This window comes from Corynebacterium gallinarum (assembly GCF_014837045.1).
GTDB classification, from domain to species: Bacteria; Actinomycetota; Actinomycetes; order Mycobacteriales; family Mycobacteriaceae; genus Corynebacterium; species Corynebacterium gallinarum.
Map to the genome: position 1 here is coordinate 1 of NZ_JACSPR010000011.1, position 81,499 is coordinate 81,499.

Genomic DNA, 81,499 nt, shown 5'->3' on the forward strand with positions numbered 1-81,499 from the left:
AGCTAAGCCTGGTTACGCTGATGGTACTGCACTCGGGAGGGTGTGGGAGAGTAGGTGACCGCCGACCAACAACTTAATGATTGATCAAGGGGTGGGGTTCGTACCGTAGGGTACGGACCCCACCCCTGTGCTTTACGCGTCCACTATGACTGGTTCATGGATAGTAAGAGGTGGTTGTCAGAGAGCTCATGCTCTCCGACAACCACCCCTTTTGCATGCCCGAAACACGGGCCACCGTCCTCTATCTACAGTGAACCCATCGGCCGGGTGGAGGTGAAGGTGCGCTCCTCACCGCTTTGGGGGTCGATGAAGGTGAGGGTGCGGGCGATGAGGTGCATCGGGGTGGTGTAGTCCTCGTCGTCGACCGCGTGGAGGACGGGATAGAGGGGATCACCCAGGATAGGTACGCCGGCATCACGCATGTGGATGCGCAGCTGATGGGTCTTTCCCGTCTCCGGGGCCAGCACATACCGCCCCTGCCGTACAAGAGGGCCGTGCAGGGCCTCCAGCTGGGCTTGTTCGTCGTCAGTCACGGGTGTCACGCTGACCACCCTGGTGCGGGTATTCGGTTCGTCGTCAGTCACGTAGGCCTGGACCTGCCCACGCACCTTCTCGATGTGGGATTCCCAGATGATGGGCTCATCGCCGGGGACCAGTTCGGGACGGTAATCACCGATGGCCTCGTAGGTCTTGGTGGCTTCCCGACGCGCGAACAGGGTCTGGTACATGCCACGCAATTCGGGGCGTTTGACCATCACCAGGACACCTGAGGTCAGGCGGTCCAGGCGGTGGGCGGGGGTCAGCTCCTGATGGCCGGTGAGCACACGCATCTTCACCAGGGCGGTCTCGGTGATGTGGCGCCCGCGGGGCATGGTGGCCAGGTAGGGGGGCTTGTCGACGACCAGCAGATCCTCATCCTCGTGGATGATGAGGATCTCATAGGGAATGGGTCGTTCGGCGGCGGGCATGCGGTAGAACCAGATGTCCTCACCCGGCTGCACAACATCCCCGGGGGCGTAGGGCCTGCCCCAGAGGTTGACCACCTCGCCAGCGTCGAAACGCTCCTGGAGAGCGCGGGCATCATCGAGGGGGTGGCGGTGGCGTTGGCTGCTGATGAGATGCTCCACAAAGTCCCCGGCGGGGATGGGTTCTGCGTCCCGGGGGAGGATCACCCGTGAGGGGTTCAGCCCGTCGCGGATGGGTAGCGGCGGCGATGCCTTCGCTTTTTGTACTACCCTGTGTGACATGGACTTCAACGTAATCATCAACCCAATTCTCGAATTTCTGGCCACCGACCTGGGCATGCTGTCCTCAGATATCGGCCGGGTCATTTTCGATCTGCTCTACCCGGCCAATGCCGATGCTCCTGTGATTGAGGCGTAACCGCCTCATTAGCTGACTACATTTTACGGTCTGACATGGCAAAACCACGATTGAGCGTTCTGGATCTCGTCGCACTCAGTGACGGCATGACGGCGGGTGAGGCGATCGCGCATTCCGTGGAGGCGGCCCAGATCGCCGAGGCATCCGGGTATGTCCGTTACTGGTTGGCGGAACACCACAATTCCGAGGCCCTGGCTTCCTCGGCGACCACCCTGCTCATGGGCCATATCGCCGGCCACACCTCCTCTATCAGGGTGGGTTCCGGTGGCATCATGCTCCCCAATCATTCCCCTCTGCATGTCGCGGAGGAGCTCGGTACCCTCGATGCGATGTACCCGGGGCGGATCGAGGCGGGTCTGGGTCGGGCTCCGGGAACTGATCCGGCCACGGCGAGGGAACTCGGGAGGGGAAGTGCCCATGTCGGCGATGTCACGGCGTCGATAAGCGCTCTGATCCGGTACCTGGACGACCCGGAGGGGCGGCCGACGGTGATCGCCCACCCCGGCCGGGGATCGAAGGTGCCGCTCTACATGCTCGGTTCCTCCATCAATGGGGCGGCGATGGCAGCGGAGCTCGGGTTGCCGTTCGCCTTCGCCAGTCATTTCGCGCCTTTCCAGATGGGGCCGGCGATCGCCTCCTACCGTGAACGCGCGGAGAACCCGTATGTCATGGCCGCGGCGAATGTCATGGTTGCCGATACGGAGGAGGAGGCACGTTTCCAGCTGTCCACCCTGCATCGGATGTTCGCGGGTACTGTCACCAACCAGCGTTCGGCTCTCACGCCGCCCGAGCATGGGCTGGAGGAGAAGCTCGGACCCATGGTGTGGAAACACATCACGGATTCCCTGGAGATCACCTTCGCCGGTACGGCCGAGCAGGTGGCCGCGGATCTGGAGGAATTCGCCCAGCGCTATGCCCTCGATGAGATCATCACAGTGACATATTCCTTCGATCCCGCTGTTCGGAAGGCATCCATCGAGGCACTCGGCCGGGTGTGGTGAGAAAACCCGCCGAGTACGAAAAATCACACCTCTTTACATGCACAGAACTGGTTGTAACCGCCTATAAAACCGGACATACACGGTACAATCAGAAGTGACAATTATTTTGAATCGTGTGGAAAATGTAGCCCGCGGTTCGCAGTAGAAAGGTCGACCAAAGATGAGCGTAGAAGACATCGTCGTCGTCGCAGTAGATGGTTCGGAGGCTTCCAAGCAGGCCGTTCGATGGGCTGCGAACACGGCCAACAAGCGGGGCATCCCCCTCCGCCTCGCATCCAGCTACACCATGCCCCAGTTCCTCTATGCCGAGGGCATGGTCCCGCCGCAGGAGCTTTTCGATGACCTCCAGGCCGAGGCCCTGGAGAAGATCGATGAAGCACGTACCATCGCGCATGAGATGGCCCCGGACATCAAGATTGGACACACCATCGCCGAGGGCAGTCCGATCGACATGCTCCTGGAAATGTCCAAGTCCGTCACCATGATCGTCATGGGATCCCGCGGACTGGGTGGACTCTCCGGCATGGTCATGGGTTCGGTCTCCGGCGCTGTGGTATCCCACGCGCAGTGCCCCGTGGTGGTTGTCCGCGAGGACAGCAGCGTCAATGAGGACAACAAGTACGGACCCGTGGTCGTTGGTGTCGACGGTTCCGAGGTGTCTCAGCGCGCCACCGAGGTGGCCTTCGCCGAGGCCTCTGCCCGCGGTGCTGAACTCATCGCCGTCCACACCTGGATGGACATGCAGGTCCAGGCATCCCTCGCAGGCCTCGCGGCAGCCCAGCAGCAGTGGGACGAGGTGGAGCGTGAGCAGACCGAACTGCTCATCGAGCGCATCAAGCCACTGGCTGAGCAGTACCCGGACGTGCCGGTGAAGAAGGTCATCACCCGTGACCGCCCGGTTCGCGCACTGGCAGAGACCTCCGAGGGGGCACAGCTCCTGGTCGTCGGCTCCCACGGTCGTGGCGGATTCAAGGGCATGCTCCTGGGTTCCACCTCTCGTGCGCTGCTGCAGTCCGCACCCTGCCCGATGATGGTGGTCCGCCCCGCATAACAGCGATGATGGTGACAACCTGGACGTTGGCTTGAATAACACCCCAGTTTCCCCGCCAGGGAAATGGGGTGTTATTACTTTTTGGTTAACTTCTCATCACGATTTCCTAATAAATACCATTTAGACGAGCATTGTTGTGCTAACCACCACTACTGTCGGGGGCGATGCCGTGGACAACCCCTCACGGATCGGTGCCAGAAAACGGTTAGACCAAACAAAGGATTGAAACCATGCTCGGACTGTCAATACTCGGTTGGATCATCATCGGCGGACTCGCTGGTTGGATCGCATCCAAGATCAAGGGAACCGATGCCCAGCAGGGTATCGGCCTCAATATCGTGGTAGGTATCGTCGGTGGTCTCCTCGGAGGCTTCCTCCTCAGCCTGATCGGTGTGGATGTCGAGGGCGCCGGTTGGATCTTCAGTTTCCTCACCTGTCTCCTGGGTGCTGTGATTCTGCTCAGCATCGTGCGGGCAGTCAAGAAATAGCCAGGAAACACCAACGCACCGTTTATACCCTGCGACCCGTGGTTTTCCACGGGTCGTTTTTTCATGCCCATCTCCGGCCCGGGAACACCCCCGAGGACACAAGTTGCTCTTCCATAACCAGTGGAATGACCTGTAGATTGAATCTATACGAACCGGTTTGTCTATATTGAAGGTGTGTGGGTGGATGCACCCGCGGGAAGCGTCCGAGTGATGCACCCGTGGATCCGCCGCAAGTGAATCCACGAGACCATCTTGCACACACTGTTGTGACTCCAGAGTTAACCCGAAAGGACGTGGCCCGCCGTGGCTGTCAGCGCTTCAGGAAAGAGTAGGACCAGTACAGGGGGCAACCGGCGACGTGATCGCCCGAGCCCCCGACAGCGTCTGCTCGACAGCGCAACGAATCTGTTCACCACCGAGGGCATCCGCGTCATCGGCATCGACCGCATCCTCCGCGAGGCCGATGTGGCCAAGGCCAGCCTGTATTCCCTCTTCGGTTCCAAGGATGCCCTGGTCATTGCCTACCTGGAGAACCTGGATCAGCAGTGGCGTGATGCGTGGCATGAGCGGACGGACCAGCTGAAGGATCCGGAGGACAAGATCATCGCCTTCTTCGATCAGTGCATCGAGGAGGAACCCACGAAGGGGTTCCGTGGCTCCCACTTCCAGAACGCGGCGAACGAGTACCCGCGCCCGGAGACGGAATCCGAGAAGGGTATTGTCGCCGCCGTCATGGAGCACCGTCGCTGGTGTCATCAGACGCTGACGGATCTGCTCACGGAGAAGAACGGCTACCCGGGCACCACCCAGGCGAATCAGCTGCTGGTGTTCCTGGATGGTGGTCTGGCGGGTTCGCGTCTGGTGCAGAATATCGGCCCGTTGGAAACGGCCCGTGATCTGGCACGTCAGCTGCTGTCCGCACCACCGGCGGATTACTCGATCTAGAGGGCAGAAAAAAAGGGGGACCCACCGCGGCTGGTGGGTCCCCCTGTTGTTTACTTCCCGGGCGGGTCGGTGGTGTGGTCGGCGGTGTCGGTGTCCCCGGTGGCATCCGTGCCCGGCTGCTCGCCGTCGGCTTCGCGCGCGGCCTTGCGTGCCTGTCGACGCCTTCTCGACTCCTCCATCTTCTGCTGGTTGATCTTTCTCTCCGCAGCCCGCCTCTTGGCGGTGAGCTCCTTCTTCTCCGCCTTCTTGGCCCTGATGCGTTCGGTGCGTTCCCGGGTCATCTCCACATTCTGGGCATGCAGGTCAGCTGCCTTATGGGGGGTGAGGATCATCATCAGGCGGTTCTTCCGGCGGGTCCAGAGGAAGGATCGTTTCTTCCGCTGCTGTTCCCGGTAGGCAGCGCGCTGGATCGAGTGGTGTTCCTTGAATTCCTCGGTGAGCGGGTAGTTGCGCTCGATGATGTAGTGCATGATGGCGGTCTGGCCGAAGGTCCACAGGTTGTTGGCCACCCAGTACAGGGCGATGGCGGTGGGGAAGGGGCCGGTGAGTCCAAGCACCAGGGGGAACAGTGGGGCCAGGACAGCCAGCCAGAGGAACGCCTTGAACATCCTGTTGGAGATGTTGGAGGCGTAGTCGTTGGTCTGGATGTTGCGGTAGGTGGACAGCGCCATGTTGAAGGCGGTGAACACCGCGGCCACGATGAACAGCGGCAGGACGAAGGAGAGCACGTCCTCACGGGTGGTGTCCAGGAAGGCGAGCTGTTCAGCCGGCATGGTCACGTAGGCGGGCAGTGGGACGTTGAACACCCGGCCCTGCAGGAAGCTCTGCACCTCCTCGGCGCTGAGGAAACCGATGGAGCGGGGAACGGGGTTCTCCAGTCCGCCCTCGGGCCGCGCCATGAGGAGCAGCACCTGGTAGAGGCCGACGATGACTGGGATCTGGATGAGGGTGGGCACACAACCGGCAAAGGGGTTGATGCCGTATTCCTTGTTCAGGTCCTTATGCCTCTGCTGCATCTCCCGGATGGAATCCTCGTCGTGCCGGCCTGCGAATTCCTCCGTGATGGCCACACGTTTCGGGCGGATCTGGGCGGTCAGGCGCCCGGATTTGTACATCTTCCAGGTGAACGGGGCGATGATGGCGCGCACCGTGATCACCAGTCCGAAGAGGGAGATGAACCAGGCGAGCGAGTCATCTAGCCCGAGGCCATCGTGCAGCAGCAGGTGCCAGAGCTTCATCACTCCGGACACCGGGTAGATCAGAAAATCGAGCACCGTGCTCTTCGCCCCTCCCAGGTTCGTTTTCGGGTATAGCTTTATCTCTAACAGCGGTATGATCGGACAAGTGCTCGATCACACCAGTTCATGGTACGTGTCAGCGTCACCGGTGGCCTAAAACCGGATTGAGCGCGGATATGAATGTGCCAGGGCCCGTATTCGGTGCGTCCGCATCCCCACCACAGCAGAGGGAAGGTGAGTCATGCAGTCACTTGACACCCGGCATGCTGGCCATGAGCCACAGCCCGGCCGTTCCACGCGCGCCGGGAAGTCCCGCCCGCGCCCCACCTTCTCCCAGGTTCTGGGTGAGGTGTTTCTGACAGTCGGTGTGTTGGTCCTGGCGTTTGCGTTCTATGAGTCCTACTGGACCAATGTGGAGGCCGGCCGGCAGCAGGAGGCTGCCAATGAGCGCCTGGATGAGCTGTGGCAGGCGGAGGGGGAACAGCAACCTGAGGGGGAGCGGGTCAATCCGCGTGGGAGGTTCACACCTGAACTCGGTGAGGCGTTTGCCCGCATGTACATCCCCTCCTTCGGATCGGATTTCCACTTCGCCGTCATCGAGGGCACCGATGAGGAGGAACTGCTCGCCGGGCCGGGCCGGTACACCGCCTCCCAGATGCCGGGTGAGGCCGGGAATTTCGCCGTGGCCGGACACCGTGTGGGCAAGGGTGCGCCGTTCAATGATCTGGGTAATCTGCGGTCCTGTGATGCGATCGTGGTGGAGACCTTCGCGTCGTGGAATGTCTACCGGGTGATGCCGATGTCGGTGGATCCCACCACCCGGCAGCAGGAGGCCGCCGCCTGTTTCACCGACACCCAGGTGCAGCGGATGACCGGTGGGGAGTACGCGGGTGTGGCCGGTCGGCATATCACGACCCCCAACCACATCGAGATGATCAACCCGGTGCCGGGGGCCACCACCACAGAGGTCCATGCGGGGGCGGAGCCACTGATCACCCTGACCACCTGCCATCCGCAGTTCTCCGCGGCCGAGCGCATGATCGTCCATGGCATGCTGGTGGAGCAGATCCCGAAAACCGGTGGGGAGCGTCCCGCCGTCCTGGAGGAGACCTAAGACTATGTATTCCCTGTTGTGGCACTACCTCCCCGGGCCGTGGCCGGTGAAGCTCGTGACCGTGCTGGTCCTGTTGGCTGGGGTGTTCTTCCTGCTCATGGAGGTCGTCTTCCCCATGATCTCGCCGCTGATGCCCTACAACGACGTCGCTGTGTGAGCTAGAGCCCCAGGTTACCGATCACCGTTTCCGCGACCAGCTGCGCCTTGAGCGACTGGTCCTGGTTGGTGAACACCACCACCGCCACCGTGTCCTTCTGCACCGCGTAGAGCGCCCCGTCCCCGCCGCGTCGGCCCCCCGACCATCCCGCGGGTTCCTCCGCGAGTTCGGTGGTGTCGACCGGGGCGGCCCAGTCCACCACGGCGATCGCCTCGTCGATGGTGTCCATCTCGCGCACGATCACGGTGAGCTGCGGCTCCTCGGGGAAGGACCAGTAGACACAGGCGGGCGTCGAGAAGCGTTCGTCGACGCCGACCCCGGTGACGCGCTGGCCGTTGGTGTCCGCGACCCACTGGGTATCCAGGTAGGGGCACTCCTGCCACGAGGTACGGCCACCGGGGACCTGCGGGGCCGCATCCACCGGGAGCTTGTCGACGGCCGGTTCCACCGGCTCAGCCACCGACTCCGATGATGCGGTGGCTGTCGTCTGCGGCGCGGGCGGTGCCTCAGGGGACTCATCTGTGCACCCTGCCACAACCAGGGCGATGGCACTGGTCAGGAGGATGGTCTTGAGGCCCCGAGTGGGTAATGTACGACGCATGCAGTCAAGCCTAGATCGCCAGCCTGATTCGATGCGCAATGAGCTGGATGTGGAGAACCTCGCACGTCGTGGGGGCCAGCCCGGTGCGATGAGTTACCGCAACAGCATCCACATCCTTACCGCGACCCTGCTGGTGGTGGGCCTGGGGGCGTCGGCACGCCTGCCGCTGCCGATGTTCGCCGCCTCCTGCGTCCTGCTGTTCGTGTGGGGTTTCCTGTACTTCTGGGGCTCCTCCAGGCGGGTGACCTTCGCGCACACCAAGCAGCTGGCGTGGTTGTTCGTGCTCACCCTGGTGTGGGTGCTCATGCTGCCGATCGTGCCGGTGAGTATCTATATCGTGTTCCCGCTGTTCTTCCTGTTCCTGCAGGTCATGCCGGATGTCCGTGGCATCATCGCGATCGTGGGTGCAACGTCGGTGGCCATCGTCAGCCAGTACCCGGTGGGGCTGACCCTGGGTGGGGTGATGGGGCCGTCGGTGGCGGCGCTGGTGACCATCGCGATCGATTATGCGTTCCGCACCCTGTGGCGGGTGAACAATGAGAAACAGGAACTGATCGACCAGCTGATCGAGACGCGCTCCCAGCTCGCGGAGACCGAGCGCAACGCCGGTATTGCGGAGGAACGTCAACGCATCGCCCACGAGATCCACGACACCGTCGCACAGGGTCTGTCCTCGATCCAGATGCTGCTGCATGTGGCGGAGCAGGAGATCGTGGCGCGTGGCCTGGAGGAGGATGACCTGGCAGGGTCGCCGCTGCATAAGATCCGTCTGGCCAGGACCACGGCCTCGGATAACCTCAGTGAGGCGCGGGCCATGATCGCCGCCCTACAGCCGGCGGCACTGTCCAAAACCTCCCTGGAGGGTGCACTGCACCGGGTGACCGCACCGCTGCTGGGCATCAACTTCGTGATCAACGTCGATGGTGATGAACGCCAGCTGCCGATGAAAACCGAGGCGACCCTGCTGCGCATCGCCCAGGGTGCCATCGGTAATGTGGCCAAGCACTCCGAGGCGAAGAACTGCCATGTCACCCTCACCTATGAGATGGACCAGGTCCGCCTCGATGTGGTCGACGATGGTGTGGGTTTCGAACCGGAACGGGTGAGGCAGCAGCCGGCCGGGCTGGGGCACATCGGGTTGAGTGCCATGCGGCAGCGCGCCCAGGAACTCAACGGGGAGGTCATCGTGGAATCCGCGCACGGGCAGGGCACTGCGGTGTCCGTCGCACTTCCGATCGAATTCTCAAACGGGAGTTGAGAGAGGTTAGACTGGGATAACTGTTGAGGCACACCCCGGCCATGCAACCCATCCAGCCGTGCCGGGGGTGCGCCATGGGAAGGACCTAGTCACACATATGATCCGCGTGCTGCTCGCTGATGACCACGAGATCGTCAGGCTCGGACTCCGTGCCGTTCTGGAAAGTGCAGACGACATAGAAGTTGTCGGGGAGGTATCCACCGCCGAGGCCGCCGTGCAGGCCGCCGCTGCGGGAGGCATCGATGTCATCCTCATGGATCTCCGCTTCGGACCCGGTGTCCAGGGAACCCAGGTGTCCACCGGTGCCGATGCCACCGCTGCCATCAAGCGCAACATTGATAATCCCCCGAAGGTGCTCGTGGTGACCAACTATGACACCGATGCCGATATCCTCGGCGCCATCGAGGCGGGTGCCCTGGGCTACCTGCTCAAGGATGCCCCGCCGAACGAGCTGCTGGCTGCGGTGCGTTCCGCGGCGGAGGGGGATTCCACCCTGTCGCCGATGGTGGCCAACCGCCTCATGACGCGGGTGCGTACCCCGAAGACCTCGCTCACCCCGCGTGAACTAGAGGTGCTCAAGCTGGTCGCCGGTGGTTCCTCCAACCGGGAGATCGGGCGCATTCTGTTCCTCTCCGAGGCAACGGTGAAGTCCCATCTGGTGCACATCTATGACAAGCTCGGTGTGCGCTCGCGGACCTCCGCCGTGGCGTCGGCCAGGGAGCAGGGCCTGCTCTAGGGGGGCTGTTTCGCCGACTGCCTCATATACGTGAAGGGCGGATCCACCGTGGTGGATCCGCCCTTTATTGCCGTCTGGGTATCGTTGTGATCCGCATTACGCAAATATTGCGGAAGTGATTGCAGTCATATCGGATGGGGCTTAATGTTGTGCGTAATGAATGAACGTTCATTCACTCTGAATAAACGTTCATTCAGGACGTAACGGCAGTGAAAGGCCCTTGAGACCATGACAATCTCGCACCACCACTCGGCTGATGAAGTGGCAGCCACCGCACGACAGGATGTGCGCACGCGCCAGATCCTCGACGCCGCCGCCACCGTCATGCAGCGGCATGGTTCCCAGGCGGCCTCCATGAAATCAATCGCCGACGAGGCCCAGGTCTCCGTCGGGTTGATCTACCGCTATTACGAAAACAAGGAAGCCCTGGTCCGGGCCGTCATCCTTGATGTCCTGGACCAGATGAACTACCAGATCCCCCTGGCGCTGGAACCTGTCGAAGACCCTGTCCGCAGGGTGGCCGCGGCCTTCACCGCCTACGCGGGGGTGGTCCGGGACAAGCGCAAGGCTGTCCTGCTCACCTACCGCGAAACCGGCAACCTCAACCAGGAGAGCCAGGACCTGGTCAAGAGCCTGGAATTGCAGACCGGACAGTTTATGCTCCGTGCAGTCCAGGGAGCCATCGAGTCCGGACATTTCCGCGACAACCTCAATCCGAGGCCCTACTCCTACAACCTCCTGCTCATCGCCCATTCCTGGGCACTGAAGTACTGGTACTTCGCCGAGCGCATGAGTTTCGAGGAGTTTGTCTCGGTGCAGCTGTCCATCGTGCTCCACGGCGCCCTCAAACCGGAGTTCCACCGGGACTATCCGGATCTGCTCACCGAACAGCCCTGACAACCCCTACTGAAGATTAAGGAATCCACCATGTCTGCTCCCGTCGTCACCACCTTCGAGGACATCCTCTACGAGCGCCGCAACTCCGCCGCGGTGATCACCATCAACCGCCCCCAGCGTTACAACGCCTTCCGCGCCCAGACCGTGGAGGAACTGATCAAGGCCTTCAAGATGGCCTGGTCCGACAACGGCGTGCAGTCGGTGATCCTCACCGGTGCCGGCGAGAAGGCCTTCTGTTCCGGTGGCGATGTCAAGCAGCGCGCGGAGACCGGTGACTACGGCCCGAGCGAGTCCGGCCTCTTCGAGATCGGCCTGCTCCACAAGACCATCCGCGACATCCCCAAGCCCGTCATCGCCGCGGTCAACGGCATCGCGATCGGTGGTGGCCATGTCCTCCACGTGCTCTGCGACCTGACCATCGCCGCCTCCACGGCACGCTTCGGGCAGTCCGGCCCGAAGGTCGGTTCCTTCGACGCCGGTTTCGGCAGTGCCTTCCTCGCCCGCATCGTCGGCGAGAAGCGTGCCCGCGAGATCTGGTACCTTTGCCGCCAGTACGACGCCCAGACCGCCAAGGAGTGGGGCCTGGTCAACGAGGTGGTTGAGCCCGAGAAGCTTCTCGACGAGGCACTCGCCTGGGCCGACGAGATCGGTGAGAAATCCCCCACCGCTATCCGCTTCCTCAAGCAGTCCTTCAACGCCGACACCGATCACCAGGCAGGTCTGTCCAACATGGCCATGTCCGCACTCGACCTCTACGGTGCGACCGCCGAGGGTATGGAGGGTGCTGTGGCCTTTGCCGAGAAGCGCCAGCCGGACTTCGCCTCCAAGGTAGGGAAGTAGGCATCATGGATTTCTCCATCGACGCAGAGATGCAGCGCTACATCGACGAGGCCCGCGCCTTCGGTGAGCAGATCGCCCCGGATTACCAGCAGCGTGAGATCGACCGCATCATCGACCCGGAACTCCGGAAGGAGATGGGCTCGCGTGGCCTGCTCGCCCCGGAGCTGCCCACTGAACTCGGTGGCCGTGGGGAACGTGCCCTGACCAGCGGCATGGTCATCGAGGAGGTCTCCCGCGGTGACATCAACGTCTCCTACCTGCAGGTGGTCGGTTCCCTCGTGGGCCAGGTTGTTGCCCGCAACGCACAGAAATCCGTGGCCGAGAAATGGGTTCCCAAGATCACCAGTGGTGAGGACATCGTGGCCATCGGCCTGTCCGAACCCTCCGGTGGTTCCGATGCCGGCAACCCCGACATGACCGCGCGCCGGGAGAGGGACGGCTGGGTGCTCAACGGCACCAAGTCCATGTCCTTCGCACTGCACGCCGGCGCCACCGTGGTCTTCGCCCGCACCGAGGAGGGACGCCGCGGGCGTGGCATCAGCGCCTTCATCGTCGAACTCGACCGCGAGGGCGTCACCCGCACCGCCGCCAACGACATGGGCACCCTGTCCGTGGGCCGTGGGTTCGTCGACTTCGACAATGTCTGGATCCCGGAGGAGAACCTCCTGGGTGCCGAGGGCAAGGCCTTCACCGAGGTCATGCAGGGTTTCGACTTCTCCCGCGCACTCATCGGCCTGCAGGTCATCGGCGCCGCCCAGGTCACCCTCGATGAGACCTGGGAGTACACCAGCACCCGCCAGGCCTTCGATCAGCCCATCTCCAAATTCCAAGGTGTGTCCTTCCCCCTGGCCGAGGCCGACACCTTCCTCACCGCCGCCCGCGTCATGTGCCAGAAGACGCTCTGGCTCAAGGATGCTGGCCAGCCCCACACCAAGGAAGCCGCCATGTGCAAGTGGTGGGCACCCAAGGTTGCCTACGACGTGATCAACCAGTGCCTGCTGTCCCACGGCCAGTTCGGTTACCTCAAGGACCGTCCCATCGAGCAGCGCATGCGCGATGTCCTCGGTCTGCAGATCGGTGATGGCACCGCACAGATCATGAAGCTGATCATCGCCCGCCAGAACCTCGGCCGCGAATTCGCACCCTAAACCAATCCTCCTCCACGCACACACCTCTCCCACTGAAAAGGATTCTTCTCCCATGAACTCACTCAACGGACGCATCTGCATTGTCACCGGCGCGGCACAGGGAATCGGCAAGGGCATCGCCCAGCGCCTGGCCGCCGAGGGCGCCACCGTCGTGGTCGCCGACCTCAACGGCGAGGCCGCCAGTGCCACCGCCGCGGAACTGGGCAACGACTCCATCGGTGTCACCGTGGACATCTCCGACCGCACCGCCGTGGACGCCATGGTCGCCGAGGCGAAGGACAAGTACGGGCGCATCGACGTCCTGGTCAACAACGCCGGCTGGGACAAGATCGGCCCCTTCCTGGAGATCGAACCGGACGTCTGGGACCGCATCATCAATATCAACCTCTACGGCACCCTGCACTGCTCCCAGTCCGTGGCACGCGTGATGGTGGAGCAGGAGGGTGGGGGAACCATCATCAACATCGGTTCCGATGCCGCCCGTGTGGGCTCCTCCGGCGAGGCCGTCTACTCCGCCTGCAAGGGTGGCGTGGTCTCCTTCACCAAGACCCTCGCCCGTGAACTCGCCCGCTACGGCGTCACCGCGAATGCCATCTGCCCCGGCCCGGCCGACACCCCGCTGTTCGCGCAGATCTCCGAGGAGAACCCGAAGCTGCGCACCGCCCTGGAAAAGGCCATCCCGCTGCGTCGTCTGGCACAGCCTGAGGACCTGGCCAACGCCGTCGCCTTCTTCGCCTCCCCTGAGTCCTCCTACATCACCGGTCAGACGCTGTCCGTCTCCGGTGGCCTGACCATGATCTAACAACCTCACGACTGCGCAGGCCCCTACAATCCCGCGTCGTAAAGCATCTCCCTTGAGTACCTCCCCAGAGAAACGGATACCAAGACCATGACTGTCGCAACCACCTTCGACATCCTGCTCACCGATGAGGAAAAGCAGAAGAACACCGAGGCCGGGTTCTGGAAGAACCGCCTCCTCATCGATTACTTCGACCAGGCCGCAGCGGCCAACCCGGACAAGCTCTGCACCGTCGAGCAGAATGGTCGCCACACCTACAGGGAGCTTGCCGACGACATCGAGATTGCCGCGCACGCCATGATCGAAGCCGGTGTGGAACCCGGCGATGTGGTGGGCATCCACCTGCCCAACTGGTACGAATGGCTGATCATCCACCTGGCCGCCATGCGCGTCGGCGCGATCACCAACCCGCTCATCCCGATCTACCGCGACCGGGAGATCGGTCACATGGCCCGAACCGCCAAAGTGTCGGTGCTGTTCATCGCCGAAACCTTCCGCCGCTTCAACTACATGGACATGGTGGACCGGCTCCGCGATGAGCTGCCCGACCTGAAGAAGACCGTCGTGGTGCGCGGACAAACCAAGCGCAAGGGTTTCGATCTCTTCGAGGATTTCCTCGAGACCGGACGCACGCGCCGGGAGGAGGCGCCGGTTGATTTCACCGAGCTGCGCCCCGACCCCAACGACCTGGCCCTGATCATGTTCACCTCCGGCACCACCGGCAAGCCCAAGGGTGTCATGCACACCCACAACACCGTGCTCGCCGGCGCGATGCCCTGGCCGGACAAGCTGGGGATGGATGACAGTGATGTCATCCACATGGCCTCCACCTTCGGTCACCTCACCGGTTACCTCTACGGCGTGAGCCTGCCGTTCATGCTCGGTGGCACCGCCGTCATCCAGGATGTCTGGAGCGTGGATTACTTCGTCTACCTGGTGGAGAAGTACCGCATCACCCACACCTCGGGTGCCGCACCGTTCCTCCATGACCTGCTTCATGCGGAGAACCTGCACCACTACGACATGTCCAGCCTCAAGCGGTTCTGCTGCATGGGTGCGCCGATCCCGCGCGTGTTCATCACCCAGGCCAAGGAGAAACTGCCGGGGATGAGTGTCTTCGGTGGCTGGGGCATGACGGAATGCTGCCTGACCACCATGGGGCACCCGGATTACCCGGAGGAGAAGATCGTCAACACCGACGGTCGGGCGCTGGCCGGCATGGAGACCCGCGTGGTCGATGAGGAGGGCAATGAGGTTCCACGTGGAACAGAGGGCCGCCTCCAGGTACGGGGTGCGTTCCTGTTCCGTGGTTACCTCGGCATGCTGGAAGCCACCCGCGCGGAATATGAGGGTGACTGGTTCAACACCGGTGACCTGGCGATCATGGACGATGAGGGGTTCATCTCCCTCTCGGGGCGCGACAAGGATGTCATCATCCGCGGTGGTGAGAACGTTCCCGTCGCCGACCTCGAGAACGCCCTGATCCAGCACCCGGACATCGCAGATGTGGCGGTGGTGGCGATGCCACACGACCGCCTGCAGGAGATCGCCGCTGCGGTGGTGGTCATGGAGCACGGCCGCGAGCCCATCACCATGGAGACCATGAAGGCGCATCTGGAATCCACCAACATCGCCAAGCCGTACTGGCCGGAATACCTCGAGATCAGCGACGAACTTCCCCGCACCCCCTCGGGCAAACCACAGAAGTTCAAGCTGCGTGAGCACCTGGCAGAGGTGGCGGAGAAGCTCAAACAGGATGATATCGACAACGGTATCGTTGCCACCCCGGGACAGATCACCGCCCCGCCGGTACTCACCAACCCCCGCGGTTCCTGGTGGGGCCCGGTCGACACCACCCAGATGGACAGCCTGTTCTCCGTGGAGGAGAAATCCACCGCCCTGAAGGTCCGGCAGTTCGTGGACCGGGAGATCCGCCCCAACATCGCCGAATGGTACAACGCAGGCCACTTCCCCAAGGAGATCATCCCGGAGCTGGGCAAACTCGGCGTGCTGGGCATGTACCTCAAGGGCTTCGACTGCCCGGGCCGCTCCGCCGTGGAATACGGCCTGGCGGCACAGGAACTGGAGGCCGGTGACTCCGGTCTGCGCACCTTCGTCTCCGTCCAGGGTTCGCTGGCAATGGCCGCGATCCGCAAGCACGGATCCCTGGATCAGAAACTCGAATGGCTGCCCCGCATGGCCAGGGGTGAGGCCGTGGGTTGCTTCGGTCTGACCGAACCCACCGCCGGGTCCAACCCCGCGGCGATGAAGACCTTCGCCCGCCAGGAGCCGGGCGGCGACTGGGTTCTCAACGGCACCAAACGCTGGATCGGCCTGGCGAATATCGCCGATGTGGCCATCATCTGGGCCCAGACCGAGGAATTCGGCGACGGCCGCGGGGTCCGCGGTTTCGTGGTCCCCACCGACACCCCGGGCTTCTCCGCCCAGGTCATCGAACCGAAACTGTCCATGCGTGCCTCCGTCCAGTGCGAGATCACCATGGAGGATGTCCGCCTCCCCTACACCGCGATGCTGCCGAAGGACTCCGCCGTGGGTCTGCGCGGACCGTTCTCCTGCCTCAACGAGGCCCGCTACGGAATCGTGTGGGGTGTGCTCGGAGCCGCCCGCGACTCCTTCAACTCGGCACTGGAATACTCCCACCACCGCGAGCAGTTCGGCACCCCGCTGACCCACTTCCAGATCACCCAGACCAAACTGGCGGACATGGCCGTGGCCATCAACAAGGGCTACCACCTGGCGCACCACATCGGACGCCTCAAGGACACCACCGGTGTGACCCCGGAGATGATCTCCACCGGCAAACTGGACAACACCCGCATCGCCATCCAGATCGCTCGCGATGCCCGCGCCATGCTCGGCGGCAACGGCATCTCCATGGACTACTCACCACTACGCCACGCCAACAACCTCGAATCGGTGCGCACCTATGAGGGCACCGACGAGGTCCACCAGCTCACCATCGGCCGGTTCATCACCGGCGTCGGCGCATTCACCGCACAAGGAGCGAAGTAAATGACGAACTCCATTACAGAGCAGAACACCGCCACCGGTTTCGAGGCCATCACCGCGGAGGCCACCGACCGCATCGGTGTCATCACCATCAACCGGCCGGAGAAACGCAATGCGCTGTCCAAGACGGTGCTCGCGGAGATCGGCCGGGTCCTGGATGCCTGGGAGGGGGACCCCGATGTGCAGGCGGTCATCTTCACCGGTGCCGGCGAGAAGGCGTTTGTGGCTGGTGCGGATATCTCCCAGCTGGCCCACTATGACCTCCACTACGGTCTGGCCGCCCATATGCAGAAGCTCTATGACCGGATCGAGGACTACCCCAAGCCGACGATCGCAGCCATCAACGGTGTGGCGCTCGGTGGCGGTCTGGAACTGGCCATGAGCTGTGACATCCGGATTGTCTCCGAGAACGCCAAGGTGGGTCTGCCGGAAGCCACCCTGGGTGTGCTGCCCGGGGCGGGTGGAACCCAGCGGCTGTCGCGCCTGGTGGGCAAGGGCCGTGCGGTGGAGATGATCCTCACCTCCCGTGTCCTGACCGCCCAGCAGGCACTGGATTACGGGCTGGCCACGGAGGTGCACCCACTGGCTGAGCTTGTCGACGCCGCCCGCACCACGGCCGGCACCATCCTGAGCAAGGGACCGCTGGCGGTGCAGCTGGCCAAACTGGTCATCGGCAACGGCGCGGAGACCGATCAGCGCACGGGCCTGCTGCTGGAGCGTCTCGCGCAGACCCTGCTCTACACCACCGAGGACAAGGCAGAGGGCGCGGATGCGTTCCTGAACAAGCGGACACCGGAATTCAAGGGGAATTAAACATGGTCGAGGTACACAAGATCGCCGTCATCGGCTCCGGTGCCATGGGCCGGCAGATCGGCATGGCGGCAGCCGTCGCCGGGTATGACGCGGTGGTGCAGGACATCTCCGCCGAGGCCGTCGAGGCCGCGGAACAGGATATGCGGACCTGGGCCGCCGGCCGGGTGACCAAGGGTCGCATGAGCCAGGAGGATGTGGATGCGGCACTGGGCCGGTTGCGTTTCACCACCGATCAGGCTGACGCGGTGGGCGATGCCGACCTGGTCATCGAGGCTGCCACCGAACGCCTGGACATCAAACGTCAGGTGTTCACCCAGATCGATGAGCTGGCCCCGGAGCATGCGATCCTGGCCACCAACTCCTCCACCTATGGGTCCTCCTCGGTGGCGGATGCCACCAACCGCCCCGAGAAGGTCTGCAATATGCACTTCTTCAACCCCGCGCTGGTGATGAAGGCGGTGGAGGTGGTCCGGCATGAGAAGACCTCCGATGACACCGTCGACAGTGTCATCGCCGTGATCGAGAAGATGGGCAAGCACCCGGTGGTGCTGAACGCGGAGATCCCCGGGTTCATCGCCAACCGCCTCATGGGGGCGGTGCGCACTGAGGCCCTCAACCTGGTGGAGCAGAACATCGCCTCCATCGAGGACATCGACACCGCCGCGAAGTCCGCCCTGGGCCACCCCATGGGCCCGTTCGAGCTCATGGACCTGGTCGGTCTGGATGTCACCTACCTCATCCGCAAGGCCACCTTCGAGCTGACCGGGGATGAATCCGAGGCTCCGCACCCGCTCATCACCGCCAAATACGAGGCGGGGGAGTTGGGCCGCAAGTCGGGCAAGGGCTGGTACACCTATGACTGACGGTCGCCGCGCGGTGGTGGTCGGTGCCGGCGGGATCGGCACGGCGGTGGTGAACCGCCTGCTTGTCGACGCCCCCGTCACCGTCGCCTACCACCGGAACCGCCCCACGGGGCTGGCCCCAGACGTGCCCGTGGTGCAGCTCGACGCCACCGACCCTGCGGGGGTAGACCGGGCGTTCGGTGAGGTCGAGGAGTTCGACACCCTGGTGATCACCACCGGACACCGCCACGAGCTGGACTTCTTCACCCGCCAGGACGCGAGCGCGGCGGAGGAGATCATCGCGGTGGAATTGCTGGGGCCGATGAACCTGGTGCGCGCAGCACTGAAGAGGTTCGGTGATTATGGGCGCATTGTCATCGTGGGATCGGATTCCGGCAAGGCCGGCACCCTGGGTGATGCGGCCTCCTCGGCGGCACGCGCCGGGCTCATGGGATTTGTGCGTTCCATCGCCCGGGAGACGGCGCGCATGGACATCACCATCAATATCGTCAGCCCCGGGCCCACCGACACCCCGCTGCTGACGGACATGCTGGACGGTGACGGACTGACCGCCAAGGTGATGGCCGGGACCGTCAAGGCGGTGCCCAAGGGCAGGAAAGCCACGCCGGAGGAGATCGCGGAGGCGGTGGCCTACTTCACCCACCCGCGGGCTGGCTTCACCACCGGACAGGTGTTGTCCGTGTCCGGTGGGCTGACCATGTAGGTCTAGCGGCCGTCGAGAAGCCGATCCTGGATCTGGTCGCTGACCTGCTGCAGATCGCGCTCGATGGACTGGTGCGCCCGGTTGCGCTGCTGTGGGGTCATGTATTCGGCGTTGTCCACCGCGGCGTCGAGTTCCTTCAGGCGCTCATCCGCATCGCGGACGAAACCCTGCGGCAGGTCGGACTTGCGGGCCACCTCGCGCACACCGGCGATGCGCGCCTTCAGTGGGGCGCCATGGCCCGGGTACTTCGCCAGCTGCTCACCGGTCACACCGGAACGCTGCGCACGGTTCTGCACAATCTGGTCGCGGATCTGGGTGGAGGCCCGGTAGACGAGCGGCAGCAGGATGGGGGTGAGCATGCGGGCGGTGCCACCCCACCGCTTCACCGTGTCGGAGTTGAACTTGCCGGCCTTCTTCTCCTCCAGGATCTTCTTGGCCAACTTCAACTCATGCTTGCGGCGCGCCTTGAGTCCCTCCTTCTCCGCCTTGAGCAGATTCCGCTCCTGCTGGGCGATGAGCTTCTCCCGCTTGAGATCCAACTTGGCCTTATTCCTGGCCTCAGCCTTCACCTTGGCCTCGGCGGCTTTGATCTCCGCCTTGGTCTTCGCCCGGGAGGAACGGATCTTCTCGAAGATACCCATGTGCTTTCAACTCTTTCGTGTGCCGGATGATAATCCACTTTTCGATTCAACTTTACCTACGAATGTGCAATAAGCTCGTGGCATCACGGGAAGGTGATGGAGAAGAATGCGAAGTGAGAGACTCACACCGGGGGACCTGGTGGGGTGCCGGTACCGGCAGGTGCAACGCCTGCGCTTCCCCGGCATCGGTCCCCTGGAGGCATCGGTGCAGCGTAAGGCACGTCGGGATGCCGGTGTGGCGGAGGTCTACTCCAGGCTCCCCATCCCCCCGAAGAAGCGCGGCCGGGTGCCCTTTGAACGCCTGAACCTGGACCCGGATGAGGAACTGGCCGAATTCCACACCCTCGAGGCGATCGCGGCCGGGGCGAACCTGATCACCGGTGCGGTGTTCGCCGGGGAGTGGGACGGGGTGGCCTGGGAGACGGTCGCCGACATCCTGGTCCGCAACCCGGATGGCACCTACCTGCCGGTGATGGTGAGCAACCACCGCGTGGCCAGGCCCTCACCCCACGGGCAGATGCAGGCGATCGCCACCGCCCGGCTGGGACTCGGTGCGGCGGTGCCGGTCAAGGCGAATCTGCGCCACCACACCATCGACGGCTACCGCCTGGCGTTAGCCATCCGGGGGTTGGAGGAGGCGGGGGCAGTGGGCGTCGACAAGCACGGTGCGGTGATCGGGCAGGACCGTGACCGCGCCTACCTCCTTGACGTGACGCGCTACGCCCCGGCCGCGGAGCGGGCGCTGCTGGCACCCCCGCCGACCGGCCCGCGCCGCGTCAAGGAATGCGCGAACTGCCGGTTCTGGGGTGAATGCGAACCCGAACTGCAGCGTGTCGACGAGATCAGCCTCTTCCTCCCGGGCGACCGCGCGGCCCCCTACCGCGAGCGCGGCATCGCCACCACTCAGGCGCTTATCGACGCCCACCTCGGCGACATCTCCCACATCGCCGCAGCCTGGCGCGCCGACATCCCGGTGCTCCGTCGCGTGCGCGACACCACCGCCCCGCGTTTTGACGTGGAGATCGACGTCGATGTGGAGGCCTATCTCGACCTCGGCGCCTACCTGTGGGGCGCCTTCGACGGCCATGACTACCACCCGTTTGTCATCTGGTCGGGCCTGGGCGAGGCAGCGGAGGGCGAGAATTTTGCTGCGTTCTGGCGGTGGCTCATGGCGCGCCGGGACAAAGCCCGCCAGCACGGACAGACCTTCGCGGCATTCTGCTACGCCAGCAACGGCGAGAACCACTGGATGCTGTCGTCGGCGCGGCGTTTCCACGGCGTGGTCGACGGTGTCCCGGATGAAGAGGAAGTGCGCCGGTTCATCAGCTCCGACCAGTGGGTGGACATGTTCGCCGTGGCCCGCAGCCAACTCGTCGGCCCCGGCGGACTCGGCCTGAAACAACTGGCACCCGCCGCCGGATTCCACTGGGAGGAAGAAGACTTCGCCGGCGAGGACAGCCTGCACGCCTTCCTGGTGGCGGCGACGGGAACTGAGGGGGAAGCGGAAGCAGCACGTGCCCAGCTGCTCAGCTACAACGGCGACGACTGCCGCGCCACCGCCGCCGTACGACACTGGCTGCGACAGGGCGCTAGGTCAGCCCCGGTGCTGGGTTCCGGGAGCGCTTAGGCGTTGAGCATGGCCAACACCTCCTGCTCATAGTCGGCCAGGCTGGCATCCATCATCCGATACCCCTCGCAGCCATCGGACGGGGTCTGGAAATCATTGGACAACTCACGGATCCGGGCGAGCTTGCTCCTGACATCATCCTGTTGGGGTGCCTGGAGCTGGTTGTCGACCTCGTGGAACAGGGTCTTCACCTCTGCGAGGTGCGGATGGTTCGGGCCGTGGACGCGGGCAACCAGGTCAACCAACTTGGCGGTCTGGGCTGAGATACTCATGATATTTCCTTTCGGGTTGTGTTCTTTAACCTTCAACTTATGGGGGATCCCGCGGGCCTTCCTTGACCTGCGTCAAGGAACGGGGAAATGAGTATCACCAGTGGCTTTACTGGGGGTTCGGGTGCGTGGCGCGGGTAGGGTCGTGGCATGAGCAGACAGTGGATCTTCATCACCTACTTCATCCTGGAACAGGGGGATGAGGAGGCCGCCTACGAGACCTACCGCGGGCGGATCCGGCGGCTCACCGCGCTGGAAGGCGTTTCGGTGATCTCTGTGTCCCGGGGATTGCGACAGGACGATAAAGGGACACGGTGGGAGTCCCTTGCGGCGCAGTACCAGATTGAGCACGATGGCGAATCCCCTGCCAATCACGTTCTATGCAAAGTGCTGACCAGTGTGGAGCTTGAGGAGACCGCCGATTTCGAACAGGTGGGGGAGGCGCTGGTCATGGATGATCCTTACGTTCCTGTTGACCGTTATCCCAGCTGCGTTGAGGCCATCGAACAGTTCGATCCTGCCTCCCCGCATTAACCCAGAGATCCTGTTCCCAGAGACCACTTTGACTAACCCAGAGATCACTACTCCTTTCGGGGAACAGGATCTCTGGGTTAGCTCCCGCGCCGTAGGCAGGTCAGCTTCCCCTGTCCGGTAACGCCACCGCGAAAGGGCACACCCGCGGCCGGACGTCATGGCACAATGACGGTCGGATAATGCCCGTTGCATGGTTCTCATGCGGGTTGAGCAGCACAAAGAGGGACAGGTGGGGTAGGAGATGGCCAATTCTCGATCAGGTGAATCCGTCCTCCAGCGGACGGTGCGTATCCTGAAGGCTTTTGATGTTGACCATCCCCGGCTCAGTGCGGCTGAGATCTGCCGGCGCACGGGGTTGCCTCAGTCCACTGCGCATCGGCTTGCCAATGAAATGTGTGATGTCGGGCTTCTGCAGAGACTGCAGGAGGGCGATTTCATCGTCAGTCCCACCGCATGGGAGATGTTTGTGCGCAGTAATCCCCTGGAACGGCTCCGGTTCCGTGCCCAGCCGGTGATGGAAAGCGTCCACAACACCCTGCGGCACTACGTCAGCCTGACGACACCTGATTTTGAACAACGGAGCATCCTCTACATCGAGCGGTTCAACTCGCGCAGTGATGCCAGCATCCTCGGTCGCCATGCCAGCCGTCTCGACTTACACACCACATCATCAGGGCTGGTCATGCTGGCATTCGCCCGGGATTCCATCGTGGATCAGGTGCTCTCCGTCCCCCTCAAGGATTCCATCACCGGGGTGATCATCGACCCGGGTGAGATCAGGGCGATGCTCCCGGGTATCAGGAAGAAGGGGTATACGCATATCGTCGGTGGACTGGTCGCGGAGAACACCTCCATGGCAGTACCCATCTTTGATGCTCGTGGCATTGTCATCGCCGCGCTGGGGGTGGTGGCGAAAACCGCGGAATGTGATCACGAATCGGTTATTTCCACCCTGCGTGTAGCGGGGCGGAATCTCAGCCTGAGCTTGGGTGATGTGCCCGACATTCCCACCTTCTGACGGGAGCCACACGGGTCATCAGACATCATGTTCGCAGTGTGCACATCCCCCCGCCTTCCCATTGAATGGGTGAAAGCGGGATCACGTTTTTCTCTATTTTATGCTTCACATCACACAAAGTCGTGATCTCCCAACAAGATCACTTTCACCCTTTTGAAGGAGACCACCGTGGATATGACACGCAAGCTGAACCCGCCAGGCAACGCCTACGAGAGCAACACCGTAGGCTCCTCCGCCGCCCTCCTGGAAAGGCCGGTTGTGGAAACCACTGAAGCCCCCGAAGCGGGCAAGTCGCCTAAGAAGGCCGCCATGGCCTCCCTGCTCGGATCGACACTCGAATACTATGATTTCGTCATCTACGGCACCGCCTCGGCACTGCTGTTCAGTCAGATCTTCTTCCCCGAGGGTAACCCCGCAGTGGCCACCATCGCATCCCTCGCCTCCTTCGGCGTGGCCTACATTGCCCGCCCCATCGGCGGTCTGGTGATGGGACATGTCGGTGACCGGATCAGCCGCAAGACAGCCCTGATGATCACCCTGCTGATCATGGGTGCGGCATCCATCGCCATCGGCCTGCTGCCCACCTACGGCATGATCGGCATCTGGGCCACCGTCCTGCTCTTCGTCTGCCGAGTCGCCCAGGGCTTCTCCGCAGGTGCAGAATCAGCGGGTGCCTCCACACTGACGATGGAACACTCCCCCGAGGGGCGTCGTGGCCTGTTCACCAGCTCAGTGATGGTGGGATGTGCCGCCGGTAATGTGCTCGCCGGATTGGTGTTCATTCCCTTCCTCATGCTGCCCGAGGAGCACCTCATGACATGGGGCTGGCGTGTGCCGTTCCTCCTGTCCGCAGTTGTTCTCCTGGTGGCCTACTTCATCCGTACCCGACTCGAAGAGCCTGAGGTGCTGAAAGAGGCCATCGAGGAAACCTCACCCACGGATGCCGCCGTTCACCAGGCACCGGCCATCGCCGTGCTCCAGACCCAGGGCATCGACGTACTGAAGGTCTTCTTCATCACCTTCTTCTCCGTCGTCCAGACCATCTTCAATGTCTATGCCCTGGCCTACGCCACGGGGGAGATGGGCATCGAACGCTCGCTCATGGTCACGGTCAACACCCTCGCAATGGGCCTGTCGCTCTTTACCATCCCCCTGGCCGCCTGGGTCTCAGACAAGGTGGGACGTCGTCCGGTTCTGCTCTTCAGTGCGGTTGGTTCAGGAATCACCACCTTCTTCTACTTCCAGGCCATCAGCGAAGTGAATGTTCCACTGATCTTCCTGTTCTGCATCCTCAACCAGGGCCTGTTCTATGCCTGCTGGAATGGTGTCTGGACCATCTTCTTCCCGGAGATGTTCGCAGCTCCGGTCCGCTACACCGGAATGGCCATGGGCAACCAGCTGGGACTCATCGTGGTGGGATTCGCCCCATCCATCGCCACCGCCCTTCACCTCCAGGGGGGATGGATCGCCGTGGTGCTCTTCGTCCTCGCAGCTCTGACCATCGCGTCCGTGACCATCCTGACCTGCCGGGAAACGGCCTTCACGCCGATGAAGGACCTGGGCAGGAAACGTCCGAACACCTTCGTCCCCACCAACCAGTAATTCATCATCATTTTTCACACCAAGGAGAACATCGTCCACATGGCTACCACCTGGCGCGTCGGAATCATCGGCTGCGGAGCTATTTCCCGCAACCACATCGAGGCATTCAACACCATCGAGGGAGCAGAGGTCACCATCGTCTGTGATGTTGATGCGGATCGTGCGGCCCACACCGCGGACACCTACGGTATCCCGGCCCACACCACCTCCGTGGAGGAACTACTCGCCCACGGCGTTGATATTGTCTCCGTCTGCACCCCACACCCCACCCATGAGGAGGTTGTTCTGGCGGCAGCGGCAGCCGGTGTCCACGTTGTGTGCGAAAAGCCCATTGCCATCCAGCTGAGTTCCGCTGAGCGCATGGTCGCGGCCTGCCGGGAGGCGGGGGTCAAACTGGGTGTGTTGTTCCAGCGTCGTTTCTGGTCCGCCGCCCAGGAGATGAAGAACAGTTTCATCGAGGGCCGGCTGGGTACTCCCGTGCTGGGGCAGTGCAATGTTATCCTCCACCGCGATACCTCCTACTATTCCGCCACCCCGTGGCGTGGTACCTGGGACAGCGACGGTGGCGGTGTGCTGATGACCCAGGCGATCCATTACATCGATCTGCTGCAGTGGGTTCTCGGTGAGCCTGAGGAGGTGTTCGGTCACATCGCCACCTTCAAGCACGGTGAGCATATCGAGGTGGAGGATTCCGCAGTGGCCACGGTCCGTTTCGCCTCCGGCGCACTGGCGACAATCCAGGCGTCCACTGCCGTGAACCCCTCGCTGGGCGCGCAGGTTCAGGTCACCGGTTCCAGCGGAGCCACCATGACCCTGCTCGAATTCCCGGAGGGGACCGAAGGCCGGTTGACCGTCCGTGCCGCCGAGGGCCACATCGATGCCACGCAGTCCTACCCGGCCGGGGTGGATCCCAATGTGGACCTGGGTTCGATCAATGGGGCTCTCATCCCGTACCACGTGGCCCAGATCGCCGACTTCATCGATGCCCTCCACGAGGATCGTGAGCCCGCCGTCAACGGTGAGGATGCCACCCGTGCCCTCCGGGTGCTGCTGGGCATCTATGAATCCGCCTCCTCCGGGGTCCCTGTCCGTCTCGGCAATTCGGTGTCGACCGCTTAAGTCGACCGGTTACATCAAAGGAGTAGTAATGAACCATTCTCTTCCTGGTTCGCCCGAGCTGGTGACCGTCGACAAGCCCCTCGAGCTGGGACGGCACGGCCGGCCCACCCTGCGGCTGAAGAACCGCATCGTCACCAGTCCGATGGAGCGCAACTACGGCACCTCGGACGGACGCCCGACGGAACAGTACCTGGATTATCTCCGCGCCCGCGCGGTGGCCGGTGCCGGTCTGATCACCACCGAGGCGACCTTCGTGCGTGAAGACGGCCGGGGCCGCACCCACCAACTCGGCCTGCACACCGACGCCGTGATCGCATCCCACCGCCGTCTCACCGATGAGCTGCATGCGGCAGGTGCCCTCGTGGCCGTGGAACTCAACCACGGTGGCCGCACCGCCCAGGCTGAGGTATCCGGCCACCCGAGCGTCGCTCCGTCCCCCATCCCCTGCGCCGTCGCAGGTGGGGAGATGCCGCGGGAGCTGACCACCGCGCAGTGCCGGGAGCTTGTCGACGCGTTCGCCGAGGCCGCCCGACGCGCCGTCGACGCCGGTTACGACGTCATCAACCTGCACGGTGGACACGGCTACCTGATCCATCAGTTCATGTCCCCGCGCACCAACCAGCGCAGCGACGAATACGCGGTACCGGAGCGCTTCGCCAACGAGGTCATCGCGGCGGTGCGCCGGGCCGCACCCACCATCATTCTCGGGATCCGCATCTCCGTCGTGGAGGGTGTGGAGGACGGACTCGATGCTGAGACCACCCGTGAGATCGTGGGCCGGCTCGATCTCGACCAGTTGGACTTCCTCGATCTGTCAGCAGGCAGCTATGAGGCGGGCGAATGGATTGTGCAGTCGGGTGAATGGTCCCGGGGTTTCCTCGCGGACCTCGCCGCGAGCTACCGCGACCTGGGTCTGCCCATCGGGATGGCCGGCAGGCTCAACACCGTCGATGCCGTCAAACGCGTGCTGGCCGAGGGCACCTGCGACTTCGTGTCGCTGGGTCGGGCGGTCCATGCAGATCCCGATTTCATCGGTGGACTGCTGCACGGACACCGCTTCCGCCCCTGCATCGCCTGCAACGTGTGCATCGACAACCTCGGGGTCGGGCAGGTCACCTGCACCGTCAACCCGCAGGTCGGGCGATCACGGGTGCCGGTGGCTACCGGCGACGTCACCGGGCGTCGTATAGCAGTCGTTGGGGCCGGACCCTCCGGGTTGACGGCCGCCCTGGAACTGTCCCGCGCCGGGGCGGAGGTGACCATCTACGAGGCCTCCGACCACATCGGCGGTGACCTTGCCTTCGCCTCCACCATGCGCTCCACCCCGGAATTCCCCGGTTTCATGACCTGGATGCAGGAGGAGATCGAGGCCTACGGCATGGATCTGCGTCTGGATTCACGGATCTCGCCCGAGGACCTCGCGGATACTCCCGCCGATGGGATCGTCCTGGCTACCGGCGGCATCCCGCAGGACCCGGGTTTTGACACCGGGGCCGAGCAGACCATCCAGATCCGGGAATGGCTGAAGGCCAATCCGGATGCCCTCGGGAGCAACCCCCCGGAGCAGGTAACCATCTGGGGATCGGACTCCGTGGCCATGAGCGTGGCGGACACCCTGGCCAGCCGGGGAACCAAGGTCCTGCTCATCGGCGATCAGGAGACGATCGCTCCCGAGGCGGGGAGGCGGGCCAAGATCCTCGCGGTCCCGCGCCTGCAGGAAGCACCCAATGTGACCATCGTGCTGTCCTCCCGCGTGATCAGTATCGACGACGGGGAGATCACCATTGTCGGCCCCGACGGGGAGTACGTACTGCCCACCGCAGGCCCCGTGCTGGTCAGCCGCTCCACCCGCCCGCTGAACCCGGCGGTGGTTCCCTCAGGCCGGGAAGCGGCCATGAGCAGGGCAGCCGGAAAACCGGTGGTGCTCGCCGGAACCGTCGTCGAAACCGCCGCCCCGATCGTGTCCACAGCCACCAAGAGCGGTTACGACGCCGCCCAGCGCCTGGCCCACCGCATCTGCCACCCCACCCAGATTCTCGACCCACTCACCACCGGAGTTCTCTCATGATCAGAAATATCGGGCTCGCACCCCTCTCGGCCCTCACCACCCCATCCGATGAACTCATCCGGATGGCTGCCAACGCTGGTTTTTCCTTCGTCGGCCTGCGGGTTCTTGCCGTCACCCCGGACGAACCACACTATGACCTGGCGCCCGGTTCACCACTGCTGAACCGCACGCTCCGTGCTCTGGACGAGACCGGCCTGCATGTGGTGGATACCGAATTCCTCCAGGTCAATGCCCACACCGATCGCGACACCTGGTTGCCAGCCCTCGAGGCAGCCGGAGCCCTGGGTGCCACCCGTTTCACCGTGGCAGCCGGGGATGAGAACCTGTCACGGCTCACCGACACCCTGGGTTCCCTGGTTGCCGACGCCGCCGAGTTCGGGGTGATCCCGGCACTGGAACCCATCACCTACCGCAGCGTCCATTCCATTCCCCAGGCGGTTGCCATCGCCGAGGCCACCGGTGTCCGGGTGCTTGCGGACACCCTGCACATGGCCCGCTTCGGCGCGACACTCGATGAACTGCACATGGCTGCCGACTTCATCGACATGATCCAGTTGTGCGACAGCCCCCTGCAGGCTCCGGCGGAAACCGAGGGGCTCATCTATGAATCCCGCGCGGCACGTCTCGCGCCGGGGGATGGAGAACAGCCGCTGGCTGATTTCGTCGCAGCCCTGCCCGAGGACACCCTGATCAGCGTGGAGGTTCCCAACGACGCTGAACTGACCCTGCGTGGCCCCCAGAACTGGATCAACCACCTGTACAACACCACCCGAGCAATGCTGGAACAGCCTGCTCTCATTCCCGTAGGAGGACGGAAATAATGTCAGCAGTCAACCAGGTCCGTAATTATGATGTCGTCGTTGTCGGCTCAGGCGCCGGAGGTCTGGCCGCGGCGGTCACCGCTGCCCACCACGGTTGCCGGGTCGCCGTGGTGGAAAAGGCACCCGTCCTGGGTGGTGCCACGTCCTGGTCCGGTGGGTGGGCCTGGACTCCAGGGACGAGCTTCGCCAAGAAGGACGGCGTGATCGAGGAGAAGGACCAGTTCCGGACCTATCTCAAATCAGTGATCGGGGAGCGTTATCAGGCTGAGAACGTTGATGCCTTCCTGGATGCGGCACCTGAAATGGTGGATTTCTTCGAGAATAACACCCAGTTGCAGTTCACTCCCGGCGCAGCCATCAACGATATCTACGGCAATCTCCCGGGTGCTGGAACCGGGCACCGCTCCGTCGGGCCGAAACCGATCAACGGGCGCAAAATCCGTAAAGAGGTGCGGGAAAAACTACGACATCAGTATTATGAGACCTCCTTCCTCGGGATGGGCATCATGGCGGGACCGGACCTGATGAAGTTCCTGTCCGCCTCCCAGTTCAGCCCGAGTGGCTGGGTGCATGCCGCCCGCCGGTTCCTGGTCCACCTGTGGGATCTGGCCATCCACCGACGCAACATGCAGATGGTTAACGGCGTCGCACTCACCGGCCGTCTGGCTGCCTCCGCCGATGACCTGGGCGTGGAGCTGCTCACCAGCACCGAGGCGCTGTCCCTGGACACCGACCCCGAGACCGGCCGGATCACGGGCGTGCGGGTCCGTGGCGCTGACGGGGTGGAACTGCTCACCGCCACCCGCGGTGTTGTGCTGGCCACCGGCGGCTTCCCCAACAACGTTGAACTGCGCAAGGACCTGTTCCCACGCACCCCCACCGGCCAGGAACACTGGACTCTCTCACCTGCTGAAACCGTGGGTGATGGATTGACGATGGCCCAGGAGGTCGGTGCCGCATTCGAGAAGGATCTGGCATCCCCAGCGGCCTGGTGCCCGGTGTCCAGGGTGCCCTTCCTCAATGGCAAGACCGGTACCTTCCCCCACATCATGGACCGTGCCAAGCCCGGTTCCATCGGGGTGGTGTCCACAGGAAAACGCTTTGTCAACGAGGCCAACGGCTACCACGACTACGTCACCGCGATGATCGAAGCCGCACCGGAAGGCGAACCGGTTGAATCCTGGCAGATTGCTGATTCCACCTTCGTGCGCAAATACCCACTGGGTATGGCGAAACCACTGCCGGTTCCCCTCACCCCCTACCTGCGCAGTGGATACCTGATCAAGGGTGACACCATCGAGGAACTCGCGGAGAAGTGCGGCATTGATCCCGCGGGACTCGCCCAGACCGTCCGTGACTTCAACAACAACGCCAAGAAGGGCATCGACCCGGAGTTCCACCGCGGGGAAACCCCCTTCAACCGTTATGGAGGGGACAAGAAAACCGCCCCCAACCCGTCGCTGGCTCCGATTGAAAAAGGTCCCTTCTACGCGGTCAAGGTGCTCCCCGGCAGCTTCGGTACCTTCGCCGGAATCGCCGCAGATGGTCGCTCCCGTGTGCTGAGGGAGGACAAGACACCGATCGAGGGTCTCTACACCGCGGGTAATGACCGGGCATCCATCATGGGTGGTTTCTACCCTGCCGGAGGTATCAACCTGGGACCGGCCCTGACCTTTGGTTATATTGCCGGATGTGAGCTGGCGGGCGTGTCGGAGGACGCCGGTGCCGGTTTGGCCGAGTTTGAGAATGCTGCTGTGTCCGCTGCATCCCGTGAGGGCTGAGCGGATATGCCACGCGATAGCCTTCTCCTGGGGCTGATCGGGCAGGGTCTTACTCTCTCCCGCACGCCGGCGCTCCACGAGGCCGAGGGGCTGGCGAACGGGAGGGCCACGGTGTATCGACGTCTGGACACCCTCACTGACCCGCTCCGGGGCAAGAGCTTGGCGGAGATCCTCGATGCCGCACGGATCACAGGATTCAACGGGCTCAATATCACCCACCCCTATAAACAGGAGGTGCTGCCCCTGCTGGATGGGGTCTCCGACCAGGCTGCACAGCTTGGTTCGGTCAACACCGTTGTGATCTCCCCCGAGGGCCGGTTGACGGGTTACAACACCGACACGTCCGGTTTTGCTCGTGGCCTGGAGGAGGGGCTGGGCGGTGTGCCCATGGCAACCGCTGTCCAGGTGGGTGCCGGTGGCGTGGGCAATGCCGTGGCCTATGCGCTGGCCACCCACGGTGTGGAGCACCTGTATGTTGCCGACCTGGAACCCGCGAGGGCGCAGGCGCTTGCGGAGTCCATCAATGAGATCGTCGGGAGAAAGGCGGTGGAAGGAATCGGACTGGACGGCATCGAGGAGACCATCGCCGGTGCCTCCGGCGTGGTCAATGCCACCCCGATGGGTACGCTCCACCACCCGGGAACCGCATTCGACACCTCATGCCTGACACCTGATCACTGGGTTGCGGATGTTGTCTACATGCCGGTCGAGACACAATTGCTGGCCGACGCCAGGGCCCGCGGATGCCGCACCCTGGATGGCACCCGGATGGCTGTCTACCAGGCAGTGGATGCCTTCGAGTTGTTCACCGGCATCGCCCCATCCCCGGAGCGGATGCGGCAGACCTTCCTCTCTCTGGGGTTGGCTTCCGCGCAGTAGCCAGGTCAGCCGTCTTAACCCCGAGATCCTGTTCCCAGAAACCACTCTGATTAACCCAGAGATCACTACTCCTTTCGGGGAACAGGATCTCTGGGTTAATGAATCGGTCAGGTCAGCTCCCGGCTACCACCATCAGGTCCATTCCCTGGGCGCGGTGGCCGGCGATGGTGCACCACCCCTCCATTTCCGCGGTGATCGGCCCAACCGTGATGGTGACCTCCTCACCGGGGGCCACGCGCCCGGTCTGCGCACCGTTGGCGAATTTCAGATCATGCACCATGTCATCGGTGTTAACCAGCGTGACCTCCAGGGACTTCCCGGCAGGCACCTCGATCACATCGGGTGCGAAAACCATGTTGCCTGCATCAATCGTCACGGCGTGCACGTCCCCGTCGGTCACTGGTGCAACCTCTCCACCACCGGTTGTGCCCAGCCCGCCAAATGCCGCCAGCACGAGGGCCAGCACGGCAATACCGGCGGTGACCTGGTTATATCTGGGGGTGGTGAGCGGTTCCACGGGGTCGCGCTTCTTCATCAGCACTCCACGCTGCGCCTTCACCGCGCTGCGCATCAGTGGCACGAACACCACCAGCGCGCCTATGGAGAGCAGCGATGCCACCACCCGCAGCCAGCTGTTGTCGGTGAGCAGCCAGATCGCCAGGCCACCGTTGAGAAGCGTCCACCGGAACAACCCCGCGCGCCCGAGTTCATAGGTGCCGGTGCGCACCGCGGCGGGCCCACCGCCGATGGTGGACGGCAGCAGGTGACTCATCACGCCGATGAGCAGCTGCGCGCCGAAACCGATGAGCACGGCGGTCGTCGGCAGGCTGATCTGGAACAGCTCACCATGATGCGCGATCGCCTCGGCGATCAGGTACACCAGCGCCCCCAGCAGCCACAGTGGTGCGGTGCCCACCGCCGACGCGCTGAAGCCGACGCGGTCACGGGGCTCCGCCAGCACGCTTATCGACGCCCTCCCCCACGCCCCCATGGGTACCACCCACGCCACCGCATACAGCCCCAGCCCGCCTGCGGCGACATACCCGTTGTCCGACAGAGCGCCACCCAGGATCACCGGCAGCGCGATGATCATCAACCCCACCGAATACCTCGTGACATCAAAGGGCAGGCGGGTGCGCCACACCGCGGCATAGAGCACGGACAGTGAACCCAGCGCCGCGAATCCCAGGAATCCCAGGATGTTGGCCACGGTGTGGGCCAGCAGGACCCGCTCCTGCCAGGTCCCGGGGAGTTCCGCGGCCAGGAACCCGCCGGCCAGTGCACCCAGTGGCAGGCAGCAGGCACTGGCCACATAGGCCACCACGGCAGGGGCGTAGGGCTGACCGCGTTTGGCTGCCAGAAACTGCCCTGCCAGCGAGAAGGCATGCCAGACCAGCGCGCCACTGACGATGCCCGCACCGATGCTCGTGATCACCCAGTGCCGGTCCCACACATCAGTGAGCAACTGACCCAGGATGGTAATGATGACACCGGCGTTGAGCACCCACACCTTGCGCAACTGCCAGGGTCGTTTCTCATCCGGGATGCGGTGGTGGAGGAATTTTTCCGTGAAGTGCTGCGACCACACCACGATTGAGTTGGTGATCGCCCCCAGGGTGAACAGGTGGATGAGCACCCAGCGGTATTCGGGGAGGATCGGGTGGATGATGCCCGCCACAATCAGGGCGATGAACCAGTAGGTGACGGGTTTGCTGGCACGGCGGTGCCAGGACCGGCTTGTCCACTTCTGGGTGGTGGTCTCACTCATGGGTCAAGACTAACCCCATTATTAGTACGGTCAAAGCAGTTCAAAATCACGTTCACCAACCCCGACACCGGTACTGATGTCGTGGTCGGGGAGCCCACACACATAACCCCGAGATCCTGTCCCCAGAAAGCAGTACTGATCTCTGGGTTAACTAACGCGGTTTCTGGGGACAGGATCTCGGGGTTAAGTGGTGGCTGGAGCGGTGGCGCTGGCGGGCACGGAACGCTCCACCCGGGCCAGCCTCGCCAGCATCACTGTCACAGCCAACAGCACCACAAGGATCCCCGTCAGGTAGCCAACAAAAACCCACCAGCTGGCGTGGGTGAAGATGAAGCCTGAGAACCAGCCCACCGCGGAGGAGCCCACGTAGTAACAGAAGAGGTACATGCTGGAGGCCTCGGCACGGTCGCGGGTGGCAATCAGCCCGATCCACCCCGAGGCGGAGGAGTGCAGGGCGAAGAAGGCCGCGGTGAAGGCGAACAGTGCGATCATGGTGACCCACAGGTTGTCCACCGCCATGGCGAGCATGCTCACGATCATGGTGATTGCGAGGAAGATCACGGTCGGGCCGTTGCCCAGGCGCTGTCGCAACGTCCCGGCCCGCGCGGAACTCCAGGTGCCGGACAGGTACATCAGGAACACCGCGCCCACCAGCACCTCGCTGAGCCCGAACTGGTCGATCATGCGGAAGCCCAGGTAGTTGTACAGGGAGACGAAGGTGCCCATCGCCAGGAAGGCGGTGATGAACAGCAGTGCCAGGCGGGGGTTGCGCCAGTGGCCGGTCATCGCGGACAGTTCATAGCGCAGGGTGATCTTCTTCGGACGGAACAGTTTCTGCTTTGGCAGCAGCACCACCATGATCACGGTGAACACCAGCGTGGCAGCCGAGGCGCCGAACAGGGCGAACTGCCAGTGCGTGACTTCCAGCAGTCCGGCCGGTATGAGGCGTCCCATCAGCCCGCCGACGGTGTTGCCGGCGATGTAGATGCCCATGGCATGGCCCAGGTCGCGTGGGTGGAGTTCCTCACTCAGCCAGGTCATCGCCACCGCGGGGGCGCCGGCCAGCATGGCGCCCTGCAGTCCGCGCAGGGCGATGAGCGTGGTGATGCCCGGTGCGAACGGGATGATCAGCCCCAGCACCGCGGCCAGGGCCAGGGAGGTGATGAGCACGCGTCCGCGTCCGAATTTCTCCGACAGGATCGATGCCGGGACGATGCACAGCGCCAGCATGCCGGTGGTTGCGGAGACGGTCAGTGCGGATTCGACGGGGGTGATGCCGAGGTCGGCGGTCATCGTGGGCAGCAGCGCCTGGGTGCAGTAGAGCGAGTTGAAGGTGGCCAGGCCGGCGGCGAGCATGGCCAACACTGCGCGCAGGTAGGTGCGGGATCCGCGTTCGATACCCCGGTACTCGTCGGTGTCCATGGCACCATCTTCGACGAGCGGCGGTGATTAGTAAAATGTCACAAATAGCTGTTTTCCATGCGTTTTCTGCATAAGCTGCCACCATGAGAATCGATGATCTCCGCCTTTTCATCGAAGTTGCCGAGTCCGGGCACCTCACGGAGACGGCGGATCGGCTGGGTATTCCGCAGCCGACACTGTCGCGCCGGATGGCGCGCGTCGAAAAGCACGTGGGCACGCCGCTGTTCGAGCGCGCCGGGCGCAGGCTCCACCTCAACCCCCGCGGGCAGGCGTTCCTGCCACACGCGCGGCGCATCACCGCCGAGCTGGAGATGGCGATCACGCAGGTCAAGCGCCTGATGGATCCGGAGCTGGGCACGATCCGCCTGGATTTCATGCATTCGCTGGGCACGTGGATGGTCCCGGAGCTGATCCGCACCTTCCGCACCGACCACCCGCGCGTGGAGTTCGAGCTGCACCAGGGTCCGGCCAATGAGCTGGTTGCCCGCGTGCTTGACGACGCCGCCGACCTCGCCCTCGTGGGACCGAGGCCCGCGGAGGTCGACGCCGGTCTGGGGTGGGCGCCCCTGCTGCGCCAGCGCCTCGCGCTTGCCGTGCCCGAGGGGCACCGCCTCGACGGTGAGGGACCGGTCGATCTGCGGGAGGCGGCCGGGGAGCCCTTCGTGGCGATGCTGCCGGGTTTCGGTACCCGCCTGCTTCTCGACGCCCTCGCCACCGCCTCCGGTATCACCCCCGACATCGTCTTCGAATCCATGGAACTGACCACAGTATCCGGCCTGGTCAGCGCCGGTCTGGGGGTGGGCGTGCTGCCCATGGGTGATCCACACCTGCCCACCGTCGGCGTGAAACTGCGGCCCCTGGAACCTGCGACCCACCGCGAACTCGGCCTGGTGTGGCGGGCGGATTCCGGGCCCGCCCCGGCGGTGGAGGTGTTCCGGGATTTCGTGGCCCGGTCCCGGTTTGCTGTTTCACATCCCTGATCACGCTGCTAGGGTCTAACGGGAATGCCACAGGGGGGACATAAATTCATCAGGCCCGGGCAAAACGCACCGGGGTGTTTTTCCCGTGACGCCCCCCGGATGCAGTGAGGACACACCATGCCCGAAAACCCCCGACCACAACCGGATGACAGCTTCACCCAGAGACTGCGCAGCAGCACGAAGACCACCGCCGTGGGGCTGTATCCCCATGATCTCCACCCCGGGCTGGTGCCCGGCATCAGCGTGGATGAACAACGCCAGCGCTTCGGGGTGGACCGGGTGGTGTTCTTCACCACCGCGACCATCATTATCGCCTTTATCGCCTGGGGTGTGAGCAGCCCGGATTCCGTCTCCGCGGTGTCCTCCACCGCCTATTCCTGGGCGATGAGCAACGCCGCCTGGCTGCTCAACCTCGTCATGGCGCTCGGCCTGTTCGTCATGTTATTCCTGGCGTTCTCCCGTTTCGGCCACATCCCGCTGGGCACGGACGCCGACAAACCGGAATTCTCCCGTTTCTCCTGGATTGCCATGATGTTCGGCGCCGGAATCGGCGTGGGCATCTTCTTCTTCGGCCCGTCCGAACCCCTGGCGTATTTCCTGTCCCCGCCACCAAACACCGTGGAGGCAGGCACCCCGGAGGCACTCCACCAGGCAATGGCGCAATCTCACTTCCACTGGGGGCTGTCCATCTGGGCACTGTATTCCCTGGTGGGAGGGGCACTGGCCTACTCCACCTACCGACGTGGCCGCCCCTCCCTGATCAGTTCCGTCTTCCGCCCCCTGCTGGGCACCAGACATGCTGAGGGGCCGGCGGCGCGGGTCATTGACATCCTGGCGATCATCGCCACGCTTTTCGGCACTGCCGCCACCCTGGGGTTGTCCGCACTCCAGATCGGTCGGGGCGTGGAGATCATCTCCGGGGTGGGTCCACTGGCTAACAACGCGGTTCTCATGATCATCGGCCTGCTGGGCGTGGCGTTCATCATCAGTGCGGTCTCCGGTGTGGCCCGGGGCATCCGCTACCTGTCCAACATCAACATCAGCCTCACCCTGGGGTTGATCGCCTTCGTCTTCATCTTCGGCCCCAGCCTCTTCCTGCTCAACCTCATCCCCTCGGGCATCATGACCTACCTGGATGAGCTGCTGCCCATGATGGGCAAATCCCTGTCCTGGGGCGAGGACACCCTGGAGTTCCAGGGCTGGTGGACCGCCTTCTACTGGGCCTGGTGGATCGCCTGGACCCCGTTCGTGGGCATGTTCATCGCACGTATCTCACGGGGCCGCACCCTCCGGGAATTCGCACTGGTCACCATCGCGGTGCCCAGTTTCATTCTCATCCTGGCGTTTACCATCTTCGGTGGTGCCGCCATCCACTTCCACCGTGAGGGTGTCCAGACATTCGACGGAACCGCCGACAATGAACAGGTGCTGTTCGCCCTGTTTGACCAGCTTCCGCTGAACACCCTGACCCCGTTCATCCTTGTCACGGTGTTGGCAATCTTCTTCGTCACCTCCGCGGACTCGGCGTCCGTGGTGATGGGCACAATGTCTTCCAAGGGGGATCCTGCTCCGAAGAAGATGGTCGTAGTCTTCTGGGGTCTGTGCATGATGGGCATCGCGGTGGTCATGTTGCTGGCCGGCGGTGAGACCACCCTGACCGCACTCCAGAACCTCACGATCCTCATCGCCCTGCCGTTCTCCGTCGTGCTCATCCTGATGACGGTGGCGTTCCTGCGCGATCTCACCACCGATCCGGCGGCCATCCGTCGCACCTACGCCACCGCTGCAGTGCGCAGTGCTGTGGTTCGTGGCCTGGAGGAACATGGTGATGATTTCGAGCTGGCGGTTTCGGCCTCCCCGGCGGGACAGGGGGCCGGTGCCGATTTCGATTCCACCGCCGACCGCGTGACCGAGTGGTACCAGCGCACCGATGAGGAGGGTAACCCCATCGACTACAACTACACCACCGGTGAGTGGGCTGATGGGTGGATCCCCAATGAGGACACCGCTTCGCGTGCGGTGACTGACGACAAGAACTGATAACGCACGAAGGTGGGCCCCGGAGGAATTCCTCCGGGGCCCACCCTTATTTCACGCGTTGCGATCCCGGTTACCGGGAATCACTGCCTACTTGGAGGCGGAGTCGAAACGCTGTGCAACGTCATCCCAGTTGAAGACGTTCCAGACTGCCTTGACGTAGTCAGCCTTGACGTTCTTGTACTGGAGGTAGAAGGCGTGCTCCCACATGTCGAGCATCAGCAGCGGGGTGATGTCGATGGAGATGTTGCCCTGCTGGTCGGTCAGCTGCTCGATGACGAGGCGGTCAGCGATGTGGTCGTAACCGAGAACGGCCCAGCCGGAGCCCTGCAGGCCGAGTGCTGCGGAGTTGAAGTGGTCCTTGAACTTCTCGAAGGAACCGAAGTCGCGGTTGATGGCCTCAGCCAGTGCACCGGTAGGCTCGCCGCCACCGTTGGGGGAAAGGTTCTTCCAGAAGATGGAGTGGTTGGTGTGGCCACCCAGGTTGAAAGCAAGGTTCTTGGACAGAGCGCGAACCTGGTCGGGGTTGGTGCCCTCCTCGCGTGCCTTCTCGAGAGCGTCGAGTGCAGCGTTGGCGCCTGCAACGTAGGTTGCGTGGTGCTTGGAGTGGTGCAGCTCCATGATCTCAGCCGCGATGTGTGGCTCGAGAGCGTCGTATGCGTAATCAAGTTCCGGAAGTTCGTAAACAGCCATGTTGTTTCCTTTCGTTGGGTTCGGCACCGAGCATATACAGATTTCGGCGACTCGTCAGCGAGTGCCCTCCACATGGGTGGTGCCTCTGTTTACAATGATAGGCGATTTTGTTGATAAAGCAACGACTTTTATGCAAATCCTATTATTAGGTCCCAGGGTAGGGCACCTCCTGGGCTGGAATAGCGCAGCGGAAAACACGGTTGTGTGGGAGTAGAGTCGCAACAAAAATCCCTTATGGAAGGAACGTCACAATGGCATTTTTCTTCAGGCCCGAGCCGAAGATGGTGACACCCGAGGAGGCCCTCAAGGGCGGTCGACATCCTGTTCTCGAATCCCCCCAACCCCACACCGTGCTGGGCACCCCGATCACCGGCCCCTGGAAGGAGGGGCAGAAGCGCGTCTGGATCGGACTGGGCTGTTTCTGGGGCGTGGAACAGATGTACTGGAAGATGGACGGAGTGGAATCCACCTCGGTGGGTTACGCTGGCGGTTACACCCCGAACCCCACCTACCGCGAGGTCTGCTCGGGGCGCACCGGCCACACCGAGATCGTCGAGGTGGTCTACGACCCGGAGAAGGTCACCCTGGCGGAACTGGTGGCCCGGGGCCTGGAAGCCCACGACCCGACGCAGGGATACCGCCAGGGCAATGATGTGGGCACCCAGTACCGCTCGGCCTTCTATGTGGAAACCGGTGAGGAGGCCGAAACCGTGCGCCAGATTGTCTCCACCTACGGGGAGACGCTGAAGTCCCACGGTTTCGGCGAGATCACCACCGAGGTTGATGTCATCACACCGGCGGACTATTACCTCGCCGAGGACTACCATCAGCAGTATCTACATAAGAACCCCGATGGGTACTGCCCGCACCATTCCACCGGTATTCCCTGCGGCGTGGAGGCTTAGGAGAAAGGTCCGCGCGTGTCCCTGCTGACTCATAACACCCTGATGTTCCAGCAGGTCACCGCCCTGGTGACTAATGACTTCGCCATCCTCGATGGTGAGGGGCAGGTTGCTGGCCGTGTGGAGACCCACGGGTCGCTGGGGTCCCTACTGGTGAAGGGGAGCCGGCATTTCACCGTGCGGGACGTGGAGGATCAGCCGGTCCTGATCGTGCGCGATCCGCTCAACTTCGTTCGCGACACCTTCGAATTACAGTTCCCCGACGGCAGTGCCTTCGGCCAGGTGCGCAGGCGGTTTGTTGCGCTCACGACGCGTTTGGATATCACTCTGGCCTCGGGCGCTCTGATTGAACTTCGGGGCAACCTCACCGGTTTGAAGTTCACTTTCACCACGCAGGGGCGCGTGGTGGCCCGGGTGTCACGGACCTGGCCGGGCCTGGCCAGGGGAGTGCTGGGGCGCAGCGCCTATGCACTGACCTTTGAGCCGGAGGCCCCGGTTGAGATCCGTCGTGCGGTCATCGGCACCATGGTGGTGCTCGACCTGGTCCGCCACAAAGACAGCAACAGCTGAGATCACCGGGAAAGTGGGGTCAGGGGGTGAATTCCTCGAAGGGGACGGAGCTCATGATCTTCGCCCGTTCCGCTTCGAGTTCCGCATGGCTGCAGGAATAGAAGAAGTCCATCCCCTGCGTGTCGCTGATCGCGGAATCGATCTGCCGGATGTATTCCTCCCATAGTTCCTCATTGCGTTCCTCCAGGTAGTCAATGTCTGCTGCCATTTCCTCGACGACATCAGCCTCCCCATGATGCTGCGCCTGGGTGTACAGGCGTACGGCCTCCTCCGGGGTGGGGATATGTTCCCCGATTTCCTGGCAGAACAGATTGGGAAAATGCTCATGATCCCGGGCTAGGGAAATATCGTGGTTTTTCTCTTCCCGAATGCTGGATATCGCCTCGGTTGTCACCTGTTGGCGTTGAGCTTTCAGTTGGGCGGTGATCAGATCGTGGAAAAGGGAGGAATTCTGGGGAGGCGCCTCGTTGTTTGTGGTGGTCTCCAGGAGCCTGGACACACGGGATATATCCTGGAGAACGGTGCCGGTTCGGCTGCCTCCTAACGTTGTTTCCACATGTCGGTGGAGTGCGGTGGGTGCGCTCAGGAAGAGATCGGTGTGTTGTTCCATGGTGCGTTCCAGCAGCTGGATCAGCTGCTCCTGCAAGGCCTCCCAGAAGATGAGGATGGAGGCGGCGGTGCAGTCCTCCTCGACATGCTGGCGCACGGTTCGCTCATTCTCCGTGGTATCGGGCAGCGCCATGATCGCGGTGGTGAAGTGCTCGACCAGACTGTCCATCCGGGCAAGATATAAGCGGTGGATCCATTCATAGGTGCGCTGGAAGGCATCGATGGAATCATCCCCGGTGAACAGATCCACCAGCAGCACCAGCTGTTCTGGGAGCACCTCGATGAAATCCGTGGTTTTCAGCTCAGACCGGTGGGCAAGGAGAGCCTCCGGATCCGCATGGTCGGAGGCGGCCGGAGGGATGATGCCCTGGGCGAGAGTGAAGGCACTGGTGAGGTCCTCGGGCGTGGGTTCCGCAGCGAGGAAAAGATACATTCTTCTGCGCGCGCGTATTTTATCGGCGCGCGCATGCTTGATATGTAGGGAGTTTTCCGGGTAGGCAACCAGCGCGAGGATGTCTTCATAAGTGAAATCCGCCTGGAGTCGGGCGAGCTGGTCGACTGCAGGATTGGATACTTTGTGGGGATCAGGCATCAGGGAGCGGAGCGCGTACTCTCGGGCTATCAGGGGGCGGTAGTGGGCGGTGAGCTTATCGACGTTTTCTGCCACCGCCTCCCGGGCTCGGAGGACGGTATCCTCATTGATCGGAACCACAACAGCTTTCATGGCATCGCGGATGAGGGTTTCGGCAACCATGGCAACTCCTGAACGTAGGGGATGTGGGGCACGCTTCTTATCGAAAGTGTATTCGATAAGCTGGCGTCTGTCTCCCCTTTCCGCAAAACCCCGTACCCCACCGCGGAGGTGGGGTACGGGGAGGGGTCGGGCGTCGACAAGCGTTGAGCGTTAGACGTGGGTGCGCGAGGTGTCGCTGACGGGCGCCAGCGTGGTCAGCTGGGTGACATGGCGCGGTTCGAGCTCGTCGAGTGTGGACACTCCGAGCAACGCCATGGTGCGGGTGATCTCGGTGCGCAGGATCTCGATGGTGCGGTCCACGCCCTGGCGGCCGCCGGCCATGAGGCCGTAGAGGTAGGCGCGTCCGATGAGGGTGAAGTCGGCGCCGAGGGCGATGGCTGCGACGATGTCCGCGCCGTTCATGATGCCGGTGTCGACCATGATGGTCGGCTCGGAACCGACCTCGCGGCGCACCTGTGGAAGGAGGTGGAACGGCACCGGCGCGCGGTCGAGCTGGCGGCCGCCGTGGTTGGACAGGATGAGACCGTCGACGCCCTCCTCCAGCAGCTTCACCGCGTCGGGGACGTTCTGCACACCCTTGACCAGCAGTTTTCCGGGCCACATCTCGCGGATGATCTTGAGGTCCTCGTAGGAGATGGTGGGGTCCATTGCGGAGTTGAGCAGATCGCCGACGGTGCCGCCGGTGGAGGACAGGGACGCGAATTCCAGGGTCGGGGTGGTGAGGAAATCGATCCACCACCAGGGGCGTGGGATGGCGTTGAGGACGGTGGCCGGGGTCAGCTGCGGTGGGATGGAGAAACCGTTGCGGGTGTCGCGGATGCGGTAACCGGCGACGGGGGTGTCGACGGTGAACATGAGGGTGTCGAAACCCGCCGCGGCCGCGCGCTCCACCAGGCCGTAGGAGATCTCACGGTCCCGCATGACGTAGAGCTGGAACCAGTTGCGGCCCTGCGGGTTGGTGGCCTTGACATCCTCGATGGAAGTGGTGCCCAGTGTCGACAGTGTGAACGGAATTCCGGCGGCGCCCGCGGCTCCAGCACCGGCGATCTCCCCCTCCGTCTGCATGAGACGGGTGAACCCGGTGGGCGCGATACCGAACGGCAGCGCGGAATGACCACCGAGGATCTGTGTGGAAGGGTCCACATTCTCCGCGGGCTTGAGGATGTCCGGGTGGAATTCGATGTTCTCGAACGCCTCGCGGGCCCGTTTGATGGACAGCTCGGCCTCGGCGGCACCGTCGGTGTAATCGAAGGCGGCCGCCGGCGTGCGACGCTTGGCGATCTTCCGCAGATCATAGATGGTGAGCGCCGAATCCAGACGGCGTTTCTTCGCGTTGAGCTCCGGCTTCTTGAACTTCATCAGCTCAAGCATCTCGGATGGGTTGGGCAGCTGGCGCTTGACCATGGGGGAGGGTCCTTCCTTACAACAAAGGGGGTTATGGGCGATGGTAATCAGACTCGGGCGGGCGTGGGGCGCGGTCGGTCCGCGGCCGGTTCACGGCGGGTTCAGCTTTGCGACGCGACAGTCTCCGGCTCCCGGTGCGCCACCCGCTGGATGAAGAACGAGGCGACGATGGAGATGGAACAGCAGACCACGACATAGAGGGCGATCGGCCACCACTGGCCACCAGATACCTCGAACATCCAGGCCGCGATGATCGGTGCTGTGCCGCCGAAGATCGCCGCACCGAGCTGGTATCCCAGGGAGGCGCCGGTGTAGCGGACCTCGGGGGCGAAGTTCTCCGCGATGACGGTGCCGAGGATGGCGTTCACGCTGCCCCACAACATTCCGAAGCCGATGACGGTGGCGACGAACAGTGCCCAGATATAACCGGTGTTGAGCACCAGGTAGTAGGGGACGATCAGGAGGATCGTCGCCGTGGCGGACCAGCGGTACAGCTTCGCGCGGGGGACCCGGTCGGAGAAGGCTCCGAACAGTGGCATCCAGATGGTGGCCACGAGTGCGGCGCAGGCCACCGCGAGCAGGACGATGTTGTCGCGGATGTTCAGGAAGTTGGTGGCATAGGCGACGATGTAGGTGCCGAAGATATAGAACGGTCCCGTCTCGGCGGCCTTCGCCCCGATGGAGACCAGCACCGCCGGCCAGTACTTGGTCACGACCTCCTTGATGGGCAGCTTCACCTGATTGCCGGATTCGCGCATGCGCTTGAATTCGGGGGTCTCATCCAGGCCGTTGCGGATCCACAGGCCGATGAACACCAGGACGATGCTTCCCACGAACGGCACACGCCAACCCCAGGTGAGGAACTGCTCATCGGGCAGCAGGGTGAGCAGGGACACCACGCCCGCCGCCAGCAGCATCCCCAGGGAGATGCCCATCTGGGGAACCGCGCCGTAGAGGCCGCGCTGGTGTTTGGGGGCGTATTCGTAGGCGAGCAGCAGCGCCCCGCCCCATTCGCCACCGATGCCGATGCCCTGCAGGATGCGCAGCAGCATCAGCAGGATCGGCGCCCAGATACCGATCGTGTTGTAATCCGGCAGCAGGCCGATGGCCACTGTTCCTCCTCCCATGAGCATGAGGGTGAGGAACAGGGTCTTCTTGCGGCCGATGCGATCCCCGATGTGTGCGAAGATCACTCCACCCAGGGGGCGGAAGAAGAAGGTCAGCGAGAAGGATGCGTAGGCCAGCATCGTGGAGACGAACGGATTGTCGTTGGGGAAGAACATCTTGTTGAACACGAGCGCGGCGACTGTTCCATAGACCAGGAAGTCGAACCATTCGATGACGCTGCCACTGAGGCTGCCGAACAGTACCCGTTTGTTCAGTTTGGTCGGGGGCTGCGCGGTGGCAGTCCTCGTTGAGGCGGTTGTGGTGATCAAGGTGACCTCATTTCGCAGGGGGGGATTCAAGGGGGCAGCATGGGGTGGGGCTCCTGTGGCCCGACCTTGTGGTCAGACCACAAGAATGTAAGGCGCGTCACCTTCGGGTGTCAACAGTGGGGCGGTGGGCAGGGGTGGGGGCGCTGGCCCGTTTGCGGCCAAAAGCACTGTTCAATGCGGTGGAGTGGCACCCCCGCGCCGGGGTGGCTGGAAGCAGGAAGTGTGGCCGGGGGTTTGGCTCTGGCCACCCTTTGTGATCGTGGTTACACTCGGGGCCCAGAGGAAATGTCAGCCCCTATGGAAGGACCCGCATCATGGCCCACGCAGACCAGCCCGCCAGCAGCACCGATGTCACCGCAATTCTCACCGCCGACCACAAGGACATGCGTGATCTGCTCGCCCAGGTTCATCTGACCAGCGACCCCGAGCAGCGTCGCAACCTGGTCGACACCGCCACCGCCGAGGTCATGCGCCACTCGGTCGCGGAGGAGATGTACGTCTACCCCGTCATGGAGGAGCACCTGCCCAACGGAGCGGAAGAAGTGGAGCACGACAAGAAGGAACACGACGAACTGGTCCAGGTGATGAAGGAGCTGGAGGGTGTGGATGCCGCGCACCCCGACTTCATCGACCTGGTCAAGAAGTTCGAGGAGATGCTCGCCCACCACGCCAAGGATGAGGAGGAGGACCAGTTTCCGAAGCTGCGCGCCCACCTTCCCCAGGAGCAGCTGGAGGAACTGGGGGAGAAGGTCGAGCAGGCCAAAAAAGTCGCCCCGACCCGTCCTCACCCCAGCGCACCGCACTCCGAGCTCTTCCACAAGACCGTCGGCGTCGGTGTCGGCATGGTCGACCGGCTGCGTGACAAGCTCACCGGGCGCGCGACCTAGCTGATCTGCATCACCGGGAACGGCCACGGCCGCGCCAGGTGGGGCGGGTGCTGTTCGAAGGGATAGCCGAGTGACACCTCGACGTGGCTGATGCCGTCGACACGCGTTTCCACGGGGATGTGCAGGTGACCGTGGATGGCCATGACCGCGTTGTGTTTCACGGGCCAGTCGCGGGTGGCGGTGGTGCCGCACCACAGGGCGATGTCACGCATCCGGAGTCGGTGCGTGGGTTCGACGACCAGCGGCCAGTGGTTGACCAGCACCTTCTCACCGCGTGTGGCCTTGAGGCGGTCCTCGGTGTATTCGATTCGCTCGGCGCACCATTTCTCGATGTCGACATAGGGGGCGATGGCGATCTCGTCGTCAAGCTTCACCGACGCGCGCGCCACCGCCTGCTGCGCGGTGAGCCCCGGCGGGCGGAAGGAGTAGTCGTAGAGGGTGAACAGCGGGCAGACCGTCACCCGCCCGAACACCGGATAAGGGTCCTCCGGGGTGATCACCCCGATTGCGCGCAGCTGCCCGACCAGCGCACGGTAACGGGCCCGGCCGTTGACGCGGTCGGTTCTGCGGTTGAACAGCTCATGGTTACCCGGCACCCAGATCACCATCTCGAACCGCTGCTTCAGCGCACCGAGCGTGCGCACCACATCGGGGATGCGCTCGGCGACGTCGCCGGCCACGATCAACCAGTCCCCGGGGTGCCGGGGAGCAAGCTTGTCGACGACCGCCTGATTCTCAGCGAACGTGACATGCAGATCGCTGACCGCCCAAAGCGTCCGAGGCATCAACCAGCTACCCCTGTGTCTCCTCGTAGTACCCGGTGATGTGCCGGTGCAGCAGCTCAGCAGCCTCCTCCGCCCTATGCTCACGCAGGGCGGTGAGAATGTCGCGGTGCTCCGCCTGGAGACGGGTGGCGGTGGCACGCCAATCGGGCAGGGTCTGTGCACGGGCCACGGTGTGATCCGCCACGGATGTGCGCAGTGCATCCATCAGCGTGCTGATCAGCGGATTCGAGGCCGCCCTGGACAGCACCGCATGGAACTGGGCATCCAGGTTGAGGAACTCCTCCAGGGGCAGTTCGGGATCATCCATGATGGTGAGCAGCTTCTCCGCCGAATCCCAATCACCACGCTCCGGGAGCGAATGCCGCGCCGCCCAGCCCTCCAGCAACAGACGGGCCTCGAACACATCATGATGTCCGACCTGGCTCGTGGCCAACTGCAGCGTCAGCGACAGCGACAACGCCTGCTCGGGGACGGCCGTGATGATCGTCCCCGACCGCGGCCCGGAACCCGTCGCGCTGGAGATACTCCCCAGCGCCTCCAGCACGCGGAGAGCCTCCCTCAGCGAACTGCGGGACACACCGAGCGTTTCTGCGAGTGCCCGCTCGCTGGGGAGATGATCACCGATACCGAGCCGGCCGCTTTTCAATTCCTCAGTGACCCAATTCATGACGGTTTCATGCGCTTTCATTATGTTCCAGTATCGCACGGAGCCGGCAGGAAAAGGCGATTGTCAGCGCCTCAGTGCCTCCAGGAGAGCATCCACAACCTTTGCCAGCTCACCTGCACGACGCTCATTCGGTGAGAAAACACCATCCCTGCTCTCATTGAACGTGGAGAAGGTCACCTGGGCACGGACATCGAACATGTTGAAATTGCCCACGATCTGACGCCACTGCTCCACAGACCGCACCCCCTCGGCCGCGCCATAGGAGACGAAACCAACCGGCTTGCCCCACCATTCCATCCCCAGGACATCGAAGGCATTCTTGAACGCGCCGGGCACACCATGGTTGTACTCAGGCGTGATGAAAAGGAATGCATCACACGCATCGATGGCCTGCGACCACCGGGTGACATTCTCATCCTCATACTGCTTATTGGCAGCACCCGGCACTGTCTCCGCCTCCAGGAGGGGGACATTGAACGCCTTCAGATCCAGGAGCTCATACTCCACACCCTCATCGGCGCGGGCTTCAACCTGGCCCATGACCCAGTCACCCACCCCCTGCCCGAACCGTCCCTTGCGGATACTTCCGATAATGACGCCGACCTTCATGTTGGACTCCTTTGGTAGATGATGTGCAGTGTTGTCCGCCATCGTAGGTGCGCCCGGCCGGTATGTCAGCCGAAGACGACCTGATCCAGGGAGGTGACATCCACGCGCGGATCGGTGCCGGAGCGGTTGATGTACCAGGCCTTCCATCCCAGTTCACGGGGCTTTTCCACATCATTGACCCAGTCATCACCGACGATGGTGGCGGTTGTGGTACCGAGCCGGTTCAGGGCACGTTCATATATCTCCGGGCGTGGTTTCGCGGAATCCAGCGTGGTGGCCGCCAACATCACCACCCCGGGCAGGTTCAGGCCGGTGCGATCGAGCTTGTCCTGCTGCATCTCCTCGCTGCCGTTAGTGAGGATCCCCACCGGATCCCCCGTGGCCAGAGCCCGTTCCAGGCAGGGCAGGGCATCGTCGAAGGCGGTCCAGTGCTGCTCATAGGCGCGTAGGTAGCCTGTGTAGATCTCGTCGCAGGTGTCATCGTCCATCTCCCGGCCGGTGTAGGCGCGGATGCGATCACGACGCTGCCCCAGGTGGGTGGTCTCACCCCGTTCGAAACGCCCGAAGCCCCATTTGTCCAACTCCAGCCAGCGCTCGAAATCCGGCTCGATGCCGATGGTGGGGGACCATGCCTGCAGCGCCGCATGGGAAGCGCTGGTGTGATCCACGAGGGTGCCGTCGAGGTCGAAGAGGATTGCGTGCCGGTTCATGGCATTGATACTAGGTGGGTTGGTGCCGGGGGTTCGATTATTTCGACACCTGCTGCGGTTGCCGGGGAGGGTGTGTCGAAAAATTCGCGTTTCAGCGACGCCTGGGTTCGCGTTTTTCGACACACGGCCTGCTCACCCCGCCCGTTGTGTCGAAGAAGTCGAACCTGCACCGCGCCCCACATCCCGCAGGCTATGCCCGGCCCATTTCGACACGGTGACAGCCACAGAAGGTCGTCCGGGCGGGAGGGGTTCGATTATTTCGACACGCACCGCGTCATCCGGGGAGGGTGTGTCGAAAAAATCGCATTGCAGCGGCACCTGGGTTCGAATTTCTCGACACACTGCCTGCTCACCGTGCCCGTTGTGTCGAAAAAGTCGAACTCCACCCCGCGGGGGCCGAAAAACACCCCGCCCCAGATCGCCGTCTAAGCGCCCAGCAACCCGCAGGCCATGCCCAGGCCCATCCGGCCCCCACAAAGGCCTTAAAACGCCCCACTACCGCCTGACCGAGTTCTCCCGGATCCAGGTGATCGCCTTCTGCTGGATTCCCGGGGTCAGCTGCACCGGAACTCCCACCCGGGAGCCCAGCAGCGCCGCCCAGTAGGGAAGGAATTCACCGTGGTAGTTGTGCCCGTGACCTCCGGGGACATCCACGGACACCGTCAGGTCCAGGGCCAGCTGCCATCCGGTGACAAACGGCACCCACCGCAGTCGTTGGAACACATCCAGTTTCTGCGCATCGGGTGCTGTCACCCCGCGGGTGCCGGGTTCACGCAGCCAGTCGGGGCGGCGGACAAACAGTGGCAGCTCCCACCAGACGATCGGGTCGGAGGCGTGCTGGGCGATGATCATCCGCGGGTGGGACCATTCGCACGCATAACCCTCGCCCCGGTAATCGCAGGTCAGGTGCACCGGATCGGCGACAAAGCGGATGTGCCGGCCGCCGTCGATGATGGGCAGGCGTTCGGGACTGCCGGGATCGCGCTGGGTGATCAGCTCTTGCATGGCGTCACTGAAGCGCGGGGTCCCGGACAGCATGACCCCGTCGGCCCTAGTCAACAGCTCGCGGACATCGCCGTAGGCGCTGGCGGTTCCGTAGGCGCCGAGGGATTCGCCGGCCAGGTAGAGGCGGGGGCGGTGGTGTGGTGGGAGGGAGTGGTGGTGGTGGAGGATGGCGTCGATAAGCTCGCGGGCGGCGCGCACGGGGGCGTCGTTGTCGCGGTACCAGCTCAGCCAGCTGGGGAGGTAGCTGTATTGCATGGAGATGGTGGCGCAGTTGCCGCCGGTGAGGAATTCCACGGCGGCGACGGACCAGTCGGTGATCCAACCGGTGCCGGTGGAGGTGGTGATGACGATGGTGTCGCGTCGGAAGGCGCCGGTGCGGTGTATCTCGCGGATGAGCAGGTCGATCTGCATGGCGCGGGTGCGCCCGGGCACGAGGCCCGCGAAGAGGCGGATGGGTTCGTGCACACGGCTCGGATCAAGTCCGGTGACCTCTGCGATATCCCGCCTGCGTGGCCCGCCCGACAACACCGCCCGCCCCTGCGACCCGACCGCGCCCCAGTGCTCATGGGACCACGGGCTGCCGGAGCGTTCCGGTTCCCACGGCTGCCAGGTGCCGGGGAAGACCAGTCTGTTGAGGTGTTCGGCCTTGCGGGCGGCGGTGTTGAGCATGCGTAGGACCACGCGGTCGGCAAGCAGCATCACGCCGACGCTCAATGCGCCCACTGACAATGGCCAGCTCAGCCACCTGGTCCAGGTGGGCAGCATCCGCACCGCCAGCACCCGCAGCCGGTCCACCGCGCCCTGGATCAACTCGCCCAGCACCAGCAGCGCACCGTAACCGACGGTCCCGACCAGCACACCCAGGGTGGTTTCCGCAGGCCCGCGGTTCTTGATGCCCATGAGTTGGGACTGGTTGCGTTGCCGCTGCACACCCACCGCCACGGTGACCAGCGTGATCGCCCCCACCGCGCCGTGGGTGATCTGACTCAGGCCCGGCACCCGGGGCGCGAGTGTGGACAGACCGGTGGCCACGCCATGACCGACCGCCTGGCATACCGCGAGGTTGACCGCCGTGACCCACCACGGCCGGGGCAGCAGCGAGGGTGATAATGCCCACCAGGTGGCCACCTCCGCACCGAGCAGCCCGGCGCCCATGCGGCGCGGCAGGATACGGCGCGGGACGGCGGGCAGCAGTTCCAGGGTGGCGCCCAGTTCGCGGGCTACCAGGCGTAATGCTTGTCGACGCCCTCCTCCCACCCAGCGCACACACTCACGAACCACTAGTCTCGGGGTTGATGGCATAGATGAATGATGACAGAGCCCGGCGCACTCCGCAGGGCGACCATGTCTTTCGTGTCTGGTCAGACAGCTTTTCCGGACAGAATCGGGCATAATTAAAAAGGTAGACACAGTTCCTGGGCACGCCACGGACACGCACCATCTCTCTGGCAGCCTGGGCTCAACACGGGAATGAGGATGGACAACATGCGTTTTGTGGGCAACCGGGTGGTTTTGATCGGGGCGGGCGATGTGGGGGTCGCCTATGCGTATGCGCTGGTCAACCAGGGTATCGCGGATGAGCTGTGCATCATTGACATCGATGAGAAGAAACTTGAAGGCAATGTCATGGACTTGAGCCATGGCGTGGTGTGGGCCGGCAAGCGCACCAAGGTGAGGAAGGGGACCTACGCCGACTGCGAGGACGCTGCCATGGTGGTCATCTGCGCCGGTGCCGCCCAGAAGCCGGGTGAGACCCGTCTGCAGCTGGTGGACAAGAATGTGAAGATCATGCACGCCATCGTGGATGAGGTCATGGCCAATGGTTTCGATGGTCTGTTCCTGGTGGCCACCAACCCCGTGGACATCCTCACCTACGCGGTGTGGAAATTCTCCGGCCTGGACCACAGCCGTGTGATCGGGTCCGGCACCGTCCTGGATACCGCGCGCTTCCGGTACATGCTCGGTGAGCTCTATGATGTCTCGCCGAAGTCGATCCACGCCTACATCATCGGTGAGCACGGTGATACCGAGCTGCCTGTTCTCTCCTCCGCCACGATCGCGGGTGTGTCCATGCGCAAGATGCTGGAAAAGGATCCCGAGCTGGAGCCGCGCCTGGAGAAGATCTTCGAGGACACCCGTGATGCCGCGTACCGGATCATCGATGCCAAGGGCTCGACGTCCTACGGTATCGGCATGGGCCTGGCGCGCATCACCCGGGCGATCCTCAACAACCAGGATGTCGCCCTGCCGGTCAGCGCCTACCTGGAGGGACAGTACGGCGAGGAGGACATCTACATCGGCACCCCCGCCATCATCGACCGCAGTGGCATCCACCGCGTGGTGGAGCTGGAGATCTCCGATCGTGAGATGAGCCGCTTCAAGCATTCTGCGCAGACGCTGCGTGCGATTAAGGATGAGATCTTCCCGGCGGGGGAATAGGGGGCGGGGGTTTTCGTCGATAAGCATTGTGTGGCGCGCGGGATCACCGCTGCGGGGGCACAATGGGACTATTAGCGGTCCGAGGGTTAAGGAGCAACAGATGGGTACGTTCGATCACGATCATCTGCAGGAACTACGCCGTGAGGTCGATGACCTGCTGACCGAGCTGGCGCAGGTCACAGAGGCGAATAAGGCGGAGATCGATAAGGTGGCGCCGACGCATTACAACGGCGCGATCAACCTGCTCCACTACCTGCATCTGCGCACCCGGGATCTGCGTGGCCTGCAGAGCGCCCTGGCCTCCATCGGGTCGACCCGTCTGACCACCACCGAACCCAGCGTGAAGGCGCGCCTGAAATCTGCGCGCAATGTCATCGGCGCCTACCTGGGGGAGGGGCCCATCTACCCCGGTCGCGATGTTGCCGATGCCTTCTCCGATGCCGATGAGATCCTCGACGAGCACGCCGAGATCCTCCTGGGCGCACCCATCGAGGGCACCCCGTCCTGCATCATGGTGACCCTGCCCGCCGAGGCCGCCACCGACCTGGAGATGGTCCGCGGGTTCGCCAAGAGCGGCATGGACCTGGCCCGTATCAACTGCGCGCACGATGATGAGACCGTGTGGAAGCAGATGATCGACAATGTCCACATCGTCGCCGAGGAGGCCGGCCGTGAGATCCGCGTGGCCATGGACCTGGGCGGCCCGAAGGTGCGCACCGGTGAGATCGCGCCGGGCCCCGAGGTCGGTCGTGCGCGTGTGACCCGCCTGGACACCGGCAAGGTGCTCACCCCCGCGAAGATCTGGATCACCCCGATCCCGGAGGAGGGCACCGAACCCGCACCGGTTCCGGAGAATCTGCCCGGCCGCCCGGCGCTGGCGGTGCAGGTGGATCCGGCGTGGTTCGAGAAATTGTCCACCGGCAGCGTCATCGGCCTGACCGACACCCGCGGTTCCCGCCGCTCCTTCACCGTCGTTCGCACCTTCGACGGCGCTGTGCTGGCCGAGGGGTACCAGAACGCCTACATCGCCAACGGAACCCTGCTCCAGCACGATTACGAGCGCACCCCGGTCCGCGGCATCCCGCCGGTGGACCAGCGCATCAACCTCAAGGTGGGTAACCGCATGTTCCTCACCTCCGAGGACGTGGTCTACGATCCCTCGGCCGGCCACGGCCGCACGCCCAAGATCAGCTGCACCCTCCCGGAGGCGGTCGGGGCCATCAAGGTCGGTCACCGGGTGCTTTTCGACGACGGATCCATCGCCGCCGTCTGCATCGACCGCAAGGAACACGACGGCCACCACGTGGTGGAACTGGAGGTCACCCGCGCCCGCCCGCAGGGTGTCAACCTGGCCGCCTATAAGGGCATCAACCTGCCCGATTCCGCACTGCCCCTGCCCAGCCTCACCGAGGAGGACCTCCGCCACCTGCGGTTCGTGGCCGAGCACGCCGACATTGTCAACGTCTCCTTCATCCGCGACACCGGTGATGTGGAGTATGTCCTCGATGCCCTCGCCGAGATCGCGGAGGAGACCGGCGAGCACGACAAGATCCGGGAACTGGGCCTCGTGCTCAAGATTGAGACCATCCCCGGATATGAGAACCTCGCGCCCATCATGCTCACCGGCATGCGGCATGAGAACTTCGGCGTGATGATCGCCCGCGGTGACCTCGCCGTGGAACTCGGCTTCGACCGCATGGCCGAGGTCCCGCAGCTGATCATGGCTCTGGCCGAGGCTGCCCACATCCCCACCATCTTCGCCACCCAGGTCCTGGAGAACATGGCCAAGAACGGCCTGCCCTCCCGCGCCGAGATCACCGACGCCACCCTGGCGCTGCGCTGCGAATGCGTCATGCTCAACAAGGGCCCACACATCAACGACGCCATCAAGGTGCTGTCCCGCATGAGCAGGAAACTCGGTGCCTCCCAGCGTAAGAGCCGCATGCTGCTGCGCCGTATCCGCAGCTGGGAGGAGCCGGACCAGCAGAGTTAGTGGTTGCGTTCCGGGGACAGGTTATGCCGCCACGGCCTCGGAACGTCGAAACCAGAGGGCGAGTAGTGGTCCAACGATAAGGAGCACCACCCACACAAGGGTGATCACCGTGATCTCGAAGATGTCCCCGCGTTCCCTGCCCAAGGTCGCGCCGGGAAGAGTGGCGCGGTGGATGCGCAGACCGTCAAACGGGGCGTTGCGCTTGCGCTGGTCTCGTTCCTGGTCTCTCGCGCCGTGACCGCCTGGACTGATCTGCTGTTCCGCCCACCCGTCCAGGTCAGGGGTCCCAAGGCTGGCTGGGTATGGATCACCGCCATACCTTTCGTAGGGCCTCTGGCCTTTTTCATCCGGGGGATACGACGGTGAACACGGTTGACGAACAGCGCCCCTCCGCTACCTTGTGATAAGCGGCATAAGGGGTGCTTGTCACCAGATTTTTCCTGGTCAAAGCAATAAGAGTGGCCCATACTGGATATGAGCGGACGTGCTTCCGCCCCGGTCATTGCCGTCACTCCAAGGAGTTTGTCCATAGCCAGTAGTCACCGCGCCACCACATGAACCTGACTGATTCCCACACCACACGTATTCTCCACCCCAGGGAAAACTGAATATAGGCGATGAAGGGTCCGGCGACCGAGTAGAGCATCCGACCCCATGGGCTGCCTAGAACCTCATGTCTTCCCACTTTCCTAAGGAAGCGTCATGACCTCTCAACCGACCTATCCAACCGCCCCCACCACACCGAGGGAACCACCTCCCCGCATGAGACCCCTGAACTGGATCCTGCTGGTCATGGGTGTCCTGATCACCATTGCCGGACTGGGCCTGACCATCGGCGGGGCGGTACTCGCCGGTGCCGGTGCAGCCCAGTCCGATGGGCAGTACCCCGTTGTCTATGAAGAGAATTTCCAGAGCGCCGGTCACGCCATCCTCGCCCCACCGCTGGTGTTCGATGCGTCGGACACCGGGTCCTCCGATCTGGCCTCCACGGGTGAGATCGCCAGTGCGCGGGTGCAGGTGAGCTCCGTGGTCTCCGATCAGGACATCTTCATCGGGATCGCCGATTCCGCTGATATCGGCGATTATCTCGACGGGGTGTCCCACACCGTCCTGGGGGATCTCTCCTGGCAGTCCGGACAGCCATCGTCGGCGCCGCCGGAGTGGTTCCCGTCCTCGGACACCGGTGTTCGACAACAGGAGATCGATGGTACCCGGACCCCGGAGCTTCCCGCTGACCAGGATTTCTGGGCTGTTTCCGCCTCCGGTGTGGGCACCCAGGAGATCACCTTCGATCTGCAACCGGGGAACTGGACCCTGGTGGTGATGAATACTGACGCCTCCCGCCCTGTATGGGCGGATCTGCAGGTCGGGGCCAGAACCGAACTGCTGGATTCCGGTACACTCGCGGTCTGGATCGCGGGACTGTTGGCGCTGCTGCTGGGCATCCCACTGCTGTTGGTGGGTGCCGCCGGCCTGGGTAGGGACATCAGCCTGGGTAGCAGCCGGGGTAGCAGCCTGGGTGCAGATCCGGCATACCCGCAACCCTATGACACCCTCCGCGTTCACCCGTTGACCTTCACCGGCCACCTGGATGGGACACCGTCCCGGGGTCTGTGGCTGATCAAATGGCTGCTGGTGATCCCGCACTACCTCATCCTGGGGTTGTTGTGGTTCGCGCAGCTGATCACCACGATCGCGGCCGGGGTGGCGATCCTGTTCACCGGTCGCTATCCCCGGTCGTGGTTCGCCTTCAGCGTCGGCGTGCTGAGATGGCAGTGGCGGGTGGGATTCTACGGTTATGCTGCTCTGGGCACCGACCGGTATCCCCCCTTCACCTTGGCGCATGTGGACTACCCGGCCACGCTCGATGTGGTCTATCCCGAGCAGCTTTCCCGGGGCCTTGTCCTGGTCAAATGGTGGTTACTGGCACTGCCGCACCTGTTCATCGTGGCACTCCTCACCGGTAACAGCGGGTCCCTGCTGGGCCTGCTCATTCTGATCATCGCCGTGGCGCTGCTGTTCACCGGTCGCTACCTCCCCGGGCTCTTCGACCTGGTGATGGGTACGGAGAGGTGGGCCTACCGGGTGGTCACCTACACACTGCTGCTGCGTGATGAGTACCCGCCGTTCCGCCTCGACCAGGGGCCCACCGACCCAGCGCCCACCGGAATGGAGGCCACCGGGTAGCCCACTGCCTGACCGTTAACCTCAACCGTTGAGTATCCGACGCATCCAGCTGCTGCGGGTGGAGGTGGTTTCCCGGGCCACCTCCGACTCGGGTGCCAGGGTGTCATAACCGTGGAAGCCACCACGCCAGACATGCAGTTCGGTCTGCACGCCTGCCTCCAGGAGACGCAGGGCAAACTTGATGTCCTCATCACGGAACACCTCTGCGGAGCCGACGTCGATGTAGGTGGTGGGCAGACCGGTCAGATCGGTGGCGCGCGCAGGGGCAGCGTAGTGGTTGATGTCCTCGCGTTCGGCGTGCCCCCGCCCAGGATCGCATTCCAGGCGTATTCATTGGATTCCCGGGGCCAGATGTGGCCGTAGCCCTCGGTGAACTGCCGTGAGGAGACGGTGGTGTTGCGGTCATCGAGCATGGGGTAGATCAGGCATTGGGCAAACAGACTGATCTCACCCTTGTCGCGCGCCATGAGGGCGACCCCTGCGGCCAGGCCTCCGCCACCGGAACCACCACCGACGATGATCCGCTCCGGGTTCACACCCCATTCCCTGGCCTGGGATGCCGCCCACAGCAGACCGGCGTAGCAGTCCTCCACACCGGCGGGTGCCGGGTGATCAGGGGCCAGGCGGTATTCCGGAGTGACGATCACCATGTTGTGTTCCTGCACCCAGGCGAATTCGTCGTAGCCTCCGAAGCCGGCGAAGCGGTCACCCAGGATCATGCCGCCACCGTGGATACCGTAATACAGGGGCGCGTCCGTCACTGTGCCTGCGGGCCGGATCACGGTGAGCTCAATCGGCCCACGGGGGCCGTCGATGGTGTGGTCCTCCCACTGCAGGCCGAGGGCATCGGCCTGCTCCTTCACCAGGTCCCGCCCGGCTGGTGCGGACATGGCTTCGCGCAGCACGGGGGAAGGTCTGCTCGGTGACGGTGGGCAGCACCATCTCCGGGTTGTCCAGGATGACCGCGGCGTCGGGGTCGATGGGCTGCCGCACAATATCGTCATTATGCATCGGAACTCCTTCAGATGAAAGTGTGATGTGCGACTCATTCTAGCCAGCTGTCCAACATCCGGGGTGGAAATCAGTGCTTTTGTTGACATCCCACCAACTGGTCACCAGTTGTAGCCCGTTAATTCATCTGGTCTTAATTGGTGGGTGGCGATAAGGCTCTGCAAAGTTCACCACCTGCGGGGATACTGGGAAAAGGTTTCCGCATTGCCGTCGGCGTAGGAGAATGTGAAATATGAAGATCATCGCGCACCGGGGATTGTGCTCCCAGTACCCGGAGCTGACCGCCTCCGCTTTCCGCGCAGCCCTCAAACTGCCCATCCATGGGGTCGAGACCGATGTCCGTCTCACCAGGTGCGGGGAGGTGGTGTGTGTCCATGATCCGGTGATCAGCAGGGTCTCTGATGGTTTCGGCCGGGTGTCCGCGATGCGCCTGGAGCAGCTGCTGGAGTACAACTTCGGTACGAAGGACGCCCCGGAGAAGGTGCTCACCCTCAATAATCTGCTGGACATCATGGAGGACTACCCGGACAAGCACGTCTACATCGAGTCGAAGCACCCGATGCGGTATTCCATCATGCTGGAGGAGGAGATTGTCAAGATCCTGCGCTACCGCGGCCTCACCGAGGATCCGCGCATCCACTTCATCTCCTTCTCCCTGCCCGCCATCCACTGGATGACCACACTCGCCCCGGGCATCGACCGCATCCACCTGCGCCGGTCCTGGGAGCGGTGGCTCAACCCGACGGACCGTCGCCTCGGCAATCCGACCGGTCTTGGCCTGTCCATCGAGCGGGCGAAAATGAGCCCCGGGCTCATCGGCCGGCGGGGGTTGCCCACCTATCTGTTCACCGTGGACAAGGAGAAGGACTGGCAGTGGGCGTATGACCGCGGTGTGGAGATGCTCACCACCAACTTCCCCGGTGAAGCTGCGGAGTATCTGGGCGATGCACCTGCCACCGCCCTGTACGCTGATGTCCATGGCAAAGAAGAATAAGAAGAACGAACAACTGCCCGAGGGTATGAGCCGTCGTCAAGCAAAGATGGCCGCACGCGCCGCCGAGCGCGCCGCCCTGGAGGGTGAGCCCCGCCCCTTCGAGGGTCTGGCTATGGAGCCGCAGCTCGTGGCGCTGCAGGAATTCATTCCGTCGGCAACCACGCCGATCACCGTCAAGGGCACCGACCGCACGGTCACGCTGTGTACCGTTCTCCCGGGCGCCGTCGCCGCACTGATCCGCGATGAGGAGCACGGCGCCGAGGCGTTCGTCGCCATGCAGCAGGGCACCCGCTCCACCACCCCGGGCAAGGACCTCGCGTTCGCGCTGAACTGGGTGCTCAGCGCCACCCCCGGCCAGTCCCTGACCAGCGCGAAGCACGACGGTACGCAGCCAGCGCTCACCGAGCTTATCGACGAAACGACCTCCCTCGACATCACCCCGCACCAGGATTTCAACTGGTGGCTTGCTGACAACGATGACCTCTCCCCGGAGGTCACCCAGCACATGCAGATGGCCAATGAGTCCATCCTGCCGTCCTATCCCGTGGACGCTGAGATCCCCGGCACCGCCTGGTGGGTCAACCCCGGCGGCAAGGCCCACATCCGCTGGGTACGTACCGACGATGAGAACACCCTCCTCAACGCACTGGCCCGCATCGCCGCACGCGGTGAGCTGATCCTGGGCGAGGACACCAAGTTCGCCGGTGCCTTCCGCACCCACGGCATCACCGTCCCGGTGTGGGACCTCGACCCCGAGCGTTCCCACACCGATTACGCCGCCGACCTGAAGGCCCTCGACGAGAAGATCGCGGGAGAGCTGGGCAACGATGCGCAGCTCACCCCGGATGAGCGCCGTCAGCTGGAGAACATCAAGTCCCGCCAGGTGACCATCCGCTAACCGGTAATTACAAAAAATGCCCTATCCTCCGAGCCGAATCGGCGGATAGGGCATTTATGCTGATCAGGGTATTAACGCAGAGAGCTGAACAGCTCCTCGGCGGCGTAATCATCCCAAATGACAACATTTCCTACGTCATAATCGGCGAAGGTGGCGATGGGGACGGTCTCGTTCTGAATGCCGCCACGCATGGCCAGCGCCAGGCGCCCCAGGTGCCAGACATGATCGCCCTCGCCGACGGTGAAGGTGCCCACGGCGTCGCCGATCATCGGGAAGACACGGAAGGGATTGAGCAGCGTGCCGGGGGAGGTGGCGGTGCTCAACAGGGCGGAGAAGAACTCCCGTTGGCGCACCACACGGTCCAGATCACCCATCGCGGTGGCGCGGGTGCGCACATAACCCAGCGCGGTCGCCCCGTCGAACTCCTGGCAACCCGCCTGGATATCCAGGTTGGCCAGCGGATCCTGGATGGGGTCAGCCGGGCACATCTCCACCCCGCCGATGGCATCGACCATGTTGGCCAACCCACCCATGCCGATCTCCGCGTAGTGGTCAACGCGCAGGCCGGTGGATTCCTCCACAGTTTGCGCCAACAGTTCCGGGCCGCCGACGGTGAAGGCCGCGTTGATCTTGTCCATGCCCCACCCGGGGATGTTGACATAGGAATCACGCGGGATCGACAGCAGGGTCGGCTCACCGCTGCGGGGGAGGTGCAGCACCATGATGGTGTCGGTGCGTCCCACACCGATATCCCCACCGGTGCCCAGACGATTGATGTCCTCCTCGCTCAGGCCCTGACGCGAATCAGAACCCACCAGCAACCAGTTCGTCCCAGCGGTGTTGGACACCCGGGCCTCCGGGGTGGCATCCACCCGGTTGAGCTGCGAGTCGGCCCACAGGGTCACCGCACCGACCAGCACCAGGATGACTGCGAACATGGTGAACAGGGATCCCAGGCATCCCCGCGGGCGCAGGCGGATCCGCGGCAGACCACGGCGCCGACGCTGCGCCGGTCCTTGAGTATTGACCACCTGGGGTAGTTCCTGCGGAACGTGTCCGACGTGGCCCGGGTGCTGGTAGACCTGCGGGCCGGGTTGGTTCTGGGGTCGCGGGGGAAACTGCTGGGGCGGAAACTGCTGACGCGGGGCGGCCGGCGGGAATTGCTGGCGGGGTGCCGCCGACCCGGGTTGTTCCGGGAAGATGCGGGTAGAATCCGCCGGCGGGGAAGTCCGTCGTGGCGGGGTCGGCCGTTGCGTTGCTTGTCGACGCGCCCGCACCGGCCTGCCATAGCGGTCGAGGATGGGCCGACCCTGGCTGTCACGGGCGAAATCGCCCTGTCCACGTGAATCCATGGGTTATACAGTAGCCCTAGTGCCACCGGATTTTTGAAGAGCGCCGGAACAGTCCCCGGTGCGCGGGATCAGGAGATTTCGAAAATGCGGCCCCCGCGTTTCCTGGCTCGCACCACTGGGAGAGGTAGTCCTGGTACTCCGGGTCGGCCGGGTTCTCCTGGCGGTAGTGGTGGCCGGCCATATCGAGGTAGGCGTTGTACTCCTCGGCCCGGCGGCGGACATCGACCAGCATGTCCGGTGTCTCTACCTTGGCCATCTCCTCCTCGTACTTCCGGGCGATCCCCACGTTCTGGTAGTCATTCCACGCCGTGGACACGACCGGGTACGCCATGATGGCCAGGCTCAGCAGCAGCAGGACCGGGGAGAGCAGGCGGGACCTGCGCCCCGGATCCTTCTCCCCGTCCGCTTATCGCCTGTACTGGCGGTTTTCTCCACTGAATTATCATGCCCGGTGCTGCTGAGGTGCCAGGAAAAGTCTTAAGAAAGAGTAGAACACTTGGGGATCTGTATGCCACGTCGAGTGGCATTGGTGCCCGTGAATTTCTACAACCCCAGCCAGCTCAGATCCCCACCCAGGGCGGTGTACCCCACAAAGGCCACGGCATCAATGAGGAAGTGGGCGATCACCAGGGGCCACACCCTGCCGGTGCGGTGGTAGAACCAGGCGAAGATGACACCCATGATGATGTTGCCGAAGCCGGCGGAGACCCCTTGGTACAGGTGGTAGGAACCCCGCAGTAGGGAGGAGGCGATGATCATCGCGGGCATACTCCAGCCCAGGCCGCGCAGGCGGGTGAGCAGCCAGAACACCACCACGATCTCCTCGGCGAAGGCATTGGCACCGGACCACACCAGCAGGATCGGTATCTCCCACCAGGGGCTGTCCAGGGTGGTGGGGATGACCTGCTTTGACAGTCCCAGGTGAACGGCACTGGCGTAGAAGATCAGACCGGGGAGGCCGATCAGCGCGGCCAGTCCGGCACCCCAACCGAGGTCACTCCACCGGATCCGCCCGATCCGGATCCCACTACCTGAGAGCAGATACAGCGCCAGCCCGCCCCAGGAGAACAGCACACCGGCAGAGACCAGCTGCAGGGCCAGGTCCAGCCAGATGCCCTGGGCCTGCGGGGCGTTGAGGGAGACGGCCTGATCGTTGAGGGCGGTGGGGGAGAGGAGGTCGTCGATAAGCCTGAGCAGTGAGCGTAGGCCACTCGCGCCGAAGGTGACGGCCAGGACCACGAGGATCTCCACCCGGATGCGCGCATGCGTCATAACAACTGCCCTCCCAGGCCGAGGATCTCGGCGTTGCCCACGCGCACCGCACCCAGGTGCATGCCCACGCCGTCCACCGGCATGCTCATCGCCGCGCCGCCGGTCATGTTGTAGGTGGTCGCCCACGGGGTCCACCGGGTCTGCTCCAGGAAATCCCCCTCCGGTCCCAGTGAGGAAAAATGACCCAGACGTGGTGGCGGGAAGGCGAGCGTGGGGCTGAGCACCACATCCACATCCCAGCTCTCCCGCACCGCATCCCCCACCGAGTCGAAGGCCGCCACCGCCCGGCCACGCGCAACCGGCGACTGGCTCCGGCCCTGCTCGCGCAACCACCTGACGATCGCGCTGGTGTCACCCGCGCCGGGATCCTCTATGGAGCAGGAACGCATCGCCAGCACCGCAGCAAATGCCTCGAACGCCCAGCTGCCATAGGGGCGATCAACCGGCACCACCTCGTGGCCGAGCTGCTCCAACCGTCGGGCCACCTCCTCCACCGTGTTCACAAAATGATCATCCACCGTCGTCTCCGCATGCACCGGTTCCAGCAGCACACCGATGCGCAAGGGGCGCACCACTGGGGTGAGGGCATGCAACCGCGCCTGGGTGGTGATGTCCCGGGTGATGAACCCCTGCGTTGCGGGCATGCCACCGCGGGAATCATGGGCGGGTTTGAAACCCACCACCTGGCACGCGGCGGCCGGAACCCGGATGGAACCGCCACCGTCGGAGGCGTGGGCGGCGTCGACAAGCATCCGTGCCACCGCCACCGCCGCACCCCCGGAGGACCCGCCCGTGGTGTGGCCGGGCAGGAGGGGATTGTCGGGCGCGGGCATCCCGACGGGTTCGCAGTAGGCGCTCAGACCAAGCTCGCTGGTCTGGGTTTTACCCGCGATGATCGCGCCCCGGTCAATGAGAGCCTGCAGAAACGGGTCCGTCTCCGTGGCCTGCACCTGTCGCCCGGCGGACCCGAAGGCAGTGGGCATGCCAGCCACATGGTGCAGATCCTTCGCCGGGATCACCATGCCGCGCAGTGGCCCCCGCCCGTGGCCGACGGTCACCTCCGGATCGAACCAGGCGAAACCATGTTCAGCCGGGGTCATGGTGGATAGGCACGCGGAAAGTGTGGCAACGGACATGAACAACCACAGTAGTGAACACGGGTTAAGCTGAGTAACCATGAGCAGCGAAGCCACTAAACCCACCGTCGTGTCCTATCTGGGACCTGCAGGAACCTTCACCGAAGCCGCCCTGCTCCGCCTGGCGCAGCGCGGGGAGTTCGGCGACGGTGAGATCACCCAGCTGCCGGTGAACTCCCCCCAGCAGGCCGTTGATGCCGTGCGCGAGGGAACCGCGGATTTCGCCGTGGTGGCCATCGAGAACTTCGTCGACGGTTTTGTCACCCCCACCTACGATGCCCTGGATCAGGGCTCCGACGTGCAGATCTTCGCTGAGGAAGCCATCGAGGTCTCCTTCACCATCATGGCGCGCCCCGGCACCGTGCTCGCCGACATCCGCACCCTGGCCACCCACCCGGTCGCCCACCAGCAGATCAAGAACTGGATGGCCGCCACCGTCCCGGACGCACGTTTCGTCTCCGCGTCGTCCAACGCCGCCGCCGCGCAGCTCGTCGCCGAACACGGTGCCGACGCCGCCGCCGCTCCCGAGCGCGCCGCCGACCTGTTCGGCCTGAGCAGGCTTGTCGACGATGTGGCTGACATCCGTGGCGCCCGCACCCGTTTTGTGGCCGTGCGCAAACGCATCTCCCCGCCACCCCGCACCGGCCATGACCACACCGCCGTCGTCTTCGCGCTGCCCAATGTCCCCGGCAGCCTGGTGCGCGCCCTCAATGAATTCGCCCTGCGTGGGGTGGATCTGGCGCGCATCGAGTCCCGCCCCACACGCAAGACCTTCGGCACCTACCGTTTCCACCTCGATTTCATCGGTCACATCGAGGATCTCCCCGTCCGCGAGGCCCTCCGCGCCCTGCACATGCAGGCCGAGGACCTGGTATTCCTGGGTTCGTGGCCCGCTCCGCGGGATACCGATGACGAGAACACCTGGGCGGATGACATCGCCCGCCTGGAGAAGGCGGACGACTGGGTCCGCGCCGTACTGGAAGGCAGGGAGTACTAGAACAATGGCTGGCAGGATCATTCTGGTCAGGCACGGACAGACCCACAACAATGTCCGGCATCTTCTGGACACCCGACCCCCGGGTGCGGAACTCACCGATCAGGGCCGCCGGCAGGCACTCAAGGTCGGTCACGAACTCGCCGGCTACAGCGGCGACCGCCTGGCGCATGTGTACAGCTCCATCGTGCTGCGCGCCCAGCAGACCGCGGTGCTGGCCACCAACACCTTCGAAAAGGCCCGTGACCTGCAGGAGGGTACCGTTCCTCTCGACGTGGTCCACGGCATCCACGAGATCGATGCCGGTGACTTCGAGATGCGTGGTGATGAAGAGGCCCACATGACCTATTCCACCGCCCTCAACGGCTGGCTCCACGGCGATCCCACCGCGGCCCTGCCCGGTGGGGAAACCTACAAGGATGTGCTGGGCCGCTACCAGCCCACACTGGACCGGATCATGGACAGCCACGACCTGGATGAGGACCGGGATGTGGCAATCGTCAGCCACGGTGCGGTGATCCGCATTGTGGCCACCCATGCTTCCGGAGTGGATCCCAACTGGGCATTTAAGACCTACCTGGGCAACTGCCGTTATGTGGTGCTGGAGCCCAACGGCCGTCGTTTCGGTCAGTGGGATGTGGTGCACTGGACCGGCAGCCCGCTGCCGTGGCAGGAGAACCAGCCGTAGATCTGATTGACTGCGTCTGCTATGACGGCCTCCGCGGGCCGGGATGAAGCTGGCTATCGTGGGGCTTGTCACACACCTTCAATGTTAGGAGTTAGACATGACCCGTATCGCAATCGTCGTCGGCAGCACCCGCCCCAACCGTAATGCAGCCAGCGTGGCGGAGTGGGTGTTCGACAACGCCCCCAAGGACTCCGGTGCCGAGTACGAACTCGTCGACATCGCCGATTTCAACCTTCCCCTCCTGGACGAGCCCATGCCCCCGGCCATGGGGCAGTACTCCAAGGACCACACCAAGGCATGGGCGGAGAAGGTTGCTTCCTTCGACGGCTTCATCTTCGTCACCCCCGAGTACAACCACTCCGTCCCCGCAGCCCTGAAGAACGCGGTGGACTTCCTGTACGCGGAATGGAACAACAAGGCCATCGGTTTTGTCAGCTACGGCAGCGCCGGCGGAACCCGTTCGGTTGAGGCCTGGCGCCTGATCGCCGCTGAGCTGCAGATGGCTGACGTCCGTGCCCAGGTGTTCCTCACCTTCGGCAATGATTTCGCCGACATGTCCACCTTCCAGCCCTCCGAAGGCTCCACCGGTGCCCTGCAGGAGCTCTTCTCACAGGTCACCGCCTGGTCTGAGGCGCTCAAGACACTGCGCGGTTAATCACCGCCGGTTACGGTAACAGCAGATCCCACCCGGTGGGCCGTCACATCATGGACGGTCGGCCGGGTGTTGTATGTTTCGGGGGTCGCTGCGTGCCGGAAAATCGTGGTGCTTAACCCCGAACGGCAGAAGGCATGAAAAAACCGCCGTACCCGGATGGGTAGGGCGGTAATTCTTTATGCAGCGAGAAGCCTACAGTGCGCGAACCTGCTGGGCCTGGGGGCCCTTGGCGCCCTCGCCGAGCTCGAACTCAACCTGCTGGTTCTCCTCCAGGTTACGGAAGCCGTTGCCCTGGATCTCGGAGTAGTGGACGAATACGTCTGCGGATCCGTCGGAGGGGGCGATGAAGCCAAAGCCCTTCTCAGCGTTGAACCACTTCACAGTTCCCTGTGCCATATGAATTACCTTTATTTCTGATGAGGTGATGCTACGTTCGTCAGCATGATTCACTAACGTCCGGGTCGTTAAAACTCCTCGGTGACCAACAACCCCAGCAGTAACTGCTCTGGTGAAGAAAACCGGGCGCTCGCGTCTACATCTCTTGCGAGCGCCTAGACACTGCGCATAGAAACCGCGACCAGAACCCAGTGTGCCATGAATTCCGTCCCAGCGATAGTCCCCCCTCGAAAAAAGTTGTCATCACGTCAAATCTGAGGGGCTGTCTGGCGGGGATATCTCCGGTCCGGGTCGGGGTTTTATCCGCCGGGAAAACGGTTGCACTGCTGGTGGGGGCGGGTTTTCCCTCGTGTGATCGGGCGATTGGGTGCGGGTACACCCGGAGCGGGGGGAGGGTTAATATTGTCGCGGATTGTGGGGTACTCGGCCCGGGGGAGGTGAGGGTGTTGCTCGTCGCAGTGGGGTGTGGGGATCATTTTGAGGTCCCTTATGTGCAGGCTCTACCTCAGGGGAATGGCTGATCATTGGGTTGCCATCCGGGCGCGGCCACCCACCACCACGCAATAGACCCCTCTGTCTATAGGGACTAGACAGGATCGTACCGAGGGGTCTACATTCAGGTGGACTTAAACAAACCCCCGAACCATAGAAAGCTGGTTCAGTATGATCCTCACCGGACTCGGCGTCGGTACCGCACTGGGTATCGTGATGCAACGGGGAAGGTTCTGTGTCACCGGCATGCTGCGTGACATCTTCCTCCAGCGCTCCTGGCGCACTTTTGTTGGACTCCTGATCGTCATCGCCGTCCACGCTGTGGGCCTGGCGGCACTGACCTCCACGGGTGTGATCACCCCGACCTACAACAACTTCGCGCCGATGGCCGTGATCGTCGGTGGTTTCATCTTCGGCTTCGGCATCATTCTCTCCGGTGGCTGCGCCTCGGGTACGTGGTACCGCTCCGGTGAGGGGCTGGTCGGTTCCTGGATCGCCCTAGCCACCTACGCCGTCTCCACCGCGGCCATGAAGGAGGGTGCCCTCACCGGGTTCACCGACTTCATGTTCTCCTGGGAAACCGAGCTCACCACCCTGCCCGCCCTGTTCGGCGTCTCCATCTGGTGGTTTGTTATTCCGTTTGCCGCCCTGACCGCCTACCTGGTGCGTCATTTCATGATCCTGGAGGCCAAGCGCCCCAAGATCGCCCGTCTGGGTAACCAGCCCTCCTGGAAGCGTCCCCTGCACGTCTACACCGCCGGTGCGCTCATCGGTCTGATCGGCGTCATTGCCTGGCCACTGTCCGCGGCCGCCGGCCGCAACTCCGGGCTGGGCATCACCACCCCGACCTCCCACACCCTGCAGTACGTGACCACCGGTGAGGAGAGCTACCTCAACTGGGGTGTCATGCTGGTGCTGGGCATCCTGGTCGGATCCTTCATCGCCGCCAAGGCCACCGGTGAATTCCGTGTCCGCGTCGCCGATGCCACCACCTCCGTGCGCGCTGTCGTCGGTGGCACCATGATGGGTGTCGGCGCCTCCCTCGCCGGCGGTTGCACCGTGGGCAATGGCATGGTCCAGACCAGTCTCTTCAGCTTCCAGGGCTGGATCGCCCTGCTGTTCATCGCGATCGGCGTCGGCGTGGCCGCCAAGATCTTCCTGAAGCCGGCCGCTGTGGCACAGCAGAAAGCAGATACCACCGAGACCTACTCCACCGAGGAGAGCCTCGAGCACGCCACCCCGACCTCCGCTGAGGACCGTGTCCTCCCGGTCAACAATGACCCCATCATCAGCCCAGCTCCGCTGGGCGGCGTCACCGTGGCCACCGGCCTGGTCAGCCTCAAGCCGGCCGTCAGCGAGAAACTGCGTGATCTGGGCAGTGGTTACTACGCCCTGGATTCCCTCGGCGCGGTCTGCCCGTTCCCGCTCATCGAGGCCAAGGATGTCATGAAGACCCTGCAGTCCGGCGACCACCTGGTCATCGACTTCGACTGCACCCAGGCCACCGACGCCATCCCGCAGTGGTGCGCCACCGACGGCCACGAGGTCACCGACTTCAGGGAAACCGGTGAGGCCTCCTGGCAGATCACGGTGAAGAAGGGCTAACACCCACACACAGTGACCGGCAGGCGGGAACAGTATCCACACTGTTCCCGCCTGCCGGTTTCGCTATTCCCGCGGCTCGCTCACCCGGCGATGGCCAACGTCACGCGTATCCCAGGCGGTGCAGATCGTGCTCATCCAGCCCGAAGTAGTGGCCAACCTCGTGGAGGACGGTCACGCGGACCTGTTCGGCCAGCTGTTCCTCGGAATGGCAATGGTCCTGCAGGGCACTTTTGTAGATGGTGATGGAATCCGGCAAGCCACCGTGACCGAAGACGCGGTTGGGCAGGGCGGTGCCGGTGTAGAGGCCGAGGATGTGGCGAGAATCGGGGTTGTAATCGTCGATAAGCACCACCACGTTGCGCATGTTGTCGAGGAATTTCTGCGGAACCTGGTCGAAGGCGTCATCGACCATCTCCTCGAAACGTGCATCACTGACTTCGTACATGGCACTCTCCCCGTGATCTCAAACTGAACTCAGGCTACAGCGGAACCGACGCCCCGGGGCGCAGGGGTTCCCGCGGCGGCTGGGGTGGTGGGGCCTGGCCGTTGATGGTGAACCCGGTCTGCGCCGAACCGTTGAGGATGTTGAAGGTGGAGTCCCCTTCGGTGGACGGCGACATGAGATAGCAGTTCACGCTGTGGGAACCACCGAGCCAGGAGGTGGCGGTGATGGTGGGCCAGAAGGTCTGCAGGGTGGACTGGTAGAGGTTCTCCTCCTCACCCATGTAGTCGATGGCGGCCTGGGTGCAGGTGCTGCCGAGGAACCCATTCTGGTCATCGGTGCTGGGCACACCCTGGGGGAACGGTACCCCGAGGTTGACGGTGGACACGGCCTCCAGGTGGTGGTCCTCGGCGCAGTCGACCTCCCGGAACTCGGCGGAGGATTCCACGCGGACACACGCGCCGGTCGCGAAGACACGGGCCTGATCATTGGCGGCAATGGGGCCGACGGTGATCTGGGGGATGCCGTTGGAGTCGGTGGCCTGCAGGCCGCAGAGCATGGTGCGGTCCCCCGCGGCCCACGCTTCCGCCGGTGGGAGGATGGGGGCGATGGTGTAGCGCCCGGCCGGGTCGAAACGGCCGTTGAGGTAGGCCAGGGTGGGGGCCTGGCACAGTTCCTCGCGCAGCTGCGCCTGACGCGTCAGGTTCGGTGGATCGGCATCGGGGCCGAACTCAGAACTGGGGTAGGTAGCCAGATTCTCGCGCTTGGAGATCTCGAAGCGGTGCTCACCTTCGCAGCTGGTCTGCTCGAAACCGGAGACCTGGCCGGCGTCGTTGACATCCCAGGTCGCGCACATCCCCACGTCCGCCGTGGTGAACGGGGCCACCTGCTGGGCGGTGGTGACGGTGGTGGTGCTTGTCGACGTCTCACCCGTAGCCATGGGTTCCGGGGTCTCCCCAGCGGAATTCACGCCGTAGGAATACATACCCACAGCAGCCGATGCCGCGAGCGCGGCAACGAGCATGGTTTGCACCGAGGCAGCGGAACGGAATCCTCTACGCCCCGTGCGTGACTGGGAATCGGTGGATGTACTCATGATTGTCCCTATCATGCCACGCGAACGGCGGTTATTCAGAGATCCTCGGAACGGGTGACCATAGTTTTCAGGGAGTAACGATCCGTCCGGTATACCGAGACACACCATTCGATGGGTTTCTCCCCCGACATCGATTGCCGCAGGATCCGCAGCAGTGGGGCGCCGGTCGGGACGTCGAGAAGCTTCGCGGTATCCTCGTCCGCCGCGACCGCGGTGACCGTCTGCTCCGCGTGGGTCACCGGTACGGTGTACACGCGGTCCAGGATGGCGTAGACGGAATTGTAGACATCATTTTCCAGCAGGTCGGGGGCGTACACGGCGTTGTACCACCCATGGTCGATGGCATAGGGGCGGTTATTGCCCAGACGCAGCCGGCGCAGTGTGATGTGCTGGGTGCCCCGCTCGGTGCCGAAGAATTCCGCGATCTCATCCGGGGCCGCACCACGCGACGAGGACAGGATGCGGCTGGTGGCCACGAGGTTCTGTGCTGCCATCTCCGCGGAGAAGGACGCCAGGTGCAACCGGGAGACCAGTGGTGCGTGCGCCACGAAGGTGCCCTTGCCGCGGGCGCGTTTGAGCCGACCGGAGGCCACCAGATCCCCGATGGCACGGCGCACGGTGATGCGACTGACACCGTAGGTTTCCTCCAGTACGCGTTCCCCGGGCAGCATGTCACCGGGTTGCAACTGGGTGGTGCACAGTTCCTCGAGGATCTCACGCAGCTGCTGGTGTTTGGGTTTGGGGCCATCGGTCAGGACCCGGTGGGGGAGGGAGGAGCCATCTTCCGAGCGCTCAGCAGCAGACATATCCACAACTCTAGCGCATCTGGTCATAACCAGGAGGTGCTTTGATATGCGGTGATATGTGTTGCCCACACGCCGGGCGCGGGGGTTTAGTCTCCACCTAACACCTCCCAGGCAGGCTCAGCACGGTACATTGAATTCCATGATTGATCTGAAATTCCTCCGTGACAATCCCGACGTTGTCCGCACCTCCCAGATCACCCGCGGGGAGGACCCCGCGCTGGTTGATGAGCTGATCAGTGCCGACGAAGCGCGCCGCCAGGCGATCCAGGTGGCGGATGAGCTGCGTTCCGAGCAGAAGGCATTCGGAAAGAAGATCGGTCAGGCCTCCCCCGAGGACCGTCCGGCCCTGCTGGAGGGCTCCAATGAGCTCAAGGCCAAGGTCAAGGAGGCGGAAGCCGCCCAGGAAGCCGCCGAGCAGCGCGTCCATGACCTCCAGATGAAGCTGTCCAACGTCGTGGAGGGAGCTCCCGCCGGCGGCGAGGAGGACTTCGTTGTTCTCGAGCACGTCGGTGAACCCCGCACCTTCGACTTCGAGCCCAAGGACCACCTGGAACTCGGTGAGTCCCTCGGTCTCATCGACATGAAGCGTGGCACCAAGGTCTCCGGTGCCCGGTTCTACTACCTCACCGGTGACGGCGCCATGTTGCAGCTGGGCATGCTCACCCTGGCCGCGCAGAAGGCCACCGCCGCCGGATTCACCATGATGATCCCGCCGGTGCTCGTGCGCCCGGAGATCATGGCCGGCACCGGTTTCCTGGGTGATCACTCCGAGGAGATCTACTACCTCGAGCGCGATGACATGTACCTGGTGGGCACCTCCGAGGTGGCCCTGGCCGGTTACCACAAGGATGAGATCATCGACCTGGACAACGGCCCCGTGAAGTACGCCGGCTGGTCCTCCTGCTTCCGCCGTGAGGCCGGTTCCTACGGCAAGGACACCCGCGGTATCCTGCGCGTCCACCAGTTCGACAAGGTGGAGATGTTCGTCTACTGCAAGCCGGAAGAGGCTGAGGAGCAGCACCGCAAGCTGCTGCAGATGGAAAAGGACATGCTCGCCGCCGTCGAGGTCCCTTACCGCGTCATCGACGTTGCCGGTGGTGACCTGGGTGCCTCCGCCGCCCGCAAGTTCGACACCGAGGCCTGGGTCCCCACCCAGGGCACCTACCGTGAGCTGACCTCGACCTCCAACTGCACCACCTTCCAGGGCCGTCGTCTGCAGACCCGGTACCGCGATGACAAGGGCAAGCCACAGACCGTGGCCACGCTCAACGGCACCCTGGCCACCACCCGGTGGCTCGTGGCCATCCTGGAGAACAACCAGCAGGCCGACGGTTCCGTCATCGTCCCTGAGGCCCTGCGTCCATTCGTGGGCAAGGACGTCCTCACACCGGTTAAATAAGGCGCATGACAATGGATAACATGGTCAAGAAACAGGGGTTCTGGGTACCCAAGGGCACCCCGGATGTCTCCCCGCACCCGAAGGAATCGAAGGAGCTGCTGTACAACCGCGTCATCATCCGGTTCATCAAGACGGTGATGAAGGCGCAGGGTCTGCAGCTCTATGTCTTCGGTTCGGAGAACATCCCCACCACCGGCGGTGCACTACTGGCGGTCAACCACACCGGGTACTACGACTTCATCCTCGGTGGCCTCCCGGCGCATCTGCGCGGTCGGCGCCTGGTGCGGTTCATGGCCAAGAAGGAGATCTTCGACACCCCGGTCGTCGGCGCGCTCATGAACGGCATGTCCCACATCCCGGTCAACCGCGCCAAGGGCGCAGGATCCCTCGACCACGCCGTGACCAGGCTCCAGGAGGGACAGCTGGTGGGAATCTTCCCCGAGGCGACCATCTCCCGCAGCTTCGAGATCAAGAGCCTCAAGACGGGTGCCGTGCGCATCGCCGACACCGCGGAGGTACCCCTGCTGCCGCTGATCATCTGGGGTGGGCAGCGGATCATCTCCAAGGACATCGACAGTGACCTCGGCCGCAGTCACACCCCCGTCTTCATCCGGGTCGGCGCGCCGGTCGACGCCAGCGGTTCCCCCGAGGAGGCCACCGAGCGCCTCGCGCAGGCTATGAAGGAGCTTCTCGACGAAGTGCGAACCGCCTACGAAACCGAGTTCGGCCCCTTCGAGGGTGGCGAACCGTGGCGTCCGGAATCCCTCGGTGGTGGTGCCCCGTCGATGGAGCGGGCTTCCCTGATGGAGATGGCGGAACGGGAGCGTCGACAAGCAAAACGCGAGGCCAAGAAGGCGGCGAAAGCCGAGAAGAAACCGCTACCCAGACGGTTGATGAACAAGGCCGCCGGCCTTGTGAAGAAGTTCATGCGAAAGTAGGAATAATGACCACCCCCGGTCCCGCGCCGAAGCTTGTGGCCAGCGATGTCGATGGAACTCTGATCGACAGCGCCGAACGTGTCCCCGCCCGTCTGCGTGAGGTGATCACCCGCATGACGGCGCAGGGCACAGCCATGGCACTGTCGACAGGGCGACCTGCCCGGTGGATCTACACGGTGCTGGAGCAACTGCCCGTGCGGCCGGTCTGCGTGTGCGCGAACGGCGCGGTGATCTATGATTCCGCCACCGACCGGATCCTCAAAGCCCACACCCTGGCACCTGAGACGATGGTGGAGGTGGTGGCGCTGGCCGAGGCCGCCATGGCGGATCACGGTGGTGTGAGCTTCGCGGTGGAACGCGCCGGCCGCTCCGCCTTCGACAATGTGGATGAACTGTTCCTGGTCACCCCGGAATACAGCCACGCCTGGCCGACACTCGATGATCACGGGGTGGTGCCGATTACCACCCTCATCTCCGAGCCGGCGACCAAGCTGCTGCTGCGCAGTGATTTCCTGGAATCCAAGGAGATGTTCGACCGTCTCCGGCCCGTGATCCCGGAGGAGGTGGGTCATGTGACCTTCTCCATGTCCGGCGGTCTGCTCGAAGTGGCCGCGCCCGGTGTGACCAAGGCCCTGGGCGTGTCCTACCTGGCGGAGCTGCTCGGGGTGGCGCAGGAGGACGTAATCACCTTCGGGGATATGCCCAATGACATCGAGATGCTGCAGTGGGCGGGTCGTGGCGTGGCCATGGGCAATGCCCGTCCCGAGGTGAAGGCCGTGTCCGACTTCGTGACCGCCACCAATGATGAGGCGGGTGTGGCCGACGTTCTGGAATGGTGGTTCTAGGGTGTGAATGAAACTGGTGGGCCTGGGGGGTTGGGCTGGCCAGAAATGGGACATAACCGGCCCGCTGTCCCATGGGGCGGTTGATTTGGGGGTATTTAGGGCGTTTGGGCCGGTCCGCCCCTGACCACCGTTTATATATCCGGTGGGGGACCATGGTGTGGGTTCCGGGGGTGGCAAACGGACCTGGGGAACACCCTTTTCTTTTTGGGTATACCGCACTTGCGTCCGCATGCCAAAATAGGGGCCATGAGAGCATCGAAAGCCAATTCATATGTGGCAGCTATCGACCAGGGCACCACATCCACCCGCTGCATCATCATCGATGACACCGGTGCTGTGGTCTCGGTGGCTGCCAAGGAACACGAACAGATCTTCCCGGAACAGGGCTGGGTCGAGCATGACCCCGTGGAGATCTGGGACAACGTCCGCGGCGTGGTCAGCCAGGCCATGGTCGCCATCGACATCACCCCGTACGAGATCTCCTCGGTCGGCGTGACCAACCAGCGCGAAACCACCGTGATCTGGGATCCCGCCACCGGCGAACCCGTCTACAACGCCATCGTCTGGCAGGACACCCGCACCAACGAGATCTGCAGGGAGCTGGCCAGTGAGGAAGGCCAGCAGAAGTGGCTGGACCGCACCGGTCTGCTCATCAACTCCTACCCGGCCGGCCCGAAGATCAAGTGGATCCTGGACAATGTCGAGGGTGTGCGTGAACGCGCCGAGAAGGGGGAACTCTACTTCGGCACCATGGACACCTGGCTGCTCTGGAACCTCACCGGCGGTATCCGTGGCGATGACGGCCACGAGGCCCTCCACGTCACCGATGTGACCAACGCATCCCGCACCCTACTCATGGACATCCGCACCCAGCAGTGGGACCCGGAGTTGTGCGAGGCGCTCGACATCCCCATGTCCCTGCTCCCCGAGATCAAACCCTCCATAGGCGATTACCGCTCCGTACGACACCGCGGCATCCTCGCGGATGTGCCCATCACCGGAGTCCTCGGCGATCAGCAGGCAGCCCTCTTCGGCCAGGGTGGTTTCAAGGAGGGTGACACCAAGAACACCTACGGCACCGGTCTGTTCCTGGTGATGAACACGGGTCCGGAACTGAAGATCTCCGAGCACGGCCTGCTGTCCACCATCGCCTACCAGATCGAGGGACAGGACCCGGTTTACGCGCTTGAGGGTTCCGTCTCCATGGGTGGCTCCCTGGTGCAGTGGCTGCGTGACTCACTCCAGATGATCCCCACCGCCCCCGCCATCGAGGACTTCGCCCGCCAGGTTCCCGATAACGGTGGTGTGCACATCGTCCCGGCGTTCTCAGGACTGTTCGCACCACGCTGGCGCCCCGACGCACGCGGTGTGATCACCGGTCTGACCAGGTTTGCCAACCGCAACCACATCTGTCGTGCCGTCCTGGAGGCCACCGCCTTCCAGACCCGTGAGGTCGTGGATGCCATGGCGCGGGATGCCGGCAAGGAACTGGACTCCCTGCGCGTGGACGGTGCCATGGTCGAGAATGAGCTGCTCATGCAGATGCAGGCCGATATTCTCGGCATCGATGTCATCCGCCCCGGTGACATCGAAACCACCGCCCTCGGTGCGGCCTTCGCCGCCGGTCTGGGATCCGGATTCTTCAAGGACTTCGATCAGATCGTCGACCTGATCTCCATCCGTCAGACCTGGACCCCGGAGATGACCGGGGATGAGCGCGCACGCGCCTACGACGCCTGGAATGAGGCCGTCACGCACGCCTACCCGCGTTAGTACACATTCTGGGTAGGGACGTGGAAGGGCCCCGCAGCTTCAGGGAAAGCTGCGGGGCCCTTGCGTGTCTACTGTGTCCTTAGGTCAGCTGGAGGTCAACCTCACCGGTGTACTGGTCATAGGTGATGTAACCACCCTGGAAATCCACGCGGAGCAGATTGCCGTCACGGTACTCGTGGCTGACGGGCAGCCCGAGGGGACCGAGATCAGCTCCCTGCTGGGCCCAGGTGTCACCGATGACGCCCCACAGTCCGTGGGTGCCGGCCTCGGGGGAGGAGACCATGATGCCGTTTTCAAACGGCATGTAGGAGACCTCGGAATTCACATCACTGGCGTACTGGACGGCTGTTGCCCCACCTGTTGCCGCGCCCAGGACCGGGCCGAGGGTGGTGTTGAGTGCGTTCAAGGTGCGGGAGAACTCATTGCCACCGGTCAGGTCCGCCACGGTGTTGCCCACGGCGACGACGTCGGTGAGGGAGATGTCCTCCATGACCGGGACACCATTGACGTTCCCGGTGTTGCCCAGCAGCGCACCGAGGTCGCCACCGGTGGTGGTGAGGCCGAGGATCACTGCAAGGATGGATCCGAGTCCCACGAGCAGCTGCTCGGAATCGGCACCGTTGAGCAGATCTGAGCTGCCGATGGCGAGGTCGGAGGAACCGCTCGCGGAGTCCTCGCCCGCCGTAGGCTCCGGGGTGACCGTGACGGTGACTTCGCCGTCGACAGGCTCCGGGGTGACCGTGGTGGTCACCTCTCCGTCGACAGTCTCCGGGGTGGTGGTCGCCGGGGTGGTCGTCGCGTTTGTCGTGGTTGTGGTGGTTGTCGTGGTGTCGGACTGGTCACCCGAACCCGAGAGGATCGAGGTGTACTTCGCCTGGGCGATATCCCGGATGGCCCCCATCTGGGCATAACCGGAGTTGCCCGGGCAGGAGGTGGTGCCCACATCGCGGTGCGCAAAGATGTTCGGCAGGGATACGGCCGCACCATAGGGGTAGAAGGTGTAGCTGGAGCCCTCGGAGTAGTGGGTGTCGTAACCCTGGGGTTCGAAACCTGCGACCTTGGCACGCCAACCGGCCAGCTCACCGACGGCCTCGATGGTTGCTGCGGGTGGGGTGATGTTTTCGTAGTTGCCCATCATGGAGATGGCCCAGGTGTTCTCGTTGAAACCACCTGCGTGGGCGCCACGGACTGCACGGTTCATGCCACCGGCGCGACCCTCGTAGATGGTGCCATACTTGTCCACCAGGGCGTGGTACCCGATGTCACACCAACCCAGGGTATTGGCATGGTAGTTGTGGTAGCCACGCATGCGGGCGGCACTTTCAGCAGGGGTGTAGTCATTGCTACCAGCGGTGTGGTGGATGGTGATCGCGGAGATACCACTATCGACAGTTGTATTGCACTGGTTGGAGCTCACACCCCAGCCGGCGCGGGAGATCACCCGTGGCATGCCGTCGGAGTCTGCGACCAGTTCCATGCCACCGACACCTGCCTCTGCGTTGCCGTCGATGAAGACAGCCTCCAGATCGCTGGCGACCTCAGCCACAGGCTGGATATCACCATAGTTGGACGGCAGCGGGGCAAGACCATCCTGGGCAGCAGGTGCTTCGGCGGGTGCTTCAGCAGGAGCTTCAGCGGGGGCCTCAGGTGCCGGCGCCTCGACTGGTGCCTCTGCAGGAACCGGTTCGGCTGCGGGAATAGCGTTTCCGGCGTCATCGTTGGCCATAGCTCCGGCATCCTCACCGAAGAGGTCGACGTTGAGCGTGGACACCTGGATCCGGTTGGTTGAACCGTGGAAGATGAGCTCGGTGCCGTGGGTGGCGGTGGGGTCAGTGCTGTCCACAGCCAGTGGTTCCATGTCGAACCATTCCGTCCAGGACCCGTCATCCTTCTGGGCGCGGACGAAGGCGGTGACATCACGCTGACCGGTCCAGGTCAGGGCGAACATGGAGAAGGGCTCCGCGCGTTGGAACTCCTTCACGGTCCTGGGGCCGGTGTCCTCACCCTGGGCGGTGATGGCCGGGTCCTCGACCAGAACATTCGCTCCGCTGTCGAAGCTGGTGGTTTCGTTCATGACCTGGACAGGGTCCATGGCGGTGCCCTGTGTGCGGATGTAGTCGGTGTTGGCTGCTACAAAGCCGGAGGCCACGAGCGCGACAGCCAGGAGTGTGGCGAGTGTCGGTTTGCTCCGGACGGCGTTGATGCGGCGTCGTTGCTGCACGATAAATTCTCCCTGATGATGTGGTGCGGCTGAGACTCGTTGAGTCTGGTTGAAACTAGCTGGGACTCGCTGGGAACGCTGAGCCAAATAGAAACAACTCCGAAGCTTAGTCAACTTCTGGGGTTAATGGTACATATGTGACCATTGTTTCTCTCGTTAGCCATGAGGCTTGAAAAAGCCTGTGAACATGTCAAATGGATCTGGGTGGGATGGGTCGGGGCCTGGCCGTTGCGCTTCCGGAAGGGTTCGTGCTGGTGAGTCGTGGCTACACATCTGCGGTTCCCCGCGCAAGAGAGGTGTTGTGAGGGTACAGGGGCTGAAGCGGAGTGTTCAGGATTCTCCGGGGGCGGTGGTGGGTTACTGTCGAAGCCATGACGGATTCGAAGAAATATGACCTCATTGTCGTTGGTTCCGGACTGTTCGGCCTCACCGTGGCGGAGCAGACAGCCTCCCAGTTGAATAAGCGCGTGCTCATCGTCGAGCGACGTTCGCACCTCGGCGGCAACGCCTACTCCGAGGCGGAACCCGAGACCGGCATCGAGGTTCACAAGTACGGTGCCCACCTCTTCCACACCTCCAACCAGCGGGTATGGGGCTACGTCAACCAGTTCACCGACTTCACCGACTACCAGCACCGTGTCTTTGCCATGCATGACGGCACCGCCTACCAGTTCCCGATGGGTCTGGGCCTGATCAACCAGTTCTTCGGCAGGTACTACAGCCCCGAAGAGGCCAGGAAACTTATCAAGGAGCAGGCTGCAGAGATCAAGACGGAGGATGCAACCAACCTGGAGGAGAAGGCGATCTCCCTGATCGGCCGTCCCCTCTATGAGGCGTTCATCCGCGACTACACCGCCAAGCAGTGGCAGACGGACCCGAAGAACCTGCCCGCCGGCAACATCACCCGCCTGCCGGTGCGCTACACCTTCAACAACCGCTACTTCAACGACACCTACGAGGGTCTGCCCGTCGACGGCTATGCGGCCTGGCTCGAGCGCATGGCTGACCACGAGCTTATCGACGTCCAACTCAACACCGACTGGTTCGACGTTCGGGAGCAGATCCGTGCCGAGAACCCGGATGCCCCCGTCGTCTACACCGGCCCGCTGGATCACTACTTTGGCTACTCCGAGGGCAAACTCGGATGGCGCACCCTCGACTTCGAGGCAGAGGTGTTGGAGATCGGTGACTTCCAGGGCACCCCGGTGATGAACTACAACGATGCCGACGTTCCCTACACCCGCATCCACGAGTTCCGTCACTTCCACCCGGAGCGCGAGGACCGCTACCCGAAGGACAAGACCGTCATCATGCGTGAGTTCTCCCGCTTCGCAGAGGAGGAGGACGAGCCGTACTACCCGATCAACACCCCGGACGACCGCGAGATGCTGAAGAAGTACCGCGAACGTGCAGCAGCGGAGGCCCGTGAGAACAACGTCCTGTTCGGTGGCCGCCTGGGCACCTACCAGTACCTGGACATGCACATGGCCATCGGTTCCGCACTGGTGCTTTTCGACAACAAGATCGCACCCCATCTCACCCACGGCACCCCACTCGAGCAGGAGCGCGGGCACTAGGAACGGATCTGGGCAATCACGAACGAAACTGCCTGCAGCTGGGATCAGCTGTAGGCAGTTTCTGCATTCATAATCGGTTAGGGGGTGTGGGAATCATCAAGAAACACCGACTACGCTGCCGGTGACACCGGAACCGGCCTGACTACCGGTGGTTTCCATGCACCCGTTTCCCTTTGCACCCTGGTGAGACCTTGTGGCTTTCGGCTGGAGCAAAAATGTTTATATGATTTCTATAGATGGTTTGCAGGACGAAGCCTGTATCTCTCAGAAGTAACGAGAACCGATCATCAAGTTCGGTCATTACCCCGGTGTGATCGTTACTTCAGAGTGGAATGAGGAAGAAGTGAAGGCCCCCGGCGAGATGCAGGATCAAGCTGTCCGTTTGATGCGATTCCTGTCGAGACTACAGGAATTGAGGGAAGCACCCACACGGACGGTCGATTCATACCAGGGTAATAATGGGATGATCCAATGGCTTGGGGAGATTCCGCAGCATCCTGCCATCGTGTGTAGGAAAACGATCATGCCTGGTCAGGAATTTCTCACTGTGGCCAAGATTAAGAATGTCGCTCCCCCCGAAGTGTCGGAGGAATTGAAGGGTCTGCTGTCAGGCCCTCTGGATGACCCACAGTGCAAGCCCGCGCGAGTCGCCTTTGCTGATGTAGCTGGCGGGGAAGCTCTTAATTCCGATCCTGATCTCTGGGAACTGTACGACGAAGAACTTCGGGACTGGCTTCGATCCTGGGAATCCTGGGCTGAACAACGGGCGCGGGATGACCAGGCTCGGGCCTTCTACAGCGCATTGTTCAAGCTTCATCAGGAAGCAGAAAAGCAGAATGAACAGTGCGAACTAATTCTCGGAGTTGGTCTATTGACCTGTGTACCGAAAGACCATGACCCTGTACGACGACACATATACACAGTGCCAGTGGTTATTGAACTGGATAGTAAATCCGGCGCACTGTCCGCTTCGCTTACTGAAGGAGCCGTAGAGCTCCGAGCTGAATTGAACATGCTCAGCCCGAGCATATTCGGTTCCGTTAAGTTGTTGGAAAAAATCCGCGTCCCTGCTCAGAAACTCGATCCCTTCGTCATCAACGAAGAGAACATAGCCAGCATTGGGGAATCGGCGCTCCAGACCCTGGCAGCTGTTGGACACTACGAGGAGGACGAGGGCGCCTTCAACCAGAGTGGTTTTCCCGCCTTGTCCTATTCGCCGGCGCTTATCCTGCGGCCCCGACCTAGCAGGTCACTATCCGAGGTCTATGCCCGAATTGCAGAGGAGATTCTAAAAACCGGAGAGGTTCCTGCAGGGTTGCAGCCACTGATCCATCCTGATTGCCAATCTCCAGTACACGCTGAGTCGAAACTCGGAGCACTGGGCACCACCGGAGAAGAAGTTTTCACTCCTTTCCTTCTGAACAATGCGCAGAAAAAGATAATCCAGAAGGTTGATACAACCACCCAGACCGTCGTGCTGGCACCACCGGGGACAGGTAAGGCCGATACGGTTGCCGCACTAGTGACCCACCTTCTTGCTCAGGGCAAAAGGGTACTGGTTACGGCTTACACAGCCCGCGCACTGCGTAGCACTCGGGAAGAACTACCGGAATCTATCAGGCCATTGGCTGTTTCTGTTGACGGCCCCGGTGGTGACGATATGGCCGAGTTGATGGACGCTGTCGGGTTGATCGTCCGTGCCGCTGATGATTTTGACAGTGGTAGCCATGAGAAAGAAATATCTGCGCTCACGGGTAAAATTGACCAGTTGCAGAAGCGACGCCACGAGCTGATCCGGGAACTCACTGACCTGCGCTCCGTCGAAGCAGAACCACGGGAAATTGCAGGATATTCAGGTAGCAAGGCGGAACTGATCCGCATTCATAAAGTTGATTCCCAACGGTATGGGTGGGTGGATGAGTATGTCGACCCGGGGAATCGACTTCCCGGCAAGTTTACCGTGGACAAAGCCTTGAACTGGCTCGTTCAACAAAGGGATGTGGAACTGGGGCGGGATGCCACAGTGGCGATCACGGATGGCCCTGCGGTACTGGGGTTACCCGATCCACAGGTGATACGGGGATTAACCCGAGAGATGAACAGGATCGCGAATGGAATGATGGCTGGTGTCTCATCCAAAGTGGACAGCCTTTCAGAAAAGTTTCTCTTGCTAACTCATGGGGAGCGGGAGGAGCTGCATGGTGGAATTGCTGCGGCACAACGGCAGCGAAAGCTGATTGCCCACTCATCACAACCATGGGCACAACAGGTGTTCGACCAGATACAGGCGAGTGGGGTCGGGACATGGGCAGACAACATTGATGAATTTGCCGACGCATTGGATGAAATACAGGAACGTGTGGATGCTCTCGGGCGGTTTCCCCGTATTCAGGTGGAGGGGGAGCCACTGACCTTCCTCAGTCAGGCGGACACCATTCTCGACCATGTGGAAAAGAATGGTCCCCTGAAGACGAAGCCGAACGGTGAGTTGAAAATGGGCCTGGGCGCGCCCATGGTGGTGAAAAAATGTAAGTCATTTCTGAAGAGCGTCCGAGTCGGAAGAGTGCCAATAAGCACGGCGGATGATGTCAGGGCGTTTATTCAAGACACCACCATCGGTCAGGAAATCAGGAAGTGGGAGGAAAAGTGGGCTGCTGTCCTTTCGCCGGGAAGTGACTCCAGCCTGGAGGGAAGACTCTCCCGCCTTCATGCGCTGTTACAGCGACTGGGGGCGATCCTGCATGCTGCCCGTATCAATGAGGAGCTGCAGAAGAAAACCGCGGGTCTCCAGGTGCCGGTGGTGCCCTGGACAGAACCTCATGGCTCGGATGATTACCGCGCGGTTCTCGATCTAGCTGCGCTGAAGAACCAGCTTGCAGACATACGTCGAAACATCGAGAAGGTGCGTGAGCGGTTAACAGAATTGGAACACCGTTTCCCAGAGGCACACTGGATCTCGGACCTTGCCGCGGCACTGCAAACGGAGGATGTTAGAGCTTATGAGAAGGCGTATCAGGAGGGTGTCCGTCTTTCTCATAGTTACAAGCGTCTCGCTGAGCTGAACGCCTTTTCCGATGTTCTACGGGATATCTCGCCCCGTCTGGTAGAAGAAATTAAATCAGCTCCCGAAAAATCCATATGGGAGGAGCGACTTTCTAGACTGGGGGACGCGCTTAACTGGCAGGGCTTAGGGATCATGATCCGAGAATTCACGGACGTCAATGTGAATTCCGCCCAGCAGCGGATCAGCCAGATCGAGCAAAGAATCCGGGGTGCTTCGGTAGACCTGGTGGCGCTGAGAGCATGGGGTGCTGCTGTCGGACCAGGGCGGTTGAACACAGCGTCTCGCACCGGTCTAAAAAACTGTATCCAACAGATCAGCAGACTGGGTGTGAAAACCAGCAGCGCAGCTGATGATCAACAGGTGCCTATTCAACGGGCCCTGCACCAGTGTAGGGCGGCGGTGCCGGTATGGATCATGCAGATCTCCAGCGTGGTGGACCAGCTGAGCATCAAAGAAAACCTCTTTGATGTCGTGGTGGTGGATGAAGGGGCCTGACCCCCGTTTGGTAGACACCTTGAAACCAGCATGATGCTGGGAAAGGTAATCTGCCACCATGCCACGCAA

Annotated in this window: 73 protein-coding genes; 46 read left to right on the forward strand and 27 right to left on the reverse strand. The window is 63.1% G+C overall.

From position 1 onward, the window contains the following. Positions 1-245: 245 nt before the first annotated feature. Positions 246-1,247 (reverse strand): pseudouridine synthase, encoded by a 1,002-nt coding sequence (locus tag H9627_RS12360; RefSeq protein ID WP_191734344.1) that lies wholly within the window; start codon positions 1,245-1,247, stop codon positions 246-248. Between H9627_RS12360 and H9627_RS12365 the strand changes: the two genes are divergently transcribed. The 5 genes from H9627_RS12365 to H9627_RS12385 all read left to right on the forward strand — a co-directional run bounded on the left by H9627_RS12365 (position 1,246) and on the right by H9627_RS12385 (position 4,868). Continuing rightward, positions 1,246-1,383: a hypothetical protein gene (locus tag H9627_RS12365; protein WP_225213839.1), complete on the forward strand. Its 138-nt coding sequence runs from the start codon at positions 1,246-1,248 to the stop codon at positions 1,381-1,383. The two genes, H9627_RS12360 and H9627_RS12365, sit on opposite strands and share 2 nt — an antisense overlap. 35 nt (positions 1,384-1,418) lie before the next feature. Beyond that, positions 1,419-2,384: an LLM class flavin-dependent oxidoreductase gene (locus H9627_RS12370; protein ID WP_191734346.1), complete on the forward strand. Its 966-nt coding sequence runs from the start codon at positions 1,419-1,421 to the stop codon at positions 2,382-2,384. A gap of 160 nt (positions 2,385-2,544) precedes the next feature. Beyond that, entirely contained in the window at positions 2,545-3,435 is an 891-nt protein-coding gene (locus H9627_RS12375; protein WP_191734347.1) for a universal stress protein, read from the forward strand. Positions 3,436-3,665: 230 nt separating this feature from the next. Then, positions 3,666-3,923 carry a GlsB/YeaQ/YmgE family stress response membrane protein gene (locus tag H9627_RS12380; protein WP_191734348.1) on the forward strand — a complete coding sequence of 86 codons (258 nt, stop codon included), beginning with the start codon at positions 3,666-3,668 and terminating at the stop codon, positions 3,921-3,923. Between the two features lie 303 nt (positions 3,924-4,226). Then, a complete protein-coding gene (locus tag H9627_RS12385; RefSeq protein ID WP_191734349.1) occupies positions 4,227-4,868 on the forward strand; it encodes a TetR/AcrR family transcriptional regulator in 642 nt (213 codons plus the stop codon). A 50-nt stretch (positions 4,869-4,918) separates the two neighbouring features. On the opposite strand, the gene yidC is transcribed toward H9627_RS12385, so the two are convergent. Further along, positions 4,919-6,142, reverse strand: a complete 1,224-nt coding sequence (gene yidC / locus H9627_RS12390; RefSeq protein WP_191734350.1) for a membrane protein insertase YidC — start codon at positions 6,140-6,142, stop codon at positions 4,919-4,921. Positions 6,143-6,347: 205 nt separating this feature from the next. Between yidC and H9627_RS12395 the strand changes: the two genes are divergently transcribed. Continuing rightward, positions 6,348-7,220, forward strand: a complete 873-nt coding sequence (locus tag H9627_RS12395; RefSeq protein ID WP_191734351.1) for a class E sortase — start codon at positions 6,348-6,350, stop codon at positions 7,218-7,220. 4 nt (positions 7,221-7,224) lie between these two features. After that, on the forward strand, positions 7,225-7,377 hold the full coding sequence (locus H9627_RS12400) for a hypothetical protein (RefSeq protein WP_191734352.1): 153 nt from the start codon (positions 7,225-7,227) through the stop codon (positions 7,375-7,377). A gap of 1 nt (position 7,378) precedes the next feature. Here H9627_RS12400 and H9627_RS12405 read toward each other — a convergent pair whose 3' ends face one another. Further along, positions 7,379-7,978 (reverse strand): DUF2020 domain-containing protein, encoded by a 600-nt coding sequence (locus H9627_RS12405; protein ID WP_191734353.1) that lies wholly within the window; start codon positions 7,976-7,978, stop codon positions 7,379-7,381. Between H9627_RS12405 and H9627_RS12410 the strand changes: the two genes are divergently transcribed. The 10 genes from H9627_RS12410 (at position 7,977) to H9627_RS12455 (ending at position 19,065) form a co-directional block, all read left to right on the forward strand. Further along, a complete protein-coding gene (locus tag H9627_RS12410; protein WP_191734354.1) occupies positions 7,977-9,236 on the forward strand; it encodes a sensor histidine kinase in 1,260 nt (419 codons plus the stop codon). The two genes, H9627_RS12405 and H9627_RS12410, sit on opposite strands and share 2 nt — an antisense overlap. A gap of 97 nt (positions 9,237-9,333) precedes the next feature. After that, a complete protein-coding gene (locus tag H9627_RS12415) occupies positions 9,334-9,972 on the forward strand; it encodes a LuxR C-terminal-related transcriptional regulator (RefSeq protein ID WP_006768849.1) in 639 nt (212 codons plus the stop codon). 228 nt (positions 9,973-10,200) lie between these two features. Next, a complete protein-coding gene (locus H9627_RS12420; RefSeq protein WP_191734355.1) occupies positions 10,201-10,869 on the forward strand; it encodes a TetR/AcrR family transcriptional regulator in 669 nt (222 codons plus the stop codon). 30 nt (positions 10,870-10,899) lie between these two features. Continuing rightward, positions 10,900-11,709, forward strand: coding sequence for an enoyl-CoA hydratase-related protein (locus H9627_RS12425; RefSeq protein ID WP_191734356.1), 810 nt, complete (start codon positions 10,900-10,902; stop codon positions 11,707-11,709). Between the two features lie 5 nt (positions 11,710-11,714). After that, positions 11,715-12,857, forward strand: a complete 1,143-nt coding sequence (locus H9627_RS12430; RefSeq protein WP_191734357.1) for an acyl-CoA dehydrogenase family protein — start codon at positions 11,715-11,717, stop codon at positions 12,855-12,857. 52 nt (positions 12,858-12,909) lie between these two features. Next, positions 12,910-13,659, forward strand: a complete 750-nt coding sequence (locus H9627_RS12435) for an SDR family NAD(P)-dependent oxidoreductase (protein ID WP_191734358.1) — start codon at positions 12,910-12,912, stop codon at positions 13,657-13,659. Between the two features lie 87 nt (positions 13,660-13,746). Beyond that, a complete protein-coding gene (locus tag H9627_RS12440) occupies positions 13,747-16,689 on the forward strand; it encodes an AMP-binding protein (RefSeq protein WP_191734359.1) in 2,943 nt (980 codons plus the stop codon). Then, a complete protein-coding gene (locus H9627_RS12445) occupies positions 16,690-17,499 on the forward strand; it encodes an enoyl-CoA hydratase/isomerase family protein (RefSeq protein WP_191734360.1) in 810 nt (269 codons plus the stop codon). 2 nt (positions 17,500-17,501) lie between these two features. Next, positions 17,502-18,362, forward strand: coding sequence for a 3-hydroxyacyl-CoA dehydrogenase family protein (locus tag H9627_RS12450; RefSeq protein ID WP_191734361.1), 861 nt, complete (start codon positions 17,502-17,504; stop codon positions 18,360-18,362). Beyond that, positions 18,355-19,065 carry an SDR family NAD(P)-dependent oxidoreductase gene (locus H9627_RS12455; RefSeq protein WP_191734362.1) on the forward strand — a complete coding sequence of 237 codons (711 nt, stop codon included), beginning with the start codon at positions 18,355-18,357 and terminating at the stop codon, positions 19,063-19,065. The genes H9627_RS12450 and H9627_RS12455 overlap by 8 nt, the downstream gene beginning before the upstream one ends. 2 nt (positions 19,066-19,067) lie before the next feature. Here H9627_RS12455 and H9627_RS12460 read toward each other — a convergent pair whose 3' ends face one another. Continuing rightward, entirely contained in the window at positions 19,068-19,706 is a 639-nt protein-coding gene (locus H9627_RS12460) for a DUF6474 family protein (protein ID WP_191734363.1), read from the reverse strand. A gap of 106 nt (positions 19,707-19,812) precedes the next feature. Between H9627_RS12460 and H9627_RS12465 the strand changes: the two genes are divergently transcribed. Further along, on the forward strand, positions 19,813-21,333 hold the full coding sequence (locus tag H9627_RS12465; RefSeq protein ID WP_191734364.1) for a TM0106 family RecB-like putative nuclease: 1,521 nt from the start codon (positions 19,813-19,815) through the stop codon (positions 21,331-21,333). On the opposite strand, the gene H9627_RS12470 is transcribed toward H9627_RS12465, so the two are convergent. Continuing rightward, a complete protein-coding gene (locus H9627_RS12470; protein ID WP_191734365.1) occupies positions 21,330-21,605 on the reverse strand; it encodes a hypothetical protein in 276 nt (91 codons plus the stop codon). The genes H9627_RS12465 and H9627_RS12470 overlap by 4 nt on opposite strands. Positions 21,606-21,752: 147 nt before the next feature. Between H9627_RS12470 and H9627_RS12475 the strand changes: the two genes are divergently transcribed. From H9627_RS12475 to H9627_RS12510, 8 genes are all read left to right on the forward strand, one after another. Continuing rightward, on the forward strand, positions 21,753-22,136 hold the full coding sequence (locus H9627_RS12475; protein WP_191734366.1) for a hypothetical protein: 384 nt from the start codon (positions 21,753-21,755) through the stop codon (positions 22,134-22,136). Positions 22,137-22,377: 241 nt separating this feature from the next. Beyond that, positions 22,378-23,154 (forward strand): IclR family transcriptional regulator, encoded by a 777-nt coding sequence (locus H9627_RS12480; protein ID WP_225213840.1) that lies wholly within the window; start codon positions 22,378-22,380, stop codon positions 23,152-23,154. 174 nt (positions 23,155-23,328) lie between these two features. After that, a complete protein-coding gene (locus H9627_RS12485) occupies positions 23,329-24,756 on the forward strand; it encodes an MFS transporter (RefSeq protein WP_191734367.1) in 1,428 nt (475 codons plus the stop codon). Between the two features lie 39 nt (positions 24,757-24,795). Further along, positions 24,796-25,875: a Gfo/Idh/MocA family protein gene (locus H9627_RS12490; RefSeq protein ID WP_191734368.1), complete on the forward strand. Its 1,080-nt coding sequence runs from the start codon at positions 24,796-24,798 to the stop codon at positions 25,873-25,875. Between the two features lie 28 nt (positions 25,876-25,903). Further along, positions 25,904-27,943, forward strand: a complete 2,040-nt coding sequence (locus H9627_RS12495; protein ID WP_191734369.1) for an FAD-dependent oxidoreductase — start codon at positions 25,904-25,906, stop codon at positions 27,941-27,943. Continuing rightward, the gene (locus H9627_RS12500) at positions 27,940-28,764 is read left to right on the forward strand and encodes a sugar phosphate isomerase/epimerase family protein (RefSeq protein WP_191734370.1); all 825 of its coding nucleotides are present in this window, start codon (positions 27,940-27,942) and stop codon (positions 28,762-28,764) included. Before H9627_RS12495 ends, H9627_RS12500 begins: the two co-directional genes overlap by 4 nt. Then, the gene (locus H9627_RS12505) at positions 28,764-30,545 is read left to right on the forward strand and encodes an FAD-dependent oxidoreductase (protein ID WP_191734371.1); all 1,782 of its coding nucleotides are present in this window, start codon (positions 28,764-28,766) and stop codon (positions 30,543-30,545) included. Before H9627_RS12500 ends, H9627_RS12505 begins: the two co-directional genes overlap by 1 nt. 6 nt (positions 30,546-30,551) lie before the next feature. Continuing rightward, positions 30,552-31,424, forward strand: a complete 873-nt coding sequence (locus H9627_RS12510) for a shikimate dehydrogenase (RefSeq protein ID WP_191734372.1) — start codon at positions 30,552-30,554, stop codon at positions 31,422-31,424. A 112-nt stretch (positions 31,425-31,536) separates the two neighbouring features. On the opposite strand, the gene H9627_RS12515 is transcribed toward H9627_RS12510, so the two are convergent. Beyond that, positions 31,537-33,114 carry a cupredoxin domain-containing protein gene (locus H9627_RS12515; protein WP_191734408.1) on the reverse strand — a complete coding sequence of 526 codons (1,578 nt, stop codon included), beginning with the start codon at positions 33,112-33,114 and terminating at the stop codon, positions 31,537-31,539. A 261-nt stretch (positions 33,115-33,375) separates the two neighbouring features. Next, positions 33,376-34,614, reverse strand: coding sequence for an MFS transporter (locus tag H9627_RS12520; protein WP_191734373.1), 1,239 nt, complete (start codon positions 34,612-34,614; stop codon positions 33,376-33,378). Positions 34,615-34,697: 83 nt separating this feature from the next. Here H9627_RS12520 and H9627_RS12525 point away from each other — a divergent pair, with 83 nt between their 5' ends. Both H9627_RS12525 and H9627_RS12530 read left to right on the forward strand, forming a co-directional pair. After that, on the forward strand, positions 34,698-35,594 hold the full coding sequence (locus tag H9627_RS12525) for a LysR family transcriptional regulator (RefSeq protein ID WP_191734374.1): 897 nt from the start codon (positions 34,698-34,700) through the stop codon (positions 35,592-35,594). A 117-nt stretch (positions 35,595-35,711) separates the two neighbouring features. Continuing rightward, complete coding sequence (locus H9627_RS12530; protein WP_225213842.1) at positions 35,712-37,634, forward strand: BCCT family transporter; 1,923 nt, start codon at positions 35,712-35,714, stop codon at positions 37,632-37,634. Positions 37,635-37,721: 87 nt separating this feature from the next. On the opposite strand, the gene H9627_RS12535 is transcribed toward H9627_RS12530, so the two are convergent. Then, positions 37,722-38,324: a superoxide dismutase gene (locus H9627_RS12535; protein ID WP_191734375.1), complete on the reverse strand. Its 603-nt coding sequence runs from the start codon at positions 38,322-38,324 to the stop codon at positions 37,722-37,724. A 251-nt stretch (positions 38,325-38,575) separates the two neighbouring features. On the opposite strand from H9627_RS12535, the gene msrA reads away from it, so the two are divergent. After that, the gene (gene msrA / locus H9627_RS12540; protein ID WP_191734376.1) at positions 38,576-39,229 is read left to right on the forward strand and encodes a peptide-methionine (S)-S-oxide reductase MsrA; all 654 of its coding nucleotides are present in this window, start codon (positions 38,576-38,578) and stop codon (positions 39,227-39,229) included. Positions 39,230-39,244: 15 nt separating this feature from the next. Beyond that, positions 39,245-39,796: an LURP-one-related/scramblase family protein gene (locus H9627_RS12545; RefSeq protein ID WP_191734377.1), complete on the forward strand. Its 552-nt coding sequence runs from the start codon at positions 39,245-39,247 to the stop codon at positions 39,794-39,796. A gap of 19 nt (positions 39,797-39,815) precedes the next feature. Here the strand turns inward: H9627_RS12545 and H9627_RS12550 are convergent, their stop codons facing one another. From H9627_RS12550 to H9627_RS12560, 3 genes are all read right to left on the reverse strand, one after another. Beyond that, entirely contained in the window at positions 39,816-41,159 is a 1,344-nt protein-coding gene (locus tag H9627_RS12550) for a hypothetical protein (RefSeq protein ID WP_191734412.1), read from the reverse strand. 150 nt (positions 41,160-41,309) lie between these two features. Continuing rightward, a complete protein-coding gene (locus H9627_RS12555; protein WP_191734378.1) occupies positions 41,310-42,563 on the reverse strand; it encodes an alpha-hydroxy acid oxidase in 1,254 nt (417 codons plus the stop codon). A gap of 101 nt (positions 42,564-42,664) precedes the next feature. Then, positions 42,665-43,999, reverse strand: a complete 1,335-nt coding sequence (locus H9627_RS12560) for an MFS transporter (RefSeq protein WP_225213843.1) — start codon at positions 43,997-43,999, stop codon at positions 42,665-42,667. Between the two features lie 314 nt (positions 44,000-44,313). Here H9627_RS12560 and H9627_RS12565 point away from each other — a divergent pair, with 314 nt between their 5' ends. After that, positions 44,314-44,886 (forward strand): hemerythrin domain-containing protein, encoded by a 573-nt coding sequence (locus tag H9627_RS12565; RefSeq protein ID WP_191734379.1) that lies wholly within the window; start codon positions 44,314-44,316, stop codon positions 44,884-44,886. Here H9627_RS12565 and H9627_RS12570 read toward each other — a convergent pair. The 5 genes from H9627_RS12570 to H9627_RS12590 all read right to left on the reverse strand — a co-directional run bounded on the left by H9627_RS12570 (position 44,883) and on the right by H9627_RS12590 (position 49,964). Then, positions 44,883-45,671, reverse strand: coding sequence for a metallophosphoesterase family protein (locus H9627_RS12570; protein ID WP_191734380.1), 789 nt, complete (start codon positions 45,669-45,671; stop codon positions 44,883-44,885). The genes H9627_RS12565 and H9627_RS12570 overlap by 4 nt on opposite strands. Before the next feature lie 7 nt (positions 45,672-45,678). Further along, positions 45,679-46,338, reverse strand: a complete 660-nt coding sequence (locus tag H9627_RS12575; RefSeq protein WP_263599147.1) for a FadR/GntR family transcriptional regulator — start codon at positions 46,336-46,338, stop codon at positions 45,679-45,681. Between the two features lie 63 nt (positions 46,339-46,401). Next, complete coding sequence (locus H9627_RS12580) at positions 46,402-46,947, reverse strand: NADPH-dependent FMN reductase (RefSeq protein ID WP_191734382.1); 546 nt, start codon at positions 46,945-46,947, stop codon at positions 46,402-46,404. 65 nt (positions 46,948-47,012) lie between these two features. After that, a complete protein-coding gene (locus H9627_RS12585) occupies positions 47,013-47,657 on the reverse strand; it encodes an HAD family hydrolase (RefSeq protein WP_191734383.1) in 645 nt (214 codons plus the stop codon). Between the two features lie 495 nt (positions 47,658-48,152). Continuing rightward, the gene (locus tag H9627_RS12590; RefSeq protein WP_191734384.1) at positions 48,153-49,964 is read right to left on the reverse strand and encodes an alpha/beta-hydrolase family protein; all 1,812 of its coding nucleotides are present in this window, start codon (positions 49,962-49,964) and stop codon (positions 48,153-48,155) included. A gap of 183 nt (positions 49,965-50,147) precedes the next feature. On the opposite strand from H9627_RS12590, the gene H9627_RS12595 reads away from it, so the two are divergent. From H9627_RS12595 to H9627_RS12605, 3 genes are all read left to right on the forward strand, one after another. Next, positions 50,148-51,101 carry an L-lactate dehydrogenase gene (locus H9627_RS12595; RefSeq protein WP_404826214.1) on the forward strand — a complete coding sequence of 318 codons (954 nt, stop codon included), beginning with the start codon at positions 50,148-50,150 and terminating at the stop codon, positions 51,099-51,101. 100 nt (positions 51,102-51,201) lie between these two features. Next, positions 51,202-53,094 (forward strand): pyruvate kinase, encoded by a 1,893-nt coding sequence (locus tag H9627_RS12600; RefSeq protein WP_191734386.1) that lies wholly within the window; start codon positions 51,202-51,204, stop codon positions 53,092-53,094. Positions 53,095-53,856: 762 nt separating this feature from the next. Then, a complete protein-coding gene (locus H9627_RS12605; RefSeq protein WP_191734387.1) occupies positions 53,857-55,281 on the forward strand; it encodes a DUF4389 domain-containing protein in 1,425 nt (474 codons plus the stop codon). A gap of 21 nt (positions 55,282-55,302) precedes the next feature. Here H9627_RS12605 and H9627_RS14405 read toward each other — a convergent pair whose 3' ends face one another. Both H9627_RS14405 and H9627_RS12610 read right to left on the reverse strand, forming a co-directional pair. Then, positions 55,303-55,482, reverse strand: coding sequence for an alpha/beta hydrolase (locus tag H9627_RS14405; protein ID WP_404826215.1), 180 nt, complete (start codon positions 55,480-55,482; stop codon positions 55,303-55,305). A gap of 41 nt (positions 55,483-55,523) precedes the next feature. Beyond that, a complete protein-coding gene (locus tag H9627_RS12610) occupies positions 55,524-56,186 on the reverse strand; it encodes an alpha/beta hydrolase fold domain-containing protein (RefSeq protein ID WP_318247796.1) in 663 nt (220 codons plus the stop codon). A 338-nt stretch (positions 56,187-56,524) separates the two neighbouring features. Here H9627_RS12610 and H9627_RS12615 point away from each other — a divergent pair, with 338 nt between their 5' ends. Together H9627_RS12615 and H9627_RS12620 are read left to right on the forward strand one after the other, a co-directional pair. Continuing rightward, positions 56,525-57,286, forward strand: coding sequence for a glycerophosphodiester phosphodiesterase family protein (locus H9627_RS12615; protein WP_191734388.1), 762 nt, complete (start codon positions 56,525-56,527; stop codon positions 57,284-57,286). Continuing rightward, positions 57,270-58,184 (forward strand): DUF5926 family protein, encoded by a 915-nt coding sequence (locus tag H9627_RS12620; protein WP_191734389.1) that lies wholly within the window; start codon positions 57,270-57,272, stop codon positions 58,182-58,184. Before H9627_RS12615 ends, H9627_RS12620 begins: the two co-directional genes overlap by 17 nt. Positions 58,185-58,255: 71 nt before the next feature. On the opposite strand, the gene H9627_RS12625 is transcribed toward H9627_RS12620, so the two are convergent. The 4 genes from H9627_RS12625 to H9627_RS12640 all read right to left on the reverse strand — a co-directional run bounded on the left by H9627_RS12625 (position 58,256) and on the right by H9627_RS12640 (position 61,944). Next, the gene (locus H9627_RS12625; RefSeq protein WP_191734390.1) at positions 58,256-59,536 is read right to left on the reverse strand and encodes an LCP family protein; all 1,281 of its coding nucleotides are present in this window, start codon (positions 59,534-59,536) and stop codon (positions 58,256-58,258) included. Between the two features lie 16 nt (positions 59,537-59,552). Continuing rightward, positions 59,553-59,867: a hypothetical protein gene (locus H9627_RS12630; RefSeq protein ID WP_191734391.1), complete on the reverse strand. Its 315-nt coding sequence runs from the start codon at positions 59,865-59,867 to the stop codon at positions 59,553-59,555. Positions 59,868-60,079: 212 nt separating this feature from the next. After that, a complete protein-coding gene (locus tag H9627_RS12635) occupies positions 60,080-60,808 on the reverse strand; it encodes a CPBP family intramembrane glutamic endopeptidase (protein ID WP_191734392.1) in 729 nt (242 codons plus the stop codon). Next, positions 60,805-61,944, reverse strand: a complete 1,140-nt coding sequence (locus H9627_RS12640) for an amidase family protein (protein WP_191734393.1) — start codon at positions 61,942-61,944, stop codon at positions 60,805-60,807. Before H9627_RS12640 ends, H9627_RS12635 begins: the two co-directional genes overlap by 4 nt. 40 nt (positions 61,945-61,984) lie before the next feature. On the opposite strand from H9627_RS12640, the gene pheA reads away from it, so the two are divergent. The 3 genes from pheA (at position 61,985) to H9627_RS12655 (ending at position 64,281) form a co-directional block, all read left to right on the forward strand. Further along, on the forward strand, positions 61,985-62,941 hold the full coding sequence (gene pheA / locus H9627_RS12645; protein WP_191734394.1) for a prephenate dehydratase: 957 nt from the start codon (positions 61,985-61,987) through the stop codon (positions 62,939-62,941). A 4-nt stretch (positions 62,942-62,945) separates the two neighbouring features. Beyond that, entirely contained in the window at positions 62,946-63,626 is a 681-nt protein-coding gene (locus H9627_RS12650) for a histidine phosphatase family protein (RefSeq protein WP_191734395.1), read from the forward strand. A 97-nt stretch (positions 63,627-63,723) separates the two neighbouring features. Beyond that, positions 63,724-64,281, forward strand: a complete 558-nt coding sequence (locus H9627_RS12655; protein WP_191734396.1) for an NADPH-dependent FMN reductase — start codon at positions 63,724-63,726, stop codon at positions 64,279-64,281. 192 nt (positions 64,282-64,473) lie between these two features. Here the strand turns inward: H9627_RS12655 and H9627_RS12660 are convergent, their stop codons facing one another. Continuing rightward, entirely contained in the window at positions 64,474-64,677 is a 204-nt protein-coding gene (locus tag H9627_RS12660) for a cold-shock protein (RefSeq protein WP_006768902.1), read from the reverse strand. Between the two features lie 663 nt (positions 64,678-65,340). Here H9627_RS12660 and H9627_RS12665 point away from each other — a divergent pair. Beyond that, entirely contained in the window at positions 65,341-66,774 is a 1,434-nt protein-coding gene (locus tag H9627_RS12665) for a YeeE/YedE thiosulfate transporter family protein (RefSeq protein WP_191734397.1), read from the forward strand. 100 nt (positions 66,775-66,874) lie between these two features. Here the strand turns inward: H9627_RS12665 and H9627_RS12670 are convergent, their stop codons facing one another. The 3 genes from H9627_RS12670 to H9627_RS12680 are packed head-to-tail and all read right to left on the reverse strand — an operon-like array spanning position 66,875 to position 69,118. Continuing rightward, on the reverse strand, positions 66,875-67,219 hold the full coding sequence (locus H9627_RS12670; RefSeq protein WP_191734398.1) for a metallopeptidase family protein: 345 nt from the start codon (positions 67,217-67,219) through the stop codon (positions 66,875-66,877). Between the two features lie 34 nt (positions 67,220-67,253). Next, the gene (locus H9627_RS12675; protein ID WP_191734399.1) at positions 67,254-68,327 is read right to left on the reverse strand and encodes a septum formation family protein; all 1,074 of its coding nucleotides are present in this window, start codon (positions 68,325-68,327) and stop codon (positions 67,254-67,256) included. Positions 68,328-68,347: 20 nt separating this feature from the next. Beyond that, positions 68,348-69,118: a GntR family transcriptional regulator gene (locus H9627_RS12680; RefSeq protein WP_191734400.1), complete on the reverse strand. Its 771-nt coding sequence runs from the start codon at positions 69,116-69,118 to the stop codon at positions 68,348-68,350. 139 nt (positions 69,119-69,257) lie between these two features. Between H9627_RS12680 and serS the strand changes: the two genes are divergently transcribed. From serS to glpK, 4 genes are all read left to right on the forward strand, one after another. Beyond that, positions 69,258-70,517 (forward strand): serine--tRNA ligase, encoded by a 1,260-nt coding sequence (gene serS / locus H9627_RS12685; protein WP_191734401.1) that lies wholly within the window; start codon positions 69,258-69,260, stop codon positions 70,515-70,517. Between the two features lie 20 nt (positions 70,518-70,537). Next, positions 70,538-71,455, forward strand: coding sequence for a lysophospholipid acyltransferase family protein (locus tag H9627_RS12690; RefSeq protein ID WP_404826216.1), 918 nt, complete (start codon positions 70,538-70,540; stop codon positions 71,453-71,455). 5 nt (positions 71,456-71,460) lie between these two features. Further along, positions 71,461-72,300: an HAD family hydrolase gene (locus tag H9627_RS12695; RefSeq protein ID WP_191734402.1), complete on the forward strand. Its 840-nt coding sequence runs from the start codon at positions 71,461-71,463 to the stop codon at positions 72,298-72,300. Positions 72,301-72,546: 246 nt separating this feature from the next. Beyond that, the gene (glpK, locus tag H9627_RS12700) at positions 72,547-74,073 is read left to right on the forward strand and encodes a glycerol kinase GlpK (RefSeq protein WP_191734403.1); all 1,527 of its coding nucleotides are present in this window, start codon (positions 72,547-72,549) and stop codon (positions 74,071-74,073) included. A 79-nt stretch (positions 74,074-74,152) separates the two neighbouring features. Here glpK and H9627_RS12705 read toward each other — a convergent pair whose 3' ends face one another. Next, complete coding sequence (locus tag H9627_RS12705; protein ID WP_191734404.1) at positions 74,153-76,294, reverse strand: N-acetylmuramoyl-L-alanine amidase; 2,142 nt, start codon at positions 76,292-76,294, stop codon at positions 74,153-74,155. A gap of 371 nt (positions 76,295-76,665) precedes the next feature. Here H9627_RS12705 and glf point away from each other — a divergent pair, with 371 nt between their 5' ends. Together glf and H9627_RS12715 are read left to right on the forward strand one after the other, a co-directional pair. Then, positions 76,666-77,871, forward strand: a complete 1,206-nt coding sequence (gene glf, locus H9627_RS12710) for a UDP-galactopyranose mutase (protein WP_191734405.1) — start codon at positions 76,666-76,668, stop codon at positions 77,869-77,871. Positions 77,872-78,181: 310 nt separating this feature from the next. After that, positions 78,182-81,430 (forward strand): AAA family ATPase, encoded by a 3,249-nt coding sequence (locus H9627_RS12715; protein ID WP_191734406.1) that lies wholly within the window; start codon positions 78,182-78,184, stop codon positions 81,428-81,430. Positions 81,431-81,499: the final 69 nt, after the last annotated feature.

Excerpts from the sequence above, each read along its gene's own strand:
- H9627_RS12365 (WP_225213839.1), top strand. The coding sequence starts at position 1,246 with ATGGACTTCAACGTAATCATCAACCCAATTCTCGAATTTCTGGCCACC.
- H9627_RS12360 (WP_191734344.1), bottom strand. The coding sequence starts at position 1,247 with ATGTCACACAGGGTAGTACAAAAAGCGAAGGCATCGCCGCCGCTACCC.
- H9627_RS12370 (WP_191734346.1), top strand. The coding sequence starts at position 1,419 with ATGGCAAAACCACGATTGAGCGTTCTGGATCTCGTCGCACTCAGTGAC.
- H9627_RS12375 (WP_191734347.1), top strand. The coding sequence starts at position 2,545 with ATGAGCGTAGAAGACATCGTCGTCGTCGCAGTAGATGGTTCGGAGGCT.
- H9627_RS12380 (WP_191734348.1), top strand. The coding sequence starts at position 3,666 with ATGCTCGGACTGTCAATACTCGGTTGGATCATCATCGGCGGACTCGCT.
- H9627_RS12395 (WP_191734351.1), top strand. The coding sequence starts at position 6,348 with ATGCAGTCACTTGACACCCGGCATGCTGGCCATGAGCCACAGCCCGGC.
- H9627_RS12400 (WP_191734352.1), top strand. The coding sequence starts at position 7,225 with ATGTATTCCCTGTTGTGGCACTACCTCCCCGGGCCGTGGCCGGTGAAG.
- H9627_RS12410 (WP_191734354.1), top strand. The coding sequence starts at position 7,977 with ATGCAGTCAAGCCTAGATCGCCAGCCTGATTCGATGCGCAATGAGCTG.
- H9627_RS12405 (WP_191734353.1), bottom strand. The coding sequence starts at position 7,978 with ATGCGTCGTACATTACCCACTCGGGGCCTCAAGACCATCCTCCTGACC.
- H9627_RS12415 (WP_006768849.1), top strand. The coding sequence starts at position 9,334 with ATGATCCGCGTGCTGCTCGCTGATGACCACGAGATCGTCAGGCTCGGA.
- H9627_RS12420 (WP_191734355.1), top strand. The coding sequence starts at position 10,201 with ATGACAATCTCGCACCACCACTCGGCTGATGAAGTGGCAGCCACCGCA.
- H9627_RS12425 (WP_191734356.1), top strand. The coding sequence starts at position 10,900 with ATGTCTGCTCCCGTCGTCACCACCTTCGAGGACATCCTCTACGAGCGC.
- H9627_RS12430 (WP_191734357.1), top strand. The coding sequence starts at position 11,715 with ATGGATTTCTCCATCGACGCAGAGATGCAGCGCTACATCGACGAGGCC.
- H9627_RS12435 (WP_191734358.1), top strand. The coding sequence starts at position 12,910 with ATGAACTCACTCAACGGACGCATCTGCATTGTCACCGGCGCGGCACAG.
- H9627_RS12440 (WP_191734359.1), top strand. The coding sequence starts at position 13,747 with ATGACTGTCGCAACCACCTTCGACATCCTGCTCACCGATGAGGAAAAG.
- H9627_RS12445 (WP_191734360.1), top strand. The coding sequence starts at position 16,690 with ATGACGAACTCCATTACAGAGCAGAACACCGCCACCGGTTTCGAGGCC.
- H9627_RS12450 (WP_191734361.1), top strand. The coding sequence starts at position 17,502 with ATGGTCGAGGTACACAAGATCGCCGTCATCGGCTCCGGTGCCATGGGC.
- H9627_RS12455 (WP_191734362.1), top strand. The coding sequence starts at position 18,355 with ATGACTGACGGTCGCCGCGCGGTGGTGGTCGGTGCCGGCGGGATCGGC.
- H9627_RS12460 (WP_191734363.1), bottom strand. The coding sequence starts at position 19,706 with ATGGGTATCTTCGAGAAGATCCGTTCCTCCCGGGCGAAGACCAAGGCG.
- H9627_RS12465 (WP_191734364.1), top strand. The coding sequence starts at position 19,813 with ATGCGAAGTGAGAGACTCACACCGGGGGACCTGGTGGGGTGCCGGTAC.
- H9627_RS12470 (WP_191734365.1), bottom strand. The coding sequence starts at position 21,605 with ATGAGTATCTCAGCCCAGACCGCCAAGTTGGTTGACCTGGTTGCCCGC.
- H9627_RS12475 (WP_191734366.1), top strand. The coding sequence starts at position 21,753 with ATGAGCAGACAGTGGATCTTCATCACCTACTTCATCCTGGAACAGGGG.
- H9627_RS12480 (WP_225213840.1), top strand. The coding sequence starts at position 22,378 with ATGGCCAATTCTCGATCAGGTGAATCCGTCCTCCAGCGGACGGTGCGT.
- H9627_RS12485 (WP_191734367.1), top strand. The coding sequence starts at position 23,329 with ATGACACGCAAGCTGAACCCGCCAGGCAACGCCTACGAGAGCAACACC.
- H9627_RS12490 (WP_191734368.1), top strand. The coding sequence starts at position 24,796 with ATGGCTACCACCTGGCGCGTCGGAATCATCGGCTGCGGAGCTATTTCC.
- H9627_RS12495 (WP_191734369.1), top strand. The coding sequence starts at position 25,904 with ATGAACCATTCTCTTCCTGGTTCGCCCGAGCTGGTGACCGTCGACAAG.
- H9627_RS12500 (WP_191734370.1), top strand. The coding sequence starts at position 27,940 with ATGATCAGAAATATCGGGCTCGCACCCCTCTCGGCCCTCACCACCCCA.
- H9627_RS12505 (WP_191734371.1), top strand. The coding sequence starts at position 28,764 with ATGTCAGCAGTCAACCAGGTCCGTAATTATGATGTCGTCGTTGTCGGC.
- H9627_RS12510 (WP_191734372.1), top strand. The coding sequence starts at position 30,552 with ATGCCACGCGATAGCCTTCTCCTGGGGCTGATCGGGCAGGGTCTTACT.
- H9627_RS12520 (WP_191734373.1), bottom strand. The coding sequence starts at position 34,614 with ATGGACACCGACGAGTACCGGGGTATCGAACGCGGATCCCGCACCTAC.
- H9627_RS12525 (WP_191734374.1), top strand. The coding sequence starts at position 34,698 with ATGAGAATCGATGATCTCCGCCTTTTCATCGAAGTTGCCGAGTCCGGG.
- H9627_RS12530 (WP_225213842.1), top strand. The coding sequence starts at position 35,712 with ATGCCCGAAAACCCCCGACCACAACCGGATGACAGCTTCACCCAGAGA.
- H9627_RS12535 (WP_191734375.1), bottom strand. The coding sequence starts at position 38,324 with ATGGCTGTTTACGAACTTCCGGAACTTGATTACGCATACGACGCTCTC.
- msrA (WP_191734376.1), top strand. The coding sequence starts at position 38,576 with ATGGCATTTTTCTTCAGGCCCGAGCCGAAGATGGTGACACCCGAGGAG.
- H9627_RS12550 (WP_191734412.1), bottom strand. The coding sequence starts at position 41,159 with ATGGTTGCCGAAACCCTCATCCGCGATGCCATGAAAGCTGTTGTGGTT.
- H9627_RS12555 (WP_191734378.1), bottom strand. The coding sequence starts at position 42,563 with ATGGTCAAGCGCCAGCTGCCCAACCCATCCGAGATGCTTGAGCTGATG.
- H9627_RS12565 (WP_191734379.1), top strand. The coding sequence starts at position 44,314 with ATGGCCCACGCAGACCAGCCCGCCAGCAGCACCGATGTCACCGCAATT.
- H9627_RS12570 (WP_191734380.1), bottom strand. The coding sequence starts at position 45,671 with ATGCCTCGGACGCTTTGGGCGGTCAGCGATCTGCATGTCACGTTCGCT.
- H9627_RS12575 (WP_263599147.1), bottom strand. The coding sequence starts at position 46,338 with ATGAATTGGGTCACTGAGGAATTGAAAAGCGGCCGGCTCGGTATCGGT.
- H9627_RS12580 (WP_191734382.1), bottom strand. The coding sequence starts at position 46,947 with ATGAAGGTCGGCGTCATTATCGGAAGTATCCGCAAGGGACGGTTCGGG.
- H9627_RS12585 (WP_191734383.1), bottom strand. The coding sequence starts at position 47,657 with ATGAACCGGCACGCAATCCTCTTCGACCTCGACGGCACCCTCGTGGAT.
- H9627_RS12590 (WP_191734384.1), bottom strand. The coding sequence starts at position 49,964 with ATGCCATCAACCCCGAGACTAGTGGTTCGTGAGTGTGTGCGCTGGGTG.
- H9627_RS12595 (WP_404826214.1), top strand. The coding sequence starts at position 50,148 with ATGCGTTTTGTGGGCAACCGGGTGGTTTTGATCGGGGCGGGCGATGTG.
- H9627_RS12600 (WP_191734386.1), top strand. The coding sequence starts at position 51,202 with ATGGGTACGTTCGATCACGATCATCTGCAGGAACTACGCCGTGAGGTC.
- H9627_RS12605 (WP_191734387.1), top strand. The coding sequence starts at position 53,857 with ATGAGACCCCTGAACTGGATCCTGCTGGTCATGGGTGTCCTGATCACC.
- H9627_RS12615 (WP_191734388.1), top strand. The coding sequence starts at position 56,525 with ATGAAGATCATCGCGCACCGGGGATTGTGCTCCCAGTACCCGGAGCTG.
- H9627_RS12620 (WP_191734389.1), top strand. The coding sequence starts at position 57,270 with ATGGCAAAGAAGAATAAGAAGAACGAACAACTGCCCGAGGGTATGAGC.
- H9627_RS12625 (WP_191734390.1), bottom strand. The coding sequence starts at position 59,536 with ATGGATTCACGTGGACAGGGCGATTTCGCCCGTGACAGCCAGGGTCGG.
- H9627_RS12630 (WP_191734391.1), bottom strand. The coding sequence starts at position 59,867 with ATGGCGTACCCGGTCGTGTCCACGGCGTGGAATGACTACCAGAACGTG.
- H9627_RS12635 (WP_191734392.1), bottom strand. The coding sequence starts at position 60,808 with ATGACGCATGCGCGCATCCGGGTGGAGATCCTCGTGGTCCTGGCCGTC.
- H9627_RS12640 (WP_191734393.1), bottom strand. The coding sequence starts at position 61,944 with ATGTCCGTTGCCACACTTTCCGCGTGCCTATCCACCATGACCCCGGCT.
- pheA (WP_191734394.1), top strand. The coding sequence starts at position 61,985 with ATGAGCAGCGAAGCCACTAAACCCACCGTCGTGTCCTATCTGGGACCT.
- H9627_RS12650 (WP_191734395.1), top strand. The coding sequence starts at position 62,946 with ATGGCTGGCAGGATCATTCTGGTCAGGCACGGACAGACCCACAACAAT.
- H9627_RS12655 (WP_191734396.1), top strand. The coding sequence starts at position 63,724 with ATGACCCGTATCGCAATCGTCGTCGGCAGCACCCGCCCCAACCGTAAT.
- H9627_RS12660 (WP_006768902.1), bottom strand. The coding sequence starts at position 64,677 with ATGGCACAGGGAACTGTGAAGTGGTTCAACGCTGAGAAGGGCTTTGGC.
- H9627_RS12665 (WP_191734397.1), top strand. The coding sequence starts at position 65,341 with ATGATCCTCACCGGACTCGGCGTCGGTACCGCACTGGGTATCGTGATG.
- H9627_RS12670 (WP_191734398.1), bottom strand. The coding sequence starts at position 67,219 with ATGTACGAAGTCAGTGATGCACGTTTCGAGGAGATGGTCGATGACGCC.
- H9627_RS12675 (WP_191734399.1), bottom strand. The coding sequence starts at position 68,327 with ATGATAGGGACAATCATGAGTACATCCACCGATTCCCAGTCACGCACG.
- H9627_RS12680 (WP_191734400.1), bottom strand. The coding sequence starts at position 69,118 with ATGTCTGCTGCTGAGCGCTCGGAAGATGGCTCCTCCCTCCCCCACCGG.
- serS (WP_191734401.1), top strand. The coding sequence starts at position 69,258 with ATGATTGATCTGAAATTCCTCCGTGACAATCCCGACGTTGTCCGCACC.
- H9627_RS12690 (WP_404826216.1), top strand. The coding sequence starts at position 70,538 with ATGGTCAAGAAACAGGGGTTCTGGGTACCCAAGGGCACCCCGGATGTC.
- H9627_RS12695 (WP_191734402.1), top strand. The coding sequence starts at position 71,461 with ATGACCACCCCCGGTCCCGCGCCGAAGCTTGTGGCCAGCGATGTCGAT.
- glpK (WP_191734403.1), top strand. The coding sequence starts at position 72,547 with ATGAGAGCATCGAAAGCCAATTCATATGTGGCAGCTATCGACCAGGGC.
- glf (WP_191734405.1), top strand. The coding sequence starts at position 76,666 with ATGACGGATTCGAAGAAATATGACCTCATTGTCGTTGGTTCCGGACTG.